This window comes from Bacillus massilinigeriensis, from assembly GCF_900117315.1.
Classification (GTDB): domain Bacteria; phylum Bacillota; class Bacilli; order Bacillales; family Cytobacillaceae; genus Bacillus_BE; species Bacillus_BE massilionigeriensis.
In genome coordinates this window covers 1,791,261-1,906,603 of the sequence record NZ_LT630337.1, presented here as the reverse complement: position 1 = coordinate 1,906,603, position 115,343 = coordinate 1,791,261, and the positions used below count along the sequence as shown (strand labels likewise).

The window sequence follows — 115,343 nt, the reverse complement described above, 5'->3', positions numbered from 1 at the left end:
GTAAAAAAAGCGGGGGTTGATTGACCTCCGCTTTTTTGTGGGGATAAAATTAGTTTTTCGACTTTAATACTTTTTTAGAATTATCTAGTTAAAATTTCTTAAACCTTTTACGATCATTTAAATAGAATAGGAAAATAAATAATGACAGAAATAATAAAGGTGAGGAAATAAATAGTGGAATTAAATCCATAAGACCTAAAAAATTAAGAAACAAAGAAAACAATAAGAAAACCACCATAAGCCAGAAATTAATACTTTTCATACGAGAGAGAAGCCTCCTTAAAGACACGATTGATGAATGTTTTTGTTTCGCATGGGTATTTAAGGTAAATATATGCAACCTGTCTCCTCGTATTCTTATATTTTGACAGTTTTGTGAAACGAGGCACAAAGTTATTGAATAACCCTTGCAGGGATGGTATATTAATGATGTGAAATTAATCACAAACAAACATAAACCCCTTTTGTTTGACCGTGAAAAAAATTTCTCCCATCCCCTTTGTTCGTATTATTAAAAGAAAAGAGCCTTGCTAAACAATCGGTTTGCAAGGCTCTTTTCTTTTTTTATTAGAATGTTTTAATGACATATTTGATTTACATAAATAGTCACCTGATTCAGAAATCATCATTCATGTTTAATTTCATCCATTCAAAAAATGCACATCAAAAAATGACTGAGCGGCAAAAAGTTATCCACAGTTTTTATAGGGTAGAGCGATCAAAAAATGCCTGGCAACAATGCCAAGCACCTTTAGAAACTTTTTATTCTCCAATATATCTCCAAAACACCCCATATTTAACTGGGATTTTTTCAACCATTTGCTTTAATTGAAGCTTCTTCATTTCTTTTTCAACTTCATGTATTTTCATATTATAAATAAGTGCAATCTCTGAAGAAGCCAATAGTCTATAGTGTTTAATTAATGAATCTATTGGAGGAGGAACAGCTCTCTCTGGTTTTTCAGGCAGCATCTCTTCAAGTATTTGAACGAATATCTCATATGGATAGCATCCAGTGATTTTAATTCCTTCATCCTCAATGGTTTGATTAAAAAAGACGAGACTAGGAATTTCACGGACCTCCATTTCAGAGGTAATCTTGAGATCACATTGAAAGGCCTTAGCTGCGCTTTCAGAATGGATATCCGATACAAATTCATTAACATCAAGGCCAATCTTGCCCGCACATTCCTTTAAAACATCAAAGCTAGAAACGTTTTGATTTTCTAAAAATAAAACCTCTTGAAGTTTTCTTAAAAATTTTATTCCTGCTTTTCTTCCTTGTAGCTCGGCTGCTTTAATGGCAATGAACGCTAAATAAGGGGAAGAGACTGGATTTTCAATCCAAAGACTCCCATCACATGACATCCCCGTGCGGTTTGTCGTTTTCTCCACTATCTGGGCATGATTATCAGACTTTTGCTTTTTCCCTAAATTTAAGGTGGCGAGACTTCCACTTAATACGTGTTTAATAGAGATGTAGCGTCCATATTCAGCATGTAGCTTTTTAATCACTGGCTCGAGAGACCAACATTCTGGGCATAAAGGGTCAACAAACACATAAATTTCAATTGGCTTTGTCTCGTTTCCATGGCAATGATGAAATGATGTCGAGTTTGTTTGGGAAAATTCTCTTTTCACGGCTCTCACCTTTCATCTTGATCTTTTTCTGATGTATTAATCATGTGTTCTGCGGTTTGAACTAATCTAGAATAGAAAAAAGTTCTTACTTCACCATCTAATCCAATCTCATCCATTGCTTCACTCATGCAAGTTAGCCATGCTCTTGCTCTTGTTTCAGTTATTTCAAAAGGCAAATGACGGGCTCTAAGCATTGGATGCCCATGTTCAGATGTATATAATGGAGGCCCGCCTAGAAATTGAGTCATGAATTGTTTTTGTTTTCGGGCAGTTTCCGTTAAGTCATCTGGAAAAATGGGTATTAAGTCTGGATGGAGATGAACTCGACGGTAGAAAGCATCTATTAAATGGTGTAATCGATCTTCACCAATCACTTCAAACGGTGTCTTCATGTTTTCGGACATTCCACTAACTCCTTATGAATAAGAAATCACTACTAATACTATAGTTTTATTAATTTCATTTTAACAATGCAATTTTCATATCTCAAATAGTTAGCTTGGCAAGTAAGGTTAATAGGGTAGGAAATAAAAGGAATGAGTGATTCCACAACAAAATAGGCTGCGCATGAATGGTTTAAGCATTAACTGAGCGGAGTATATTTCCGCCAATTATCTTATCCAAAAACCATTATGAGTAGCCTATACTGTCTAAATTTTATGCAAGATAAGTATCTGTCACTTTTTTCACGTAGTTTTGTGTTTCTTTAAATGGTGGGATTCCGCCATATTTATCTACATTCCCTGGGCCGGCATTATAAGCAGCTAGAGCAAGGTTAACATTTCCATCATACTTGTCCAACATATTTCGTAAGTACTTGCTTCCTGCTAGGATATTTTCTTTCGGGTCAAATATATTTTGAACCCCTAATCCTCTAGCAGTTGCTGGCATTAGCTGCATTAACCCAGAAGCTCCCGCATAGCTGGTTGCATTAGGGTTGAAGTTAGACTCATGTTTAATGACGGACTTGATAAGCTTTGCTGGTAGATCATATTTTTCAGCAGCCTCATTAATGATATCTTCAAAGTCTGTTGAAGCACCAGTCAGTTTTGTAAGGCTTAACGGTGGAAGTGATGTGCTGTTTAAGGATGTTGGATTTGAGTTTAAGTTAGATGGGGTTATTCCCGAATCTAAACTGCTTTTTCCCGTTAATAAAGATATTTCATCCTCACTCAAAAGCTCGTACATCAATTCTTTAAACATATTCGCATTATCAGAAGAAGAGGGTGCAGAACTACTACTATTCAAGTTCTGTAAAGCTTGAAGTTGCAGCAATATTTTCATTTGATCAACGTTCATCATTATTCTCCTTGTCATTTATCGATTGAGAAAGTTTTTGCTTTTGTAAGTAAAATCTTTTAATTTTATTGGTAGTTTTCCTTTGTGGGATATTCTGCTTTTGAAGCAAGTCTTCAAAAAGTTGTTTCCCCGTTTCATAATCATTCACTTCATATTCTATCTCATAATCAAAAGTATTTAAATAGTAACTGAAATCCAATACAATTAGACCATTCTTATATGGTATTTCTGCTCTTTCTGTCGTTAATGTTCCAAAGTACTGAAGCTCATTGGGATTAATATTCATGTTTATAATTGCTTCCATCACTATCCCTGAGATCAGTTTTCCCGTTTCGATCATATTCGAGGCCTGCTGACTTGTAAGTAATTGATTAGTTTCTAATAAACCATTCTTAACAGGTTGTTTCAAAGTCATTTCAAAGCTACCGTTTTTTTCACGAATTCGTAGTGCACTAGATTGATCCTTTAGGGAAAATTGAGGAGTATCAAAATAATGATTTTCCTGTTTTATAAAATTGTCATCATTGAGATGGAAATATGTTTTTAACATAGTAAATTCAGATTTAGTTAATATATTTTTAAATTCGATTTCAATATTTCGAGACAATTCAATTCTTCCTTTCATTTTTCATTTATTAACCTTATTATCATCTTATAATGGTGTGACTTCAATCTTTGAGATAAAAGGTTTTGTTGTGATAAAATAAAAGGGTGTATGGAGGTAGTGTCATGAGACAACAAGTAAAGATTAAGACGGCTGTTTTTCTGAATGATGAATTGATCTTTAACACTGATCAAACCATTCATTTTAAGAATATAAAGGCAACTGGGCAAATGCTTGTTGATTCAAATGCTTTTTCTTTTATTTATATAATGGAGATTGACCAATCGTATACATATTTAGTGTTTCCGGAACATATTTGGACTGATTTAAGAAAAATGTTAGAAATAGAGATTCCTGTGTTTATAAAATTGGATGAATGGAAAGTGGAGCTATCCAATATACATAATGAGTTGCAGTATTTAATCGAAAATATTAAGGGGAATAGAAATTACGGTGAAGAAATGGTACAAAAGGTGGAGAGCACATTTTAGGCATTTCAAAAGTTCATCCGTAAACACAGATGACATTCGGATGAGGTGATGTTGGCAATGAAAAATTGGGAAGAATTTTTAGCGCCCTACAAACAAGCAGTCGAAGAATTAAAGGTGAAATTAAAGGGGATGAGGGTAGAATTTCAAATGGTAGATTCACATTCCCCAATCGAATTTGTAACCGGTAGGGTAAAGCCTGTTGCAAGTATTTTGGATAAAGCAAGAGTTAAGGGGATTCCACTAGACAAATTAGAATCTGAAATGCAAGATATCGCTGGACTAAGGATGATGTGTCAATTTGTTGATGATATCAAAAAAGTAGTTAAGCTATTACGAATGAGAAATGATTTCGAAATCATCGAGGAACGGGATTATATTTCACATAAGAAAGCTAGTGGTTACCGCTCTTATCACGTTGTAATAAGTTATCCTGTTCAGACCATCAATGGGGAAAAAAAGATATTAGCAGAGATCCAAATTCGTACATTAGCGATGAACTTCTGGGCAACTATTGAGCATTCCCTTAATTATAAATATAAAGGACAATTCCCAAAGGATATTATTCTTAGATTGGAAAGAGCCGCAGAAGCAGCATTTCGATTAGACGAGGAAATGTCATTAATTAGAGGGGAAATTCAAGAGGCCCAAGCCTTTTTTACAAGAAAGAAGGAAAAGCAGCAGGAGGATTAGTTCCTGTTTTTCTACTAGTTGTTGCCCGAAAATTGAAATAATAATCTATGAAAAATTATAGCCGAAAATCAGAGGAGCAAACGAGATGAAATTTGCCATTACGTCAAGAGGAGACCAAAAGTCAAATACCCTCATGTATCAAATGAGAACGCATCTGATGGACTTTGACCTTGAATACGATGAAGATCAACCGGATATTGTCGTTTCTATTGGTGGGGACGGAACCCTTTTATATGCTTTTCACCGCTATTATAGCCGTCTTGACAAAACGGCTTTTGTTGGGATTCATACTGGCCACCTAGGTTTTTATGCTGATTGGGTGCCAGAAGAAATGGAAAAGCTAGTGATTGCGATTGCAAAAACACCTTATCAAGTAGTGGAATATCCGCTGCTTGAGGTTATTATTCGTTATCAAAACGGTGTAAGAGAATCTCGATTTTTAGCTCTAAATGAGTCTACGGTGAGAAGTGTGGAAGGGACCTTGGTAATGGATGTGGAGATTAGAGGTCAGCATTTCGAGAGATTTAGAGGAGATGGTTTATGCCTATCCACTCCTTCTGGCAGTACCGCTTATAATAAGGCATTAGGTGGAGCCATTTTACACCCATCTTTGCCAGCCATTCAGCTTGCTGAAATGGCATCTATAAATAATCGGGTTTTTAGAACAATTGGTTCACCACTCGTTTTACCAGCTCATCATACTTGTATGTTAAAGCCGGTAAACCAACCAGACTTTCATGTGACCATTGATCATTTAACATTTCTTCATAAGGATGTTAAATCCATTCAATTTAGGGTAGCAGATGATAAGATTCGTTTTGCACGTTTTAGGCCTTTCCCATTTTGGAAAAGGGTTCATGATTCATTTATTTCCGATAGATAGGAGTCATCATTTGTATGTCACGTTTTATGCTGCAATGGGAAATCACACAAAAAGATGAGGGAAGATTAATTAGGGATTTTTTGAAATTACATGAAATTTCTAAGGCGGCATTAACTGATATCAAGTTTAAAGGCGGGGAAATCTCAGTTAATCATCAGGAAGTAACTGTACGCTATTCTTTAAAAAGTGGAGATTGCCTGAGAATCTATTTTCCCCCTGAAGAACCAAGTGAAGGTGTTAAGGGGGAGAAGGTTCCTCTTTCTATTGTGTATGAAGATGATTATGTCATGGTAGTTCAAAAACCTGCTGGGATGAGTACGATTCCTTCTCGTGAACATCCTTCTGGTAGCTTAGCAAATGGCCTTGTTGGTTATTATGAGAAGCAGGGCTTAAAGGCAACCGCCCATATCGTTACACGTCTTGACCGTGATACATCAGGATTAGTACTAATCGCTAAGCATCGACACATCCATCATCTATTAGGGAAGCAACAGAAGATGCACGGAGTTCGTAGAACATATGAAGCCCTTGTTCATGGTTCGTTAAAAGAAAAGGAAGGAACTGTTGAAGAACCAATCGCTCGAAAAAGCACAAGCATCATTGAAAGGGAAGTAAATCGTAATGGACAATATGCGTGTACCCATTATCGAGTGCTTCATACCTATCCTTCCTTTACACATATTGAGTTATCACTTGAAACGGGGAGAACACATCAAATTCGCGTTCATATGTCTTATGTTGGGCACCCTTTATTAGGGGATGATTTATATGGTGGAGATGAGAATCTTATCAAAAGGCAGGCTCTCCACTGCTGTCGTTTATCCTTTCAACATCCTATTGCTAAGAAAGAATTAATGTTTGAAGCAGAGTTGCCAATTGATATGGCTAATTTAATGAAATGAAGTAATCATCTTAATTTAGTTAAGAAAATGATTTGAATTTTTCCTCTACAAATGGCATAGATGAAGGGACTGACACTGTATCAAGCTCTGGATATCGAAGAGCAGTTAGCTTTCCTCCGAATACAGCACCTGTATCAATGTTGTAGGTTTTATTTATGATTCTAGGCTCTCTAACAGGTGTATGACCATAGACGATATAGGCATCTCCTTGATAGCTTTTTGCCCAGTCCCGGCGAACTGGTGAACCATCCTCGTGGGTTTCACCCGTAATATCCCCGTAAAGCACAAAGGTTTTTACCTTTGAATGCTTTTTTCCTATGTATTCCTCACGAATACCAGCATGAGCAATCACTAACTTTCCTTGATCAAGAACGTCATAAAGTGGGGCATTTTCATATAAATTCATAAATTGATTCTTAATCCTTGATTGCTCTTTATGGTTTAAGGCCTTATACTCTGCAACGGTTGTCTCTAGACCGTGTGCAATCTGAACCTTATTTCCAAGAAAAAAGCGATAAAGCTTATTGCAGTGGTTTCCAGGTACATAATAGGCATCCTGGTGTTCTAATACTAATGACCATATTACTTCAATGACTTTTAATGAATTTGGTCCACGATCAGTTAGATCCCCTACAAATGCAAGCTTTCGTCCTTCTGGATGTATTGGTATTCCAGATTCCCAATTATAACCTATCTTTTTTGTAAGGGAGGAGAATTCATCAAAGCAGCCATGGATATCACCGATAATATCTAATTTCATCATTATCACCCTTTTAATCATTTGCTTTTTCTATTTTTACATATTCTTTATATATTATCCTGAAACTTTTAATAAAGGAGGGTGAACAATGGAACAGCATGCTGGTTCAGTTTCATCTTTAGTAATTGTCATAGTCGTTGCGTTTCTAACCCCCATCTTAATACACCGTTTTAAGCTGCATTTCATTCCTGTAGTGGTAGCTGAGATATTAATGGGACTTTTGATTGGCAAAAGTGGATTTGACCTTGTTCATGAAGGAGTATGGCTTGAGACTCTTTCAACTCTTGGATTTATCTTTTTAATGTTTTTAAGTGGACTAGAAATTGACTTTTCAGCCTTTTCAGGTGGGAAAAAGAAAGAAACACTCAAAAGCGGAAAACAAGAACCAAATGGTTTTATGGTAGCTACATTGATTTTTATCGGCATCTTCCTTGTTTCATACGCTTTATCAAATTTATTTGTTATCGCAGGATTTATTGAAAATGCCTTTCTGATGACGCTAATCATCTCAACAATATCTCTAGGTGTGGTCGTGCCTACTTTAAAAGAAGCCCACATCATGAAGACAAATATTGGTCAAATCATTTTATTAACAGCTGTTATTGCGGATTTAGTAACCATGATTCTTTTGGCTGTTTTTGTCTCTCTTAATGAAGGCGGACATGGAAGCACCTGGCTATTACTTCTTCTTCTTGTTGCAGGTGTTGTGCTATACCGTTTAGGTAAGAAATTTAAGAACTTGAAATTTTTGGAGTCAATGTCATCGAGTACAGTTCAAATTAGTACCAGGGCTGTTTTTACCTTAATTATGATATTAGTGGCTCTTTCCGAAACCGTTGGGGCAGAGAACATTTTGGGGGCCTTCCTTGCAGGCGTTCTTGTATCTCTACTTTCCCCAGACCAGGAGCTTTTACACAAACTTGATTCATTTGGATACGGATTTTTAATCCCAATATTCTTTGTTATGATCGGTGTCGACTTGAATATCTGGGCCCTGTTTAGTAATGAAAAAATGCTTATACTGATTCCTTTGCTTCTTGCCGCATTGCTTTTATCCAAGCTCATTCCAGTTTTAGTGCTAAAGGCATGGTATGATACAAAAACGGTTTTTGCCTCTGGATTTTTATTAACCTCCACACTCTCTTTGGTTATTGCTGCTGCGACCATTGGCGAGAGGATTGAGGTAATAACATCTGATATGAGTGGAACAATTATTCTAGTTGCAGTCGTATCATGTATTATTGCTCCCATTTTCTTTAAAAAATTGATGCCAAGGGAATCAATTAAGGAAAGAAAAATAAAGATTTCCTTTATTGGGGCAAATCAGATTACACTACCTGTTTCAAGGGAATTGAAATCATCTTTGTATGATCCTGTGTTGTATCATAGAAGGCAGGAAAAGTCTGATATACAGATTGCTGACTCCTTGTTTGATATATATGAAATCGAAGACTATGAGCTTTCAGCATTTGAACAAACAAGTATCTTTCAGTCTGATATCGTGGTCATCTCAACAGGGAATGGAGACATTAATGCGAAGCTGGCATTAGAGGTAAAAAAACAGGGGGTAGAAAGGGTAATTGTAAGAATAGAGAGTCCTGAGCTAGAGCCTGAATTACGATCTCAAGGAATTGAAGTATTTTCCTTATTTTTCTCAACAAAAACCTTATTGCGCGCTTTGATTGAATCACCAAGTATGATGGAAATTCTATCAAATAAAGAAAATTCACTTTATGAAATAAAATTATTAAACGAACAATTTGATGGACTGCCTATTAGGAGGTTTCCATTCACTGGGGATATTATCTTTGTTCGTATATTTCGCGGTAAAGATGCCATTATTCCTCACGGAGACACAGAATTGCTCATGAACGATAGATTAATTGTTACAGGTTCTAAGGAGTATGTGGATGAATTAAAGCGGGAGCTTGAATTTTGTGAATAGGTAAAAAGCCTTTAAACTGCAGGAATATATGAAAAATAACTCGTTTCTACTTTCCTTTTTAAGTAAAGTATTGTAATATTAGTACTAGGTACTAATAACAGTTATAAGTAGGAGGATTTTTTAATGACTCTTTCGTTAAGTGGAAAAACGTTTGTGGTAATGGGAGTAGCTAATAAGCGAAGTATTGCATGGGGGATTGCGCGTTCATTGCATCAGTCAGGAGCTCGTTTAGTTTTTACATATGCTGGAGAACGAATGGAAAAGAGTGTTCATGAGTTAGCGGATTCCCTTGATACAACTGAATCACTCGTATTACCTTGTGATGTTACAGTTGATGAGGAAATTGAAAAATGCTTCGCAAGAATTAAAGAAGAGGTCGGTACTATTCATGGGGTAGCTCATTGTATAGCATTTGCAAATAAAGAGGAGCTTCAAGGAGATTACATGAATACAACAAGAGACGGGTTCCTACTTGCCCATAATATAAGCTCCTATTCATTAACAGCCGTTGCCAAAGTGGCAAAGGAATTAATGACTGAAGGTGGAAGCATTGTTACTCTTACCTATCTAGGTGGAGAACGGGTGATGACGAATTATAATGTTATGGGTGTTGCCAAAGCTTCCTTAGATGCAAGTGTTAAATATTTAGCTAGTGATTTAGGTAAACTTGGAATTCGAGTAAATTCAATTTCTGCTGGACCAATACGTACCCTTTCTGCAAAAGGGGTAAGTGACTTTAACACGATTTTAAGGGAAGTGGAAGAAAAGGCTCCTCTTAGAAGAATTACAACACCTGAAGAGGTAGGGGACACTGCTGCCTTCTTGTTCAGTGATCTTTCCAGAGGAATTACCGGTGAAAATATCCACGTGGATTCGGGATACCATATTATTGGATACTAATATGACTTGTTGAATGGGTTCGTTTCTTTAGAAACGGCCCTTTTTTTGTAACATTATCGAAACAGCCTTAAAACGATAATAGAATACTTTAATCCTCTACAAGCCTCGATATCATGCCATCAATTAAACAAAAATATGACAGCGAAATTTTTTACCAGTTTTTTCATATTAGAAGAAAATACTAAAGGAAGTTTTCCTTTAACTGGAAACGGAATAGCCCTTTTCGCATACTTATAACATTGAATGCTATGTAAAAGGAGGCAGCCCCATGGCTATAGAAAAAATGAACAGAGAGCCCCTACTTTATATACAACAACCAGATTTCAACAAACCCAAAATCATGATGCAGACTATTTATGTATCACCAAATTCAAAAGGTAAATCATCCAGAGAAGCTGTGAATGAGAAAAAGGTTTCCAATCACAAAGATGTAACCAAATATTTGGTAAATACCAATGATGAGGTCGTTGATGTCATTCTTTTATCTGAAAATAGTGAAGTTCAAGAGGGAAGAAAGGAACACACATCTGAAAATATCCAAGCCATTATTGAAGAATATGATTCAAAATATGTTTATTCAGAACAGCATACTAGCACAGGCTATCCAATGAACACGATCAAAAGTTTTAAAGAAATGGATATCAATGAAAGGATTAGCTATTTAAGGAACTTTCCAAAGGAGCTCCCACCTGTAACTTGTCTATATATGACCAAGGATCAGCTACTAAGGGGCTTTTTAGTAGGAAAAACAGATGAGAAAATTGAAATTAAACAGCTAAACCAATCAATTATTACTTTAAAAATTAAAGAAATTATTGAAATAAAAATGCTAGGTTATTGATAGAAAATGGGTATTACACTATTAGATTTCCTATTAATTTCTTTAGCCAGCTTTCGCCTAACAAGATTAATCGTTTTTGACAAAATTACCGAATTCATCAGAGCCCCCTTTTTTGATGAAGTGATAGAGACGAACGAAAATGGCTTAGAGGAGTCCTATTTAGTCCCGAAAAAAACTCTCATTAGAGGCTTTATTGGAGAGCTTCTAGGATGCTATTGGTGCACAGGGATTTGGTCATCGCTTTTTCTATGTATTGTCTATTTTGTATGGCCATCTATTTCCATACCATTGATTCTAATCTTAGCAGTTGCTGGTCTTGCGGCTTTGGTTGAATCCATTCTTCAGTATTGGATGAAATGAGCTTGTTTCCTTTTTAACACAAGCTATTGGATATGCATATGATAAGGAAAGGCCATTCACAACATTTAATTTGACTAGGGTGGTGGAACATTCATGTATAAAAGTAAGAGACAGAACATTAAAGTTCAGCAAGTGAAACCGGTTAAAAATAAAAAAGATTGTGGTTGTGGTAAAAAGGCGACAAAAACGAATAGAGATTAATATTCTGAGTTGATTTTTGAGTAGTAACCTAGTGGATATTCTGCATATCCATTACCGCTCATGGATCAACTCTTCTTTATTTGTGAAGATTATGGTCCATCGTAGTGTGGATAACTTGGAAATGAAGGCTATTCTCGCTGATCATCTCCTAATGGACTTCTAGGTAACTTATGACACAAAAAGTCAACATTCGTTAACCTGCTTTTCCTAATCCTCAGTTATTCTTATTTATGCCCTAAACGTACGCTTCTACTATTGCTTTGGGGATTTACTGGAAATAGTGGAATAATAAATCAATCATATATTTCCAATGATTTGTGGAAAATATTTTTAGTTGATTTTCGATTTTATGGAGGAAGGGAAGTTCATGAGAAGGCTGTTATTTGTATTAATGCTCTTTTTAACATTCCTGATGTCAGCGTGTAACGAGGATAAAAACTTGGATGATAGTAAAACAGCAATGATTAAAAAGACAAATCCAAAACCTGCGCTAATATCAACCAACTCGAAAAAACAATGGAATTTAATTGAGAGCATTAAGCATGATGTTGCTTCAGTAGATGAAATATATGATGTTGCAGTCGTAAAAGGAAAGAAGGATACCTTAGTTGTTTATAAGGTGAAGCATTTACGAAGGTTTCATATGAAAAAGATTGAAAAGAATGTACTGAAAAAATTAGAAAAAAAATATCCGAAAGAAAAATTCACCGTTTCAAGTGATTATAAAATATTTTTAGAAGCCGTTAAGCTAAAGGAAAAAATAGAGGAAGACCCCAAATTTTCCGATAAGCAGGCAGAAAAAGAATTACAGGATATCATCAAATTAACTGAAGAGTTAACCTAGAAAGGAGCTTTGTTATGGGAAAGAAGCAAAAGAATACAACTCCTGAACAGTTACAATATCAGCAGCTACAACAAAAGCATGAGCTGAAACGCCCTGTTTTAAAGAACTGCTTAAAGGCTTTTTTCGTTGGAGGAATCATTTGTACTATAGGACAAGCTATTTCCTATTTTTATATTTATAATTTTAATTTTACCGAGCAGACTGCCGGAAATCCTACAACGGCAACTATGGTTTTCCTAGCCATGCTGCTGACAGGTTTTGGCGTTTATGACCGAATTGGGCAATTTGGTGGTGCAGGTAGTGCAGTTCCTGTGACAGGCTTTGGGAATGCAGTGATTTCGGCGGCAATTGAACATCGAACAGAAGGATATGTACTTGGCGTAGGCGGTAATATGTTTAAGCTTGCTGGCTCTGTTATTTTGTTTGGTGTCTTCTCTGCCTTTATCGTGGCGCTAATTAAAACGATACTCATTCAGTGGGGGATTGTGTGATGCTTCAAGGGAGACAAACTTGGTTATTTCAGAATAAGCCTGTCATTGAATCAACAGGTGTGTCAGGAGGTCCATTTGAGGCAAATGGAAATCTTGCTGAGGATTTTGATATCCTTCATGAAGATCTTTGGATGGGACAAGATTCCTATGAAAAGGCAAATAAAGTTTTGGTTGAGGATGCTGTACAAGTAGCTTTAAGAAAGATTAACATGCAGGAAGGTGATATGCAATTCTTCATTGCAGGGGATCTAATTAATCAGATTACACCTAGTAGTTTTGCAGCAAGAACCAATCAGATCCCGTACCTAGGAATTTTCGGGGCCTGTTCCACTTCCATGGAGGGATTAGCGCTTGCCTCTTTCTTAGTTAATTATGGAGGTGCTAAATACATTTTGACTGGAGCATCTAGTCATAATGCGGCAGTTGAAAAACAATTCCGGTATCCAACTGAGTATGGGGGTCAGAAACCACCAACGGCCCAATGGACGGTAACAGGGGCTGGAGTAGCAGTTATTGGTGAAAACCAAGGGAATAATCAAGGCAAGGTTGTAACTACCTCTGCAACCATTGGGAAGGTAGTCGATATGGGTTTATCTGACCCGTTTAATATGGGCGGTGCAATGGCCCCTGCAGCAGCAGATACAATCACAACACACTTTAAAGATCGTAAGATTGATCCATCATATTATGACCTAATTGTAACCGGTGACTTAGGGAAAATCGGTCAAGCAACAACCTATGAGTTACTAAAAAATAATGGACTAACAATAGATCGGGACAAATTTCAAGATTGTGGTCTTCTTATTTATAAGGATAGTCAACCTGTTCAAGCTGGAGCAAGTGGGGCTGGATGTTCAGCGACTGTGCTTTATGGCCATTTAGTAAATCAATTAAAGGCAGGTACTTATCAGAAAATCCTTGTCGTTGCAACTGGTGCTCTTCTTTCACCGCTGAGCTATCAGCAAAAAGAATCCATTCCATGTATTGCACATGCCGTTTCAATCGAAATGAGTTCATGAGGAGGTCATCTTTATGCTTGCAATGTTTTTTTGGGCATTTGTTGTAGGAGGTATTATTTGTGTTATCGGACAACTCCTCTTTGATGTAGTAAAATTAACGCCTGGCCATACCCTTAGTTTATTAGTGGTTATTGGGGCAATATTAGATGGGTTAGGCTGGTATGAACCTTTAATAGACTTTGCCGGTGCTGGTGCCACCATCCCAATTACTAGCTTTGGAAATTCACTTGTTCATGGAGCCTTGCAAGAAGCGGATCAGCATGGGATTGTAGGGGTTTTAACTGGGATGTTTGAAATCACAAGTTCTGGTATTTCCGCTGCGATTGTTTTTGGGTTCATCGGTGCTTTAGTTTTTAAACCAAAAGGATAAAAGAGCCTATACATACTTTTACCATCTCACATATGTTATTAATGAAAACATGTAAAGTGAGGTGGCAAGAAATGGGCTTCTGCGGATTTGGCGGCTACGGCGGCGGTTACGGTGGTTTCGGCTACGGCGGTGGTTATGGCAGCACTTTTGTACTAATTGTTGTGTTGTTTATCTTACTCATTATTGTGGGTGCAAGCTTCTATAACTAATATAGAAAGAGCTGACTATTTTGTGGAAAGAATATAATGTCTAAATTTAAGGCATATACTTGACAAAATAGTCAATAAGCTGATCCATCAAGGGTCGGCTTCTCTTTTTTAATTTTCTGAATTTGCTCTTGAATATTTTTACAAAAGGGTATAGTATTATGATTAAGCTACATACCAACCGGTTAGTATTATAGGAGGGAGAAAATTGAATTTTTCTTATTCAGACAAAGTCAAAGAATTACAGAAAAAATTAACTTCATTTATGGAGGAGTATGTTTATCCAAATGAAAAGGTTTATGAGCAGCAGGTCAATGAACAAAGTGACCGTTGGAGTGCTGTTCCGCCAATTATGGAGGAATTAAAGAATCGAGCGAAAGCTGAAGGATTATGGAATCTATTTTTACCTGAAAGTGAATATGGGGCAGGATTAACAAATACGGAATATGCTCCTCTTTGTGAAATTATGGGTCGTTCTATGATTGGACCTGAGGTATTTAATTGTAGTGCACCAGATACGGGTAATATGGAGGTTCTCGTTCGTTATGGTAATGAGCAGCAAAAGAAACAATGGTTAGAGCCACTCCTATCAGGAGAAATTCGCTCCTGCTTTTCCATGACTGAGCCGGATGTTGCTTCTTCTGATGCAACCAATATTGAGGCAAGTATTGTCCGAGACGGCGATGAATATGTCATTAATGGCATAAAATGGTGGTCATCAGGTGCTGGGGACCCACGTTGTAAGGTTGCTATCTTTATGGGAAAAACCAATCCAGATGCTAATCGTCATGAACAACAATCGATGATTTTAGTGCCATTAGATTCGCCGGGTGTGAAAATTGAACGAATGCTTCCTGTATTCGGTTATGATCATGCTCCACATGGACATGGACATATTACATACCAAAATGTAAGGGTTCCGGTTGAAAATATTCTTTGGGGTGAAGGAAAGGGATTTGCAATTGCCCAAGGAAGGTTGGGACCAGGAAGAATTCATCATTGTATGAGAACCATTGGTGCGGCAGAACGTGCATTGGAGGAATTATGTAAGCGTGTACAAAAACGTGTAGCTTTCGGAAAACCTCTAGCTAAGCAAGGGGTAATTCAAGAATGGATTGCAGATTCTAGAATTGAGATTGAACAGGCGCGCCTATTAACCTTAAAGGCAGCCTATATGATGGATACCGTTGGAAACAAAGAGGCAAAATCAGAAATAGCTATGATCAAGGTTGTAGCACCATCCATGGCATTAAGAGTCCTCGATCGTACGATTCAAGCCTTTGGGGCTGCTGGTGTATCCGATGACTTTCCGTTTGCTTCACACTGGGCAAATGTGCGGACGTTAAGACTTGCTGATGGTCCAGATGAAGTCCATCGCGCACAAGTGGCCAAGCTAGAGCTACGAAAATATCAATAAAGAATATTCCTTTTAATAGGGAATAATGAGGATTGCGAACCAGTTTATTATGTTGAACGTGAGAAGGAATAAATAGATTAAGAGAGTAGGGGAATGTATGCATGTTTTGAAGCTATTTGATTTAACAGGAAAGACCGCGATTGTTACAGGAGGCGGCAGGGGATTAGGTGCACAAATAGCAGAGGGCTTTGCCGAAGCGGGGGCAAATGTGGTCCTGTGCTCAAGAAAGGTGGATGCATGTCAAGAGGTTGCTAGCCAATTAGAAGAGAGGCTAGGTGTAAAAACATTAGCATTAGCATGCGATATTTCAAATCCAAACGATGTTAATCGCGTGGTGGAGGAGACATTAAAACGATTTGGATCAATCGATATCCTTGTCAATAATAGTGGCGCCACTTGGGGAGCACCTGTTGCTGAAATGCCATTGGAGGCTTGGCAGAAGGTCATTGATGTCAATGTAACAGGCACGTTCCTTATGAGTCAGGCGGTTGGGAAGGTGATGATTGAGCAAAAATCTGGGAAAATCATCAATATTGCATCCGTTGCAGGATTAGGTGGAACGGACCCAAGAGTGATGGATACAATCGGCTATAACACAAGTAAAGGGGCGGTAATCACTTTTACAAAGGATTTAGCTGTAAAATGGGGTCCTCACAATATTAATGTGAATGCAATTGCACCTGGATTTTTCCCAACGAAAATGTCCAAGGTGTTAATTGAAAAAGGAAGAAACCCAATTCTTGAATCAACTCCTCTTCGAAGATTTGGTACAGATAATGACTTGAAGGGTGTAGCCGTATTTCTAGCCTCTGAGGCTTCAAGCTTTATGACCGGGGATGTATTAGTTGTTGATGGAGGAACCCACGCTTAAGAACAAAGGATATCCTTGTCAATCGTTGCAGCTTACCTAGGGGCGTTAGATATCGCAAATGCGCCCCTTAACTAGGCTGATCGTCAAAAAAATTCTATATTTTAGTAAATTTGGAGGTTTTTTGGTAGTTTCTGACGAATTAATATATCAATCCTTGAATGAAGAAAAACAAGGAGAATGGAATGTGAGGAGGGGAAGCGTGAGATTAGAAAATAAGGTAGCTATTGTGACAGGTGGAGCTGGAGGAATTGGTAGAGCGACTGCCATAAAATTTGCTAAAGAAGGTGCAAAGGTAGTCGTTGCTGATCTTAATTCAACCGGTGGTCAAGAAACGGTAAAAATGATCTCTGACTTTGGAGGAGAATCCATTTTTATCGAAACGGATGTAACAAATTCAGGGCACGTCAAGGAGGTTGTTTCGCAGGCGACAAAAGCGTACGGAGCGATACATATTCTTTTTAATAATGCAGGAATTGGTCAGAGTGAGGTCAGAAGTGTTGATTTGACAGAAGAAGAATGGGACCAAATTGTAAACATTAATTTAAAAGGTGCCTTTCTTGGAATTAAATACGCTGTTCCAGAAATGATTAAATCAGGTGGTGGATCCATTATTAACACAGCAAGTCTCCTAGGGTTAAAGGGTCAAAAATATGTTGCTGCCTACAATGCCTCAAAGGGTGGTTTAATCCTGTTGACAAAAAATGCTGCATTGGAATATGGAAAATACTCTATTCGAGTCAACGCCATCGCACCGGGTGTAATTGATACAGATATTATTGAAGGCTGGAAAAACAATGAAAGAAAGTGGCCTATTATTTCTAGAGCTAATGCACTTGGTAGAATTGGTAAACCTGAAGAAGTCGCAGAAGCTGTGCTATTTTTAGCATCGGATGAGGCATCCTTTATAACCGGAGCAACACTCTCCGTAGACGGCGGGGGAAGTACTTTTTAAAAATAATTAATCCTAATTAAATGGAGGTAATCCTATGAGTGAAAAGAAAGCTTGGTTAGCCCATTATCCAGATTCAATTGCAAAAGAAATTGATATTCCAAATAAATCAGTTCCACAACTCCTTCAAGACACTGCAGCCGAGTATCCTCAAAATCAAGCCATTACCTTCTACACGAAAAAAATAACTTACCAAGAGCTTCTGCAAGCAGCAACAGCATTTGCTGCATCCCTACAATCAGTAGGTGTGCAAAAAGGTGACCGAGTTGGAATTATGTTGCCTAACTGCCCTCAATATGTAATTTCTTACTACGGTGCTCTAATGTCAGGAGCAATTGTCACACAAATGAACCCAATGTTAGTCGAAAGAGAAATAGAATATATTCTAAAGGATTCAGGTGCTGAAACCGTAGTTGTATTTGATGCCTTATACCCACGACTTAAATCAGTTCAGGGGAATACGAATCTTAAAAATATCGTGGTGGTTAGTCTACAGCCATCAGAGCAAAGCTTTGGAGATGATTCCTCCTTTGACCAATTCCTAACCGTTGGAAAAATGCAATTTACTCCAGTTGATATTGAACCTGAGCATGATGTTGCCGTTCTTCAATATACAGGAGGAACTACAGGTCGATCCAAAGGGGCTATGCTTACCCATAGAAATCTGGTAGCAAATATTGTACAAACTACTGAGTTTTTTAAACCAAGCGTAAATGTGGGAAAGGAGCGCTTTCTAACAGTTATTCCACTTTTCCATGTTTTTGGAATGACCTCATGTATGAACTATGCCATTTATACAGCTTCAGATTCCATCATGCTGCCGCGCTTTGATTTAGAAGAGGTGCTGAATACAATTAAGCAGGAACAACCAACGATTTTCCCTGGAGTTCCAACCATGTATGTGGCTATTACCAATCACCCACGTGCAGAGGAATATGGTATAAATTGTATCGAGACCTGCAATAGTGGGAGTGCTCCAATGCCACTTGAGCTTATGAGGGAATTCGAAGGAAAGACTGGATCGAAAATCCTTGAAGGCTACGGGTTATCCGAGGCATCACCAGTTACACACTGTAATCCGGTATTTGCTGAGAGAAAACCAGGTAGTGTAGGAATCGGCTATCCTTCAACTGATTATAAAATTGTTGATTTAGCAACTGGAACAGAAGAGGTCCCTACAGGTGAATTAGGAGAGCTTATTATTAAAGGTCCACAAGTCATGAAGGGTTACTGGAACATGCCAGAGGAAACAGCGGAAACCTTAAGAGATGGCTGGTTATTCACAGGTGATATCGCAAGGGTAGATGAAGATGGATACTTATATATCGTTGACCGCAAAAAAGACCTTATCATTGCAAGCGGTTACAACGTATATCCTCGTGATATTGAAGAGGTATTGTATGAACATCCTTCTGTACAGGAGGCTGTTGTTATTGGAGTACCTGATGCCTACCGCGGTGAAACCATTAAGGCTGTCATCGTACTAAAGGCCGGCAAAGCGGCCACAGAGGAAGAAATTGTTCAATACTGTAAAGAAAATTTATCAGCCTATAAGATACCAAAAATTGTAGAATTCCGAGCAGAGCTTCCAAAAACAGGAGTAGGAAAGATCCTTCGCCGTGCATTAAGAGAAGAAGCAAAGCAATCATAATCTAAATAATGAAGAAAGCGTCAAAAAGGAAAAGAGTTTGAACAAAAAATGATTTTTGGCGCTTTCTCATAAAAATATCATTCAAAGATATTTTAAATGTGGATTAGGAGTGGTATGTATATGATATAATTCTAAGATAATTTTTAAGATTGTGAGGACACTAAGGTGAAGGAAAAAATTACAGAGCAAAGTGTATTCTTATTTGAAAAAAAGGGTTATAGTGAAACATCTATTCAGGATATCGTCGATTCACTTGGCGTGACAAAAGGGACTTTTTATTATTACTTTTCTAGTAAAGAAGAATTGTTAATGGATATCCAATTAAGATACATTGATGAGCTACTGGAGCATCAGGAAAGTATATTGAATGATACCACGAAGGATAGTAAAAGCAAATTGTTTGAGATCGTTTATATGTCATTGACTAGTATAAAAAAACAAGGCTCAAGCGCAAGAATCTTTTTTCGTGAAATGAAAAATCTAAGCGAGGAAAGTCTGACAAAAATCATGCCGAAACGGGACCAATATCGTTTGAATATTGAGAGATTGGTGAAAGAGGGCATTGAAAAAAAGGAATTCCGAAATGACCTAAACCCAATCATTGTGACGTTTGGAATTCTTGGAATCATGAACTGGACATATCAATGGTTTAGCCCAAAGGGAAGCTTATCTGAGCGAGAGGTATCTGAGATTTATGTGGAAATGCTTTTGAATGGAATCCAGATAAACTAATTAATAGTATCTAATAATATTGCGTTCTGGAGATTGTCTTCATTGCGAAGAAATACTCCTTGGAACGGTCTATTTTTTACATACCAACTGGTTAGTATTAAGTCAATGCCAATGATCCTTTGAATATGAAAAAAACAGCTAATAACAAATATTTTTAGAGTTTGTTTCATAGATTAATTGGATAAAAGAGCTTTTTATAGAAGAGGTACTTATTAGGAGAATAAGGAGGGAGTGAGAGGGTGAGTAGAATTTCCATTATTCCACGCTTTGGTGAGACAGATGCATTAGGGCATGTCAATAATGCTAGCTACTTCAGCTATTTGGAGGAAGCACGGATACGTTTTTTCGAAGAAATAGGCTACAACATTAGTTCAAAGGAATGGAATTTTATCCTTGCCTCAACAAAGTGTGATTTTGTCAACCAAGGATATTTTAATCAACAAATGACAATTAATACCTACGTCTCCCGTATTGGAACAAAGAGTTTCCAATTGGAGCACGATATTATTTGCTCGCAAACTGGAGAAATAATCGCTAAAGCAAATGCAATCATTGTTTACTTTGATTTTGAAAAGCAAAAGAGCGCACCAATCCCTGGATTATTAAAGGAAGGTTTAAAGAGTTATCTTGCCCATTAATAAAATTCGCAATATTCAATCTACAAAGGAGAATAATCATGCAAAAGCAAATCCATGATGACACAATTCCTGTCCGCAAAGGAGAGGAACTCAATTTACAAGAATTAGAGAATTTTCTTCGCTTACATTTTAAAGATTTACCATCACAACCACTAGAGCTCCTACAATTTTCTGCTGGTCATTCGAATCTCACCTATCAAATTAAGATTGGAGAATGGGAGGGTGTTTTGAGAAGACCTCCACTTGGTCCGGTTGCCCCAAAAGCACATGACATGGAAAGAGAGTTTCGAATATTAACGGAGTTGAATCCTCTATTTGACGCAGCACCTAAGCCATTATTGTTTTCAGATGATACATCTGTTGTGGGGAGTCCTTTTTTCCTAATGGAAAGAAAGCATGGTGTTGTCTTAGATACGTCATTCCCGAGTGGAACGGAGGTAACAAGGGAGCTTTGCTGGCAAATATCTGAAACGATGGTTAGTCAGCTCGCCAATCTTCATGCTATTGATTATAAAAACACAGGTTTAGTTGAAATCAGTAAGCCTGAAGGATTTATGCAAAGACAGGTTCAAGGCTGGAATTCTCGCTATGAGCGTGCGAAGACTGATGAAGTAAAGGAAGCATCCTCCTTAATGAAATGGTTAGAGGAAAATGCCCCTGCTAAGCATGACGCTGCCATTATTCATTATGACTATAAGCTAAATAACGCCATGTTTAGTGAGGATTACGAGAAAATGATTGGTCTTTTTGATTGGGAAATGACGACGGTTGGAGATCCCCTTGCAGACCTTGGAGCAGCCATGAGTTATTGGACAATGCCTAATGATCCAGAATTACTTAAGAATGGGTTAGGGAAACCACCTGTAACTGCGATATATGATGGCTTTATGACAAGGGAACAATTTATAGAGGCATATGCCCAAAAGAGCGGAAGAGATGTAACCAATCTCAACTTTTATTTGACCTTTGCTTACTTTAAGCTAGCAGTCATTTGCCAGCAAATATATTATCGCTATAAAAAGGGTCAAACAAATGACCAAAGGTTTTCTAAATTTAATGTTTATGTTCAAAGCCTAATTTCTCATGCTACTAATGTAGCTTTAAACAGACAATAGTTGAGGTGCGATATGGTAAAAATTCACCTTCTTTTAAGGAAGGAAGATATTAGTGAGGAAAAAATGGAGAAGGGTTCGAAGCTAGCTGTTGTATTGGATGTGCTGCTGGCTACAACTACGATAACATCTGCCTTAAAGGACGGTGCAAACGAGGTCATACCCGTACTTACTCCAGAGGAAGGATTAAGGATCTCCAAGGAGCAAACAGGGGATTTCGTTTTAGCAGGAGAGCTGAATATCAAACCCATTGAAGGATTTATTTATCCCAATCCAACAGAAATTCGAAAAGTTATAAAAGGTAGGACCTTAATACTTTCCACAACCAATGGAACGGTTGCGCTAAGAAAATCCTCGAATGCAAATAAGGTCTACATCGCTTCTCTGTTAAATAACCCATTTGTTGCAAGAAGTGTTCAAGAGGAAATGGAGGATGACTACACTATTGTGGTGGTCTGCTCTGGGAATTCAGGGGAGTTTAGTTTGGAGGATTTCTACGGTGCAGGACATTTTATTAGCTGTCTTTTACAAGATTACGAGAATCCCATTGAATTAACTGACTCGGCTAAGGCAGCACTATCCTTTTATCAGCTTCAAATGAACGATTCCTATGAGGTACTACATTCCTCTTATGTAGGTCAATTTTTTGATCGTTACGACATAATGGATGAGTTAAGCCTGGCTGCAGAAAAGGGTACTGTACCAATCGTGCCAATTTTAGATGGAATAAAAGTAGTAACTGAAAAAACATATAACGCCTATAAGTGACAATCCATACGGAAGGTGACCAAGAATGAATAAAACTGAACAAATCAAAGAAGGCGCAAGCTTTTTATATTCACCATTAGATTTACACCATCTATTTACACCAGAGGATGTAAGTGATGAGCATCGCATGATTGGTGCGACGGCTAAACAGTTTATCGAAAAGGAAGTCATTCCACAAAAAGAGGAAATAGAAAAGCAAAATATCGAGCTAATTGTGTCTTTATTGCATAAAGCCGGTAATCTAGGATTGCTTGCCCATAGTGTTCCTGAACAATATGGAGGACTAGGCTTAGACAAAATAAGTAAAGGAATTGTAGGGGAGCATGTCGGGATAACAGGAAGCTATGGAGTTGCTCAATCGAATCATACATGTATCGCAACATTACCGATTACTTATTTTGGAACAGAAGAGCAAAAGGCAAAATATTTACCTAAGCTTGCCTCTGGGGAATACATTGGTGCCTATTGCTTAACTGAACCAAATGCGGGGTCTGATGCTTTATCTGCTCAAACAACTGCAAGATTAAATGAGGCGGGAACTCATTATATTTTAAATGGTACGAAAATCTTTATTACAAATGCCGTTTTCTCCGATACATTCATAGTTTACGCGAAGGTCGATGGGGAACATTTTACAGCTTTTATTGTAGAAAAAGGTTTTCCAGGACTTTCTCTAGGTCCAGAGGAAGAGAAGATGGGAATCAAAGGATCTTCAACGAGATCAGTAATTTTAGAGGATTGCGAGGTCCCTGTTGAAAATGTCCTTGGTGAAATAGGAAAGGGGCATGTCATCGCTCTAAACGTATTAAATCTAGGACGCTTTAATCTTGGTTTTGCTTGTATGGGTGGAGCAAAGCAAGGTTTAAAAATGACCATTTCCTATATTCAAGAACGAAAGCAGTTTGGGAAGGCGATTGCTGATTTTCCGGCTTCAAAGGAAAAAGTGGCAAAAATGGCCTCTCAAATTTACGCTGCAGAGTCTGTTCAATACCGGACAGCTGCTCAATTAGAGGACGCCTTAGGTGGATTATATGAATCTACTGATCAAAGGCTCATCGCAAAAAAACTAAGTGAATATGCAACAGAATGTGCAATTTGCAAGGTGTTTGGCTCTGAAACTTTGGATTATGTAGCAGACGAAGCCCTTCAGCTACATGGCGGGGCAGGTTTTATTAAAGATTATGGGATTGAACAAATGTATCGTGATTCAAGAATTAATCGGATTTTTGAAGGAACAAATGAAATTAATCGTCTGCTCATCCCGACTCATCTTTTCCGTAAAGCCATGAAGGGAGAAATCAATCTTCAGGTGAAAGTGGAGGAGGCTCTTCAAGAGCTGCAAAACGGAGGCCATGCTTATGAAGGAGAGCTTGCTTCAGAACGGGCAGCCGTTGATGTAATAAGAAATCTATTCCTAGTGTGTGCTGGGCTAACCTTTGAGGCGTTTGGTCCGAATCTAGTGAATGAACAGGAAGCATTAATGCGTCTGGCTGATCTTGCTATCTATCTATTTGCTACAGAATCAAGTGTGTACCGAACTTATAAATCCTTGCTTAAAAACGGAGTTAAGGAATCTTCAATTAAGATTCAATTAACTCAAACCTACTTGCAAAACGCCCTTTGGGAGGTAGAAAGAATTGCCCGTTCTCTTACTGCGGATCTAATAAATGGTGAAAGAAGCCGCAAGCTTTCAGGACTTATTGTTAGAGAATGCGGTAGGTATCAAACCCAGGGTAAAAGCTATGAGCGTAACCGCCAAATAGCAGAAAGACAATATTCTGTAGGTCAATATGTCTGCTCATAATTGATTTAAATTAAAGGATAAAAAAAGGTGTGGGGACACAAATAGATCAACCTTCTTATTAAGGATTTGTAAAAATCTATTTGTGAAAAAAATAGTTAACAAGGGGGAGAAGTATTGATGAGGTTTTTACAAACAGTTGCTGTAATTACTGGTGCAGGCAGTGGTATTGGAAAGGCAACGGCTATTCGTCTCGCGAACGAAGGGGCAAAGGTTATATTAGTTGGGCGAACAAAATCCAAGCTTCTTGAGACTGCTGAGGAAATCAATGCTACGAAAAAAATCCCTTCTGCTGAAATCTTTCCTGCTGATGTAACGAATGAAGATGATGTAATCGAATTAGCTCAATACGTGAAGGAGCAATTTGGTGAGCTTCATATAGTCGTTAATAATGCAGGTGGTTCAAAGAATTCAAAAATCCTCGAAACATCTGTTGCTGACTGGGATTATGTTCAAGAAGTGAATTTAAGAGGTGTATTTCTCGTATCAAAGGTACTAGGAAGACTTATGGTAGAAGTGGCAGGTCAGGATGATGTTCCACAAAATCGGGCCATTGTGAATGTCGCATCATTATCAGGACACCAAGCAGGGGCTCATATCCCTCATTACAGTGCCGCAAAAGCTGGAGTAATTAATTTCACAAGATCATTAGCTCTTGAATTAGCCCCTTATGGTATACGTGTAAATTCCGTATCCCCGGGTTTTGTTGAAACGCCTTTAACCAAGGATGGCCTTGAAAACGATAAGTTTGTTAAGGCCATTCAGAAGAATACAGCCTTAAGAAGAGTCGGAAAGGCCGATGAAATTGCCAATGTCATCGCTTTTGCCGCTTCCAGTGAGGCCTCCTATATGACAGGGTCAGACCTCCTTGTCGATGGTGGATGGTTGATTGTTTAAAAAATTTACGAGTATTCCTTAGAAAGAATGGTAGTTGATCTGCCAAGCTAGGCATAAAATCTATTTCTAAGAATAAAAGCATAAGGGTAAAAATTTTTACGAAATGAAAAGGGGAGAATCGAATGAGTAATCAAGATTTGTTGGTCAATGTTGCAGAATCAATTATGACACTAACTCTAAATAGGCCTGAGAGCTTAAATGCGTTTAGTCCAGATATGATATTAGGATTAAAAGCCGCAATAGAAGAGGCTAACAGGAATCCTGAGGTAAGAGTCGTTGTTTTATCCGGTGCTGGGAGATCTTTCTCGGCTGGTGGGGATGTAAAAACAATGGGTCAGGCTGGGGCTGTTCAGGTTTATGAGCATATTGGGAGATTAAATGATTTGATTCTTGCAATGAAGGATTGTGATAAACCGATTATTGCAGCCGTTCATGGGTTTGCTGCCGGTGCAGGGGTTAATCTTGCCTTAGCCTGTGATTTAATTATTGCTGCAGAGGACAGCAAATTTGCATTAAGCTTCTCCCAGGTTGGACTCATTTCCGATGGGGGTGGTTCCTATCATCTTCCAAGATTAATCGGACCACATCTTGCAAAACAATTCTTCTTTAGTGCTGAACCAATTCCTGCAAAAAGATTATATGACCTTGGAGTAGTAAACAATCTAGTACCACTCGAGAACCTACAAGAAGAAGTATTAAAATTTGCGACAAGGCTTGCCCATGGACCTGGAAAAGCCTATGCAATGTTGAAAAAATTGGTGGATCATTCGTTCACGGCTACTTTGGATGAAATGCTCGAACAAGAAAGAATCACGCAAACCATGATGGTTCAAACAGAGGATCATCAAGAGGGAATTGCAGCCTTTAAGGAAAAAAGAAAGCCTGTTTTTAGAGGGAGATAGTTTGTTTTTGCCTAAAAGGTAGTGAGAATGCGAGGGACCATGCAAAATATTGGGGGAATTTGGGACAGATTCCCCTGAAGGGTCGAATTTACAGCTATAGTGTCCGCTTTTAACGTTGGTTTTGTTGGAATATGGCCTGGAAGAAGGCTAATCTTACTTTGGTAATTGGATATTTCCGTGTGAAAGGACAATATATCCGCGATTATTTGAATTTATCCGCGATTTTTTCGATATATCCGCGGAAAAGAGCCAGATATCCGCGATTATTTTGATATATCCGCGATTAATTGAATATATCCGCGTTCATCACAATTCAGCTGAAACCGTATTATATAGACTATGAATTCAAAAAAAAATCATCAATCAAAGAAGCAATATTTCTAGGAGGGTACAAATGAAAGCCTATTATTTTACAGAATACGGTGGACCAGAAGTATTAAAGCAAGTTGAACTTGAGAAACCTCAGCCAAAGGGACATGAGGTCTTAATTGAGATTCATGCCATTGGTGTCAATTATGCAGATACTGCTAGACGTGAGGGACAATACGTTGTACCAACACCACTTCCATTTATTCCAGGAGCAGAAATAGCTGGAATTGTCGTTGAGGTAGGAGAAAAAGTAACGAAGATTCAACCCGGTACAAGAGTGGTGACATTAATCGAGTCAGGTGGCTATGCTGAATATGCGTTAGCAGATGAGCGTTCAGTTATTTCTATACCAGAGAAGCTCGATTTTCAAAATGCAGCAGCTCTACCATTACAAGGACTAAGTGCCTATCATGTGTTAAAAACAATGGGAAGGCTTGAAAAGGGTGAAAGTGTTCTTGTTCATGCGGCTGCAGGTGGAGTCGGATTAATAGCTGTTCAACTAGCAAAATTATGTGGTGCAGGCAAGATTATTGCTACGGCAAGTACGGATGAAAAACTAGCCCTTGCTAAAGATATGGGTGCAGACGTGCTGATTAATTACACAAAGGAAGGCTGGGAGCAGGAGGTTCGGGAAGCAACAGGTGGAAAAGGTGTAAACGTTGCCCTAGAAATGGCTGGCGGGGACATCTTCCACAAAACCTTAAAATGCTTAGCTACCTTTGGGCGACTCGTGATATTCGGTAACGCGAGCGGTGTTCAAAGCAAATTTTACCCAACAACACTGATGGCAAGAAATCAATCGGTCATTGGATTCTTTCTTCCACAGATTATGAGAAAGCCAGAATTAATGCAGCCAAGTTTAGTAGAGTTATTTACTTATTTAGCAGAAGGAAAACTGAAGCTGACCATTGGGGGAGTATTTCCATTAGATGAAGCAGCAAAGGTCCATGAATTGCTGCAATCAAGAAAAACAATCGGAAAGTTAATATTAACGCCAAGATAACATTTTTAAGGAGGACATCATAATCATGAATACATTACATTTTGCACATTGGCCAAAAAGACTATCGAAAACATTATCCATTCCTGAAACAACCATTTATGATAATCTTGTCGTTTCTGCCAACCGTTATCCGAATAAAACAGCCCTATATTACTATGGGGCTTCCTATACCTATTCGGAAATATTAAAGGAAGTGGATGCTCTAGCTGGTTTCCTAGAGCAAAAGCTCAATGTTCAACCAGGGGACCGAATTCTATTATTCATGCAAAATTCTCCGCAATTTCTAATCTCCTTCTATGCAATTTTAAGAGTAAGGGGAATCGTCGTACCGATTAATCCGATGAATACGGCAAATGAGCTTTCCTTTTACATTAAAGATGGTGAGATGAGTACAGCTATTGTTGGGCAAGAGCTTTATCAGCATGTTGCACCACTACAAAATACAACATCTCTTAAAAACCTAGTGGTTGCTGCCTATTCGGATTATATTCCTGAGGAGGCAAATAAGGAGGAATTACCTCCTGAAGTAGGAGCACCTAGACAAAACATTGAAGTGGACAACCAATTTTTATGGCAAGAAGCGATTACAGCAGCGCACAATCCTTCACCATACGCTGGTCTAGCAGATGATATTGCCGTTCTACCTTATACATCTGGAACAACAGGCCTTCCTAAAGGCTGTATTCACACTAATCGAACCGTTCAAGCGAATATTGTAAGCGCTTCAAACTGGGTTGGAACGATGACTAATTCTGTCCATTTAACCACTTTACCTCTTTTCCATGTGACTGGAATGCTACATAGTATGCACGCGCCAATTTTAACAGGTTCGGCCATGGTTATGCTCACTAGATGGAACCGCAACCATGCTGCTAAAGCTATTGAGGAATATCAAATTTCTCATTGGGTGAATATAAGCACTATGTTAATTGATTTCCTTGCAAATCCTACGCTTTCAGACTTTGACATCTCCTCACTTGGAGTTATTGCTGGTGGAGGTGCTCCACTACCTGAGGCTGTTGGAGAAAAATTGTATGAGATAACCGGTTTGAGATTCGTAGAGGGCTATGGTTTATCAGAAACCATTTCACATACACATTTTAATCCACCTGATAGACCAAAGCTGCAATGCTTAGGTGTTCCTTCCTTTGATGTGGATGCAAGAATCATAGACCCGGTTACCATGGAAGAGAAAGGCGTCAACGAAGTCGGAGAAATCGTAGTCAACGGCCCCCAAGTATTTAAAGGTTATTATAATCGACCTGAAGAAACGGAGCAGTCATTTATTACAATCGATGGTCAAAGCTTTTTCCGCACAGGAGATATCGGCCGATTTGATGAAGAAGGTTATTATTTTATTGTTGACCGGGTGAAGCGGATGATTAATGCTTCTGGCTTTAAGGTGTGGCCAACAGAAGTGGAATCCCTTCTATATAAGCATCCTGCCATCCAACAGGCTTGTGTTGTAGGAGTCCCTGATCCTAGGAGGGGTGAGACGGTTAAGGCATTTGTTATCCTGCATCCAGATTCAGTTGGAAAAGTATCAGAGGAAGAAATTATTGATTGGTCAAAGGGTCAAATGGCAGCCTATAAATATCCGAGATTCGTAGAATTCAGAGAACAATTCCCAACAACTGCAAGTGGAAAAATATTATGGAGACAACTTCAGGAAGAAGAAAAGAAAAAAATTGAGGCGGTGGAAAAATAATGAGTCATGTAGTCGAAACGGTAACTGGTCCTATTTCTGTTGATAAACTTGGAAAAACATTAATTCATGAGCATATTATTTTTGGATATCCAGGATTCCAAGGGGATGTAACCCTAGGTGCTTTTAACGAAGAGGAAGCATTAGAGGTAGCGATTGGAGCGGCAAGAGCAGTCATGAGCTATGGAGTAAAAACTTTGGTGGACCCTACACCAAATGAATGTGGGCGCGATTCATTATTTTTAAAGAAGGTTTCTGAAGCAACAGGTCTACAAATCATTTGTGCAACCGGCTATTATTATGAAGGGGAAGGGGCTCCTCCTTATTTTAAATTAAGACAGGGATTAGGCAGTGCGGAAGCGGAAATATATGAAATGTTTATCAAGGAAATAAAGGAAGGCATTGCCGGTACCGGTATTAAACCAGGAATTATTAAGCTCGCTTCAAGCAAAGACCAAATCACTGAGTATGAAAAGATGTTTTTCCGTGCAGCAGCAAAGGTTCAGCAGGAAACGGGAATTATCATTTTGACCCATACACAGGAAGGAACAATGGGACCAGAGCAAGCAAAAATGCTCATTGAGCTTGGAGCAGATCCGAATAAAATCATTATCGGACATATGTGTGGAAATACTGACCCAAATTACCACAAGGAAGTAATGGAACAAGGGGTTAAGATTGGATTTGACCGCTTCGGGATCCAAGGCCTTGTGGGAGCTCCATTTGATGAGGCAAGAATCGAAACCTTGGTTCAGCTACTCGAAGCAGGCTATGAAAACCAAATTCTTTTATCCCATGACTCTATTTCCGTTTGGCTTGGTAGACCACCTGTTATGCCAGAACCAGTAATGGAAATCATGAAAAATTGGCACCCTCTTCATTTGTTTGAAAATATTTTACCTGTGTTACGACAAAAGGGAATCACAGAGCGACAAATTGAAAAAATGTTTGGAGATAATGCATTCTCCCTATTCTCAGGTGGAAAATCTCAAGTGAACTCATAAATTGTAATTAGTGAAATGCCTTTTCTTGTCCAAAAAATCACACTTCATCTCTTTTTTCATACTATATAAAGTAGTTTAAGAAGGAGGCGTAGTGTGATTCATGGATAACCAATTCTTTAAAAACGTGGAAAAAAAGACCGGCGTGAATATGAAGGATATTCTTGATTTAGCAGGATCTTTACAAAATGCTAATTTTAAAGATGAGAAAACAGTGAGAGGCGTCATTAGAAGAGTGTCTCAAATTGCAAATAAAAGAGTCTCAAAGGACATGGAAGATAAAATCGTTAAATCCATCGTAAATGACGGCAAAAAGCTTGATTTCAATACGATTTCTAAGATGCTTAACAGTAAGAAGTAAGATATTGATCTCATGGAAGGAATTTGGCTTGATTTGTAAATGTGGGCTTGTGGTCTTTGTGATTTAAATCGTTTGAAGTGAGTGAATCATACCCCAAACATGCTAGCAATTGGTTAGTTAGGGCTAATCAGATAAAAAATAGACTGATAAGAGTAGAATTTCACCATTTATTGTGGTGGTTTAACTCGAATCAGTCTTTTTTTTTACTAGAAAAGGTGTGGGTTGGGTATGGATAACTAATTTTCATTAGGTGTGGATTGGGATATCCGCGATTTTGGGAATATATACGCGATAATTTCAATATATCCGCGGAAAGGCCACATATTTACGCGATTTTTTCAATTTATCCGCGATTATTCAAATATATCCGCGATCCCGTAAATTTCATGGAAAAATTCACATAAAAAAATAGGAGTACCGCTTAATTGCAGCCCCCTAATGGTCAAATCAATGTTACCAGGCAAAGGCCCAACTCCCACCCGCAGCAAGGCAGAAGGAGATTGCCCAACTCCCATCCGCGGCAAGGCAGTACGAGACCAGCTCAACTCCAATTCAATGGAAATGCAGCCAATCAAATGTTTAACTCCAACCCGCAGAGTTATTCAAAACTAAACAACTACAATTCAGAAACTACCTTAATGCCTTCAGAAACCGCGAAGGATATGCCTTTTTCCCACGCCTCTTAGTTGGTATGGATATATATAGCAATTCCTGTGCCCTTGTTATGGCGACATACAATAAGCGGCGTTCTTCCTCCAGTTCACTTTCGTCCCCATTGCGATTGGCTTCTAAAGCGAAGTCGTGGGGAAGACTGCCATCAACCACTCCAACCAAATAGACCACTTTATACTCCAAACCCTTTGCACGATGAATGGTACTTAAAGTGATGGAATCAGTCTTGTCCTTACTCATCCTCTTGATTTCACGGTTCATGGCGGTCATATGATCGACATGCTCCAGAAATTCCTTGATTGTATGGAATCTCTTCGCAGCCACTTTTAAATCACGAATATCATCTGAACCCTTATCTAATTGGTTGCCTTCATTTCCGCGTTTTTTCACAAAATCCTGGTAACCTAGCTCTTTTTCTACCTCTTCAATTGCAGTTAGAGGTGATAAAGAGGAAAGGGATCGAATAATAGGTAACAGTTTTTTCAGTTTGCGCTCCTGGAAGGCAAAGCCTGTTTTAACCTCAGACAAACATTCTAAAAGGGTACGATCCTCTAAAATACTTTTTGCCCTAATATCGTTTAAGATGGATTGTTTCACGAAGAGAGTTGGCAAGATATATTTGATTGCTGTTTGATCCTCTTCATCTATACTTAACCTTAAAAACGAGAGCATACTTTTTACCATAAACCTTTCGTAAAACGGCTCGATATCTTGATCGATTTTAAAAGGAAGGCTGGAGTTTGCTAGTCTTTCAAAAATTGCCCGGCTGCCAGTATTAGTCCGAAATAAGATACAAAAATCCTCTGGCTTAAATCCACCTGCAATCTTATCCTGCATATCAGTCAAAATCATCGTTGCTTCCTCTTCCTCATCATATGGGAAAAATAAAAGCGGATCCTGCTCTGAGGAAAACTGACCATGCATATTTTTGGCCCTTCTTATTTTATTCCCTTTAATGACTGAATTGGCTGTTGTAACGATTTCATGTGAGGAGCGGTAGTTTTGATCCAATACGACAAGTTTTGAATCAGGAAAATCTTTTTCAAACTGTAGTAAATATTGTGGATCACTCCCGCGAAACGAATATATCGATTGATCATCATCCCCAACAGCACATACATTTTTGGAGCGTTCTGAAAGCAATTTGATTAGCTCATATTGAACCTTGTTAATATCTTGAAATTCATCAATTAAGAAATATTGAAAACGACTTTGATACTGTTCTAAGATTTCAGGATTTTCGTGAAAAAACTTATAGCAGCCAATGAGCATATCATCGAAATCAAATAAATCATTTGTTTGTTTATATTCTTCGTAATATTGATATAGAAAAGCGGTTTTTTCATCCCACTTCGTTTCTGGTTTTACTTGATGAGGCAAGATAAGAGAATTTTTCCAGAAACCGATTTGCTGAAGAGCTAAATCATAGGAAAATTCCTTTTCGTCAAGCTCAAGCTCACGCCCTGCCGCCTTCACAATTTGCTCCTTTTGCCAATCCTTTTTGATTAGCTTTTGAGAATTCCATGTTTCAGGATTATGAAAAGCTAGAATTCGATAAAAAATGCTATGGAAGGTTCCTGATACGAGCTGCTGAACAGAGCTTCTTTGGATCCCTGGATAGGTCAAAAGTCTTCCTTTCATCTCTGCTGCCGCCTTAGCGGTAAAGGTAACAAGCATAATCGACCTAGGATCCATTCCTTTTTCATGGAGCATATATGCTGTTCTCGTCGTTAAAACCCTCGTCTTCCCACTTCCTGCTCCTGCAATAACAAGCAATGGACCTTCTGTATGTGAAACGGCCTCTCTTTGGTGGATATCAAGTGAAACACCTTGGGTTGATAATAATTGCAAAAATGGAATCGTGTGTTCCACTTCATCCTCGTTAGGAGCAACAAAGGGTGGAGCCTTTTTCACCCCCCTAGCCTTTTTGAATTCAATTGGTTTAGCAGTCTCTGTTCCAATTGCCCGTGATTTTGGAATTCGAAAACCACCGAGCTGTACGGATTCCTGCTCTTCGACTGTTTTTATTTCATAGCTATGTAGAGAATCTTTACAAGAAGAATTTTTAGAAAGGATATGGAAAAAGTGAGGCTCCTTCTGAATTCCTAAAAATAAGCGAACCGACTCCCCGCAAACAGGACAAGTTAAATTACCCTTTCTTCCTTCTTCGTATATAAACTGAAAGCTTTCTCTACTAAGCGATTCAAGATTTAATAGCTGACTTTCGTGCATCGCAGTTTTCATAATATCCCTCGTTCACAAAAAATAACACAAATTTAATCATACCAAATCATATAAATATGAAAAAGAGATTCGAGGAAAAGTTTTATTTTTCCAACTGAGAGGTGGGGAGGTAATGGGGGATTTGCGTACCTTTGAATCTATGCAATATGCTGAAAGGATCGCACATAAAAAATATAAAAAAGCAACAAAAATTCCCATCCAAAGGATTAACCGGTTAGTGAATGAAAAGCAGGATGAAAAGGAGAGAAAGTGGGAAAAAGAGAGAAAAAAGTCCAAGATGAAAAGGTTTCCTAGCCGGGTGTTCGCACAGCTGACAGGGGTTCCGGCATATTGTTGATGAGAGAGTGTAGGGGTGATGTTGGAATAAGTGGAGGGTGTGTTGGGGTTGGGTTTGTGGTTCTAATGTGATAGGAAAGTCGTTTTTGGAATAAGCAAAGGAAAAACTGGATGAAATATCATTAGTGGAAGAAGCAAATGCAAGAAAGCTAGGTGCTTTTCTTATTAGGGTTAAAAACAATAGGAATTGGTGAAAATGGTATTTTCATAGGTGTAGTAAGTTTCATCATGGGAATGAAGGCCAAAATCCGGTTGGAAAATAGGAAAAGAGTCTTTCATCATGGGAATGAAGGCCAAAATCCGGTTGGAAAATAGGAAAAGAGTCTTTCATCATGGGAATGAAGGCCAAAATCCGGTTGTAAAATAGGAAAAGAGTCTTTCATCACGGGAATGAAGGCCAAAATCGGTTGGATAAATGGAAAAGCGTCTTTCATTAGAAGAATCAAAAACATTCCTCAACTTGATCAAAAGAAAATGTCCTTCATCAAAGATATGAAGGACAAATCCTGGCCTTAAAGCAGACCTTTTCATTTATAAAAATACTAAATCATCTTCTTCATCGCCCGATGAGGTATCCCTGCATCGAGAAATTCTTCAGAAATTATCTCATAACCAAGCCCTTCATAAAAAGGGATGGCATGTGTTTGGGCATTCAGCTTTAAGGTGGAAAGACCCTGTTTTTTTGCATAATCTTCAATGGAATTCATGATTGCTTTACCAGCGCCAGTTTTCCTCTGGTCATTCAATACACAGATTCGCTCGACTTTGCCGAGACCATCCACGATACGAAACCGACCGGCACCAATAGGGCGATTATCCTGGTAAATGACAAAGTGGGTGGAATCATTTTCATATTGATCGATTTCTTCTTCCTCTGGAACCTGTTGCTCATGAATAAATACTTCACGTCGAACAGCAAAGGCATCTTGTAATTCTTGGTCGTTTGATACAATTTTTATTTCCACTGTTACCTATTCCTTTCCAAGATGAAATGTTTCATATACAGTCCATGAGCCGTTTTCCAATTGGTAAAGTAAATGAAAACGATCGATGGTTTCCTCATGCTGAATCTGCTGCAATCTTAGGGTGCTATAGACGTCTGAATGCTCATCATTCGAAAGCTTTTGACCGATGGTAATATGCGGTACGAAGGAAAATTCAGAAGGTTCGCCAAGAAAGTTTGTATTGAGCTGTTGATTAAGGTACTGGAGCTCGTCTGTTGGCTCCACTTTTAAGTAAATCACATTATTTACTGGCTTAAAGGAACTGATTTTTGTCACCTTTAATAGGAAAGGGTTTACACTTTCAGCAATTTCATTAAGACGCTTTGTTGCATCCTTAATTGATTCCTCTGAAGCTTCAAAGGGATTTTTCAAGGTTAAATGAGGAGTAATCAGAGCGTAGTGTGGGTCATACCTCTTTCGATAAGAGTTCGCAAGGTCCTGCAGTTTTTTTGAAGGGAAAACGACAATTCCAAATTTCATTTTATTACCTCCCGAATTGATTTACGGCTATGGTTAAAAGTGAATAGCTTCAAAAAGATAAAGGAAGCACGTAATCCTTTTTTAGTAGTGCATATTATATCAAATTTTCCAATTGATTTATATCATTATATCCTTTGTGAACGTGAAAAAGTACGCAGTTTACTAAACTGATACAATCGATTCATCTAAATAAAATTTCCATCCAATGTCTTGGCTAACTTATGATTGGATTTTGGATTATCCTAGTTTAAACATATGGGTTAAAGCCCGCTTTAAATCTGGTTGCCAATATTTCCAAGTGTGGTCTCCGGCAAATTCATCATAAAAATAGGTGAAGTACTTTTCTTTCATAAGCACCGAGAGTCTTCGATTGGGTGTAAGAAAATCCTGAATGGTATGATTCGTTGTTTTTACTGTAGTTTCGTTCTGACCAATTACATGATAAATATTTAATAATTGAGCCTCGTTGAATTTTTCTACTGCCTGGACGACCTCATGGTTCACTAACGGTGATTGCAGTATGACTTTACCAAAGGTATGAGGATAGTGTAAGGCGGTCATTAGTGAAACGGTTGCCCCCAATGAATCCCCAATGAGAGCCCTTCCCATGCCCATTTGATAGGTAGGGTATTCTTGATCTAAAAAAGCAGCCAGCTCATGGGCAAGAAATCGGATATATGCCTGATTTTGCTCTCCATTTGGATGATATTTTCTTCGTCGGTCATCCACATTTTTGTAAGGGATTCCTACAATAATAAGGTTCTCAATTTCCTTTTTTGCTAAAAGCTGATCGGCAACGCGTCCAATTCTACCAAGCTGAAAATAATCCTTTCCATCCTGAGTTATGAGTAAAGAGTATTTATAAAGCGGTGAAAAGCCAGGTGGCAAATAAACAAGTAGTTGGATTTCCTCACCTAATTCTTTACTAAGGATAGTTCGTTCATTAATCGTTCCTCTTGGAAATTCCATTAAACATTCCCCCAAATTAATAAAACGCTCATTCAAGGAGATTTTAACATATATATGGTAATATTGCTGTTTTTTACTCCCATAAAACCTTAATCAAACACAATATCTATGAAAATTTAAAAATATTCCCGTGATATAATAGGGGTATTCTATTTAATTAATATTTATTGAGAGAAGGTTTATTGGGATGAAACGAGTAAATAGTAAAGTTGTTACTGAGGCTGCAAGAATGGCATTAGTCGATAGAGGTGTTACGGTGGAGGCCATCGGTGAAATTGTCTATGAAATGCAAGCACCTTATAATGGGGATTTACATATTTCAGAATGCATATTGAGTGTTGAAAGAGTGTTAAAGAAGCGGGAAATCCAACATGCAATTTTAGTAGGAGTGGAACTTGACCGTCTTGCAGAACAGAAGAAGCTATCAGAACCACTTCAAACCATTGTGGAAACAGATGAAGGTTTATTTGGAATTGATGAGACGATTGGGTTAGGTGCAACACTTACCTATGGAAGCATTGCAGTTACGACCTTTGGTCATTTAGATAAAAATAAAATTGGAATCATTAAAAAACTTGATACAAAATCTGGAGAAGGAATTCATACCTTTTTAGATGATATTGTTGCAAGTATTGCTGCAGCAGCTGCTTCCCGTTTAGCTCACAATCTTCGAGATAGAGAGGAAGCTCTAGAAGAAGAGTATATTGATGCAGATATCTTATAGTAGGTTTTATTACATATTGATTTTAAATTAACAAACCTAAGCACACGAAATGCCCCCCTTCCCAATTCTTTATTCAACAATCAAAAGAAACTAGGTCTAAAGTCACGAATTTTCCTAAATTGACAAGTTTCGGAAACTTTCATAATAAGTATAAATACGAGAAGAGAAAAGAGTAGGGGGGAAAGATTTTGATGAAAAGAAAAAGTCTTCTTCTTAGTATGGTCATGCTTCTGGCCTTGTCTATGATTCTTGCAGCCTGTGGAGGCAAGGAAAAGGGTGAGGATTCGAAGGGTAGTGAAACTAAGGACAAGCCGAAATTTATTAGTATTCTTACAGGTGGAACAGGTGGAACCTATTATCCTTTAGGTGGATCGTTTGCGGAAATTATTAAAGATGAAACAGGTATTGATGCTAATGCTGAAACGACCGGAGCATCTGCTGAAAATATGACAACCATTAAAAAGGGTGATGGGGAAATTGCCTTTTCACAAACAGATATTGCCTCATATGCAACGGAAGGAAAATTGATGTTTGAAGGGAATAAAGTTGATAATGTGAAGGCAATTGCCACTTTATATCCTGAAACGATACAAATCGTAACAACGAAAAAGACTGGGATTAAATCTGTTGAGGATTTAAAAGGTAAAAAGGTATCGGTTGGAGCTCCAGGTTCCGGAACAAATCCGAATGCAGAACAAATTCTCGAGGTCCATGGTATGACCTTTGATGATATTAAGAAACAAGATTTATCCTTTGATGAATCAACACAAGGAATTCAGGATGGCACAATTGATGCTGCATTTGTAACAGCAGGTACTCCAACAGGCGCTGTTGAAAGCTTATCAGCAACAGAAGATATTGTCATCATCCCTATCGAACAGGATAAAATCGATGCGCTTATCGCGAAATACCCTTACTACGTGAAGGATGAGGTTGCATCTGGAACCTATGGTTTGAAGGAAGCTGTGCCAACCGTTGCTGTGCAAGCTATGTTAGTGGCAAAAAGCGATCTCTCAGACCAGGTTGTTTACGATATTACAAAAGCGATTTTTGAAAATCTAGATAAAGTAACCCATGCGAAAGGGAAACTAATTAAGGTTGAAAATGCATTAAATGGTGTGGGAATTGACGTCCATCCAGGTGCACAAAAATACTTTGATGAAAAAGGGGTAAAGGCCCAGTAATAAGATATATCCAATAGAACTTGCAAGTGTCGACCGGCTGATTTATAGTCGGTCGCATTTTTAACTTTCAGAAGTCGCATGAAAAGCTCATCTTAGGAGGGAAAATGAAGAGGCTAAAATTCTACCAAATCATCATATTACTCATCTCCGTAGTCATTGTCATCTATTTATTCATAACAAATCCATTCCAAAAGACACTAGTATTCCAACCAAAACAGTCAAATGCAAAGCCAGCTTATATTCCACTAAAAGACGAAACAAAATTTCAAATCAAATACACTCATTCCATCCATTTAACAGATGTTGTCGAAAGCTACAAAATCATAAATCAGAATCAAATTCAGCAATATGAATTGATGTATGAGGATTTTGCGATAGGCATGCCCTCTGATGCTGGACAAGGAGAAACCTTTGAACAGATAGATGGCAAATATTTTATCAAAAATATGAAACGAATCTTCCCATTCTTTGATTTGCGGATTGGACAGGTTCGAGCAAATCATCGCGTCATTTTTAACAACAAGGAATATCCATTGTCCCAATTTATTGAGCCGGGGACATTAGTTCGTGTAGAAATCCAAAAATTGAGTTTCTTTCAGCAGTGGAAAGGAGTGAATATCCTTGAATCATTTTGAACAAGCCCTGACAGAGAAAGAACAGCAGGAATTGATGGAGAAATATGACCCAGAGGCTGGAACAAGAAGGCTTAAAGGCCTTTTTGGTTGGATTGCTCTCATTGGATTATTAGCCTTCTCTTTATTTCAAGTTTATACCGGAGTGTTTGGTGTATTGACTGCTCAGCTTCAGCGATCGATTCATTTAGGATTTGCCCTAGCACTTATTTTTCTATTATTTCCTGCACGTAAAAGGAACAGGGGAAGGGAACATAAGGTTTCTTGGTTTGATGTGGTTCTTGCTATCATTTCAATAGTAGTTGGAGCTTATTGGCCATTGATGATGGATGATTTAGTTTCCAGAATTGGAAATCTGACCGATTTAGATTTTTATATAGGATTGGCAGCCATTCTATTAGTATTGGAGGCTACACGACGGACAGTAGGGCTTCCTATTACAATTATCGCGCTCATTTTTATGGCTTATGCAATGTTTGGACCATATATGCCAGGGTTCATAGCTCACCGGGGGTTAGAGCTAGACCGACTAGTCCAAACGATGTTTTACACGACTGAGGGAATTTTAGGGACACCTATTGGAGTGTCGTCTACCTTTATATTTTTATTTCTCCTCTTTGGTGCTTTTCTTAATCATACCGGTGTGGGACAGTACTTTAACGATCTTTCCATAGCTATAGCTGGTAGAAGTGTTGGCGGTCCTGCAAAGGTTGCGGTTTTTTCCAGTGCATTACAGGGGACAATCAGTGGTAGCTCTGTCGCTAATGTAGTTACTTCAGGAGCCTTTACCATTCCGATGATGAAAAACCTTGGGTACAAAAAAGAATTCGCTGGAGCCGTTGAGGCCTCTTCGTCAACAGGTGGACAATTGATGCCACCGGTTATGGGAGCAGCTGCCTTCTTAATGGTTGAGTTTATTGGTGGAGGAATCTCTTATTGGGATATTGCTAAGGCTGCTGCTATCCCAGCAATCTTATTTTTTGCTGGGATATGGATGATGACTCATTTTGAAGCAAAGCGCATTGGACTCCGCGGTTTAACAAAGGAGGAAATGCCGAATCGGAAAGAGGTTTTTCAAAAGCTATATTTATTGGTTCCAATTATAGCTATTATTCTATTGATGATGTCTGGAATGAGCGTAATCCGTGCGGCCCTTTGGTCGATAGTCATTACCATTGTAGTAAGTGCCTTTAGAAAAGATACATGGATTGGCTTTAAAGGAATTGTCGATGCATTAATTGAAGGTGCAAGATCTGCATTAGGTGTCGCAGCGGCCACTGCAGCGGCTGGAATTATTGTAGGAGTAGTCACAAAAACAGGTCTTGGTTTGAAATTAGCGAATGGGCTGTTAGATTTATCAGGTGGGGCATTGATTCCAACCTTGTTTTTAACAATGATTACCTCTTTGATTATTGGAATGGGCTCCCCGACAACAGCAAACTATGTTATTACATCAACAATTGCAGCTCCTGCCATTATTCTTTTAGGTATACCTGATCTTTCTGCTCACCTTTTTGTATTTTATTTTGGAATTATTGCAGACATTACGCCTCCTGTTGCATTGGCAGCCTTTGCAGCAGCTGCTGTTTCAGGTGGAGAGCCTTTTCGAACGGGTGTCGAATCATCAAAGCTTGCAATATCTGCGTTTATCATTCCATACATGTTTGTTCTATCCCCGGAATTGTTAATGATTGATACAACGTGGACCTATCTAATATGGGTTGTGATTTCTGCCTTTATTGGAATGCTTGCCATTAGTGCCGGGGTAATTGGATTCTGGTATCGGCAAATGCATTGGATTGAAAGACTATTTGCATTGGCCACAGGCTTATGTCTTATTTATCCAGAGAAAATAAGCGATATGTTGGGGCTAATTACATTTGCAGTACTTCTTGGGCTACAAAAGTGGTATAAGGGAAATGGAAAAATAAAGACGATGAAAAATGTATAATCATAGTCCTCCAGAGTGAGGGCTTTTTTGTTCGAGAGAAGGTGAATGCTTAGCTGATTCTCTTTCTATATCCTTTCATAGGCATAAGAGAGAGGATATGATCGATTCGGAAAATTCTTGTTTGACCTCTTAATGAGCAATAAGCCCGCACGTAGTTTTCTTTGATCTCTTTAATCCATACTTTTCTTTGGGAAATTTGCCCCCTTGTTGATAGATAAATCATTTCAAGCGGAAAATTTTCTTCCATTGAGCGTTTTAGCAAAGAATTCATCCGATGCACACCTCCTTTTATGGTTATTATAACCGAACGAGTGTTCTCTTTGCAATAGAAAACAGGAACAACTGTTCTTTTTTCTAACGGGAAGGTGCTTTTATGGTTTATTAGAGGCATTCTTGTGGAGGAAGTAGGGGGAATTTCTTTTATGAGGATGATGAAAGGCGAATCTTGGTGGATAAAAGCAGGAAAAATATCATTCTTCTGGTCGATGAATGACCAAATCTTGCTGGAAAGCAGAAAAAGAGTCTTTCATCCGGTTGATGAAGGACCAAATCTTGATAGAAAACAAGAATAATGTCCTTCCTTCATCAAATCTATTTCTTGATACTTTTTTTAAATAGATAGATATGATAGCCTAAAATTGGAAGCATTTGAGATGAAAAGCGAAATTATTAATGAATGATCAGTAGACTTTTCTTTGTTATAAAACTTGTGGAGGTTGGAGGGGGTGTGCCAGTGAGTAAAGTCATTTTTGAAGCCCAAAACGCAAGCAAGGTTATTGAAGGACTAAAAATATTAGAGGGTATCGATATTAACCTTACAAATGGTGAAGTAGTGGCGATTACCGGACAAAATGGATCAGGGAAAAGTAGCTTGTTAAAACTAATTGCTGGGATTTATGAGCCAAGTAGTGGAAAGGTTATCAGGTCGCCTAAAAGGATTAGCTATGTACCGGAGCATTTCCCCGAGAATATCCGGTTTAAAATGAATGAATATTTGCTCTTGCTTGGGGAAATGAGCGGCCGAAAAAAAGAAGAATTGTCTATAGAAATGACGTATTGGGCGCATGCCTTTGGAATTGAAGGCTATTTGGATACTCCTCTAAAAAAGCTATCCAAAGGGACGAAGCAAAAGGTAGGAGTCATTCAGTCGCTGCTAATGAAAGCAGATGTGATTTTATTAGATGAGCCGTTATCCGGACTTGATGAAGTCTCACAGCATGTATTGATAAACCAAATTCAACAAATAAAAAAGGAAAAAACAATTATATTTACCTCCCACGAAGCCTTTCTAGTTGAAACCATTGCAAATAGAAAAATAGAGTTAAGTAATGGTAGGATTATCGCAAATGAGCGAGTGGTAAAAAGAGAATTGATTAGGGTAATTAGATCGAGAGTCCCTAGCAAACAGGGTATAGAGAAGATTACTGGTGTGATAGATTGCCAAATTGAAAATGATAGTGTTGCAGTAATCACAGTAAAGGAAAAGGATAGCGATTTGGTTTTGAAGGAATTGTTATTAAAAAATGCATCCATATTGGAAGTAAGGGAGGAGTGGTTGTGATGAGAGCATTTATTAAGTATCAGTTAAAAAGCTATCTTCGTTCTCTGAAGATCATTCCTCCTGTAACGATATTTTTGGCCTGGGTGTTTATTTTGTATGCCTACAAAAATGTCGAAATATTAAGCAGCTATGCCGTCTCGAGCATTGCATTGTATTTAACGATGGCATGGGTAGCAATGACAATTTTCTCACTAGAGGAAGAAAGTGAAAAGCATATATTGTACGCTAACCTAGGGACAAAGCTGAAATATTTGGTTGGAAAATGGATAACGTGCGCGATTATTTGGTTGCCGCTATTCTTGTTTGCTGAGTTCTATCCTATTATAATGGGAAACTTTAAGGGGAGTTTGAGTGGAGTTCATTATGGGTTGTCTCTCAATAGTCATTTGATCCTTGGCCTCTTTGGAATGCTGGTAGGTACCTTGTTTTCAGCGACAAGATTTGCTACTAAAAAATACGCCTGGCTTAGTGCGGTTCTGGTTTTGGTAATCTCACTCGCCTATGAATCTTTGGTAGAATTGACCGTTTGGATGAAGGCGGTGCTTTGGGTATTCCCTCCCGTTATTTCGGTGATTTCTCATTTAAGTATTGGAGATGTCGTTGATGTAGGTCATGAATTTTGGCTTAATCAAGCTCTTGTCGTAGGCTATGGATTGATGGGTGGAATGCTCTTAATCTGGTTTTACCTGCGGAAGGAACGATAGGAGGGGGTTGACAGTTTTAGTGAAAAATAGTATATTTTATAATGTCTTCACCTGAAGATATATTGCGATTCCGTAGCTCAGCTGGGAGAGCGCTACCTTGACAGGGTAGAGGTCGCTGGTTCGAGACCAGTCGGAATCATTGGGTGCCAAACCCGTAGGAAACCCTTCGGAACAAGGGCTTCTCCAGAACGCCACATGATTGTGGCGTTTTTTTAATCGTATTCGCTAGATAAAAGAAACAATCGGAATAATAAAAAAAGGCCTGTGTCCACTGAATTTTAAGGGACTCAGGCTTTTGATTTTTGTTAACAGTCCTCTTGCTAATTTCGGTTAAATCATTCGGATTATTGTATTTTATTACTAATAAAAGTAATTCTATTGAGCAGTTAATCCACCATCAATTATAAATTCAGAGCCAGTTGAATAGCTAGATTCATCTGAAGCTAAGAATAATACTAAGTTTGAGACCTCTTCTGGTTGTGCTACACGTTTTAATGGGATATGCGCAGAAAATGCTTCTACTGCAGCTTTTGTATCTTCTTGTACAACCATTGGAGTAGCGATGACACCCGGGTGTACAGAGTTCACGCGAATACCCATAGGTGCTAAATTCATAGCAGCAGCTTTTGTTAAACCACGTACAGCAAATTTTGTATCTGTATAACCAACGGCACCTGCAACTAATCCGTTCATGGAAGAAATATTTACGATTGATCCGCCACCAGATTTAATCATTGATGGAGCAACAGTTTTTATGCCTATAAATACTGAAGTTTGGTTAATGTCTACAATACGACGGTATTCTTCTACCGAAATATCTAGGATACTTTTGGCCATCGTGATCCCAGCATTATTTACTAATACATTAACTTGACCAAATTTTTCTTCAGCAACTGCTAGAACATTATTCCAGTCATCTTCACTTGTAACGTTCTGTTTTACAAAAATCGCATTTTCACCTAATTCAGTCGCTAGTGCCTGACCTTTTTCTTCATTTAAATCTGTCAGTACCACTTTTGCTCCTTGTTCCACAAATAATTTTGCGTGTGCAGCACCCATACCTTGTGCAGCACCGGTTATGATTGCAACTTTATTTTCTAAACGTTTCACGTTATCTCCTCCATATTAAAATTTAAGCAGAACAGGACTATTCCTTTAACTTTCTCAGTAACTTTTTTTGAATCTCAATATACTGAATTAATTCATCATCCGTTAGTGCACTATAAATATTTTGATAGTATTGCTGACCTAGATGTTCAGCTTCACGTATCATGTCGTTGCCTGAGGCTGTTAAGCTTAGATATACTTTTCTCCGATCATGTTGATCGACAGAGGCTTCGATATATCCAGCATCCAATAATTTATTAGTAATACTAGAAATGCTACTTTTTGAATATCCAAGTTTATTGGATAATTCAATGGGTTGGCACCTTTTAAGTTTACGGATTTCGCTTAATATAATTATTGAGGAGATTCCAATTGGTTTTGAGAGTCCTTCTGTATATTGGATAATACTTGCGTTATTTACCTGTTCGACCATATTGATTAGTTCATATAATTTTGGTTTGTTCATTGTTTTCTCCTAAAAATTAGCGCAATTGGAGTTGACCACCATCCACCATAAATGTTTGACCAGTAATATATCGAGCGTCTTCAGAAGCTAAGAAGACAGCAACGCGTCCGATATCCTCTTCTGGCTCGCCCCAGCGACCTAAAGGTATTTTTGAAAGACTTTCATTGTACATTTCTGGGAACGCTTCAGCCCATTTTTCTACAGCAGGACTCTTAGCAATTGGACTAATCAAGTTTACATTGATGTTGTATTTACCCCATTCATTAGCAGCGACACGAGAAATTGCTCGTATTGCTTCTTTGGCAGCAGCATAAGCAGTTTGTGTTGGTTGTCCAGACAATCCAGCGTTAGATGCAAAGTTAATTACTGTACCTTCTGTTTCTTTTAAATAAGGAAATGCAGCTTTCATCAAGAAGAAGGTAGGGTAGAAACCGGTTCCAAATGATAAATCAAAGTCTTCTTGTGTTATTTCTTCAAATGGTTTTTGTTTGGATGCATGTGCATTATTAATTAATACATCTAGTTTACCGTACTTTGAAACAACTGTTTCGATAATTTTTGGTAAGTTATCTACATCAAAAAGATCCCCAACCATAAACATAGATTTAGGAGAAATCTCTCTAATTTTTGCTTCTAATACTTTTCCAGCTTCTTCATTAATATCAACTAATGCTAAAATAGCACCTTCTTTTGCTAATGCCATAGCCATTCCAGTTGCAATGCCACCAGCACCACCGGTGATTATCACGATTTTATCTTTTAAACGCATGATTCCTTACTTCCTTTCATATGATGTCAGAGCTATTATAATTTAAAAATAGTTCAGTTGTAAACTGCATAGAATATTCAGAATACAACAGAAGAAACATGGGAAACATGGGGACGTATCTCGTGTTTCAACCCATATGAAACACGAGATACGTCCCGATGTTTCTAGTTTCCCACTCAAAAGTATTAAGTCAATATTCCAACAAGACACAGGGAAATGGAATAATTCAATTATAGGGGTGGTGAGCAAATGGAAGGTGTTGATAAAGCGTTTATGGAAACTTTAGTCGCCACTATTGGAAAATTTGGATTTCCATTAGTATTAGCCGTTTACCTATTACTACGTTTTGAAAAGAAAATCGAGGTTCTAACCGATGCTATTTTAGCACTTAAAGAAGTGATCACACAAAGGAATCGAGATTAAAATGAAAAATAAGCACTTTAGAGTGCTTATTTTTTTAGCATAATTTGGTATTATATAGTTAATAAAATTCCACAAATGGATTGGAGGGTTCCGATGTTATTATTCGTGCCAACTGGTATAGGAATAGCCGTTGGGATTATTATTATTGCATTAACAATCGTTTTTAAGAGAATGTTTAACGTAACTGTCGCCAAAATCCCCTCTTTTTTAGGAGTTATAGCCGCAATCATTATTTTCTGCATGGGTTATGTTGAAGTTAGAGGATGGGAAGGAGCAGCATATCTTTATCTTGCATTTACGATTTTTGTTTTTTCAATTATTACTTTTTTCATCGCAACATTCAAAAGAACAAAATCGAGCAGGAATTCTCATTTCTAACTACATTCATTACACACACGCACAAAAAAATAACCTCACTTAATGAGGTTATTTTTTTTGTAAATATTAGCACGTACACGAATCCTTAATTGGGAAAACTGCTAGTAAAATTAAGTGAAGAGCAATCGGAGCATAAATCCAGTTTGCCTTTGCACAAGATAATAATTGACAGTCGCAACCACAGTCATCAGTTCCAAAATTTGCATAACAACGGTCGTGAGTACGGCAGCAAGTGTCATATGGGTTAACTGGTGTACCAGAACCGCATCCTTTTCCACACCAATTAGAAGATACGTCCCGATGTTTCTTCTTAAGCAGCGTGTCATTATATCAGCTCAAAAGGAACTAAAGAAAAAGACTGATATTAATTTTGAATTTGAGGAAATAAAAATAGGGAGAAGAGTTGAAAAGATCAAGTTTATAATATCTTCTTCTAGGAAAACTAAGGGTGCAGAGCAGTTATCTCTATTCGAAGAAAGTCTTAATAATGAATTTGTAGCAAGGGTAAAAAAGCTAGGTATGAAGTTGGGAGTCAATATCTCTAATGAAATTATTGAAAAATGGGGAGAACATGGACAGGATAATGTTATTTCTTTGCTTGAAAGAATCCAAAAGCGTAAAAATATTGATAATCCAATTGGGTACATAACAACAGTATTAAATTCTACACCTACTACTGATACTGAAAATTCAATGGATCTTGGGGATCAATCAATATTAACACATCTTGTAGCCATTTTTCGAAAGTCAAAAGAGCGACTTCCAAGCTGGTTTATAAAAGATAATGCTATTATGGAAATTCAGAATAAATTAGCATTAGATAATGCAGAAGCAACTATACAATTTGAAAAAATAAAGTCTGATTTATATGAAATACTGGAAATAGAGGAACCACAACAGGATTTAATGGATGATGATGAATTCATTAAAGAAAAAATGAAGTTGGAAGAGGAATTAAGGAATTTTAATAAAGTATAACATTTTTGGTTACTGCTTATTGAGTTGAAAGATAATCAAGAAAAAGGTGAAGCTGCATGCTTCACCTTTTTTATTGGTTTAAAAGAAATAAGGTGGTGCTTGTGAACAATGTGTTAGAGATTGAGGATAATATAATTCAAAGCAGCCGGCCGCGTCTCCTCTGACAACGGCCTTCAGAGCCTCGCCCTCTATTCGAAGAAGCCATTTTTGCATGCATATTCATCATGTAGCCATGCACGAAGCCAATCCAGGAAGCAAAGCTGTGCATCGCTACACTGAAGCAAAAGCAAGGAAGAAAACAACCTTTCTAGGAAGAAACGTTGTTTTCTTCCCTTTTTAATATTTGATTACGTTTATAAGAATATTTTGATATATCAATAATCACGCCCCTAAAATGATAACTTAAATATGCTCCTTAGTATTAAAATCGATTAATTTTTCTAATACTAAAGCTACCCTTTACTTGAAGATTATTTATTATTTTCTTCTAAATCATATATCCTCTTTTCAAGTTCTTTTATTTTGTTACTATTAGTCAACGCCGTTGTAAAAGCAATAAGTCCAAAAATAAATCCTGATGCTCCAAAAGTGAATCCTATAATTCCAAAAATCTCCACATAATCCCCCCTATTAAAAGTCTACGTTCTCTATGTTTATTTATTTTTCAACTGTCATGCCATAAATTTCAACAAAAAGGGTGCAATCTCCTACCGGAAGAAACGCTTAAGTACAAAACTTCACAAACCCTTTTTTTCGACCAACTAAAGGGTCAATTCTCCATTTTATTATCATAAAAATTTTAAGTGGCAAACAGTATGTAATCAATATTTTTAATCAATATTCAAGGGTAAATCACAGAGGATTTTTTCAAGCAATTTCAAAGAAGCCCAGCAAAGAAGCCGGCCGGGTCCCCTCCGACAACAGCCTCCACTCACGTTCCGGCACGGTCTCCATGTTTCCGCCTGTTCTTAAAGAAGGAGAATAGTTTTATATTTTGAGCTAAAGGGGAAGCATAGGGTTAATAAGGGAGAAATGGCTCATCATGATAATAGAGAAGGCTACTGAAATCTCACCAGCCTTCTTCATTAATATGTTTGCGATAAAATGAATTTGTCACTGTTTTTTAACACAACTCCACATACACATATCGGGTTACTTGATAACAGATCTGTTTTCACTTCATTGTTTCGATAGAGCTTATTGTAATTGTTTAGGTATATCATCTGTGTTTTTATGTAGGATTTCATTGAAAATATTATTTTGTGATTGGTTATTAGTATTTAATAGTTGCCCATTTTGAATGAACTTAATGAGGTTTTGAATATCCTCTTTTGTGGCAGGCTGTTTTTCTGGTTTTAAAGTAAATCCAAGTTGTCCGTTCGATTCTAATGTGGCGTATTGAACATCGCAAACACTAGAAATTCCTACTTGCCGTAATCGTTCCTCTAATTTATCAACGGTTAATCTAAGTTTTTTTAAATTACTCTCAATTAACGTCCCATTTTCAATAACTGGTACAGCCTTACCAGATATAACAGTTTCTGCATTGTCAAATTTTAATTGGATAAATTCGGTGATAATTAGTGAAACCACCAATATTCCAGCTATCCCAAAAGTGGTCCAAAGTCCCCGTCCAGAGACAGGTTGGATTAGCAATGTACCGATGGAAATCATCATAACCATTTGGGGAATAGTCATTTGAGAGATTGTTTTTCTTCCACCAATTCTTAAAATAATCGTTCCCACAATAAAAATAAGAATTGTTTGCCAAATTAAGGATAAATTCATTGTTAGTATTTCCTTTCTTTATTTATGCCTTATTATATTTTCAGTCCAGTTCACCATTTTATACAATTTATAAATGCATGATGTTAGGTGGATATGAGCACATTACCCTATTACTGAGGATGTCCATAATGGAGGAATACTCTTTTATATGTCAAATAACTTAGAAAATCTTAATATCGTCCGAAATTTAGAAGAAAAAACAACCAATTTAAGAATCAAATTTTGGCTTGAAAATGAACTATTCTCAATTGAATGGTGGTTTCTATTAATCGTAATATTAATCATACCCTGGATCATTTGGATGAAATTTCATGAAAAGTCAAGAACCTTTGAACTATTACTATTTGGAACATTAACGATGATCACTGCTGCTAATTTGGATTCAATTGGAGAGGATTTGGCTTTTTGGGGATACCCTGTTGAGCTTATTCCAGCCGGACACAATGCCTTTCCGTTTAATTTTGGTATAGTACCTGTTGCTTTTATGTTACTTCATCAATATTCATCGAATTGGAAATCCTTTAGTATAGGATTATTTATCCTAGCCGTATTATTTGCGTATGTGGGAGAACCATTTTCACAATATATAGGGGTTTATAAACTTTTTAAATGGAAATTCACTTACTCATTTTTTTATTACATTATTAATGGATTGTTGTTAAGACTTTTTGTTATTATAATAAAATACGAAACTTAAGATTTTTTCTTTCATTTTCACACGGTAGATGAAAAATAAATAGACTGAAAACTAATATAAAATAGGAATTTGTGGATTTAATTCAATTCGCCAATAAGAGAACATTCCTTTTCACATACTATAATAAAAAAGCCCAGGCTATTAATCCCGGACATTTCCATAGCCCTTGGGCTTTTCTAATTAAATCTTAAAGTGACGAATGATTGATCATCAACAAGGTGAAATACTTAGTAATGAGCAAATTGTCAGTCCTGAAGGAGGTCTGCTCCTCTTTCAATTTGTTCGTTAATAGCATTTAATACACAGCACAATTGTGCAAATACATTACCAACTGAATTATTTGCGTCTATTAAATCTTGGACAGTTGGTGGTGTTTCTGGATATTCAGGAAATGCATCTACTAAAGCGTTAATTTTGTCTGCTTCTGCATCAATTAATTCAGCAATTGCAAATTTTTCAGCTACAGCTCCTAAAATGACTAAAGCTCCTAGTACTCTCTGAATAACATCTCCGTCCCAGCCTTGTGCAGCATTCATAATTTGACTAAACTTTTCTTCCATTTATAATCTCTCCTCTATTTTTTTACTTTTTGTTGTCCGGATAATATTAAGATATGTATTTTTGCAAAAACAGCTTGGACATTTGCTAGATTCACAGTGAAAATATACTTTTATCCCTCGGAAATCTGCCATTTTTATAATAGGTTGAGTAATAGCCCTCACTGAGCATAGTGATTTATATAGAAATTGAGAGCTGGATCCTAAATGGACGTGTTGACTTCCGTTTTTTGCGTCTACCAATAAAAAACAGAACTTGAAACAATCTTTTTTGGAACAAGACTGTATTTGTCATGAAAATTTCATTTTTGACATTTAAGATGTAATTAATCAATCAGTTAAAGGTGGAATTTAAAATGATGGAAGCTATGGAACGAATGAATTTTATTTTTAAAGGTATCGGAATGGTAATTGTTGTAGGGCTAGTGATAGTATCAGGAAGCTTGCTTGGGTAAGGGGAATAATTAACGAAAAGGAAAAAAACTACATTTATGAATACCATGAATGTAGTTTTTTTCATTTCAAGATAATTTATAAAAGGAAGTCCCTGTTTTGTATAATAGAAAAAAGTAACAATGTTAGTTCCTGAAGATTTTAGACAGGCGTTATTATGTCATTTGACAGAATAAATGGTATAAATACGATCTTATCAACTGTTTCTTGATAAAAAGCCTTTGTAAAAACGTAATTTTGGTTTATTTTCTATTTCTGAGAAATATAAGCGAGGTCTTGATCGAAGCATACGATCCAATTGAAGCATAACCATAGAACCATCCCATAAATAGTCCAGCAACTAGATTATGGCGGTGGCTAATAAATATTGAAATTGATAAACCAACTATCAAAGCTACTGTAGGGACGAATTGTTTTGGTATTTTAAAAACAATCTTAATTAACTGCGTTAGTACCAAAATAACAGGAATAGCGATTACTGCATCCCAAAAATTTGTATGTATAGTTGGAAAACTCATTAAGAACACCACCCTAAAAAGTAGTATTTGGGTGAAAATAGAATTTATACAAGATAAATCAATAATACAAAAAAGGGTGAATTATTAGGATGCCTATTATGTGAATGGCATGTATAGTTAAAAAAGGAACAAAAATATTAATCGCGAATATCTAATGTAGAAAAATATTTGACTTTTGAAAGGAGTTAAATCCCATGCTAAAAGGTGTCGGAGGAATATTTTGGAGAACTAAAAATCTTGAAGTTGTAAAAAAGTGGTATAGTGAAGTATTACAGATAGAAATTGATAATTGGAATGGGACTATGATAAAACATGAATTGGGTACGGAGACGATCTTTTCATTCTTTACCGATGATGACAGTTATTTTCCAACAGATCAACAAGTGATGTTAAATTTTCAAGTACATAATATTGATGAGATGATTAAGCATCTCGAACATATGGGTGTATCTCTTGCTAAGAAAAAAGAGAGTAGTGAATTTGGAAAGTTTATTTGGATTGAGGATCCTGATGGTCGACTGATCGAGCTTTGGGAGAAAAACGAGTTGTAATTTATTTGTTATCTTAGTTAACGTGAGCTTTACTTCATAAAGGAGTATAGCCCCTTTTTTGATCTTACGAATCAAGAGTTGATTTTGAATATAGCTGTAGGCATCTAAAATGAATATTTCTGTGTTTACATAATAAGAGCATTTATAGGAGTGTTCTATACTTATTTTCTTTTTTTCTGGGCGGATAGGATATTTGAAGATGGCGATTCTAAAAGCTATTCTATTTGGCAAAAGTGAAGAAACCTTCTCTAATGGGGAGGTTTTTCGTCACTCGTATGAAGGTTTGCTATCAGTGTAATTTGTTCATAATGAGAATTATATTAAGGGTAAGATTAATTATTAATTCTATTTTCTATATAAAATTCTGACATTTTGAATTAAAGTGGATATAAAGGGATTATTAGTTTTCTAGTAACATAAGAATTTTTCTATGACCTTAGTGAATCGAGTGGTTTATAGGCTTTGTTTTGATAGCGTTGATAAAAACAACCTGGAATATGAAGGAGAATGGATTGACTCGATAAATATGATATTACTCAGAAATCATCGGTATAAAAGTCAGATTACCGATTGAGTATTGTCAAAATAGGCGGCATAGTTGTAGGGTACTAGAATTTCAAAGATTCACTACAAGTTATTGACCTTCTAAGCTGGTGCTTGGGCTATAATATGCCACAAAATAAATAGGAGGAGGAGGGGATACAATGAAAAAAAGACTCTTAAAAGTATTTGCCGTAATGATTCCAATCATGTTATTTTTTTCTTTTATCAACATGGAACACCATAGTGTGAAGGCTGCAACAGTCTACAAAACTATTACAATCAAAAAAGGTGTTACACTCTGGGAACTTTCACGACAGTACCACACGACTGTCTCAAGGTTAAAATCCATTAACCACTTGATATCCGACCGAATCTATGCCGGAGCAAAATTGAAAGTACCAGCAGCTCAATCCAATAAAACAGCTAAACAATATTTGGCAGAAGTAGAAAAGAGTAGAACATTAACGAAAAACGAAAAAATGTGGATTAAAAAGTCCAGGCTCATTGAATATGTGTTAGGAATGTACAAAGATAAGATGAAGATTACTGGGTACGAGGTTCAAAATTCAGGTTTGCACTCCGAAGACCCACCATATGTAATCTTAAAAATTAGAGAAAAAAGTACTGGACTAACCTATATGGTAACAAAGGAAATGATCGGCAAGGATGATATTGTTGTCGACTACTATATAAATAATAAGGTGAGTTATGAGGCTAGAAAGCTTCTTGAACCTTCATTAAAGGTTTTTAAGAAAAAACCCACCGAATTCTTCATAAGGGTTCAGGTGGATATGAAAACGATGGATCAATTAACGAAAAAGAAGCTAAAATGGAACTATAGCTCAGTCAGGAGTCACTCAAACACCCACCTATACTTCCTTCTTCCGGATACAAAAGAAAGCTATGGATATACTTTAACCTTCTTAAAAGAATTGAAAGCATCTCAGTCTAAGGTTAACATATCTAATATAAATTTTTATTATTATTCTGGGAAAAAACCGACACAGGGAAATGTCAAGGTAAAAGCAATCAGAATTCCTTTCTCACAACTAGGGAATGTAACTACAATGGAAAAATTGAAAGGAAGCCTGGAAAAAGATACGTTATATGAGTATATTGAAATGACAAGATCACTGGTAAAACAAAAAAGTTTGTATAAATAATATTGGCATTACTTTAATTTCTTATTGGATAATTCGTTACAATCAGAAAAAAATCTAAAGGTAGAAAAGATACACAAAATTGAGACCTTCGAATAAGAGGTCTTTTTTTTGACAAATTTGGCTGATTACTGACTCCAAATTCCATTTAAAGGGTTCTGGAAAAGAAATAATATTTGTTTTTGTTAAGAATAAATAACATTGACCTATCCGTTGTAGGAGCATTCAGCTTCCTAAAGGAATAAAAAGAATGACATGAATGAAGGTTTATTTTCATACTATATTTTTGGGGGTGGAAATATGGCAAGAGCAAGTTACCGAAATTCAGATATTGACCTAATGGCAAGGATGATGAGGGCTGAAGCTGAAGGTGAAGGAAGACTGGGAATGTTATATGTTGGAAATGTCATTGTAAACCGACTTGTTGCCAATTGTTTAGACTTTAAAGGCTTGAGAAGTGTTTCTCAAGTCATCTATCAAGTTCAAGGAGGAAATTATTCCTTTGAAGCCGTTCAAAAAGGGAATGTGTTTTATCAGGCAGCGAGAAATGTGGAAAGAAGATTAGCGAAGCAAAATTTGGATTATTGGAGACAGCACCCTGGAAAATATGCTCTTTGGTATTTTAACCCATATGGACCATGCCCTCCAACATGGTATGGTCAGCCGATAGCAGGTCAATTTAAAAATCATTGTTATTATGAGCCGAAAGCTGGAACATGTGATAGTGTTTATAGCGGTTAAGCTTACTCTTGAGGTAAGCTTTTTTATTATGTAAATGCAAAAAAATGGGAGTGATTATGGTCACTAAAATGTATCAAGCTCGATATAGTTTTTACCACCGGACTTACAAAGAGTGTACTTGATATTGGTGTAATGTTTACTACTGGAATTTAACTTGTAATAGAAGGGAGAAAAATTCAAATGTAAATGTTAATATTTGGTATAATAAAAGTCGAATTAGTTTGTAACAAGTGGTAAAACCTATAACCAAATGTGGAGAAATATTATACATGCTAAAAGCATTTTTATGGAGGGCTTAACAATAAAAGTAATTTTAGTACATGGATTTAATAAAAGTTCCAGAGATATGAGACATTTGGAGCGGTATTTAAATTCTCTGGGATATCATTGTTTTTTACCAGATTTACAACTTACCTATAAAGAGGTTGAACACGCAACCTATGATTTAGCGGGTTATTTAGAAGAAGTGGTTAAATTCAATTTAAAGGAAGATGAAAGAATACATTTGGTCGGTCACAGTACAGGTGGATTAGTTATTCGAAAGCTGCTTTCTGATACAAAGTATTCTCATCAAATTGGAAGATGTGTACTCATAGCCACACCAAATAAAGGTAGTAAATTGGCCGATATTGCTGGAAATGTTAGGTTTTATGTTGAAATCTTCAAGACCTTGAAATCACTAACCTTCGAATCTGTCAAACAGCTCAAGATAGCGAATGATATTGATATCGAAATGGCAGCCATTGCAGGTAATAAAAGTAATCTCTTGTTAGGAAAATTAATTCGGGATGAGAATGATGGCAGAGTGGAAGTTGAATCGGTATATTTCCCAAAATTAAAGGATTTTATGATATTGCCCTATGGACATAAGGAAATACACTATCAAGAAGAAACAGCAAGGTTGGTTGATGCTTTTTTAATGACTGGGAAATTCAAATGAAATACTCAACCCCTGGCAATGGCCAAGGGTTGAAATGGATTATATATATTCATCCGCCAAGCATTACGCACAGTTGGACCGTTCAAGATAATGATCGTTAACCTAACTTAATTATTCAGCTTTCACCAAAATTTTAAGATGATTTTTTTCTTTCAACAGGCTTTCGAACCCTCCTGAAATTACTTCATCAAGAGTAATTTGTTTGGTGACTAATTTGTCAGCAGGGAAATATCCTCTTGCCATTAGACTGATAACAGCAGGGAAGACATTGCGGTATCCGATGATTCCTGTTACAGAGCGTTCTTTTAACACAATGTTTTGAGGGTGAACAGATGCTTCTTTTTCAAAAATGCTGACAATCATCGTTTCACCGTTGAATTTAGTTGACTTAATGGCTTGAGTAAGAACAGGAGATACACCTGTTACTTCATAAGCGACATCTACTCCACCGCCAGAGAGGGCCAAAATTTGTTCCACAACATCACCATTGGTTGGGTCAACTCCTACAGCACCAAGTTCAACTGCTCTATCTCTCCGCTGCTCAGATAACTCAACTGCATAAATATCAGTAATTCCAGCAGCTTTTAACGCTTCAATGACCATTAATCCAATTGGGCCTGTTCCAAATACTGCTGCACTATCGCCAACTTTTATTTTGCTTTGTTTAATAGCATGTAATGCAACAGCAGCTGGTTCAACAAGAGCCCCTTGCTCAAAAGAGACAGTATCAGGTAGTTTATGTATCATATGCTCTGGAACAGAAGCGAATTCAGCAAAACCTCCTCCTCCTCCAGCAAGACCGTAAAATGACATTTTATCACAAAGATTATATTTTCCTTGTTTACAAGCTTCACATTCACCGCAAGAATAGATTGGCTCGACGCAAACTCGATCTCCGACTTGGAAGCGTGCTACTCCTTCACCAACCTCAACGACTTGCCCAGAGAATTCATGTCCAAGGACAACAGGTGCTTTCTCTCCTGATAAAGCATCTGGAGTTTCATATGGAATAAAGATTGGACCGGCTAAATATTCGTGTAAATCACTTCCACAAATACCACACCATTCGATTTTTAATTTTACCTGACCTTTCTTTGCAGAAGGCTCTTCGATATTTTCTAATCGTACATCCTTGGCATTATGCCATCTTAATGCTTTCACCTTAATCACTCCTGAGTATTAATCTTATGTACTTTCTCAGTGTATCACTCCAATATTTTCTATTTGTGAAGGGGAGATGAATAGTTTGTTTTAAAATTGTGAACTTTTTCACAATAACAGATTGTAAAGTTAAATAAATTTAATTGTATTGAAATAGTATTTTTATATTTAAAATTGAAAGAATAAGGTATGTTTAATGGATATACGTAATAGCAAACCATATTTAAATATAGGGTTTATTCCTAATGATTAAATATCTGTTCCTCAAATGAGTGGATGAAAATAGAACAGTTATTTTTATTATTCATTTTATGGCGTAATATTCCGACAGTTCCTTACTTGAAGGGGTTACCTTAGATCTCCTTAAAGACTAGAAGCAGGAATTAAGTTAATAATAAAGAATATACTCTTTAAGACAAATATTTAGGAGGCATTTAAATGGGTCTATTAGATGGTTTAATGGGAAATGTATCCGAGGTCGATATTTCTTCAGTTGAGAAAGAATTAGAGGTAATTATTACTGATAATGAAAGGGTAGAAAAGGCTTATAAACTTATTAGAGATTTAATTGTTTTTACCAATACTCGTTTAATTCTAATTGATAAACAGGGGGTCACGGGTAAAAAGGTTGAATATCATTCGATTCCATATAAGAGCATTACCCATTTTAGTGTAGAAACAGCAGGTACCTTTGATTTAGATGCAGAGTTGAAAATTTGGATTTCAAGCACCGCTAATCCAGTAGCTAAACAATTTAAAAAGGATAAGAGCATATATGATGTACAAAAATCACTAGCAACCTATGTTGCACGGTAATATATATTTAGAAGCAAAGGGGGACCGAAGCACGGGGACGGTTCTCTGCTTCTTTTGGAAGCAGAGAACCGTCCCCGTGCTTTCTTACTCATAAACCTTTTTAGGAATCTTTATAAAGGGATCTCCATTATCATATTGTTCAAAGAAGCCTTTGTAGTTTGTGAAATATAGGTAAATTCCGTCTTTAGTAAATATGAATTGTGTATTTTTATTTACTGGAACATCACTTAATTTAGTGACAGAGCTGGAATATGGTTTGTGTGTGCTTAGATATTTATATGCATAGTTTTGTACTTTTTTATAATTTTTAGAGGTTTTTAGAATATCATTGATTTTATATTGTTTTCCCGTAGCTAGGTTGAAATTGTACAAGGTTACACGGGACTTTCCACCTGAACCACCAGTGTAAGTGTATTCTGAATAATAAATACTTAATTTTCCATTTGAATTATACTTTACTTTATAAAGTGAATTAACAGAGTATTTACATTTCTTGGTAGCGGGATTTTTCCTGCAGGTCCCTTTTTTTAGGTCAGCTTTTTCTTTCTTCTTTACATTTAGGTAAGACTGGTATGTTTTTTCAGCAGCTGTTTTAAAAGTGGTGTTAATCTTCGTAGCAGCATTTTTATCAATTCCATAGACTTCAGGATATTTTATTAAAGAGTTGCCTTTGTATGAATGACTTTTGAATTTTGCGGTTTGGGAGCTTGTAGCATTTGCATCAGTATTTGGAGTCGAGGCAGTACAAGCAAAAACAAATACTAATAGAAAGGCTGAGACCATCCCTAATAATATTGGTACTTTTTTCATATTAAATCCTCCTAATCTTAAGGGAATTTTAATGAATCCTTACAGGTAAGGATCTATTCTGTTTCCCTTATTTTCTATGGCTATGATATCCTACCCCAGAAGAAGCCCTTCACATATATAGACGAAATATCTAAAAGGAAGTTACAAAATAAGGTTAATGGCAAACATTAAACATGGCATGAAGGTCATCATTATTGTGCTAAAATAAAGTTATGATTAATTTACAATGATGAGGGATTTCATGTATAGAATATTGTTAATTGAAGATGATGAAAAAATTAGACATATTGTCGGTGATACTCTGAAGAAGTGGCAGTATGATGTGGTAGAAGTGACGCAATTCGATGAGGTGCTAAAGGAATTTGAGCAGGCGGCTCCGCACCTTGTTCTATTAGATATTAATCTACCAGTTTTTGACGGCTACTACTGGTGTCAGAAGATACGATCCGTTTCAAAGGTACCGATTATTTTCCTATCCTCTAGAAATCAAAATATGGATATTATTATGGCAATTAATATGGGTGGGGATGATTTTATTCAGAAGCCTTTTGATTTGGACATTCTTGTTGCGAAAATTAGTGCGTTAATCCGAAGGAAATATACCTATCAGGAAGATGAGGTAAGCTTCAATCATAGGGGATTGAGGCTGAATGTCACCAATTCAACAATTGATTATCATGGGCAAAACATGGAACTAAGTCGGAATGAATTCATTCTTTTACAATTAATGATGAGGAATATTGGAAAAATCATTTCGCGTGAGGATTTAATGCAAGCATTATGGAATGAAGACCAATTTGTCGATGATAACACACTAACCGTTAACGTGAACCGGCTGCGTAGGAAAATCGCTACCCTCGGTTTAGAGGAGTTTATCGTCACACGGAAAGGAATGGGGTATTTAATCGAATGACCTTCTTTCGCTTTCTAACCTATGAAAAGCCTTTTATCTTTTTGTATCTAATCGGGTTCCTGATTTCAGCAGCGGTATTTTTCACTAATAGCAACGGAAACTGGGGGTGGGAGACATTCCTCTATGCCTTTGCCTTATCTTCGCTAGTGTTATTCGGATTTTTATTATTCCGTTATTGGAAACATGTACATGTGACACGACAAATGGAAAATGGTGAAGAATATGAGACCTTGTCCTTTGAAGGAGAATTTGCCAAAAACTACATCGATGACCTGAAACGTGAGCATATCCGTGAGATGAATTTGATTCAAGACAGGCAGAAGGAGCATTATGATTTTATCGTCTCCTGGTTCCATGAGATCAAAACACCGATTGCCGTTCTTCGATTATTACAGCAAACCGATATGGATCCAAATAGTTTAAGGGAAGAAATCACGAAGATTGAAAATTACGTCGATCAGGCTCTCTATTATGCCAAGCTCGATAGCTTTAACCAGGATTACGATATTCAAAAATGTGATGTTATCAAGATTTCAAAGGAGATTGTTAAGTCTCATTCGAAAACTTTTTTTTCTAAGAAAATCCGAATGAACATGCTTGCTAAACGGATGGAAGTTCAAAGTGATCCTAAATGGCTTCAGTTTATCATCAATCAGCTGCTCACGAATAGTTTAAAATACACAGATTCGGGTGGGGAGATCACTATATCAATATTTGAAACCCCACAAGAGAAGCAGCTCCTAATTAGGGACAATGGGATTGGCATCAGCCAAAAAGATCTACCACGAATATTTAATCGTGGTTTTACCGGTGAAACAGGACGTAGCTTTTCCAAGTCGACCGGAATGGGCTTATATTTAGCCCAGCAATTAAGTAACAAACTGGGGCATTTCATTACGTGCAATTCAAAAGTGGGAGAGTTCACCCAATTTATTATTCATTTTCCAGTGGATAGTGATCCATATTTAAAACTACAAAAGCCACACGATGAGTAAATATACTCACCGTGTGGCTTTTTCGTTGACAATTTTGTAATAAATCGAAGTTGATGATACATAAAAGATTAGATAAGTTAACACATACAATCCCATGACAGAAAAAATAATTGTCGTTAAGGAAGGTAGTTCTTTTATTAAAGCGATGACAGTGTAGTACAAGAGAAACCAACTATGAACCAACCCAATGATTAGTGGTGGCAGGAATACAAAAAGCAATTGTTTGCGTATAATTCTTTTTATTTCTTTATCGCCAACACCGATTTTTCGTAAAATTGCGAAGTGTTCACGTTCTTCTGTCGCCTCCCGTAGCTGTTTAAAGTAAATGACACTTCCTAAAGCAAACAAAGCAATGACTGCAAAAAATGCTACGGAGAATAATACCAAAGAGGACGACTCGGTATCCATAGAATACATATCTATAAAAGCTGAATAATAGGCTCCTTCTGTTTTCATAACGATATCATATATTTTTCTCGATACGTCATTAGATGTTTTCGGTTTTTCGACTTGATAAATTTCATAGGAAGAAAGGGGATGATCTCCTTTTAATTTTTTAAAAGCTTCGTCTGAAATAACAATCGCAGAAGGTTGAAGCTTTGTATCTCCACCAGGACTCGTTGGGATACTTAACAACGGGTATCGTATCTTTTCAATGACATGAAATGTACTGTCTTTGAAAACCGAAATTGTTGGTTGCTGACTTTTATATTTGATAGGTTCATCTATTCCTCTTGTTAAAACAATGGCTTCTTCCCCTTTTAAATTAACCTTCTTGCCAACCCCACGTAAATGGACAATGGCATTTAATTGTGATTCAGGGAAAAGGTAAAACTCCTCTGTGTAATATTCAGGATAACTAAAAAATGGTTTCCTATTTTGGATTTCTTCTGTTTGAATTCCTGTGACTGTCTCATGTCCAATGATTGGATGTGTGTCATTTATTATTTTTTCAATCTGTTTTTGTGTTTCAATATCCTGCGTTGAAAAGGCAAAATGGTTTGGAAATTCTTGTTCGACAACGTCAGCCTTTATAGCATAATCCACAGCAAGAAATCCAACTGTGAAGATGACAATCGCACTAATCAGAGAATTAAATGTAAAGTTAATTGCATTTCCTCGAATAGAAAATCGAAGGGAGGAAATCCATAACATTTTGTTTCCTTTATAGTAGCTTTTTCTTTGACTCATTTTTTGTAAAATCCAACCGGAAAACTGGCGGAAAAATAAGTACGTGCCAACGATCAATGCGATGGTTGTTGCAGTTAATGTTTCATTAAAATAATCCTTCCATATATCTGTTTCTCTTGCAATGATTATCGTGTAGTAGGAGGCAATAATCAACAGGATGGACAAAACAGCAAGTGGCATGGAGAATTTAAGGGGTTTGTCCATTTTTTCCCTTGCATGGAATAGTTCAACTAACTGTACACGACGAACGTTTATATAACTTTGAACGGTAATAATGCCAATCAATAAAGTAAATAGGAGAATGGTTGAGACAATTGCTTCAAGTGGAAAAGCAAAAGAAATGTCCTCATTGTAATGCATTAAATTCATTAATACCGCACCGAAAAATTTCGATAGTAGTCCGCCGATTATTATTCCGCCGGATACAGAAATGGCACTTAAGAATAACGTTTCAAAAAAGACCATTGCGGCAACTTGTCTTTCTTTCATTCCGTAGAGCAAGTACATGCCGAATTCCTTTTTTCGCTGCTTCATGAAAAAGGAGTTAGCGTACAAAATAAAGAACACAATAAACAAGAAAACAATAATAGAGGCAAGGAAAATAACCATTTTGTAGTTTTCTTTATTTTGAATTGCGGCGACGACATCCTCATTAAACATTAAGCCGGTAAAGGTAAAGAAGATGACGACCCCGACAAGCATGGAAATGAAATAGATAGTATATAAGCGGAAGTTCCTTTTCATATTCCTCCAGGATAAATCAATTAAATTCATTTCTTGTCACTCCCTATGGCACTTTGAATCGTTAGGATTCTATCAAAGAATTCCTTTTCCGATTGATCTCCTTTAAACATTTCAGTAACGATTTTCCCATCACGAAGGAAAATTACACGCTGGCAGTAGCTTGCTGCATATGGATCATGGGTAATAATTAGGATTGTTGTCGCAAATGTTTTATTAAGCAATTGAAGCTGTTCCAGCAGTTGGGTAGCAGACCTTGAATCAAGTGCACCAGTAGGTTCATCAGCAAAAACAATCGCCGGATTAGTGATGATCGCCCGCGCAGCAGCTGTGCGCTGCTTTTGGCCTCCGGAAATTTCTGATGGATATTGATCTAAGATTGATTCAATATTTAAAGCTTCTATCAATTTCGCTAATCGCTGCTCCATTTCATGGACAGGTGTTTTTTGTAACGAGAGTGGCAGTAGGATATTTTCTTTCACCGTTAAGGTGTCCAGTAAATTATAATCTTGAAAAATAAATCCCATACGTTTCTGACGGAATTCTCGTAAGTCTTTCTTTTTTAAGTCTAAAAGTGACTTTCCTTCAATCCAAACTTCCCCGGCGTTAAAGGTATCAATCGTAGAGAGTGTGTTCAATAATGTGGTTTTACCAGAGCCAGAAGGTCCCATAATCGCGGTGAATTCACCTTGCTCTATAGTCAAATCAATGTTTTTTAAGACTTGTGTTTTTCCGTAAGATTTCGATAAATTGTTTGTTTGAATAATTTTAGTCATTGTTTTAAACCTCCTTCACCACATACTATAACGACTATTAACCTTGTTAACCATCGATATAACAAAATCTAAAGTGACATTATTGTCATGTTCCATCCTCTTTTAAAATTTCCAATCAACCTTTTAATCCGAGTATTAAATATTTGATAAAAAATTGACCGAAGTCTAAAATGTTTACCAAAGGAAACTTTTAACCTCTTCAATTTCGGTTAAATTTTATTAAAGGGGATATATTTATGGTTGATTTTTTTCATCATTTTAATCCGATAACACAAGCATTCATAGCTACGTTATTTACTTGGGGAATGACAGCTTTTGGAGCTGCTCTTGTTTTTGCAACAAAAACAATCAATCAACGTTTATTGGATAGTATGTTAGGGTTTGCTGGAGGGGTCATGATTGCAGCCAGTTATTGGTCTTTATTAGGACCAGCCATTGAAATGTCAGAAGAAAACTCGATAGGTGCCTGGTTTCCGGCCGCATTAGGCTTTTTATTAGGAGGGTTTTTTTTATGGGGAATTGATAAAATACTACCCCATCAACATCCTAATTCCCCTGCTGGTGAAGCAGAAGGGTTTCATCCTAAAGGGAAAAAAAGAAGTACACTATTGGTGCTAGCCATCACGCTTCATAATATTCCAGAAGGGTTAGCTGTTGGGATTGCTTTCGGTGCACTTGCTAATGGGGGAACAGAAGCGTCTTTGGCTGGCGCTTTAACTTTAGCTTTAGGGATAGGGATTCAAAACTTCCCAGAGGGAGTTGCCGTTTCCATGCCATTAAGGGGAGAAGGAATGTCTCGCAGAAGGAGCTTCTTCTACGGGCAATTTTCGGGAATGGTGGAACCAATTGCTGCAATTATTGGTGCCATCGCTGTAGCATTTATTGAACCATTATTACCATACGCATTGAGCTTTGCTGCTGGCGCAATGATATTTGTCGTCGCCGAGGAAGTAATACCAAGCTCACAAGAAAAAGGCAATAATGACCTAGCTTCCATGAGTCTAATGGTTGGTTTTGTATTAATGATGATTCTAGATGTGGCATTAGGCTAACGGAAGCGGGGGACGGTTCCTTGCTTCCTCTTATGAGGAAGCAGAGAACCGTCCCCATGCTTCTTATGCGTTCAAATCTCTTTTATTGAAAAAGATAAAGGTGATAATGCAAAAGAGCACAACCATCACACCCGACAGTATAATATAGACCATTTCCAGTCCATCTCCGAACATGACCTCTTTTGCCTCAAAATATTTAAATGGAGTGAAATATTTCAACCCTTCAAGCTTTTCGTTTAAATCAATGGCTATTGATAATATATATGTGAGCAATAAGATTCCGGAACCTAATGATGCTGCTGATTTCGGCTTCTTTTTCACAGCAGCTATCGCACTGCCGATTGATAAGAACAATAACTGCAATATGAACATTCCGACCATTGTGAGAATAACGTCACCATTTACTTCTTCACCGTGTGTATTGTATTTTCCCATGACTGCAATCAATGATATGAGCGATACTAGATTGAAAATCACAACATTTGTAAAGGCAGCCATTAGCTTTGCAGTAATGACCTTTGACCTGGAGACTGGCTTAACGAATAAAAACTCATCCGTCTTATCTCTCTCTTCTTTTGCAATAATTCCCGCGCCCAGCATAACGGCATGGACTAAAGCCATTAGTAAAATATAAATAAACAAAATAGAATAATAACCTGCAAGGGTAGATAAATCCACATCTGAGAAGCCCAGTACTGCCCTCATAGATTTAGGCATCCCTGACACCAATTCATTAATCGATTGGCCGGATGAAGAATAGGCCTCATATTTCGTCATCCCGGAGATCGCCATAAATACGATGGCCACACTCCAAATGATGATCGATTTTCTATAAGACTTCAATTCTTTCAAATATATATTCATCTTCAAAAACACCTCCAGTTTGCCTTAAGCTTTTAAAAGTCAATTTCTTAAACAGCATGGATATCCTTCTTGGTATATACAAAATAACTTCCTGCTATGGCTAAAATAATAATAACTGCACCAACAATGACAAAGGATGATTCATAACTGGAATGTTTCATAATGTAGGAAGTGTCAAAATATTTAAATGGCGTAATAAAGCGTTTGGCATCTTCGCCTGATGTATCACTCAACATACCTAGAAAATAAAAGGCAAATACAGTGCTAAGTGATACTGACAACACAGATTTTATTTTTCGAACCAAGACCGAAATTATAATCCCTAGCGCCAGAAAAATCAGTTGAATAAAGAACATCGTCAGTGAAATCATGATGAATAATTGATAGCTAAAATCCATTGTCTTAACTAGGTTCGCCATCAACAGCCCGCCGGCTAAATAAATGATATTCGTAATAACGATGGAAACGGTCGCTGCTAAAAGCTTAGCTGTTAATACTGTTGAGCGGGTAACAGGCTTGGTTAACAGAAAATCTGCTGTCTTTTCCCGTGATTCTTTGCTGACTATCGCGGTGCCAAGATTCATCGCCTGAATCGCCCCGAATAGCGTAATAAATGAAAAAGGAAAGCAATAAAAGCCTAGAATGGTAAAGAAATTTTCAAGGTTAATTCCAAAAGCGTTTCGGATGCTCTCTGGATAGCCTGCTAATATCTTTGTGTACTCCTCTGTATCATTGGCAAAAGCAGGGTACAGGGACAAGAATAAAACTACCAACGCTACCAGTGATATAGACCAAATGATCGTAGACTTCCCATTTGCCCTCAATTCATGAATAAAGATATTCATCTTTTCCTAAGCCTCCTTCTCGTAGTAATGCAAAAAGATCTCCTCAAGGTCAGGCTCTTCTATCAAAATGTTAGTTACATCAATTCCGGCAATTTTTTTCAAAACAGGGTTAATGTTACCTTTAAATAGGAAGCTAATCACATTTCCTTTCTTCTCTAATTTGGCGACGCCATCCAGATTAAAGTATTCATTATTGATTGCTGAAGTGGTATCAATTCTGAATTTCTTATAATTGTTTTCTTGCAAAGTACTAATCTTTTCAACTGTAACGATTTTTCCTTCTTTAATGATGGCAACCCGGTTACACAAACGCTGAACTTCAGTTAAAATGTGTGAAGAAAAGAGAATCGTAGCTCCTTTTTTATTTTCCTCTTTAAGCAGGTCAAAGAATTTTTGCTGCATCAGTGGATCCAAGCCACTTGTAGGTTCATCTAGAATAATGAGCTTAGGTTCATGGAGTAATCCTTGGACAATTCCTACTTTCTTTTTATTTCCTAACGATAAATCATCAATTTTTTTCGTTAAATCAAGATCCATGATTTCAGCTAATTCTTTGATTCTCTTTGAGCAATCCTTTTTATAAAAACTAGCTGAATATTTTAATAGATCCATTACTTTCATATTGTCATAGTAAAATACTTCAGAAGGTAAATATCCAATCTGCTTCTTAATCTCAGGAGCATATTTTACACAATCCTTCCCGAAAATTTTTGCGCTTCCGCTGGTTGGATAAATCAATGATAGTAATGTTCGAATCGTTGTTGATTTTCCGGCACCATTCGGACCGATAAAGCCGAAGATCTCACCCTCCTCAACATTGAAACTAACATCTGTAATTCCTCGGGACTTTCCATACATTTTCGTTAGATGATTGATTTCGATTACATTCATGTTTGAACCCCCTTTTAGTTGTCGATTTATTTTAATAAGATAATAATATTCGCATGGAAATTCTTACCATGGAATGGTTTAATGCTTTAAATCATTTTTGCTTCATACACGAATCCTTTGAAAAGATTCGAGGTTTATTTATAAAAAGCATCTCGAAGCATCTCACAATAGATTTCCATTTCCTTCATCAAACCTTCAAAGTCAATTTCCTCGATATTTAATGCTGTTACTTTATCTAAGTATTGATAGGCGAATCCTTCCAAAGTCCAAAAAATAACATTAATTGTTTTTTCAATATCTAAGTCATCTTTAAATTTCGAATAATCAATATCTCCGAAAAGGTCATGGTAACCAATACTTAAAAATTGTTTATTCAGCTTATCAATATCTCCTTTTACTTCAGAGGCATCTTCCTTATATACGCTCTTGATAAAGTTAAACATATCCGGATATTTACTGTACAATTCAAACTTCAATTTTCCGATATCCCTGTAACGAACAAAAATATCCTTTTCCGTGCGATCCAGTTTAGAAACAATGTCCTGGATAAAAATCTCCATAAAATGCTCATACAAGAACAAATATAACGTCTTTTTATTCTTAAAATAATGGAACAACAAACCTTTGGAAATATCTGCCTCCTTAACAATTTCATTGGTTGATGCAAGCTGGTATCCCTTCAGTACGAATTCCTTCAAAGCGGCATTTAAGATGCGATCTTGTTTTTCTTGACTTAGGTTAAAGAATTTTGAGAACATTTCATTCACCTCCCGCAAAATTTCATTCTGATAATTAGCCCATGTCTTTATAGCCTTTGTTAAAGGGAGAATTGCTAAACCTAAAGGAATAGAAATGTAAATTCCACTCTATTGACTTATGTGGTCAATATCATTGTAGTTATATTGACCACATAAGTCAATATTTAATATATTGCCCGTTGCCAAAAATATTACATACCAATTTTTCAATAAAAATACATATTTGGAAATAATACTTCTAATATCCTAGTAAACTATGATATAGTAGATTTGAAAGTGTTTTCATTCTATTAAAAATAATCAAAAAATAGGGGTGCATTGAATGAAGAAATTTGGTTTGTTTAGCTTATTTTTAATTTTCACTATTATTCTTGCAGCGTGTGGAGGCAAGGAAACAACAGGGGAGAAAAAGAATAGTGAAAAGGTATATAAAGTGGGTGTAGATACAACCTATCCACCATTTGAATATAAAGAAGGAAATGAGTATAAAGGGATCGATATTGATTTAATCAATGCCATTGCAAAAAATCAGGGATTCGAAATTGAACTTAATCCAATGGATTTTGGTGGAATTATTCCTGCCATGCAAGCTAATCAGTTAGATGTTGCAATTGCAGGTATGAGTATTACAGATGAAAGAAAGAAAATAGTAGACTTTTCTACACCATATTTTGATGCTGGGTTAACTGTAGTTGTTAACAAAGATAATTCAAGTATTAAATCAGCTGATGATCTTAAAGGAAAAACAGTTGCAGTTAAAAAAGGAACAACCGGTGCTAAATACGCACAGGATAATGCAACGAAACTAGATATTAAAGTCGTTCAATTTAACGATAGTCCGGCAATGTTCCAGGAAGTTGCAAACGGAAATGCAGATGCATTAATTGAGGATTATCCAGTAATCTCTTATGCAATTGCTCAAAAAGATCTTGGCCTAAAAATCGTTGGTGACCGTCTAAATGGGGACCAATACGGAATAGCTGTATTAAAAGGCAAAAATCAAGATTTACTTAAGAAAATAAACAAAGGTCTTGAGGAGCTTAAAGAAGACGGAACCTATGATGAAATAATTAAAACCTACTTAGGTGAATAATGGAATAACATTATGGAAGCGCGCTGTAGGCGTGCTTTCTTTTTGAAAGGAGAACTAAGATTGGATACAATCAGTGCAGCATTACCTATGTTACTAAAAGGATTGCAAGTAACACTTTACATATTTGTCATCGCGATTATTCTTGGTTTTATCATTGGTTTAATTATGGCCTTGATGCGACTTGCCCCCATCAAGATCTTGAACTGGATTGCAAAGATTTACGTTGACGCCATACGAGGGACACCATTCATTGTGCAGTTGTTTTTTATCTATTTTGGTATCAATTCACTCCAGGTGATTTCCCTGAACAACACAACAGCAGGTATCATCACTGTTGCCATTAATGCAGGGGCATATTTCGCGGAAATTATCAGAGCAGGAATCCAATCCATTGACAAGGGACAAACAGAAGCAGCAAGATCAATTGGTTTTACAAGTGGACAAACAATGAGGTTCATTATCCTGCCACAGGCATTTAGAAGAATGCTACCGACTATAACCAATCAATCTATCATTAGCTTAAAAGATACTTCTTTATTATCGATCATCGGAATTGCTGATTTAACCCAACAGGGTCAAATCCAAGCAGCAGCAACCTTTGAGGCATTTAAAATCTGGCTGACGGTTGGGGTCATTTATTTTATCATTATCTATTTGTTATCAATACTGGCTAATTTCGTCGAAAGGAGGATTCAGCTTCGATGAGTATCATAACAGTTAAAAATCTAAGAAAATCTTTTGGAAATATTGAGGTTCTAAAGGATATTAGCGTAAATGTACAAGAAAAAGAAGTAGTTTGTGTTATTGGGCCATCTGGATCTGGAAAAAGCACCTTTCTTCGATGCCTAAATCGCCTGGAGGAAATTTCAGGTGGCGAAGTAGTGATAAACGACTATAGTATTACAGATCCAAAAATTAATATAAACAAGGTTAGACAAACAGTTGGAATGGTTTTCCAACAATTTAATCTGTTTCCTCATAAATCTGTTTTAGAAAATATAACACTAGGGCCTATTAAAATCCTATCTATGGAAAAGGGGGAGGCTGAAAAAATAGCCCATGAATTACTAGAAAAGGTCGGCCTTAAAGAAAAGGCAAACAGCTATCCGGGAGAGTTATCCGGCGGTCAACAACAGAGGGTGGCGATTGCAAGGGCGTTGGCAATGAATCCAAAAATTATGCTATTTGACGAGCCGACTTCAGCATTAGATCCAGAAATGGTCGGAGATGTTCTAGAGGTAATGAAGCAACTAGCTAAAGAGGGAATGACCATGGTAGTTGTTACACATGAAATGGGCTTTGCCCGTGAAGTGGGAGATCGAGTAATTTTCATGGATGGTGGTTATATTGTGGAGGAAAATGTACCGAATGAATTATTCGGCAACCCTCAGCATGAAAGAACAAAGGCCTTTTTAAGTAAGGTACTATAATTAGGAGCACGGGGTTCTCTGGAAGCATGGGGACGGTTCCGTGCTTCTTTTTTTGCTGAGGAGACAGATACCACCGCCATGCTTGCTTCACTTAGGAAGCAGAGAACCGTCCCCATGCTTTCCCTATGCTTTCAGAATTGTGAAGAATATGAGTATTTATCAGATAATTTAGTTTTTATGAATATTAGAGGAGTATAATGTTAATAGACAAGAATGAACCACTGCTGATAGAATCGAGAGAATATTTTACAACTGGCTTAACTAACACAATGACTGTGATAGTCTTTTTAAAAGAGGAGAGGGACAATGTCAATTGTTGAAGAAGCTGTTATACCTGTATTAATTGACCAGGCTGCCCAACCTGTTTTAGTGATTCGGAAGCGGACATCGATGGATATGCTCAAAAAAACAATTGGAGAAAGCTATTTGAAGATTATGAACTATTTAGAAGAATTAGGAGAGACCCCAATCGACGCACCTTATACAGCTTATTTTAATTTGGATATGAGCGATTTAGATGTAGAGATGGGGTTTCCTGTTTCAAGAAGCTTGCCGGAAAGAGGAGAAATTAAGGCAAGAATCATTCCCCAATGTAAGGCTGTTTCCGTAATGTATAAAGGAGCCTATTCGGAGATGGGCAGTGTATACGATCAAATGCTTAAATGGATTGAAGAAAATGGTTACGAAGCAACAGGTGTCTATTATGAGTACTATTATAATGCACCGAATGAAGTTCCAGAAAGTGAACTACTAACAAAAATCGTCATTCCAATAATCTGATGAATGAGTTGTTTTCTTGATTTTTACCATTCTATTATAAGACTGTCACAGACTTATCGAAGCATGGGGACGGTTCCGTGCTTCCTTCTTTAATGGGTTAACACCGACCAGCCATCATATTTGCCCCTGAATAAAAATCAACTGTTATCCAAAAAATAAGGTTAGCTAATAGTAGGGGGACGTAAAGTGAGAGCTGTTACTTACCAAGGAAAATATGAAGTTGCCGTAAAAAAAGTTGAAGCACCCAAGATTCAAGACCGTGAAGATGTGATTATCAGAGTGACATCAACGGCTATATGTGGTTCGGATTTGCATTTGTATCAAGGAAATTTCCCTTTACCTATAGGTTATGTCATCGGACATGAACCAATGGGAATTGTGGAAGAAGTGGGACCTGATGTAACAAAAGTGAAAAAAGGTGATCGAGTAGTTATTCCGTTTACAGTAGCATGTGGCAAATGCCATTATTGTAAGCACGATTTAGAAAGTCAATGTGATAACTCCAACCCACACTACGATTCAGGTGGGTACTTCGGATATTCTGAGAAGTTTGGGAATTATCCAGGTGGGCAGGCAGAGTATTTACGGGTCCCTTTTGGAAACTATACCCCTTTTGTTATTCCAGAGGATTGTGAATTAGAAGATGAGTCATTATTGTTTTTATCCGATGTACTACCTACCGCCTATTGGAGTGTTGAAAATGCTGGTGTGAAAAAGGGAGATACAGTCATTGTCTTAGGGTGTGGTCCAATAGGATTAATGGCCCAACAATTTGCTTGGGAGAAGGGGGCAGAACGTGTTATTGCTGTAGATTACATCTCTTATCGTCTCGAACATTCAAGAAAGATGAATAAGACAGAAGTATTTGACTTTACCAAGTATGATGATACAGGTGAAACCTTAAAGGAATTAACAAAGGGTGGGGCAGACGTTGTGATTGATTGCGTAGGAATGGACGGGAAAAAGTCTCCATTTGAGTGGGTTGAACAGAAATTAAAACTTCAAGGTGGAACGCTAAGTCCAATTCAAATCGCTACAAAGGCTGTTCGTAAGGGAGGAACATTACAAATTACTGGGGTATATGGTGGCTTGTATAATATGTTTCCATTGGGACCATTTTTTGTTCGAAATATTTCAATAAAAATGGGACAAGCGCCTGCTCGTCATTACATGCCACAATTGTACGATAAAATAAAAAATGGGAAGATTAATCCAACCCAAATCATAACTCATACTCTACCGTTAGAAGAGGCTTCACATGCATACCATATTTTCAACAATAAGGAGGATGATTGTATTAAGGTGGTACTAAAGCCATAGCAGGACAGAAGGCGGATTAATTCAAATACTTATGTGTTCAAAAATGTAAAGGTATTAAGGAGTTATTTACATGAATGAGTAAAATCTAGTATATAACTCCTGAAATAATGATAAACACCTATTTTGGTTAAAGTCCCCTTTTTTCGAGCAATCCTCATTTCTTAACTAGTTTATATATTTGAACGATGAGGAATAAGCCTATTTTAGTTCTTTCTTTTTACAATTTTCTCATTCCCATGTTTAAAGTTACCTGTAATCTTTGCTAACAATAATTGTACTTCTTTAATATTATCATGAACCTTATTAATGCTTGCTATAAGACGTTCGGCCTCTCTATTTTTAACAATTATGATTTGTTTCCCTTTATAATAAACCATTACCGTTCCTTTTTTTGTTATTTGATAGGCAAATGGTTCCTCACTTAATCGGTCTCGTCGATCTATTTCTGTCATGATATCATCACCTTAATATTATTGTTAAAATAATGTTTTACTATTGGAATACCTAATCCATCCTTGCATTTATTTGAAGGAATTTCCTATTTTCTTCTATAATTCGACATTTCGATTTACTACCCTTTTTCTATTTCAATTAATCTTATTTGTGAAAGAAAATCGCATACTTTTTCTTGAATTAATCCTCTATCATTGATAAAAATAATAAGAAGATATTGGAGTCTCTTTATAAATAATTAGAGCCCATTGACTAAATTAATGTTACAGTTAGAAAGAATATAATAAAAGTGAGTAGGAGAACAACATGATTGAAGTAAAAACATCTCCACTAAGTGAAGGAGAATTTAACAGAGGGGTATTTGCTACATGTGATATCAAAAAAGGAGAGCTTATCCATGAAGCTCCAGTTATTGCTTATCCAAATGACCAACATAAGTACATTGAGCAAACGTTACTTGCTGATTACGCTTTTGAGTATGGGATAAATCATTCTGCAATCCTTCTTGGTTATGGAATGTTGTTTAATCATTCTTATGAACCGAATGCCATTTATGAGATTAATTTTAAAAACCACACATTTGATTTCTATGCTTACAAGGATATAAAAGCAGGAGATGAGGTTTTAATCAATTATAATGGTGATGCTGATGACAAAGATCCACTCTGGTTTAATCAGGAATAAAAATCGAATGTATACCAGTTCTTTATAAAGAGAAACTGAGTTTTATTACTACTTTCGCTCATTCTTAAACCGAAGCTAAGAAAAGCCATCGCGAAAGAGAGAAATATGGAGATGTAAGAAAATGAATAAACGATGGACAATTGATAAGATTAAAGAATTTGTTGAGAGCAATTAGGAAAGTAAGTTGCTAACGACGGAATTTCATGGCTTTTCCCAAAAGTTACTATTTAAATGTTCATGTGGAAACAATTTTGAAAAAACATTGACAAAATTTAAAAATAACCATCAACGTAAATGTGATGTTTGCCAACCGCCAAAACCTTCACGTTGATCGTATAGTAAGTAGTTGAAGTATAAAAATGGTGAGACACCATACATACAGCAATAAGGGGCGATGCTTCATTATGAGGGATTGCTATTCTTTGAAATGAATATTAGTATAACTATCTATACTGAATAAAATGACTAGGAGCTATTCTTCTATAAGGAGAATGGCCTTTTCGTTTTAAAGTAATGGGTGCTTTATCAATGATAAAAGATTGAAAGAATATACCTTTTATCAATTAAATATATGTGGTGAAAATCCCACTCATTTTGCACATTGTAGTTCACTGTATAAACATCATAATTATATTGCATGTTCACTAATTATGTTTGGTGTTTATGGTAAACTAAAAATATGATAAAGGAGTTGAAGGGGGAATAATATGGATAGTATCAAAAAGAATAAGCCGATAAAACTGAAAATGATTATGCGAGGGATAATGGTAATTCTTGGGGGTTTTATTGCTGCATATGGACTAGAAACAGTATTAATCCCAAACAACGTATCAGATGGGGGTGTGACAGGTCTAAGTATCGTAGGATCACAGTTATTTGGATTGCCATTAGGAGTTCTCATTGCGTTACTTAATATTCCATTTATTTGGTTAGGTTATCAACAAATTGGAAAAAGCTTTGCCATCTTCTCGGTTATCGGGATAGTATCATTAGCTATTGGGACTAGCTTAATGCACCATACCCCAGCTATTATTGAAGGCGATACGTTGTTGGTTACAGTTGTTGGTGGTATCATCCTCGGTTTTGGGATGGGGTTAGCATTAAGAAACGGGGGTGCATTAGATGGGATTGATATGCTCGCCGTACTACTTGCTCGCAAATTACCTTTTGGTACAAGTGATTTCATTCTTTTCTTAAATATATTTGTATTTATTGTCGTTTCAACCGTATTCGGTCTTCAAGGAGCGATTCTATCGGCAATTGCTTACTTTATTGCTTCAAAAGTCATACATATCGTTGAAGAAGGTCTTAGTGGCTCTAAAACCTTTCAAATCATTACAACTCAACCTGAATTGATGGTTGAGACTATACGTGACCGCTTAGGTAGAAGCGCTACATACAAAGATGCTTATGGTGGTTTTTCCCATGAAAAGTTCAAAGAAATTACTTGTGTCATCAATCGCTTAGAGGAAACAAAATTAAAAGAAATCATAAATGACATTGACCCAAAATGTTTTGTTACAGTGTATGATGTAGCAGAAGTTAAGGGTGGGAATTTTAGAAAGAATAATATTCATTAGAGAAGCAGGGGGGTTCCCGGCTTCTTTTTTAATTTGGCTGTATAAAGTGAACAATTAAACTTCCTATCCCAGAAGCATTTTATTACCAATGGGGCATATGCTGATATTATAGTTGCGTATGCTGAGACTGATTACTTTTATGGTCCCAGGTACCTTAAGGGGACAGTCACAATCTTATCGGGGGATGGGAAAATGGATAAAAGGAAGCCAACTGACCGCATTGTAAGAGCACCTAAAGGGACGGAATTAACTTGTAAAGGGTGGGTACAAGAAGCAGCAATGCGAATGCTCATGAATAACCTTGATCCTGAGGTTGCAGAGAGACCTGAAGATCTCATAGTCTATGGTGGAATTGGAAAAGCTGCACGCAGTTGGGAATGCTTTGACGCCATTATAGATACCCTAAAGAAACTAGAAAATGATGAAACATTATTGGTTCAATCAGGAAAGCCTGTAGGGGTTTTTCGTACTCATGAAATGGCACCAAGGATATTAATTGCTAATTCAAATTTAGTACCTGCTTGGTCAAACTGGAATCATTTCTACGAACTCGAAGAAAAAGGACTTATAATGTATGGTCAAATGACAGCTGGTAGCTGGATTTATATAGGGGCTCAAGGGATTTTACAAGGAACATATTTGAGCTTTGTGGAGGCAGCTAAAAAAGCATTTGGAAAGCCTGACTTGACCGGGAAATTTATACTTACTGGTGGTATGGGCGGAATGAGTGGGGCCCAGCCACTTGCGGGGAAAATGGCAAAAGGTGTGATTCTTGTAGTCGAGGTAGACAAGAAAAGGATTGAAAGAAAAATTAACGAAGCCTATTGCGACTACATAACAGAGGATTTGGATGAAGCATTAATTATGGTAAAGGAACTGACTGAAAAGGGAGAACCAGCATCCATTGGACTAGTTGGAAATTGTGCTGATGTTTACCCTGAATTGCTGAAGCGAGGCATTATTCCTGATATAGTAACCGATCAAACCAGTGCTCATGACCCAATTAACGGTTATGTACCCAATGGTATGACCTACGATGAAGCTTTGGCGCTTCGAAAAAGTGACCCTAATACCTATGAGCGTAAAGCAATGGAATCAATGGCTGTACATGTTCAAGCGATGCTGGACTTTCAAAAGGCTGGAGCTGAAACCTTTGATTACGGCAATAATATTCGAGCATATGCAAAAAAAATGGGTGTAGAGAACGCCTTTGATTTTCCTGGCTTCGTTCCAGCGTACCTTCGTCCGCTTTTCTGTGAGGGAAAAGGACCATTCCGTTGGGTAGCATTATCTGGAGACCCAGAGGATATTTATAAGACAGACCACGTGGCGATGGAAATGTTTAAAGAGGATGAATCGCTTGTCAATTGGATGGAAATGGCTCAAAAAATGGTTAAGTGGCAGGGCCTTCCAGCGCGTATTTGTTGGCTCGGCTACGGGGAGCGTCATAGATTTGCGTTAAAAATAAATGAAATGGTAGCAAGCGGAGAATTAAGGGCACCAATCGTGTTTGGCCGTGACCATTTAGATGGCGGCTCGGTTGCTTCTCCTAATCGTGAGACAGAGGCAATGAAGGATGGAAGCGATGCGGTTGCTGATTGGCCAATATTAAATGCATTGATTAATACGAGTGGTGGGGCAAGCTGGGTAAGTGTCCATCATGGTGGTGGAGTAGGTATGGGCTATTCGCTGCATGCAGGCCAAGTTTTGGTTGCTGACGGAACGAAAGAAGCAGCCCAGCGGATTGAAAGAGTACTTGTTTCTGATCCTGGAATGGGTGTCATTCGTCATGCTGATGCAGGTTATGAGAAAGCAATTAAGGTTGCAAAGGATAAAGGAGTAAATATTCCAATGTTAGAATAATTGATTGCATGCAAGAGGGGCAAAACCTTATTTTTAGGAGTACTCTTGCAAGCTTTAAGACAAAATGAGTGAAATCTTGAATGAATAAGAGATTTCGAGGAATAGAATCCAATTCAAAAAGAGTTTCATAGGTAGCGAACTTACTAGAACAAGGGTGATATTTATGAGGAAAAAACCTATTCTACTTCGTCATGCAGCTCAGTTAATCACACTAAAAGGGACGTCTGATCAACCAGTAACAGGAAAAAAAATGAACGATTTACATATTATCGAAGACGGTGCTGTATGGATCGAAGATGGGATTATTCAGATGGTAGATACCGATGATAATGTAATGAAATTCTTCTGTAATCGTCTTCAAGAAGCTCATGTGCTTGATGCAACAGGAAAGGTGGTTACGCCTGGGCTGGTAGATGCCCATACTCATTTAGTGTTTGCTGGAACCAGGGAAAATGAGTTTGACATGCGTCTACAAGGAAAAACTTATATGGAAATTATGAATGCAGGTGGAGGAATTCATAATACAACTCGGGCTACGCGGGCAGCAACGGAGGATGAATTGTATGAATTAGCGTATAAACGCCTCAATCGCTTTTTACAATACGGTGTTACAACACTTGAGGCCAAAAGTGGCTATGGTTTAACGTTGGAACATGAAATGAAGCAGTTGCGTGTAGTAAAGCGATTGAATGAAGATCATCCAATTGATATCGTATCCACCTTTATGGGGGCGCATGCTGTACCTGCTGAATATAAAGACGATCCGGATGTTTTTGTTGATATAATTGTTAACCAAATGATTCCGGAAGTAGCCAAAAGTGGACTTGCACGGTTTAATGATGTTTTTTGTGAACATGGTGTGTTTACACCAGAGCAGTCTGAGAGAATTTTACGTGCAGGACTGGAGTATGGATTGCTACCAAAAATTCATGCAGATGAAATAGAGCCCTATCAAGGGGCAGAATTAGCAGCAAGGCTTGGTGCTGTATCAGCAGATCATCTTTTGCGTGCATCAGATGAAGGGATAAAGCAGTTGGCTGACAAAGGTGTGGTTGCTGTCTTACTCCCAGGAACAGCATTTTTCTTAAAAACGAAGGCTGCGAATGGTCGAAAAATGATAGACCAAGGGGTGGCAGTAGCCCTATCCACAGATCGAAATCCTGGATCATCTCCTAGTGAATCATTGCCTTTTATAATGAATTTGGGCTGCCTCACGATGGGAATGACCCCAGCCGAGGTTCTAGTAGCAACTACGATTAACGCAGCTCATGCAATTAAGCAAGCACATCGCGTTGGTAGTTTAGAAAAGGGGAAGGCTGCAGATTTAGTCATGTTTGATGCACCAAACTATTCTTATATGCAGTACAACTATGCCATCAATCTTGTCGATACCGTGATAAAGGCAGGAAATATATTAGTTGAGAAGGGGAATTTATTAATATGAGATATCCTTATCCTCAGCTTAAACCACCTCCTTTTCGCTGGTCCCTTTCGTATGGCAATGAACCAAAGGTAAGTGAATGGATTCAAACACTGTCCGGGAAGGAGCAAATGGTAGATTTCAGTTCTGTCGACGTAACCATACTTGGGGTTCCTCTTTCTCGTTCATCAATTAGTGCTTCTGCGGCAAGTGAAAATCCTGAGTCTATGCGGCAATTATGGAAGTCATTTAATCCCTATCATTTGGAGTTTGACACAGACTTAACCAATTTGAATGTCCTTGACCTTGGTGATGTACGCCAGAATGTAACGGATATAATCCTATCTCATCAATGGATTATGGATGCTATGGTTTCTATGCGTAAGTATCATTCACATGCATTACCTATTATGTTAGGAGGAGACCATTCGATTACAGCGATGTTGATAAAAGGATGGAAATTCGCTCATCCGGAACAACGGATAGGAATCCTGCAGTTGGATACGCATTTTGACTTAAGAAGTCTGAAGGATAATGGCCCAAGCAATGGTACACCCATCCGAAACCTGATTGAAAGTGGAACCATTCTTGGAGAAGATGTATATAATGTAGGTTTGCATGGGTTTTATAATTCGAAATCATTAAAGGAATATGCAGATCAAGTAGGTGTGAATTATGTAACCTTGCGTCAAGTAAGAGAGAAAGGAATCTCTTCTACGATTCAAACTGCCCTCAAGAATTTGTCAGATAAAGTGGATGTCATATACCTAACGGTGGATATGGATGTGCTTGATATCGCCTACGCTCCTGGAGTTCCAGCAGCAACACCTGGCGGCATGAGAACAGATGAATTGTTTGAGGCGGTATATTTAGCAGGAAGCCATCCTCAAGTCCAAGCCATGGATATTGTTTGCCTGGACCCATATCGTGATATAGCACAGCTCACCGTAAAAGCTGGTGTCCATGTTATGTTAACCTTTTTAACAGGATTCATTCAACGTAGTAAGGAAGCAAGGTGACGGTTCCGTGCTACATTTTGAGACTCGTGAAGCAGGGAGTAGTTCCGTGCTTCTTTTTGGAAAGCAATGGGGACGGTTCTCTGCTTCCAACAAAAGGAAGCAGAGAACCGTCCCCATACTTCTGCATAATTATGAATTGCTTTATCAGGGAAACATCAGGAATTTACTGCAATAGTTTTGCTTTCTTTACGTTCCTTCGCATATTCAGCTGTAGCAGTAAATAGAACGTCAGATGATGAATTAAGTGCTGTTTCACAAGAGTCCTGTAACACCCCAATAATGAAACCAACCCCAACGACCTGCATAGCAATATCATTAGAAATTCCAAATAAGCTACATGCAAGCGGGATTAGTAAAAGCGATCCCCCGGCAACACCTGATGCACCTGCTGCGGAAATAGCTGAGAGGAATGATAGAATTACTGCAGAACCTATATCCACATGAATCCCAAGTGTGTTAGCTGCCGAAAGTGTCAAAACAGAAATAGTAACAGCAGCTCCTGCCATATTAATGGTAGCACCTAATGGAATCGATACGGAATATGTATCCTTATCTAAATTAAGTTTTTCACATAAGCTCATATTAACTGGTATATTCGCCGCTGAGCTACGAGTAAAGAACGCGGTAATCCCACTATCCTTTAAGCATTTAATGACAAGGGGATATGGATTTCTACCAATATTGATAAATACAATGATTGGATTTACCACAAGGGCTACAAATAACATACATCCGATTAGAAGAATAAGTAATTTTCCGTAGCTGACTAGGGATGAAAGACCATTTGTTACGATAGTATCAAAAACAAGACCCATGATTCCGATTGGAGCCAAATTTATTACCCATTTTACTAATTGTGATATAGCATTCGAAAAATTATTTAGCATGGTTTTAGTCGAGTCAGAGGCATTTTTTAATGCAATTCCAAGAAGTACAGCCCATGTTAAGATTCCAATATAGTTGGCATTAATTAAAGCATTCACTGGATTATCAACAATGTTAAAGAGTAGGGTTTTTAGTACTTCAATGATACCCCCTGGAGGAGTTAAGTCTTTAGCTCCAGTTGTAAGGGATAAGGTTACTGGAAAAATAAAGCTTGCAACCACTGCTACAAATCCTGCAAGGAAGGTGCTTATTCCATATAGGCCTAAAATTGATTTCATGTTTGTTTGTTGCCCACTCTTGTGCTGAGAAATGGCAGACATAACTAAGAAAAGAACTAATATTGGTGCTACCGCCTTTAATGCACCGACAAATAAGGAGCCGAAAATAGTTACCCATTTAGTGGCATCAGGAATAGTTAAAGCAAGAAGGATACCAATAACCATACCCACTAGTATTCGTTTGACAAGGCTTATCTCGTTCCATTTAAGAATAATATTTTTCATTTATTGACCTCCGTTTTTTATTATTGGTTTGATAGAAATAATGTAACATACTCACCTCTAATGAGTTTGTTTTTAGTTATAATGATTGATAGTTTAACATGAATTTTGGGAATTGTGAATTATTTTAAAATAAAGAATTTATTATTTTTAAATATTTGTTAAATTTTTATGACTGCTTTGTTGTAATGATAATTTAGGAATTAAGTACCCGCTTTAGTACCTAATTGACCAACCTTTAATATCTGAATGGCTCTATTAAAAAAAATAAACCCAATTTCTAGCAAAAAAACCAGCTCGCCTTTTCTAAGACTAGTTGGTTTCGTATATTTCAAATCATGAATTTTTATTTATTATCCGTCGAATCAATATTTCTAGAATGATAAAAAATAGTTTTATTTGGCTGTCAGAGAATATTCATACCCCTACCAGAATTCATGCATACCTTGGGCATATTGTACGTCAAGCTGTTGGCGAAAGGTAATGAATGCTAATTTTTCAGCATCAGTTGGATTAGAGATAAAACTGGTTTCAACAATTCCCGCCGGCATGTGGGTGTACTTTAAGACGTAGTAGTTAGCTTCTCTTACCCCTTTTAGGGAATAGCTATTGTTAGGAGTAAACCATTCATTCATCTCCGTTTTTTTTCATTTCATCCCCCAAAAAAATAAAGAAATAATCAACAATAAAATTATTATTCCATTAAATTTCATGGTATTCATAAATGGATGGTCATATCGATGTAAGTGGACAAAAAAATGTCTACTTACCCTCTAAAAAGGGAGAAAGTATAATCTTTGTAAGGATTTGTTAATCAGGGGGATTGTTATGGTAAACTATCGAAATGTATTGAATCTACTTTTAATTACTTTTTTGTCATTGGCTATTATTTTGATTCAATTTGCAGCTTTTAAGCCAATATTTGCAAAGGCAAATAGTAATAAAGAAACCGAAGTGATTAAAAATGAAAAAGGTCAAGCTGAAGGGATTTTTGGTAATCTTGGGAAAGTACAAAGTAGACAAAGTTTAGACAAAGCCTTCGAGGGTCTTGAAAAGGTAAAAGATTTCTATGGCATAGAACAAATTGAAGGAGGTTTTTGTTTAACAGAGGTCAATATAGACCAATTTGGAACAATGCACATTAAGTTAGACCGCATGTTAAATGGCATAAAGGTAATGGATCAACAGATGATTCTACATTTTCGTTCGAACGAGTTTTTAGGTGTAAATGGTTTTTATACAAAACTCACCGCAAATTTATTGCCAAATCAGGCTTCGATTTCTAAAAGACAGGCGATAATAAATGCCTTAGAATCAACAGGATTTTATGGGAGCCCAACGAAAGAACCAACCGGTGAGCTTGTATATTTTGTAGATGGAAATCGTGCTATTTTAGCCTATGTGGTGAGATTTTCTTATTCTAATTCCTATCAACCGGGGAACTGGACATTTGTAGTCAATGCTAAAGATGGAACTATTTTAGATTCTTTTAATAATATCGAGTCAGTAATGGGGAGTGGAAAAGGAGTCTTAGGTGGTATAAAACAAATTAATACAACTTTAAAAAAGGATGGATATTATTTAATTGATGAACTAAGAAGAATTGAGACATATTCTTTTAATAATAAGACTTCATTCCTTTCATACATCAAGGATCCAGATAATCTCTTTTTCTCCGAAAAACAGAAGATAGCTGTGGATGCCCATTATCATACAAGTCTAGTGTATGATTATCTTCTAACAAATTTAAATTGGAAATCCTGGAATAATAAAGATTCTTTAATGATTTCAAGTGTTGATTATAGTCAAAAATATAATAATGCTTTTTGGGATGGGGAACGGGTTGTATTTGGTAATGGAGACGGAGTAAACTTTTTACCGTTTTCAGCTAGTTTGGACATTGTTGCGCATGAATGGGCACATGGGATTGTACAGTCAACATCTAATCTTCGCTACAAAGGGCAATCTGGAGCATTGGCTGAATCCTTCGCAGATACTCTTGCGGTTGCAATTGAAGATAAAAATTGGTTAATTGGTGAAGATATTTATACACCATCCATTCCAGATGATGCTTTAAGTTCTTTGCAAAATCCTGAATTTTATGGCCAACCGAATCATATGTCCAATTATGTAAATACGACGATGGATAATGCAGGGGTTCATACAAATTCTGGAATTCCGAATAAGGCGTTTTATCTCTTTGCTTCTAAGATAGGTTCAAAAAATGTAGCAGAAAAAATTTGGTTCATTGCGAATAGATATTACTTTACAACAACCACTGATTTCACTGGGGCAAGGTTAGGAACCTTGCAGGCTTGTGCAGACTTATATGGAAAGACATCAGATAAATATAGGGACTTACAAAAAGCTTGGGATTCAGTAGGAATAAAGTAAAAGTTGATTTGAAATGAAATCCAATCCCATAGACTTTGGTTCCTTAATTTTCAGAAAAACAATATTTTCTTATTTTTCGAATTTTTACTTGCTCTTTTATAAAATTACCACTATAATCTCAAGTTTGACACTTAAAACCGCCAAAACCATTGGTAAGTCAATGTTTTTGGCGGTTTTTTTATAGATAAAACTGCGTACTATTTTACCTTTTTTGTTTGTTTTAAAATTTTTTTCATCTCTTTTTGGGTTACAATTTCAAAATCAGTTCTGAAGCCAAAGGCATCGTGTAAAGCATCTGTAACCTTTGTTCGAGTATATGTAGGTATGTATCCTTCCCCATCTGTCTCCAACATTTTCATCTCTTTCAACGTGTTGATTAATTCATGACATGTGAATTGCTCATCTAATTTTTTCTCTAAAATACGATAAATCAATAGAGATAGGAAGCAGGTTAGAAAGTGTGCCTTTATTTGGGTGTCCTTTTGTAAATATACAGGCCGAGATCGAAATTCACTTTTTAATATACGAAACGTCTCTTCAATCTCCCATCTTCCATGATTAATTTTGATGATTTCCTCAACAGTAGACTCTAGATTTGTACATACTGCATAAAATCCATCATACATTTTTTCATTATCAATCTGTTCTTGATTTAGGATTGCTTGAGTTTTGTTGGCAATTTCGCCATTGTTTGTAACATGTGTTGCCTTAATGAACCTTTTAGGATCATTTTGATGGGGTTTATTTAATGAGTTCGGATTTTCCATTTTCTTAATCGCTCTCTCGACTTGATTATCTCGAATGGACGATTGGTATCGCTCATAAACAGGGGAATAGGTAACAATTAATTTCTGTTCCAAATCATTTTCTTTTATCCATCGCTCTTTGTAATACATTCGTTCGTCATTTTCGAGCTTTCGAATATCATCCAAGTTTACTTCTTGATTACTCCCAGATATTCGCCATCCTTTGGAATCTAATGCCCACTCCTTGAGAAATTTCTTAAGCTTTTTAATGGATTGTGTCGTCACAAAGGCACGTTTTCCTCGGGTATTATATAACCGATTACTGTTAGAGGAGAGACCGGCATCTGTACATACAACAAATTTTGAAAGATGGAAGTCCTTCAGGATGCGACGTTCTAATGGTTTCAATGTTGTTTGTTCGTTTGTATTTCCGGGTGTCATACTAAAAGCCAAAGGAAGACCGGAACCATCCATGAATAGTCCCATTTGAACGATAGGATTGGGACGGTTTTCTTTTGAAACGCCATACTGCTTGATGCCTTCGGATTCTTCTATCTCAAAGAAAAAGTTTGTACAGTCATAATAGAGAATCTGCGTATTACGATTGACAACATTTAGGCTATTCTTATAAACCATCTCTTCAATATGGTCAGATTGCTCCGCAAGGACTCCTAATGCTCGATAGATTTGATGTGACCGAAAATGAGAAGGCTCAAGTAAATCTTTTGCATGTTCGAATGTTCCTTTTTTGGATGTGGGGTGTAGAACCCGCAAAAAAAGAAGACGTGAAAGAATTTCATTAAGATCATAATCAAAATCATATTTTTGGGAAATCCGCTGACAAACTGTATCTAATTTTAACTCGTGATAAATCGTTTGCAGAAAAAGATACCCTATATTGAATTGCCTCTGTTTATCCAACGCAATCTGTTTCAATGGGCTAAATTTGACAATCACTTTTTGGCTACTTTCTTTTTCCTTTTGAGTTAATTCCATGGCATATTCTTTTGCCCACGTATATGGATCTACACCAGGATGTTTTTCTAGAATGTCATCATCATTTCCCAAAGCTTCAACGACCTTAGAAGATTTTTTTCCGTTTCGGTACACGTCTTTAATAATTGAATAAGAGGTTGAATTTTTAGAAACACTTTTTTTGACACGCATAAATATCCCCACCGTACATGAAATATACTCTAATTGTACCATTGTACGGATTAGTACGCAATATTTACGTGTATTATTTGACAAAAAAATATAAGCCTACGTAGGCTTACAGTCACTTTTTATTTGAATTAGGTGTAAAACTCCCGGAATAAAGTAAAAGTTGATTTGAAATGAAATCCAATCCCATAGACTTTGGTTCCTTAATTTTCAGAAAAACAATATTTTCTTATTTTTCGAATTTTTACTTGCTCTTTTATAAAATTACCACTATAATCAATTTTAAATTAATTATTGTTTTCAATCTAAAGACGATGAAGAGAAAAAGTAGGATTAGATGATTTTACACAGAGAGCTTCGGTAGCTGAAAAGAAGCAAAAATACTGATCTGAACAATGGCCTCTGAGTTTCGTGCTGAAAGTATCAATAGATATGAGTAGGTTCCGACGAGATTTGGTACTCGTTATCAATACCACAGTATTTTAGGCTAATTAGATGCCCAGTACTTGTTGAGGCTGCTTTTGTGTAAGCAAGCAGTAAAGTAAGGTGGTACCACGTGATATAAACCACGTCCTTATCCTATTGGATAAAGACGTGGTTTTTTGTTTATGTGCAATTAGTCAATTACTGAAATCAAATACATCAAGCTGAATGGAGGAGAGAACATGAGCAAGTTTTTAGTATTACAGACGGATTTCGGTACGAGTGATGGGGCTGTCAGTGCGATGTACGGTGTAGCATTATCGGTCGATCCAACTCTACGAATCTTTGACCTAACCCATGACATACCTGAATATAATATTTGGGAAGGAGCATATCGTTTATATCAGACGATTTCCTATTGGCCAGAGGGAACTGTATTTGTCTCTGTCGTTGACCCTGGTGTAGGTTCTGAGAGAAGAAGCATTGTGATAAAAACTTCAACCAATCATTTTATCGTGACTCCTGACAATGGAACTCTTACACAGATTAAGAAGCATATTGGAATTGTGGAGGCAAGAATCATAGATGAAAATGTGAACCGCCTTCCGTATTCTGGAGAATCCTATACCTTTCACGGACGTGATGTATATGCTTTTACTGGTGCAAGACTAGCATCGGGGGTGATTACCTATGACCAGGTAGGTCCTAATGTGTCAGTTGACTCTGTTTGTGAGCTTCCTGTAGTGGAGGCAGGAATTCATAGCGGAAAATTAACAGGAACCATTGATATTCTGGACGTTCGTTTTGGAAACCTTTGGACGAATATTGATCGAGAGCTTTTTAAGGAGTTACAGGTTGAATATGGTGATTCCTTTGATGTGACAATTGAAAATGATCGGCGTCAGGTTTATAAAAATATTATGACATTTGGAAGGTCCTTTGCAGATAGTCATTTAGGTGAACCGCTACTATATATCAATTCACTCGATAAAATAGGAGTAGCATTAAATCAAGGGTCTTTTTCAAAAGCCTATCATGTCCAGTCAGGTATTAATTGGAAAATAACTATACGCAAGGTACCAAAAATCATCTATAATTAATATAGTTAGAAAATTTAAAAAAGGGGTAATGTAAAAATGAAAAATAATCAGTTATCAATAAAAACAATAGTTGCCATAGGGATTGGAGCGGCAGTGTTTATTATTCTAGCAAAATTTGTTTCCATCCCATCACCTGTTCCTAATACATCCATTCAAACATCCTACGCATTTTTAGCCTTAATGGCTGTTGTCTTTGGTCCTATTGCAGGTGGTTTAATTGGATTGATAGGTCATGCTCTTAATGATGCGATATCCTACGGTTCTGTTTGGTGGAGCTGGGTTGTTGTATCTATGATTGTTGGGTTTCTTATTGGATTAGTTGCAAAGAAAATTGATATTGAATCAGGCAATTTTAATACAAAAAAGGTCATTACCTTTAATGTTGTTCAAGTAATCGCTCAGGCAATTGGTTGGTTCTTGATTGCTCCAGTGTTAGATATATTAATTTATGCTGAGCCAGCGAACAAAGTATTCGTCCAAGGGCTTTTTGCTGGGGTTTCTAATATGGTTACAGTAGGTGTCATTGGTACGATTTTATTGTTTGCCTATGCAAAAACACGCAGTCAAAGCAACAGCTTGCACAGAGAATTATAGCTTTTAGACTAGCATGACTAAATCATTTTACACAGAACTACTAGGAGAACTCTATGAAAAAACCAGTCATTGAATTTCAAAACTATAGCTTTAAATATCGTAGCCAGGCGCAACCTACTCTTCAGGATTTAAATCTAACCATCTATGAAGGAGAAAAGATATTAATTGTCGGGCCTTCTGGTTCTGGTAAAAGTACCATTGGACATTGTATTAATGGACTTGTTCCTTTTTCTTATAAAGGTGAAGTGACTGGAAGCCTTAAGATTATGGAGAAAGAAGCAGAGGGCTTAGACATTTTTTCAAGATCCAAGATGGTTGGCACTGTTTTACAGGATCCCGATGGGCAATTTATCGGGCTGACTGTAGGAGAGGATATTGCCTTTGCCTTGGAAAATGATTGTGTGGAACAAAATACAATGATTGACCTCGTTGATGAGGCAGCCAAAATGGTCGATATGGATGAGCATTTGCCATCGTCTATTCATCACTTATCTGGAGGACAGAGACAAAGAGTTTCAATTGCAGGTGTGATGGTAGATAAGGTAGACATTCTTTTATTTGATGAACCACTAGCTAATCTTGATCCTGCAACAGGGGTACATGCGATTGACTTAATTGACAGAATCCACAATGAAACAAATATAACCATTATAATCATCGAGCACCGCTTAGAAGATGTGCTACATTGCCCTGTTGATCGAATTATTGTTGTAGATGATGGTCGCATTGTTGGGGATATGAGCCCTGACAAGCTATTATCTAGTCCAATATTAGAAAAAAGTCATATACGAGAGCCATTATATGTAAAAGCGGTCAAATATGCTGGATGTGAACTGACGGAGGATATGAAACCCGCCCATCTTCACTCTTTTAAAGTTGAAAGCTGTAAAGATAGATTGTCAGATTGGTCTGAATCCACTCCTCCTATCGTCCCAAGAGAAAAAACCTCTCCAATTTTGGAGATGAAGAACATTTCCTTTGGATATTACCCAGGTCAGAAAATCATTCATGGAGTATCCTTTTGTGTTGAAAAAGGTGAAATGATAAGTATTGTAGGGAAAAATGGAGCAGGGAAATCGACTCTCTCTAAGCTGATATGTGGCTTTGAACGGCCTAGTTCAGGTGAGATATTTTTTGCAGGAAAAAATATTACTGGAGAGACGATAAAGGAAAGAGCTCTTCGAATTGGTATGGTTATGCAAAATCCCAATCATATGATATCAAAGCACATGATTTTTGATGAGGTTGCTTTAGGCCTTGTGATTAGAGGAGTCCCAGAGGATGAAGTTAAGAAGCGTGTGGAAGAAACCCTTAAGGTATGTGGTCTATATCCGTTTCGAAATTGGCCAATATCCGCATTAAGCTTCGGTCAAAAGAAGAGGGTAACCATTGCGTCGATATTAGTGTTAGAGCCTGAGATGATCATTCTTGATGAGCCAACCGCTGGACAAGACTTGCGCCATTATACAGAAATTATGGAGTTTTTAGTGGATTTAAATCGTCAAGGAATGACCATTTTGATGATTACTCATGATATGCACTTAATGCTAGAATATACGCCACGGGCTATTGTCATCGAAGGTGGTAGAAAGATTGCCGATGATTCTGCGACAATCATTCTAACAGACTCAAGAGTTATTAACCAAGCAAACTTAAAGGAAACTTCTCTTTTTGAATTAGCAAAACGAGCAGAAATTGGTGATCCAAAAGAGTTTGTAGGACGTTTTATCTCGTATGATAAGGAGGCCAGAAGAAAATGGCAGTAGAGATGTTATCGTATATTGACAGAAAATCTCCTGTTCATCAATTAACTGGTGTGACAAAGCTTATTTGCTTTATCATCTGGTCTTCTGCCGCCATGCTTACGTATGATACGCGCATTCTCGCTTTTTTATTTGTCTTAAGTATAGGGATTTTTATTCTCTCGAAAATCAAATTAAGGGAAATTTCATTTGTCTTAATTTTTATTTTAGTGTTCTTGTTGATTAATAATATGGCCATCTACGTTTTCTCCCCACAAGAGGGTGTGAAAATCTATGGAACAAGCCACATTTTGTTTGAGATATCAGGAAGATACAATCTCACCTGGGAGCAAATTTTTTACCAAACCAATATTACATTAAAATATTTTACCGTTATCCCAGTTGCGTTACTCTTTATCGTAACAACAAACCCAAGTGAATTTGCCGCATCATTGAACAAAATCGGAGTGAGTTATCGTATAGCATATGCAGTTGCTCTTGCCCTACGTTATATCCCCGATGTTCAACGGGATTTTCGGAATATTGCTTTATCCCAGCAAGCCCGTGGAATCGACATGTCATCAAAAGAAAAACTACCAAAGCGGATAAAGAATGCTGCGTCCATTATCATCCCACTAATTCTTTCAAGCTTAGATAAGATTGAGCTAATTAGCAACGCGATGGAGCTGCGTGGATTTGGAAAAAATAAAAAAAGAACATGGTATAGCGCACGTCCGTTCAAAACAGGAGACTATACAACTCTAATATTATTTGGACTTTTCTTCGTTATCACCATGGTAGTTACCTATTATGATGGGAATCGATTTTATAATCCATTTGAATAAATAATAAGGAATATCTTGTCATAGGAAGCTGAGAGCTCGTTATAGAATTTGGACTATAGGATCCTTTGATTTTCAGAATCGTATTTAAGAAGGGAAAATTACCAATTCACCTATCATTTTAAGTTATTACCTCATTCTGAAAAGCTATTACCATTAAAGCAGTTTGGTAGTTATTATTGATTTAAGGTTTATAAAAATCGTGAGGTGAAGATTTGATGAATATTTTGAGTTTCTTCGACTATCATACGTGGGCGACAGAAAAGTTGTTGAATCATCTAGACGAATTACCTAAGGAATTGTTTTCAAAAGAAATTGACAGCGTCTTTCATTCAATAAAAGAGACGTTTGAACATATCTATACGATTGATCGACTTTGGTTAGATAGGCTTCAGGGCAACAATTTGACAATGAAGAAGGTTGAATTTTTATGTATTGAGGAAGCAAAAGAAGAATTTAAGTATCTCCATAGTCACCTGAAAAGATATTTAGAAGAATCTGACATAGGAGATGTGGCTGTATATAATAATTCAACAGGAAAGAAATTTGAAAATAAGATAGAAGATTGTTTTATCCATATCATCAATCATGGAACCTATCATAGAGGGAATATAACTGCAATGATTCGCTCTTTAGGTTACAAGAGTATATCCACAGATTATATTTTCTATTTACGTTCGAAGGATCAATATTAAAGATTAGTTTAAGAGGTTTTCCCCATAACATCCAAGCATCATATGGGGAAACCTCTTATTTTAATGAACAAATTCCTTTGAGAATAAGATGATTTCTTTTGCAATTCTTTTTAAATGAGGCTTGTAGAGAAAATCAATTGTTCTTCCGAAATTCTTATCGTTTAACCTCTTGACTAATACTTCAGAATGTTGAATTTGACTTGAAACCATGTTTGGAAGTATGGTAGGTCCAATTTTGTAACTTACAAATAGTAGCAATTTCAATTTTTACAAATTTTACAGTGCTAGCTTTGCAACATTATCCGGAAGAAAGGAAGAAGCTTGAAGCGAGGGATGACAAATATGTACAGATGTTTGTGCAGGAAGCCAGATGGTATTATCCATTTTTTCCGTTTGTTGAAGCCTTTGTAAAAAAAGAATTCACCTGGAATAGCTTTAAGTTTGAAGAAAATACGTAGGGTTCAATCAAAGTAAACTAGGAAGTCCATTTTCTTATTAAGACCTAACTCATTGGGAATAACTAAGATAAACAAATAGGGTGGTGAAAAAGTGGCGAAAAATAAGAAGAACAAAAATAATAATGCTCTACCAAAAGCAGATATAGAATTTGCTGAAGAAAGAGGAAACGGACTTGAAAAAGTTGCTTTAAGAGCTCAAAAAAAGCCAAAATAAGAAAATAAACTGAATGCTGTTCAAGGTCACTTTTACGATCATTGAGCAGCATTTAATTATTTTTCGGAATGTTTATATTGTAAAAAAATTTGTTGACGAGAGCAGTAATCTGTTATATATTAATTTTAATAATATTAAGTTGTTATATAACAGCATTAAAGGGGAAATGAATATGGAAATGTACCAAAAAGCATATGAGTATTATAAGGCTGCATGTGAAAATAATGGAGTCGAATCTTTGAGTATCTATCAATTTGTTAAGTATTTAACCAAAGAACAATTGAATGAATACAATAAATATGCCACATTATAAACTGGAAGTGATTCAAACGAAAACGAAAATAGAATGGAAACCTTAACCCTGCTTAGTTAATAAAAACTAGACAGGGTTTTTATTTTTGTTTATATGTAATAAATGAAGTTTTGCTCTGTGATTTTATAAAACCTTTCATTTATTTCATGATTAGTTCAAATTTTATCTTGATTATGTGTGGTACACTGTAACAATAGAAAAATTTAGTCACAGCAACCTTGGTAGGAGTGAAGAACTTGAAAACTTTAGTTGTATCAGATATGGATGGAACTTTGCTGAATGATCAACATGACATAAGTGACGTGAACTTGAAGGCAATTCATGAGTTAAAGGAACATCAAGGATTTTTTACTTTAGCTACAGGAAGAGAGGAAAGGTCCGTTAAGACCTATTTGGAGAAATTGGACATTCAAATTCCTATAATTGTATGTAATGGAGCGAAACTTTATGATCCTGTGACAAAGCAGGTCATATGGGAATCAACAATTACCCTTGCACAATCAGTTGTGAACGAGCTAATAACAACATGCAAAAAACACGACCTTGGTTTCCTTTTTTACCAGGAAGGGCAAGTCTATACACCATACATGAATGAGAAGGTCTATAACATTTCCTTGCAGGATGGAGTATTCCCTAAAGTAGAAAAAATTGAACCCCTCACAAATAATCCTTTCACTAAAATAGTATTAATCGGTGAAAATTCTAAATTAAATCAATTAAAAAGTCGTCTGATAGACATGGATTCTGAGCTGAATCTAGTTTATTCCCAAGACGATGTTCTTGAATTGTTGCCACAAGGCATTTCAAAGGGTGTGGCAATGAATAAATTAATTGACATTCTTGGAATAGAGAAAACACACACAATCGCCATTGGTGATAATTTAAACGATTTGGACATGATTAACAATGCGAATGTAGGTGTTGCTGTTTCGAATGCTCATCCTACATTAATTCAAAAGGCAGATTATGTTGCAGGATTCAACCATCAGGATGCTGTAGCGGAAGTGATAAAGAAATTCGCAATAACAAGATAAGTCTTGTGTATGATGCATAATAACTATTCTAATAAACTTAATTGCCTGAAATTATCCGATTATATTGACTCACAAATTTAACCTTGTTAAGATTAACTCTATTAATTTAATAACGAAAAACCTTGTATAAGTTCAAGAATATGGCTTGAACGTCTCTACCAGGCTGCCGTAAATGGCCTGTCTACAAGGGGCAATATTGTAATTTATTATTGTCCTTTGCAGATCCTCCGGCAGCATGCTGGGGGATTTTTTTAATTTACTAGATTCGGAGGAACTACTACCATGAAGAATTACTTTCAATTTTCCGAACGGAACACTTCCTTTAAAAAGGAGACCATTGCGGGGATTACGACGTTTTTATCTATGGCTTACATTCTAGTTGTTAATCCAGTTATTTTAAGTCAGACAGGTATGGATAAAGGGGCATTATTTACGGCAACAGCATTATCTGCCATCATAGGCTCTCTTCTCATTGGACTAATTGCAAATTATCCCATTGGAATTGCCCCAAGCATGGGCATTAATGCCTTTTTTACCTTTACTGTTTGCATTGGAATGAACATCCCTTGGGAAACCGCATTAACTGGTGTATTTATTGCAGGAATTTTATTTTTTATTCTTAGCCTGTTAAAAATCCGTGAAAAAATTATCAATATCATTCCACAGGATCTGAAACATGCCATTGCTGGTGGAATTGGATTTTTTGTTGCATTTATTGGATTAAAAAATGCGGGACTAGTTATTTCAAACGAAGCTACTTTTGTAGCCATAGGAAACCTGAAATCGAGTACAACCTTACTTGCCGTTGTTGGTTTTATTATAACTATTATTTTATTAAATAGAGGAGTTAAGGGTGGAATCTTTTACGGGATGGTCATATCAACTGTGATAGGAGTGGTATTTGGAATTATTGATACCCCTAAAGCTATCGTAGGAAAAGTTCCGAGTCTTGAGCCTTCTTTTGGTGTTGCTTTAAGTCATTTGGATGATCTTCTATCTCCAAAACTGCTGGCCGTTGTGTTTACCTTTTTGTTCGTGGCTTTCTTTGATACAGCTGGTGCATTAATTGCCGTTGCAAGTCAAGCCGGGTTAATGAAAAATAATGAGATCCCTAATGCAGGAAGAGCACTACTTGCTGATTCGATGTCAACGATTGTAGGGTCTATTTTAGGTACATCGACGACTGCATCATTTGTTGAGTCTTCAGCTGGAATTGCTGTTGGAGGGAGAACTGGTTTTACATCGATTATTATTGCAGCTTGTTTTACAGTATCGTTGTTTTTCGCACCTGTCTTATCAATTGTCACTCCTGAGGTAACGGCACCAGCTCTAATTATCGTTGGAGCCCTGATGGCAACTGAAATTAGCAAGATTTCTTGGAGCAATTTTGCCATTGTCATCCCATGCTTTGTAACGATTATTATGATGCCATTGACCTACAGTGTGGCAACAGGAATTGCCCTTGGATTTATTCTTTATCCAATCAGTATGATTGCAATGAATAAAATGAGGGAAGTCCACCCAATCATGTATGTTCTTTGTTTAACCTTTATTGGTTACTTTGTGTATGTTATTTAATAAAAAGGGAGCTCGAGCTAATTAGCTTTTGAGCTCCCTTATTTAGTTTCTATAAGGCTATTTATCTATTCAAACTGTCAAAAAAACTTAAAGTTTTAGTTCATTAATCGTATTGCTGTTCAATATTAAATTATCATAAACTATTATTAATTGGTCATAATTAGGCATTTTCCCTTTTATTATTGAGGAAGGTCTTTAATGATCAAAAACCTTAGGGGGATATATAATGAAAAATGGTTTTTGGTTTAAAATTTTGATTACTCTTGCCTTAATTTTAAGTTTTCTCTCTCCAGTTGTAACTGATACCGAAGCAGCTACCACCTATTCTGGGTTTGTAAAAGTGAGCAGTACAAGTATAAAGGAGAAGGCCTCTTCGAAGTCAAAAACGGTTGGTACCCTTAAAAAAGGGAGCATTGTTAATGTTTATGCAAAAACAAAAAGTGGTTGGTCAGAAGTATATTTTAAAAATAAGAAGGCCTTCGTAGCTACAAAACATTTAAAAATAACAAAGAAAATTTCCTTCTTATTGGATAAAACAAAGGTATATACATACGAGGATTCAGAAGGAGCTACTCTTAGTCTAAAATATTCACATGCAAAATCCGGTTGGAATGTATGGAAAACTAGGGATGGAAAGGTAGTTGTATTGACCGAAAGAGAAACTAAGGCTGCTTTAGAAGAAAAGGAAGGAAATCAAGCTTTGGAGAGATTGAGCTATCCTTTGTATGTAGGGAAAAAGGTAACTTATAAAAATGAAACTACAAGGATTACCTCACTTACAAAAACGGTGAAAACAACAGCTGGTACCTTTAAAAACTGTATTGAACTACAGCAATTAAAATCAGGAGATACCTCCTATTATGCACCTGGAGTTGGATTAGTTTTAGTAAAGCATGGTAAAACAGTTGAGCTTCAGTTAGCTCAGAAAAAGACTGAAAAAGAAATCATTGTGGATGAGAAGGAAATTGAGAAGTTAATTACTCGAAATACAAAGAACTCTGAACTAGAGAATATTAACGCTTATATGCAGGACATTACAAAATCCCAACGTAATAATCCGGCAGTGGTTGCGAAACTTAAGGGAATATTTAATCACTATGATTTAAAGTATGAAATCATGGATATAAAATTTTTAAGTATGACAAATAAGGAAGTTATTATAGAAGTAAAAACCAAAATTAATGCTACCTACGTTGAGCAGGGCTATGAATATAGAAATAACATTAATACTGCTCTCCACTCTATCATAAAAGAAGATGGGAAATTTGTGATTCAACAATCTGGAATTTCTGATGTAGAATATATAAATTAGCTCGAAGGATAGAATTGATAAACTTGCTATAAATGTAAAAGCTTTACTATCGATAATGTGAAAAAGAGTTAATCGCTTTCAACGGTTAACTCTTTTTGTCAGGTCATTTTAAAGATTAATTATTTATCCACTTGAGTATGTTAAAAGTGACAAAAACATAAATGAAAATGAAAAGGGGTCTATACCAGATGAAAACTAATGTGAAATTTGATTTTCATACACATCATGATCGTTGTGGACATGCCCGAGGAAAAATTCGCGATTATATTGAAGCAGCCATAGATAAGGGAATGGATATGATTGGTATATCAGATCACTCACCTTATTTTTCAAGTGAGGAGGATCATCCTTTTCCCCATATAGCCATGAGCAAGAGTCAATTTCCAGTATACATATCCGAGGTACTGCAATTTAAGCAAGAATATCAGCAAAAGATTGATGTTCTACTTGGAGTGGAATCTGACTTTTTTCCTGAGCAGGTAGAGGTGTATCGTCAATATTATGACCGGTATCCTTTCGATTATATTATCGGATCTGTTCATCATGTTGATGGAATTGGCATATTTAAAAAGGGGCGATGGGAAGGCCTAACAAATGAACAAAAAGTTAAAACGAAGGAAAACTACTACCATTTAATCGAACAATCCGCTCGAAGTGGGATGTTCCAGATTTTAGGTCATATAGATGCAATGAAGGGGTATTATCCTTCCTTCTCGTCCATTCAAACAGAGGCCATTGAAAAAACGTTGAAAGTTATTGGAGAATACGACATATCGATAGAAGTAAATACCTCTGGAAAGACTAAGGATAGTGGTGGCTGGTATCCTGCAGATGAAATCCTCGAGCTGGCAAAACATTATGGAGTTCATATCACTTTCGGTTCCGATGCCCATGATCCAGAACGTGTGGGCGATGATTTTGAACTTGTAAAACAAAAGATTAAAGAAATCGGTTTTAAGGAATGGGCTTATTTTAAGGAGAAAAAGAGGTATTTTGCACCTTTATGAGTTGTGGAAGGTTTAAAAGACATGTCTTTGTATATTAAATTGAACAAATATTAGTGGAATTTCATAAAAAGAGGATACTTTTAATGGGAAAAGTAGTGAAATCAAGGAGGAAATATAGGCCCAATTATTAATTGGGGCGCTTTGGACCGATGAGGGAATGAGAAAACAATCATTTGATTATGCTTTTCCGCGATTATTTTCATATATCCGCGATAAATCAGATATATCCGCGATTATTCTCATATATCCGCGATAAATCAAATTTATCCGCGATTATCTAATTATATCCGCGATAGCCACCAAATCACTCACTTCATATTTGAAGAAGACAAAAGCTAAAAAAGGAGATACGATGACAAAGGAAATTGGATGGAACTTGGACAATAGTTATGCACGTTTACCGGAAACATTTTTCTCAAGTCAAGGGTTAAACCCTGTCAAATCACCCAAATTAATCATAGCCAATGAATCGCTGGCAACCTCATTAGGATTAAATAGTCAGGAATTAAAAAGTGAGGATAGTATCAATGTATTTGCAGGAAACAAGGCTCCTGAAGGAACAACGCCAATCGCTCAAGCCTATGCCGGACATCAATTTGGTCATTTTACAAAGCTTGGAGATGGCCGGGCAATTTTGCTTGGGGAACAAATAACCCCTTCAGGTGAAAGGTTTGATATTCAGTTAAAAGGTTCAGGTAGAACGCCTTATTCCAGAGGTGGGGATGGTCGGGCTGCTCTTGGACCAATGCTAAGAGAGTACATTATTAGTGAAGCAATGTACGCCCTTGGGATTCCTACGACACGAAGCTTGGCTGTGGTAACAACCGGAGAATCTATTAATCGCGAGACGAAGCTGCCTGGTGCCATACTTACCCGTGTTGCGGCAAGTCATTTACGTGTAGGTACCTTTGAATATATAGCTTACTTCGGTACAAAAGAGGAGCTTCAAATCCTTGCTGACTATACTATTAACCGACATTATCCAGAAATCAAGGATGACAAAGAGAAATATCTTTCCCTACTAAAGGAAGTCATAAAACGTCAGGCTTCGCTCGTAGCAAAATGGCAGCTGGTTGGTTTTATCCATGGGGTGATGAACACTGATAATATGACGATAAGTGGGGAAACGATTGATTATGGGCCATGTGCATTTATGGATGTTTACGATCCAGCAACTGTATTTAGCTCAATAGATAGGGATGGTCGCTATGCTTATGGGAATCAGCCGTCGATAGCTGGATGGAATCTCGCTAGATTTGCAGAAACTCTACTACCATTATTTCATGATAAAGAGGAGCAGGCTGTTGAAATAGCACAAGGAGCGATTTCTGATTTTCCTAAACTTTATAAGTCCAATTGGCTTGAAGGAATGAGAGCAAAGCTAGGAATATTTAACAGAGAGGAACAAGATGAGTCTTTAATTAATGATATACTTCATATGATGAAAGAGTATCGTGAAGACTATACGAACACCTTCCGAGCGTTAACCCTAGAGAGACACGAGGAGTCTAGTTTCTTTACAAAAGAGAAATTTACTAAGTGGTATGATCAGTGGCAGTCACGACTGAAGAGGCAGAAGGAATCAAAGGAATTTTCAGAAAGGCTGATGAAAAATAGCAATCCTGCAGTCATACCACGGAATCATCGGGTGGAAGAAGCCCTTGATGCTGCAGTACAACAAGGAGACTATCGTGTGATGGAGAAGCTACTTAATGTTCTTTCAACTCCATACGAATACTCACCAGAGCAAAAGGATTACTGCACACCGCCGCCTCCATCCAATCAACCATACCGAACCTTCTGTGGTACATGATAAATCGTAACAGAAAAAAATGAGGCCTTCCCAAAATTGTACTAAGGAAAGCCTCATTTTCATATTCCTGTTATTATTAATACCCAACCTCAACCGATGCAACGACTATGTACATCAAATCATTTTTGTCTCCTTTATCTTCTAAGACGATTCCACTAGTTGTCATCATTCCTCCATCCATAATCTCTACAGTTACTTGTCCATACGGTAAAGCTTCTTTTACCGAATCAATATCAAGGGTTTCTTTGTCACAAGGAACGGCAAGTTTTACATGAACCTTCATGTTATCTAAACTATTTCCAGGTAGTACGGAACGAATTCCAGGCATGGAATTATAATGGATGGCATTTTTTACTGCTCGAACAGCTGCCGTTGTAATGTTCTGCCCATGGACATCAATCCCCATTCCTGTTTCGATAAACATGATTTTTTCCATAACTGTTTCACTTTCCTTTCATTTTGTTAGTACCTACTATTTTATCTCTTTTTAGAAGAGCTTGGGATATATTTTCAGCAATCGAATATACAATTATAAAAGATTTCAAAAATAATGCTCATTTTTTCTCGTAATCGAAAAGGGATTATATATGTCAAGCTGTATGAGGTTGGACTATTACATTATATGACGAAAGCATGAACAAAAGATTAGTATTCATCAATGATATAGTCATTAGTTAATTACTAATTTTTGTATAAAAGCCATTAAAAAATTATAATTTTAATTGTAGTTCATACTATTTCAGGAGGTTAAAAAATGGGTAGACTAAATGGAAAAGTTGCGATTATTACTGGTGGAGCAAGAGGAATGGGGGCCTCCCATGTTCGAATGTTTGTTAATGAAGGCGCAAAGGTAGTATTTACTGATATTCTCGAACAAGAAGGACAAGCTTTAGCCAATGAGCTTGGAGAAAATGTGAAATTTATCAAACATGACGTGACAAAAGCAGCCGAATGGGAAACCGTTGTAACTGAAACTGAAAATACATTTGGACCAGTCAATGTGTTAGTAAACAATGCTGGTATTAGCTTGAATAAATCTATTGAAGAAATCACTGAAGAGGAATATAGAAGAATTATTGATATCAATCAGATTTCTGTCTTTTTGGGCATGAAAGCTGTTATCCCATCCATGAAAAAAAGCGAGGCTAGTTCTATAATAAATGTTTCATCTATTAACGGTCTTGTTGGTGGAGCGATAGGGTATACCGATTCAAAATTTGCAGTAAGGGGAATGACAAAGGCTGCAGCTCTAAACCTTGCTCACTACGGTATCCGAGTAAATTCTGTTCATCCTGGGGTCATTGAAACACCAATGATCATGCAAGAGGATTCAAAGGATGCGATTCAAGAGTTTGCAAAATTCATTCCAAATAGAAGAGTTGCAAAACCAGAAGAGGTATCAAATCTAGTATTATACTTAGCTTCTGACGAATCAAGTTATAGCACGGGTTCTGAATTCGTTGTAGACGGTGGGCTAACGGCTCAATAATATGTAGAAAAACTGGAGTCTTAAGAAAACTCCAGTTTTTTTGACCTTTTTCCACTGCTTAAGAAAATTAGGTGCTTTCTTTAGTAAAATTTATTTTGTGTATAGAAACAACAAATAGCCAAATACACATCAAACCAATTACCACATACAAGAAACTAATGACCATCGGAGTAACAAATGCACCGATGGTAATGAAAAGAGAGGCAATGATAGATCCTCCTCTACCAACTAAAGAATTAACAGCCATATACGAACTTCTTGCATTCTCAGGGATAAGATCAGCTAAATACGTCTGTCTGATTGGCCAAAACATAATTTCACCAATGGTTGCAATGAAACCAGCAATCAATAATAAAATTGGCCCATTACTAAAGCCTAATACAAAGGTTCCACCAGTATAAATCAGTAACCCAAATACCAAGACACTTAAACTATTAAACCTTGTTATCAATCTTCCAATAATCAAGGTAGTAGTCACGACTAGAATGGTATTTTCCGCAGTTAATATTCCCAACATACTAGTACCATCAATGTTTAAATTAAAAGAACCAAAGTTAATCAGGCTTTGATGTGGGAGCTCTTTTGCCAGTCGGATTCCAACATAATTAGATATCTGGTATTCTAGAGTGAAAAATAGGAGGGTCGCAAAGGAAAATATCATAAAGGTTTTGTCCATGCTTACATGTTTGTATTGTAACCCAATATCCTTTAAAATAGCCCAACGTGAATCAACCACCCGTTCTCTAGTTGGTTTATATGTATCTGTTATAAAGAATAAAATCAAAAAAATGGAGACGATTGAAAGAATGAAAGAAATAAATAATACAATTAAGAGGTGAGTAGAAAAAAGAAATCCACCAGCCATTGTCCCAAAAACAATAGAGAGATTGGTAAACCAATACATTAAGCTATAAACAGATTTTCTATTTTTATTCGTTGTGACATCTATAACCATTGCCTCTGCGACTGGTTCAGTAATTCCACCACTTGCAGTAACAATTAAAACAGCAAAAAAGGTAATACTGGCAGAATGTAAGATTGGAGTATTTGAAATAACCATCAGAACTAGGCCAAGAGTTCTTGCAATAGCTGCACCAAGAAGGATTTTCTTTCTGCCTAATAAATCTGAAAAGTAACTTGCATATAAACCTGCACAAAAACTAAAGATGACTGTAATAATCATTAATATCCCGGTAAGTTCCGTTCCAAAACGTGAAGCAAAGTAAATGCTTAAAAAGGGCAAATACATTGAACTGGATAAACTATTGATAAAGACATCAAATAATCGGATTTTTACATTTGGATGTAACATTTTCAGTTTCATGTTGATTAACCTCTTAGAAAGAATATGTATAGCGAAAATAATTATACAATATAAAATATTTCAAATACAATTATTAAATCATAATTCATCCAAGTTTTTTCCAGAATCCACAAGTCCTAAATCTATTGCTTCCCATAGATATAATGAAACAACACTAAAATAGGGCTCCCATCGGGACTGGTGAGTTTCAAGATATTTCCCTTTAGGCTGTTCAGCCATCTTATATAACCACCTACAAGCTCGTTGTAATCCTAAATCCCCTAAAGATAGTACATCTAATCTTCCCAATGAGAATATTAGGAACATTTCGGCCGTCCATTTCCCAATCCTCTTAACCTTTGTCAGCTCCTTGATTACATGGTCATTACTGAAACGATGGATATTTTCAAAATCAATCTCTTTGGAAAGGATTTTTTCGCTTAAATCATATGTGTAAGTAATTTTTGCCTTTGAAAGACCAGCGTTTCTAAGCTCATCAAATGAAAGTGATTTTGTACTTTCGGGTGTAAGTTCAGGAGAAAGGGAACGAACTCGGTTACGGATAGTTTTTGCTGCTTTCGAAGATAATTGCTGTCCAATGATAGACATAATAAGTGATTCAAAATAATTGTTATCTAACTTAAGCTCTATGTCCCCAATTTTCATAATTAATTTTCTTAATGGTTCATCGTTATCGATTAATGATTTTACTGCTCTAGTAGATTGAGTGAAGATGATTGTTTGTTTTTTCATAAGCAGACAGAGAACGAATCTCTTTTTTCCCTCCTGATGGAATGAATTCTATGGAAATTATATAGGATTTATTTGGCTAAAAGCGAGTGTCTTCTAGAAAATAATCTCCTTAAATCAAAAAAAGGAGCCTGTCCCTTGTTTTAATTAGGAATCAGGCTCCATCATTATATACGCCCTTGTTGCAATTGTAGATAAACCTCTTTTTTTATCTCCTCTATTGTAGATGGGTGAATTAATTTATAACTGCTTATTTTAAGATAATCTTCAATACTTATTTTTCCTTGCTGTAGCAATTGACTAAGTGCCGGAAGACGAAAAAGCTTCGTTGGTAAATAAGCTAAGGTTCGTTTTTCGGTAATCGATTGAATACTAATTTTAATTCCAGATAATTTCGGGAAAAAGGGAGAAATATAATCAAATTCAATGACAATATCATTTAGTTTTGCATTTTTTATGGTTGGAATGTTTGTTGGTAAGGAAATGAAATAGACCATTTGCTCAAAGGAAAAATTTAATTCAAAAATATTTAGATTTAGCTCCCTTGCTAGTTTTAAGGTTGACGACTTTAACTCCCAAAAATAAAAATATCTGTTGGTGAGCAAAATTGTAGCCAGAAAAATAAAGGTTATAAAAAGAATCATAATTCCGTACATCATTATTATCTCCTTTTATGAAACAACAATGTTTCGCCCAAGTTCTTTTGCTTTGTATAGGGCCTTATCGGCTACTTCAATAAGATTATTTGGATTAATTGTTTCGATTTCGTTGGTTACGGAAACGCCAAGACTTATCGTAAGGCGGCCTAAAGGTTGTTTTTCTCCATTGGGAAAATGTGTATTTTCAACACTTTTCCGAATCCTCTCTGCAATCTTACAAGCAATGTTTTTATCCGTATTCGGAAGTAGGATGACAAATTCCTCTCCTCCAAATCGGAACGCTAAATCCGATTCCCTTATTGATTGCTCAATGACATTAGCTAGTTGAATTAATACCTCATTGCCTAACAGATGACCGTTTGTATCATTATAATGTTTAAAGTGATCGATATCTAACATGATGAGAGACAATATATCATGGCTGCTATTTGGAAGCAGTTCAACGATAAGTTTCTGAAAGGCTCTTTGGTTTAGCAGCCCAGTTAATCCATCCCTTATGGCCATGTCCTCAATATCTGAGTAAAGGCGTGAATGTTGAATTCCAATTGCAGCCTGATTGGCTAACGGCAAGATACTATCGAGATCTTCTACAGTAATCGGTTTTTTATTTACCGGATTATCAATAATTAACACACCAAGCTTCTTGCTTTGGTAAATTAATGGAAATACAGCGATCGACGACATATTAAATTGCTCTGCAAGTAAGCGTCCAATACGATCGGTCTGATTGAGTTCTTCAATAATTTGAGGTGAGCCATTTTTTAAAATCTTTGAAAGGAAATGGGATTCATATAACCAAATCTTTAGGTTTTTCACTCGTTCATTGAGCTTTGAATCTGTCTCTTTTTCCGATTCATTAATTTTAATTAGATCTTTAAGCCTATACCTTTTATTTATTATTTCCTCCCATGTTTTATAGCCTTCATTGGTGCTCATCGGACCAATTCCCAAAACACCATTTAACTTGGTCTCATTTTTATTCATTAACAAAATCATGGCCCGATTAAAGCCCAAGCCATAGCCTGCAGTTACAGATGTGAGGATGGTTAGCAATAATTTTTGCAAATCAAGTGTTTGCTGCATGGCAAAGCTAACCTCTTTAAAAACGTTTAATTGTTTGGAATTGGCAATTAATTGTTGAAGCCATTCATCACTTTGTTTTCTGCTTTTACTTATGTAGTTCAGAGTAAAATACATACTTGAAGAGAGGAGTAAATAAAATAATAGGATCCATATATTCTCATCTCTAGTAAAGATACAGAGGAAAATCCATGCCAGAAAAGGACTAATGATTGCACCATAAAGATTAAAGCAAAGAATGGATATGCCCACAAAGATAAAAAGAAACCACTTAGCATGGGTAAAATCAAAAAATAGTTCATCAAGAAGAATCAGTACCAGTGTTGAAAAAGTAAGTATTAACTTATTAAGTAGGTCATTCCCTTTGAAACGGATAAAATTCAAAATTAAGGTGCAAAAAAATATACTAACTATGAGCAAAATATAATCTGTCATTTTTGTTACTCTCCTGATGGAAAGGAATAATAAAAAGTAATCCTAGTACTATTTTACTATAATTTTTAGGAAGTTCAAATTGTGTAATTCTTCAAGATCGGTAAAAGAGGATGCAATTTCGAAAAGAAAAATCATTCATTATAGATCGAATCGATTGTGTATTTCAAATAGATCGTGATCATTTTTTTGTTGTGAACTATTTGAACTTATACAGTTATTTTTTGTTTTGAAAAAATTATTATTCCATTATTCATAAGTATTATATGTCATACAATTATAAAATAGGTCTAATTTACTAGTCTAATAAGAGACTCATCAAAGGATAATTGTCGGAATATGTAGAATATATAAAAATTGATATTTCTTGATAATAACAATATTACAACTAATTAGGGGAGGGCTAGCCATTTTTGTGAACCTTTTATTCCTGTTTATGTTTGTCATTATGACAAGTCTGGGAATTTATATTAGAGAAAAAAACAAAGAAAGTCGGTTAGTTTTTTGGGCTGCATTAATATGTATATGTGGTGGATTAACGGGTCTACAGGTCATCTTAGAAAGAGAATTTTTACAGTATATAAGTCAGTATGGCAGCCAACAAATAATATTAATCGCTACCTTTTTTGTTGGTCTATTAAACTTTTTTATTAATACATTCCCTTATTTTAGCATTCTAATATTCTTTTTAATATACAACTCTCTATTACAACAAAATAATAGAATTTTAGTGGCATTGAGTCTTCCGCTTTGGATTACATTGGTCTTTTTTACAGATTTACCTACAAATAATATGAATGAATTGATGATCGCCATATGGGGTGTCTTTTATGTAGTTGCTGCTTTTGGTTTAGCAATACGGCCAATCATTATTGAAAAAAATATTAAACAGCGTATGTACCATAGTGCGATTGCCTTTATTTTTATTGTTCCTTTAATAAGCTTAAATGCCTATCATTTTATCCCAAATCCTTACAGCAATCAAATACTATTGGTTATTCCTGTTATTTGTATTGGAAGCATATTGCTTATTTTATTTTTATTTATTCGAGGTACCTTCCTAGGTTTGAAGAGAAAGTCTGTTCAAACCGTTCATCTTGGAACGACATTAATTCATCACTCATTGAAAAATTCGATTGGGAAAATAAAATTGAACGCCTTAAATATTAAAAAAGGCTTGAACAATCAACAGTTTTCTGAGATTGAGGGATATGTTGATACTCTATTAAAAACTCATGATACCATGATGAAGACGATGGCTCAGGTTTCCCATGCTGTAAATGATAAATTGAATGTACATAGGGAGGAACATAATTTATCAGAGGTTCTTGATGAAGTCGCGAAGGCAATGGAAGTTTTTCCGAATATCCGAGTTGAGAAGCAATATTTCCCCATTAAAGTATCAGTTGACAGGAGCCTTTTTACCGAGTGTTTAATAAATATTTGTAATAATGCAATTGAAGCCATGAGGGAATATGGCACCATTCATATAAATCTAGAAGGGAAGAAGAGGGTAGTTGTTCTTTCCATAAGTGACACTGGTCCAGGGATGGATACCATTCAATTGCAGAATGTTTTTGAACCTTTTTATTCAACAAAACAAAGAACGGGGAGAAATTTTGGCCTAGGTATGTATCAGGTAAAAAAGGTAATGGAAGCCCACAAAGGAAGAATAGAAGTCAAAAGCAAAATTGGACAAGGTACGACCATTAAACTAATTATCAAAAGATGGGAAAAGGAGTCAGTATGGGGAAAATTAAGGTAATGTTTGTTGATGATGATCCTGATTGGAGAGAGGGGATTTATAGCTTTTTTGATGGTCATAGTCAGATAGATTTAGTTTCCTGTGTTTCTACAGTAGAAGAGTGTTTCACCACATTGAGTACGGAGTCAGTGGATATAATTATTATGGACATTATGCTCAGTCAGTATGATGCTTCAGGATTGGATGCAACATTAGATATTACGACCCAATTTCCACATATAAAGGTAATCATGCTAAGTTCATTAGATCAAGATGATGAAATCTTTAATGAAGCCTTTTTAAATGGTGCCTATGAATTTGTCTACAAGCAGGATTTTGAGCAATTGCCTGGTAGTATTGTGAATGCGATGGAAAATAAATCCCACAAATTCGGAGAGCGATTGCGAAAGCTAGTTTTTGAAAAAAAGAAAGGATTACTCAGTAAAGGTGATATCGAAATTTTGCAGATGATATTAAAAGGAAAAACGCAAACAGAGATATCTGAGGAGCTTTGTATCAGCTTATCAGCGGTGAAAAAACATATTAGTAGGATTATGAAGAAGTTTGCTTGGCAGCGAACGAGTAAAGAGTTGGCTGAAAAATGCAGCAAATGGGGACTGCTTTAGGGAAAGATGCTTATTTCATTGAAATAAGCATCTTTTTTTGAATGGTAGACATAAAAATGTCGCCTTTTGCTTAAAAGAATGAGAGATTATAATTTTACTAAATATAGATTTTGTATAGTAAAGAAACTCTTTTAAAGTTTGATATTAGGTTTTCATTACTATTGCTGAATTTACAGAGGGGAAAGGATTTTATACGCCCTGTTCTTTTCAATTTCAATAAGTAAAAGGGGATGTAATTAATGAGAAAAAGACGGAAGTTCTTAGCTTTTATTATGGTTCTTTCTTTAGCTTTCGGATGGGGTACATCGGAATCCGCAAATGCCGTTGAAGCAAAACCAATCGACTCAAAATCAACCAGCTCAACTACACAAGTGATGGCTGCGAAAGATCGGGTCCTTGTTAAAATGAAATCTGGTAAATCTCTGCAAGACATTAAAGGTATATCCAATCTCCAACAAATAGAAACAATCGGAAATTGGAGTATTGTCAAAACACCGTCGGATAAAGCTGAGGAGTATAAAAAAAGGCTGCTCTCTGATCCAGCTGTTGAAGCGGCTGAGCTCGATTATGTTCATACAGTCGCTGCAATATGGAATGATCCAAATATAAGTGAACAGTGGCATTTAGCAAAAATGTCATTGCCGTATGCATGGGATATCAAATACAGTTCATTCCCTAAAACCATTGCTGTGCTCGATACGGGAGTTAATATGAATCATCCAGACCTAAAACCCAAGATTGTGCCGGGGATAGACACAGTAAACAACGACTCCTTCCCCCAAGATGACCATGGACATGGTACCCATGTGAGCGGTGTAGCAGCAGCTATAGGGAATAATTCCTTAGGCGGAAGCGGAGTGGATCCATTTGCCAAAATCATGCCTGTAAAGGTGCTGAGCAGTAAAGGTGATGGTTTAACCTCAAATATTATTCGTGGCTTGTACTTTGCTGCTAATAACGGAGCCAATGTGGTGCTTATGCCGTATACCTCTCCTAATTATTCTCAGGCATATCAAGAAGCAATCCATTATGCTTGGCTGAAAGGAAAGGTACTTGTCGCTCCGGCAGGTAACGAGGGGGCGACAACGAAACAGTATCCTGCAGCATACAATGATGTGTTGAGTGTGGCAGCGACAAACCAACAAGACATGAAAACAACTTTCTCTAATTACAGTATCGGTTGGGTGGATGTAGCCGCGCCAGGTCAATCGATTTATGCAACATCTATTAACGGGGGCTATACGTCAATGAGTGGTACTTCGATGGCTTCGGCAGCTGTTGCAGGATTGGTTAGTCTTACTTGGAATAAGAATTCAGCAGCGTCGAATAGACAAGTGGTCAATCGGATAACGAGCACTGCTGATCCGGTGAGAGGAACCGGTTCTGAATTTATATATGGCCGAGTCAATGCCTATAAAGCTTTGAACGGCTTTTAACTCAATAAATGCATACACAAAAAAAGCTAAGGGTCAGCAAATCCTTAGCTTTTAATTTTTAATAGTTCCTAAAATGCAGGATATTGATAGACAAAAGCAGAATTACATAAAACAGATTATTGTAATATAGAATTAATAATTCTATTTAAAGTTTTTCCAAAATCAATCTAATCAATAAGAATGCGTTTAATTAGAAGAATATTGAAACAATAGGTATTAGGAGGATTAAATAACTGATGGAAATAAGAATTCTCGGGTCAAAAGATGCTGTAGCTTTTAAAGAGGTAAGACTAGAGGCATTAAAGGCCCACCCGGAAGCATTCAGTTCCAGCTTTGAAGAGGAGAAGGATGGTTCTATTGAGAAATTTGCAGATAAGTTAAATTCCGAAAACGCCTTTACTTTCGGTGCTTTTATAGAGGGAAGACTTGTAGGGGTAGTCGCATTATTATTAGAAAAGAAAAACAAAATTAAACATAGAGCCAATATTGGTGCGATGTATGTTAATCCAGAGGTTCGCGAATCTGGAGTTGGAAAGGCTCTCATGTTAGCCGCCATTGATCAAGCTAATGAAATAGAAGGAATTGAACAGCTAGCCTTACATGTAACATCAAATAATACCCCAGCCAAAAAATTATATAAATCTCTAGGTTTTAAAACCTATGGGGTTGAACATAGTGCTTTAAAAGTGGAGGAAACATATTTTGATGTGGAAATGATGGAACTCTTTTTATAAAAAATACCTTACTGGTAGGTATTTGTGACTTTGAGTAGGATTAATTGGCAGCTACGTTTCACCCCTCGGCTGCCAATTAATCTATTCAATATCCATGATAGTAGTTACCCTATTCCTCTAACACCAGCCACCCTCGTCGCAATCAGTATACCGGGCATCTTTTCCTTCGGTCACCGTTACATGCTGGAAAATCCTCTGCTGATTTGCTTCGAAATGATGATCTAATTCAAATTGTAGGTTTTCAGGGAGTTTAATTTTCCCAATTGGGCTATTTTCAAGGAGTAGCTCAATCTCTCCATTCTTTAGCTTTCCTACTACTTGGTCAGTAATGTCCAATTTCTTCTGATTCAACATTTTTTATCCAACCTTTCATCTGATTTGATATTATCTTTCCCAATTTATTAGTAAGTAAAGTAGGAATAAATTAAATAAAAATTTCATCATTCAGTCCATGTTTTATTTCAGAATGATATCTTTTTGTAGAAACTGGGAATGCCCTTATTGATATATACATATGTATTCAATAATTAGTAAGGGGATGAAGGGATGAAAAGAAAAGGAATCAGATGGTTGGATATAAAATAAATTAAAATGTTTTGAAGGAAGATGGAACATTTATTTATAGATTCCATTCTCTAAAAATGCAATCTCTGGTCAAATTTCATTATATCTTTTGCTATTCTTTCATTAATTTTACCAAAACATAAATAGAAGGAAAGGGAATTTTTGACAGCATATACAATGAATCGTCACAAATAATTCTAAATGATGGTAAAATAGACATAAATGTATAGTAGTATAATTACCATGTTTGGTATGCTCAAATAAAATAGAATAGATGGAAGAGTGCTGCTATGAAAGAGACTAATGAGTTTCAACGAAGATTGAAATTAATTCATGTGGTTGCTATCGGAATAGCATATATGTCACCATTTGCTGTCTTTGATACTTTTGGAATTGCTTCTGAAATATCATCTGGTCATGTACCAGCTGCTTATATTATTGTATTTACAGCTATCCTTTTTACTGCTTTAAGCTATGGTAAATTAGTAAAAAGATATCCTACTGCTGGTTCAGTTTATACCTACACGAAAAATATATTAAACCCATATTTAGGTGTTATTGTTGGATGGGTTTCATTCATTGCATACTTAGCCCTACCAATGATTAATGCCCTTTTAGCAAAGATTTACCTTACGTCAGGATTTCCTGAAATTCCTGGATGGGTATGGATTGTTGGACTAGTTGCCATTATTAGTTTTTTAAATGTTTTTGGCGTAAAAGTTGCTGCATCAATCAATATATTACTAGTTGTCTATCAGTTTTTAGTTGTTATTATCTTTATTATTCTTAATATTCGTTCCATACAAGCAGGACCAGAAGCCTTTATCCCAATACAAAAAATCTTTTCAATGGATTATTCGGGATTGTTTTCAGCTGCAGCTCTCTTAGCATTATCCTTTATTGGTTTTGATGCAATCACTACACTTTCTGAAGAAACGATCAATCCAACAAAAACGATTCCTAAAGGGATATTAATTGTGGCTTCTATTGGCGGTATCTTTTTCTTTACAGTGACCTATTTTATGCAATCTCTTTTTCCAGACGTGTCCGTATTTAAAAATATCGAGGGGGCCTCACCTGAAATTGCTTATATAATAGGAGGAAACTTGTTTCTCTCATTTTTTCTAGCAGGAGCCTTTTTTTCGGTATTTGCTTCAGGCTTAGCGGCACAAGTTAGCGCTTCTCGTTTGCTATATGCAATGGGGAGAGATGAGGTTTTGCCTAGACGATTCTTTGGATATTTGCATCCTAAATTTAATTCTCCCGTATTTAATATTTTATTAGTTGGAATTCTAGCGTTGTCTGCCCTATTTTTAGATTTAAGAACAGCAACATCACTTATTAATGTAGGGGCATTTACTGCCTTTTCTTTTGTTAATATATGTGTAATTACCAATTTCTTTAAATCGAAGGAAAAACATTCTCTGGGAAATATTTTTGGAAATTTAGTCATTCCTTTCATTGGTTTAGGTTTTATTATTTATCTATGGAGTAACCTGGATTTGTTTTCAATTACCATTGGACTCATTTGGACTATACTTGGCATTGTTTATTTAGTAGTCTCTACGGACTTTTTCAAAAAAGCACCACCTAAAATTGATTTTGATCAGCTTGAAATGTAGACATTCGATATAGTCAAAAATCAGGGATATTCATAGGGATAGAATACGGAAGGTGAGAAAATGGATTTTTTTGAGATAACATCGAAGCACATTCATTCCCTGAATAATAGCGAAAAGGAACTATATAATTATATTATTCGAAATATGGAAGAGGTAAAGAAGAGTACCATTCGAGATTTTGCAGCTAAATGCTACGTTTCTCCTGCAACGGTTATCCGTTTTCTTAGAAAAATTGGTTTTTCTGGCTACAGTGATTTAACGGCTATACTTAAATATACAGATAATAACATTATTGAAAATCACAATCCTTTTGTCGTATCACAGGAGGATTATCGTATTGAATACATAAAAAATATCTATGAATCTGTGAGGGTCTTAGATGAAGAAAAAGTGGATGAAATTGTTGAAAGGCTTAAAGAAAATCCAAGATTAGTCGTCATGGCACGAGGTTTAAATAAGAGTGTTGGCCATTATTTTGAATATATTTTTTCTGGGCTTGGTTTCGAGGTGGTATTCCCTGAAGATCACTATTTCCGCAAGATGCTATTAAATGGGATTCGAAATACAGATCTTGTTTTCTTTTTAACCTATGGGGGAGAAGATAAGGAACTAATTAGTGATATTGAAAAGTTAAATATAAGTTCGAAGGCAACAGTGGTTTCTATCACCTCAGCTAATAATAATCCTGTCCAAAATATGAGTCATATTAATCTCTATGTATTTGCTGACTATATCGATTTTAATGATATAGATATGACCTCTAGAATTTCAATGATTAGTATAATAGAATTAATCGCCTATAAGTATATGGATGAAATAACGAGTAAGAATTCAAGTAAAGAATAATTTAAATATTGCTATCGGAAAATGAGACCTCAAATTATGTTTTTACATAGTTTGGGGTCTTTTTGTGTTATTTTTAGGAATCAGATCATCAGTTGGTGACTGCTAACGATCATTAGATTGTCTAAAACACTTCCTTTATCTGGAATATAAAACTTGTTTCACTATTTGAAACGTGTTTTTTGAATTCGGAAATATAGACTAGATTTTCCAGTATATGTTTCATGAAATGAAACGTTTTTTATAGTTGGAGGCCTTGAATCTAAAGGCTTCAAAGCTATTTTAAAAAAGTTTCTCTAGCATTAATATATGGGTATAAACATTACTGCAGCAGTGTTGAAAAAACGCGATAAATGATTTGGTCGACAATAGAAAAGAGATTAGGGATAAAGGGTATTGGTTTAAATCTCCTTCTATTGTTGACCAACACACGATTAGGTTAGATGCCCTTAGCAAAAAACGAATAGTAAAATTCATTATCCAAACCATTATACTAGTCTAATTAAACTAAAATCCCAGCTGATCGTCATTTCATTTATCGTGGATAAAAAATGAAGTTATTTGGAGTGGAGACGATGGAAAACAAAAAAAAGCTTCGTTTATTTGACTCAGTACTTATGGCGGTAACGGTGGTTCTCGTAGCAGAATCGGTTGCCCCTGCTGCAGCAGTTGGACCATCACAGTTTTTTTGGTGGTTCCTTCTATTAATCTGTTTTTTCTTACCATATGGTTTAGTCTCGGCAGAATTAGGTACGACCTATGATGACGAAGGTGGAATTTACGATTGGGTAAAGCGTGCTTTCGGGCCAAGAAATGGAGGTAGGGTTGCCTGGTATTACTGGATTAACTTTCCATTATGGATGGGCTCTCTCGCCGTACTATTTCCAACAACCATCACACAAGTGTTTGGCACAGAATTTAATTCAATTAGTTCCATAGTAATCTCACTGGTTTTTGTATGGATCGTTACAGTAGTAAGCCTATTTAGAATTAGTGATAGCAAATGGATTCTGAACATAGCAGCATTTTTTAAAGTGTTTATTATGATAAGTCTTGGTGCGATAGGTGTTTACTTTGCATTAACAAAAGGTGTAGCAAATACGTTTACAGTTAAAACCTTGCTCCCTTCGTTAGATATTACAAGCCTTTCCTTCTTGTCAGTTATTATTTTTAATTTCCTTGGGTTTGAAGTCGTAACATCCATGTCAAGTGAGATGAATAATCCGCAAAAAGATATTCCGAAGGCCCTGATTATGGGTGGAATATTGATAGCGGTGTTCTACTTGCTTGCTGCCTTTGGTGTGGGCGTTGCAATTCCATTTGATCAGCTTACAACCGATAGTGGTCTGATTGATAGCTTCTCCATTTTACTCGGCTCTGCTGGTGGATGGTTTGTAACCATAGTAGGACTGATGTTCCTTTATACATTGGCAGCCAATCTTATCTCATGGGCATACGGAGTAAACTATGTAGCCCTATATGCTAGTGAAAACCATAGCTTGCCAAGTATTTTTAAATGGAAAAGCAAGAAGACGGATATGCCAATTGGTGCACCATTACTAAATGGGATTGTAGCCTCTGTACTTGTCTTAATTGTACCAATCATGAACTCAATTGGATTAGAGGATATTTTCTGGAGCTTCTTTGCACTTAATTTAGTTACCTTACTTGCTTCATATGTTTACATGTTTCCTTCCTTTCTCAAATTAAGAAAAATTGATCCAGAAAGGGAACGTCCATTTAAGGTAAAAGCTGAAGGAGCAATGCTTAAAATTATCGCATTTGTACCACTTGTTTTACTTGTAGCTTCATTAATCTTTACCATAATACCACTCAATTTAAGTCAAGAGGAATTGGTCTTTAAACTTCCACTTCTAATAGGTACGATGATCGCTGCCTTAGTTGGAGAGATAATTGTTCACTATAGTCTTAAACAAAAGAATAAAAGTGAAGGAGACGAAAATGATGAGAACGTTGCATAGTAATCCAAAGATGGACGGGTACCGCATGCCTGCTGAATTTGAACATCACGAAGGTTGCTGGATGATTTGGCCAGAAAGAACTGATAATTGGCGCTATGGTGCAAAGCCAGCTCAAAGAGCATTTACCGAAGTGGCAAAGGCCATTGCTGAATTTGAACCAGTAACCATGGTTGTCAACAGAGATCAATATGATACCGCACGCCATATGCTGCCACCCCATATTCGTGTAGTGGAAATGGCAACAGACGATTCATGGATGCGTGATGTTGGACCAACATTTGTGGTAAATGATGAAACTGGTAAGGTACGAGGCATTGACTGGACCTTTAATTCCTGGGGTGGACTTGTTGATGGACTTTACTTTCCTTGGGATAATGACGATCATGTCGCTCAAAAGGTATGTGATTTGGAAGGAATTGACCGATATCGGTTGACTAACTTTGTTCTTGAAGGCGGTTCCATCCATGTGGACGGCGAGGGCACTTTAATAGTAACAGAAGAATGTCTGCTTAGTGAGGGCCGTAATCCTTCTTTATCTAGAAAAGAAATAGAAGATATACTAATGGATTACTTAAATGTAGAAAAAATCGTTTGGCTCAAACGTGGAATATATTTAGATGAAACAAATGGTCATGTGGATAATATTTGTAACTTTGTACGTCCAGGAGAAGTGGTGTTAGCATGGACCGATGATCAAACAGATCCACAATATGAAATTTCAAAAGAATGCTATAACATTTTGTCGAATGAAACAGACGCAAAGGGCCGTAAATTTATTATTCATAAATTACATGTTCCATCCCCTATATTGATTACTAAAGAAGAGAGCGAAGGGGTAGATGTCGTTGATGGAACACTTCCACGAATGGAAGGGGACCGTTTGGCAGCATCCTATGCAAACTATTACACAGCGAACGGAGGTGTCGTGATTCCCCTATTTAATGATCCTAATGATGAAAAGGCTTTGGCATTGTTTAGAGAGCTATATCCTGATCGTAAAGTAGTAGGGGTTTATGCAAGAGAAATTTTACTAGGTGGCGGAAATATCCACTGTATTACCCAACAGCAACCTTCAGGTGTACCAGTAGGAAAAACCTTGGTACTTGTCTAATAAAAAAATTGAATTTTTTCAGCCAAAACAATTGGGTGAACACTTATTATTGGGAGTTCAAATCGAATGGATTGAGTTTTTTATATAAACGATGATATAAGGAGGAGAAAACAATGACAGTAAAACATTATATTGATACGAATGATTTTTCCAAAAAGGAATTAATGGATATTGCAAACCTTTCACTGACATTAAAAAAATGTATAAAAGCTGGTTATTACCCACAATTACTTAAAAATAAAACACTAGGTATGATTTTTCAACAATCTTCAACTAGAACACGTGTCTCCTTTGAAACTGCTATGGAACAACTTGGTGGACATGCACAGTATTTGGCACCAGGTCAAATTCAATTAGGTGGACATGAAACGATTGAAGATACAAGTCGTGTTCTTTCCAGATTAGTGGACATTTTGATGGCTCGTGTGGAAAGACATAAATCCGTAGTAGATTTAGCCAAAAATTCAACCATCCCTGTTATCAATGCAATGTCTGACTATAATCATCCGACACAAGAAATGGGAGACATTATCACGATGATAGAGCATCTCCCAGAGGGAAAGAAATTAGAGGATTGTAAAGTGGTATTTGTCGGTGATGCAACTCAAGTCTGTGCATCTCTTGGCTTTATTTCAACGAAAATGGGTATGGATTTTGTTCACTTTGGCCCTAAAGGATTCCAACTAAAAGACCATCACATAAAAATCATGGAAGAAAACTGTAAAGTATCTGGGGGTAGCTTCCTGATTACCGATCAAGCAGACGAAGCATTGAAAGACGCAGATTTCGTCTATACTGATGTATGGTATGGATTATATGAAGCTGAACTATCAGAAGAAGAAAGACTGGCTATCTTCTATCCAAAATATCAAGTGACCATGGACCTTATGAGAAAGGCAAAACCAAGTGCTAAGTTTATGCACTGTCTACCAGCAACACGAGGTGAAGAAGTAACAGATGAAGTGATTGATTCCGACCTTTCTATTGTATTCGATGAAGCAGAAAACAGATTAACCGCTATGCGTGGACTTCTCGTTTATTTCTTAGGTTTAGATAAACCAGATATGGAAAAAGTAACGGAAGCTAAGTTTGAATTAGAAAGACGATTAAAAGAAGTATTTGAGGATGAAAAGGAATTGGCAGGAGCTTATTAAGATTTGTTTAAGTTGGAAGTAGTGAAAAGGGACCTGACTGGCAGTATGGTTAGTTAGGTCTCTTTTTCTTTTTTCAAGAAGGTTGTATCGGACTATTCTAATAACAAAATGAATAATATTAAACTTCGTAATAACCGAAAGTATGGAAAAAGATAAGGCTGGAATATTGGAGGCGAAGAGAGAAGAAGGTAATATTATCATAAATAACATTTTTCGATATGGATGTTTGTTCAACAAAAAAAGTGGACCTCAAAGAAATGAAGTTCATTGAAGAAGCATCATTTACATACAACCTCATTTTTTATGTATACTCTGGCTAGAATCTGAATAAATATTATAGTTGTGAATAATACTAACAGTTGAGTTATCTTTAGTTTTATCATTTGCTCTG

At 36.6% G+C, this 115,343-nt stretch carries 122 protein-coding genes, 1 tRNA gene, 1 pseudogene, 1 riboswitch and 1 other annotated feature; of the genes and pseudogenes, 86 read left to right on the top strand and 38 right to left on the bottom strand.

Annotated elements, in window-relative coordinates; translation table 11 throughout:
• Nucleotides 1-762: 762 nt before the first annotated feature.
• The 4 genes from BQ6100_RS09445 to BQ6100_RS09430 all read right to left on the bottom strand — a co-directional run bounded on the left by BQ6100_RS09445 (nt 763) and on the right by BQ6100_RS09430 (nt 3,547).
• Nucleotides 763-1,641 carry a ClpXP adapter SpxH family protein gene (locus BQ6100_RS09445; RefSeq protein WP_075981426.1) on the bottom strand — a complete coding sequence of 293 codons (879 nt, stop codon included), beginning with the start codon at nt 1,639-1,641 and terminating at the stop codon, nt 763-765.
• A gap of 5 nt (nt 1,642-1,646) precedes the next feature.
• Nucleotides 1,647-2,045, bottom strand: a complete 399-nt coding sequence (locus tag BQ6100_RS09440) for a globin domain-containing protein (protein WP_075981425.1) — start codon at nt 2,043-2,045, stop codon at nt 1,647-1,649.
• Between the two features lie 253 nt (nt 2,046-2,298).
• Nucleotides 2,299-2,940, bottom strand: a complete 642-nt coding sequence (locus tag BQ6100_RS09435; protein WP_075981424.1) for a lytic transglycosylase domain-containing protein — start codon at nt 2,938-2,940, stop codon at nt 2,299-2,301.
• A complete protein-coding gene (locus BQ6100_RS09430; RefSeq protein WP_173719826.1) occupies nt 2,930-3,547 on the bottom strand; it encodes a CYTH domain-containing protein in 618 nt (205 codons plus the stop codon). Before BQ6100_RS09430 ends, BQ6100_RS09435 begins: the two co-directional genes overlap by 11 nt.
• A 122-nt stretch (nt 3,548-3,669) precedes the next feature.
• Here BQ6100_RS09430 and BQ6100_RS09425 point away from each other — a divergent pair, with 122 nt between their 5' ends.
• The 4 genes from BQ6100_RS09425 (at nt 3,670) to BQ6100_RS09410 (ending at nt 6,510) form a co-directional block, all read left to right on the top strand.
• Nucleotides 3,670-4,035, top strand: a complete 366-nt coding sequence (locus BQ6100_RS09425; RefSeq protein WP_075981422.1) for a UPF0738 family protein — start codon at nt 3,670-3,672, stop codon at nt 4,033-4,035.
• Between the two features lie 57 nt (nt 4,036-4,092).
• Nucleotides 4,093-4,725, top strand: coding sequence for a GTP pyrophosphokinase (locus BQ6100_RS09420; RefSeq protein WP_075981421.1), 633 nt, complete (start codon nt 4,093-4,095; stop codon nt 4,723-4,725).
• Nucleotides 4,726-4,810: 85 nt separating this feature from the next.
• Nucleotides 4,811-5,608 (top strand): NAD kinase, encoded by a 798-nt coding sequence (locus tag BQ6100_RS09415; protein ID WP_075981420.1) that lies wholly within the window; start codon nt 4,811-4,813, stop codon nt 5,606-5,608.
• 14 nt (nt 5,609-5,622) lie between these two features.
• On the top strand, nt 5,623-6,510 hold the full coding sequence (locus BQ6100_RS09410) for an RluA family pseudouridine synthase (protein ID WP_075981419.1): 888 nt from the start codon (nt 5,623-5,625) through the stop codon (nt 6,508-6,510).
• 19 nt (nt 6,511-6,529) lie between these two features.
• On the opposite strand, the gene prpE is transcribed toward BQ6100_RS09410, so the two are convergent.
• Entirely contained in the window at nt 6,530-7,270 is a 741-nt protein-coding gene (prpE, locus tag BQ6100_RS09405) for a bis(5'-nucleosyl)-tetraphosphatase PrpE (protein WP_075981418.1), read from the bottom strand.
• Nucleotides 7,271-7,358: 88 nt separating this feature from the next.
• On the opposite strand from prpE, the gene BQ6100_RS09400 reads away from it, so the two are divergent.
• From BQ6100_RS09400 to BQ6100_RS09285, 24 genes are all read left to right on the top strand, one after another.
• On the top strand, nt 7,359-9,215 hold the full coding sequence (locus tag BQ6100_RS09400; protein ID WP_075981417.1) for a monovalent cation:proton antiporter family protein: 1,857 nt from the start codon (nt 7,359-7,361) through the stop codon (nt 9,213-9,215).
• Nucleotides 9,216-9,338: 123 nt separating this feature from the next.
• Nucleotides 9,339-10,115 carry an enoyl-ACP reductase FabI gene (gene fabI / locus BQ6100_RS09395; protein WP_075981416.1) on the top strand — a complete coding sequence of 259 codons (777 nt, stop codon included), beginning with the start codon at nt 9,339-9,341 and terminating at the stop codon, nt 10,113-10,115.
• Nucleotides 10,116-10,383: 268 nt separating this feature from the next.
• On the top strand, nt 10,384-10,956 hold the full coding sequence (locus BQ6100_RS09390; RefSeq protein WP_075981415.1) for a CotO family spore coat protein: 573 nt from the start codon (nt 10,384-10,386) through the stop codon (nt 10,954-10,956).
• 6 nt (nt 10,957-10,962) lie between these two features.
• Nucleotides 10,963-11,316, top strand: a complete 354-nt coding sequence (locus tag BQ6100_RS09385) for a DUF1360 domain-containing protein (RefSeq protein ID WP_075981414.1) — start codon at nt 10,963-10,965, stop codon at nt 11,314-11,316.
• A 568-nt stretch (nt 11,317-11,884) separates the two neighbouring features.
• On the top strand, nt 11,885-12,361 hold the full coding sequence (locus tag BQ6100_RS09380) for a sporulation protein (RefSeq protein WP_075981413.1): 477 nt from the start codon (nt 11,885-11,887) through the stop codon (nt 12,359-12,361).
• 14 nt (nt 12,362-12,375) lie between these two features.
• Nucleotides 12,376-12,852, top strand: coding sequence for a stage V sporulation protein AC (spoVAC, locus tag BQ6100_RS09375; protein ID WP_075981412.1), 477 nt, complete (start codon nt 12,376-12,378; stop codon nt 12,850-12,852).
• The gene (gene spoVAD, locus BQ6100_RS09370; RefSeq protein WP_075981411.1) at nt 12,852-13,871 is read left to right on the top strand and encodes a stage V sporulation protein AD; all 1,020 of its coding nucleotides are present in this window, start codon (nt 12,852-12,854) and stop codon (nt 13,869-13,871) included. The genes spoVAC and spoVAD overlap by 1 nt, the downstream gene beginning before the upstream one ends.
• Before the next feature lie 13 nt (nt 13,872-13,884).
• Nucleotides 13,885-14,241, top strand: coding sequence for a stage V sporulation protein AE (gene spoVAE, locus BQ6100_RS09365; RefSeq protein WP_075981410.1), 357 nt, complete (start codon nt 13,885-13,887; stop codon nt 14,239-14,241).
• Between the two features lie 71 nt (nt 14,242-14,312).
• Nucleotides 14,313-14,450 (top strand): YjcZ family sporulation protein, encoded by a 138-nt coding sequence (locus BQ6100_RS09360; protein ID WP_075981409.1) that lies wholly within the window; start codon nt 14,313-14,315, stop codon nt 14,448-14,450.
• A 205-nt stretch (nt 14,451-14,655) separates the two neighbouring features.
• Nucleotides 14,656-15,864 (top strand): acyl-CoA dehydrogenase, encoded by a 1,209-nt coding sequence (locus BQ6100_RS09355; protein ID WP_075981408.1) that lies wholly within the window; start codon nt 14,656-14,658, stop codon nt 15,862-15,864.
• A 97-nt stretch (nt 15,865-15,961) separates the two neighbouring features.
• On the top strand, nt 15,962-16,735 hold the full coding sequence (locus BQ6100_RS09350; protein WP_075981407.1) for an SDR family oxidoreductase: 774 nt from the start codon (nt 15,962-15,964) through the stop codon (nt 16,733-16,735).
• Nucleotides 16,736-16,934: 199 nt separating this feature from the next.
• Nucleotides 16,935-17,687: an SDR family NAD(P)-dependent oxidoreductase gene (locus tag BQ6100_RS09345; RefSeq protein WP_075983503.1), complete on the top strand. Its 753-nt coding sequence runs from the start codon at nt 16,935-16,937 to the stop codon at nt 17,685-17,687.
• 34 nt (nt 17,688-17,721) lie between these two features.
• Nucleotides 17,722-19,335, top strand: a complete 1,614-nt coding sequence (locus BQ6100_RS09340; RefSeq protein WP_075981406.1) for a long-chain-fatty-acid--CoA ligase — start codon at nt 17,722-17,724, stop codon at nt 19,333-19,335.
• A 165-nt stretch (nt 19,336-19,500) separates the two neighbouring features.
• Nucleotides 19,501-20,067: a TetR/AcrR family transcriptional regulator gene (locus BQ6100_RS09335; protein WP_075981405.1), complete on the top strand. Its 567-nt coding sequence runs from the start codon at nt 19,501-19,503 to the stop codon at nt 20,065-20,067.
• 239 nt (nt 20,068-20,306) lie between these two features.
• Nucleotides 20,307-20,705, top strand: coding sequence for an acyl-CoA thioesterase (locus BQ6100_RS09330; protein ID WP_075981404.1), 399 nt, complete (start codon nt 20,307-20,309; stop codon nt 20,703-20,705).
• Nucleotides 20,706-20,743: 38 nt separating this feature from the next.
• Entirely contained in the window at nt 20,744-21,820 is a 1,077-nt protein-coding gene (locus BQ6100_RS09325) for a phosphotransferase family protein (protein ID WP_173719824.1), read from the top strand.
• A gap of 12 nt (nt 21,821-21,832) precedes the next feature.
• Complete coding sequence (locus BQ6100_RS09320) at nt 21,833-22,585, top strand: 2-phosphosulfolactate phosphatase (protein WP_075981403.1); 753 nt, start codon at nt 21,833-21,835, stop codon at nt 22,583-22,585.
• Nucleotides 22,586-22,610: 25 nt separating this feature from the next.
• Nucleotides 22,611-24,389, top strand: coding sequence for an acyl-CoA dehydrogenase family protein (locus BQ6100_RS09315; protein WP_075981402.1), 1,779 nt, complete (start codon nt 22,611-22,613; stop codon nt 24,387-24,389).
• 117 nt (nt 24,390-24,506) lie between these two features.
• Nucleotides 24,507-25,283, top strand: coding sequence for an SDR family NAD(P)-dependent oxidoreductase (locus BQ6100_RS09310; RefSeq protein ID WP_075981401.1), 777 nt, complete (start codon nt 24,507-24,509; stop codon nt 25,281-25,283).
• A gap of 122 nt (nt 25,284-25,405) precedes the next feature.
• Nucleotides 25,406-26,185, top strand: coding sequence for an enoyl-CoA hydratase/isomerase family protein (locus BQ6100_RS09305; protein WP_075981400.1), 780 nt, complete (start codon nt 25,406-25,408; stop codon nt 26,183-26,185).
• A gap of 394 nt (nt 26,186-26,579) precedes the next feature.
• Nucleotides 26,580-27,557 (top strand): quinone oxidoreductase family protein, encoded by a 978-nt coding sequence (locus BQ6100_RS09300; protein ID WP_075981399.1) that lies wholly within the window; start codon nt 26,580-26,582, stop codon nt 27,555-27,557.
• A 25-nt stretch (nt 27,558-27,582) separates the two neighbouring features.
• Nucleotides 27,583-29,265: a long-chain fatty acid--CoA ligase gene (locus BQ6100_RS09295; RefSeq protein ID WP_075981398.1), complete on the top strand. Its 1,683-nt coding sequence runs from the start codon at nt 27,583-27,585 to the stop codon at nt 29,263-29,265.
• Complete coding sequence (locus BQ6100_RS09290) at nt 29,265-30,266, top strand: phosphotriesterase family protein (RefSeq protein WP_075981397.1); 1,002 nt, start codon at nt 29,265-29,267, stop codon at nt 30,264-30,266. Before BQ6100_RS09295 ends, BQ6100_RS09290 begins: the two co-directional genes overlap by 1 nt.
• Nucleotides 30,267-30,366: 100 nt before the next feature.
• The gene (locus tag BQ6100_RS09285; protein ID WP_075981396.1) at nt 30,367-30,624 is read left to right on the top strand and encodes a stage VI sporulation protein F; all 258 of its coding nucleotides are present in this window, start codon (nt 30,367-30,369) and stop codon (nt 30,622-30,624) included.
• 353 nt (nt 30,625-30,977) lie between these two features.
• Here the strand turns inward: BQ6100_RS09285 and BQ6100_RS09280 are convergent, their stop codons facing one another.
• Both BQ6100_RS09280 and BQ6100_RS09275 read right to left on the bottom strand, forming a co-directional pair.
• Nucleotides 30,978-31,199, bottom strand: coding sequence for a hypothetical protein (locus BQ6100_RS09280; RefSeq protein ID WP_075981395.1), 222 nt, complete (start codon nt 31,197-31,199; stop codon nt 30,978-30,980).
• Nucleotides 31,200-31,254: 55 nt separating this feature from the next.
• The gene (locus BQ6100_RS09275) at nt 31,255-33,540 is read right to left on the bottom strand and encodes a UvrD-helicase domain-containing protein (RefSeq protein ID WP_075981394.1); all 2,286 of its coding nucleotides are present in this window, start codon (nt 33,538-33,540) and stop codon (nt 31,255-31,257) included.
• Between the two features lie 112 nt (nt 33,541-33,652).
• Here BQ6100_RS09275 and BQ6100_RS09270 point away from each other — a divergent pair, with 112 nt between their 5' ends.
• Nucleotides 33,653-33,877, top strand: coding sequence for a hypothetical protein (locus BQ6100_RS09270; RefSeq protein WP_075981393.1), 225 nt, complete (start codon nt 33,653-33,655; stop codon nt 33,875-33,877).
• 152 nt (nt 33,878-34,029) lie between these two features.
• A complete protein-coding gene (locus BQ6100_RS21240) occupies nt 34,030-34,191 on the top strand; it encodes a hypothetical protein (RefSeq protein WP_159433143.1) in 162 nt (53 codons plus the stop codon).
• Between the two features lie 15 nt (nt 34,192-34,206).
• Here BQ6100_RS21240 and BQ6100_RS21235 read toward each other — a convergent pair whose 3' ends face one another.
• The 4 genes from BQ6100_RS21235 to BQ6100_RS09250 form a co-directional block, all read right to left on the bottom strand.
• Nucleotides 34,207-34,407, bottom strand: coding sequence for a hypothetical protein (locus BQ6100_RS21235; RefSeq protein ID WP_075981392.1), 201 nt, complete (start codon nt 34,405-34,407; stop codon nt 34,207-34,209).
• Between the two features lie 11 nt (nt 34,408-34,418).
• Nucleotides 34,419-34,841: a GNAT family N-acetyltransferase gene (locus BQ6100_RS09260; protein WP_075981391.1), complete on the bottom strand. Its 423-nt coding sequence runs from the start codon at nt 34,839-34,841 to the stop codon at nt 34,419-34,421.
• A gap of 6 nt (nt 34,842-34,847) precedes the next feature.
• Nucleotides 34,848-35,360: a YjcG family protein gene (locus BQ6100_RS09255; protein WP_075981390.1), complete on the bottom strand. Its 513-nt coding sequence runs from the start codon at nt 35,358-35,360 to the stop codon at nt 34,848-34,850.
• A 237-nt stretch (nt 35,361-35,597) separates the two neighbouring features.
• Nucleotides 35,598-36,329, bottom strand: a complete 732-nt coding sequence (locus BQ6100_RS09250; protein WP_075981389.1) for an alpha/beta hydrolase — start codon at nt 36,327-36,329, stop codon at nt 35,598-35,600.
• A gap of 187 nt (nt 36,330-36,516) precedes the next feature.
• Between BQ6100_RS09250 and BQ6100_RS09245 the strand changes: the two genes are divergently transcribed.
• The 4 genes from BQ6100_RS09245 to BQ6100_RS09230 all read left to right on the top strand — a co-directional run bounded on the left by BQ6100_RS09245 (nt 36,517) and on the right by BQ6100_RS09230 (nt 40,820).
• A complete protein-coding gene (locus tag BQ6100_RS09245) occupies nt 36,517-37,053 on the top strand; it encodes a phosphatidylglycerophosphatase A family protein (RefSeq protein WP_075981388.1) in 537 nt (178 codons plus the stop codon).
• Between the two features lie 191 nt (nt 37,054-37,244).
• The gene (locus tag BQ6100_RS09240; RefSeq protein WP_075983501.1) at nt 37,245-38,237 is read left to right on the top strand and encodes a TAXI family TRAP transporter solute-binding subunit; all 993 of its coding nucleotides are present in this window, start codon (nt 37,245-37,247) and stop codon (nt 38,235-38,237) included.
• A 104-nt stretch (nt 38,238-38,341) separates the two neighbouring features.
• A complete protein-coding gene (locus BQ6100_RS09235) occupies nt 38,342-38,872 on the top strand; it encodes a DUF1850 domain-containing protein (protein WP_075981387.1) in 531 nt (176 codons plus the stop codon).
• Between the two features lie 34 nt (nt 38,873-38,906).
• Nucleotides 38,907-40,820 carry a TRAP transporter permease gene (locus tag BQ6100_RS09230; protein ID WP_084780559.1) on the top strand — a complete coding sequence of 638 codons (1,914 nt, stop codon included), beginning with the start codon at nt 38,907-38,909 and terminating at the stop codon, nt 40,818-40,820.
• Nucleotides 40,821-40,869: 49 nt separating this feature from the next.
• Here the strand turns inward: BQ6100_RS09230 and BQ6100_RS09225 are convergent, their stop codons facing one another.
• Nucleotides 40,870-41,091, bottom strand: coding sequence for a hypothetical protein (locus BQ6100_RS09225; protein ID WP_075981385.1), 222 nt, complete (start codon nt 41,089-41,091; stop codon nt 40,870-40,872).
• A gap of 151 nt (nt 41,092-41,242) precedes the next feature.
• Between BQ6100_RS09225 and BQ6100_RS21230 the strand changes: the two genes are divergently transcribed.
• From BQ6100_RS21230 to BQ6100_RS09210, 4 genes are all read left to right on the top strand, one after another.
• Complete coding sequence (locus BQ6100_RS21230) at nt 41,243-41,392, top strand: hypothetical protein (RefSeq protein ID WP_159433142.1); 150 nt, start codon at nt 41,243-41,245, stop codon at nt 41,390-41,392.
• Between the two features lie 161 nt (nt 41,393-41,553).
• Nucleotides 41,554-42,381, top strand: a complete 828-nt coding sequence (locus BQ6100_RS09220; RefSeq protein ID WP_075981384.1) for an ATP-binding cassette domain-containing protein — start codon at nt 41,554-41,556, stop codon at nt 42,379-42,381.
• Nucleotides 42,381-43,085: a hypothetical protein gene (locus BQ6100_RS09215; protein ID WP_075981383.1), complete on the top strand. Its 705-nt coding sequence runs from the start codon at nt 42,381-42,383 to the stop codon at nt 43,083-43,085. Before BQ6100_RS09220 ends, BQ6100_RS09215 begins: the two co-directional genes overlap by 1 nt.
• Before the next feature lie 66 nt (nt 43,086-43,151).
• Nucleotides 43,152-43,224: transfer RNA gene (locus BQ6100_RS09210), tRNA-Val, on the top strand.
• A 236-nt stretch (nt 43,225-43,460) separates the two neighbouring features.
• On the opposite strand, the gene BQ6100_RS09205 is transcribed toward BQ6100_RS09210, so the two are convergent.
• Genes BQ6100_RS09205 through BQ6100_RS09195 form a run of 3 tightly spaced genes read right to left on the bottom strand, consistent with a single transcriptional unit; the run spans nt 43,461 to nt 45,427 of the window.
• Entirely contained in the window at nt 43,461-44,195 is a 735-nt protein-coding gene (locus BQ6100_RS09205; RefSeq protein ID WP_075981382.1) for a glucose 1-dehydrogenase, read from the bottom strand.
• A 37-nt stretch (nt 44,196-44,232) separates the two neighbouring features.
• Nucleotides 44,233-44,658: a MarR family winged helix-turn-helix transcriptional regulator gene (locus BQ6100_RS09200; RefSeq protein ID WP_075981381.1), complete on the bottom strand. Its 426-nt coding sequence runs from the start codon at nt 44,656-44,658 to the stop codon at nt 44,233-44,235.
• 16 nt (nt 44,659-44,674) lie between these two features.
• Nucleotides 44,675-45,427: an SDR family NAD(P)-dependent oxidoreductase gene (locus BQ6100_RS09195; protein ID WP_075981380.1), complete on the bottom strand. Its 753-nt coding sequence runs from the start codon at nt 45,425-45,427 to the stop codon at nt 44,675-44,677.
• Between the two features lie 249 nt (nt 45,428-45,676).
• Here BQ6100_RS09195 and BQ6100_RS09190 point away from each other — a divergent pair, with 249 nt between their 5' ends.
• Both BQ6100_RS09190 and BQ6100_RS09185 read left to right on the top strand, forming a co-directional pair.
• Nucleotides 45,677-45,850, top strand: a complete 174-nt coding sequence (locus BQ6100_RS09190) for a YvrJ family protein (protein ID WP_075981379.1) — start codon at nt 45,677-45,679, stop codon at nt 45,848-45,850.
• Nucleotides 45,851-45,943: 93 nt separating this feature from the next.
• Nucleotides 45,944-46,228, top strand: coding sequence for a YesK family protein (locus BQ6100_RS09185; protein WP_235816510.1), 285 nt, complete (start codon nt 45,944-45,946; stop codon nt 46,226-46,228).
• Between the two features lie 110 nt (nt 46,229-46,338).
• Here BQ6100_RS09185 and BQ6100_RS21115 read toward each other — a convergent pair whose 3' ends face one another.
• Nucleotides 46,339-46,554 carry a hypothetical protein gene (locus BQ6100_RS21115; protein WP_141770145.1) on the bottom strand — a complete coding sequence of 72 codons (216 nt, stop codon included), beginning with the start codon at nt 46,552-46,554 and terminating at the stop codon, nt 46,339-46,341.
• On the opposite strand from BQ6100_RS21115, the gene BQ6100_RS09180 reads away from it, so the two are divergent.
• Nucleotides 46,529-47,206 carry a replication initiation protein gene (locus BQ6100_RS09180; RefSeq protein WP_075981378.1) on the top strand — a complete coding sequence of 226 codons (678 nt, stop codon included), beginning with the start codon at nt 46,529-46,531 and terminating at the stop codon, nt 47,204-47,206. The genes BQ6100_RS21115 and BQ6100_RS09180 overlap by 26 nt on opposite strands.
• Before the next feature lie 211 nt (nt 47,207-47,417).
• Nucleotides 47,418-47,546 carry a hypothetical protein gene (locus tag BQ6100_RS21840; RefSeq protein WP_261798576.1) on the top strand — a complete coding sequence of 43 codons (129 nt, stop codon included), beginning with the start codon at nt 47,418-47,420 and terminating at the stop codon, nt 47,544-47,546.
• A 130-nt stretch (nt 47,547-47,676) separates the two neighbouring features.
• Here BQ6100_RS21840 and BQ6100_RS21445 read toward each other — a convergent pair whose 3' ends face one another.
• Both BQ6100_RS21445 and BQ6100_RS09175 read right to left on the bottom strand, forming a co-directional pair.
• Nucleotides 47,677-47,823 (bottom strand): hypothetical protein, encoded by a 147-nt coding sequence (locus BQ6100_RS21445; protein ID WP_173719823.1) that lies wholly within the window; start codon nt 47,821-47,823, stop codon nt 47,677-47,679.
• Nucleotides 47,824-48,403: 580 nt separating this feature from the next.
• Complete coding sequence (locus BQ6100_RS09175) at nt 48,404-48,994, bottom strand: DUF421 domain-containing protein (protein ID WP_075981377.1); 591 nt, start codon at nt 48,992-48,994, stop codon at nt 48,404-48,406.
• Nucleotides 48,995-49,142: 148 nt separating this feature from the next.
• Here BQ6100_RS09175 and BQ6100_RS09170 point away from each other — a divergent pair, with 148 nt between their 5' ends.
• A complete protein-coding gene (locus BQ6100_RS09170) occupies nt 49,143-49,691 on the top strand; it encodes a CBO0543 family protein (RefSeq protein ID WP_075981376.1) in 549 nt (182 codons plus the stop codon).
• Nucleotides 49,692-49,936: 245 nt separating this feature from the next.
• On the opposite strand, the gene BQ6100_RS09165 is transcribed toward BQ6100_RS09170, so the two are convergent.
• A complete protein-coding gene (locus BQ6100_RS09165; RefSeq protein WP_075981375.1) occupies nt 49,937-50,251 on the bottom strand; it encodes a hypothetical protein in 315 nt (104 codons plus the stop codon).
• 692 nt (nt 50,252-50,943) lie between these two features.
• Nucleotides 50,944-51,219, bottom strand: a complete 276-nt coding sequence (locus BQ6100_RS09160) for a hypothetical protein (protein ID WP_075981374.1) — start codon at nt 51,217-51,219, stop codon at nt 50,944-50,946.
• A gap of 194 nt (nt 51,220-51,413) precedes the next feature.
• Here BQ6100_RS09160 and BQ6100_RS09155 point away from each other — a divergent pair, with 194 nt between their 5' ends.
• The 4 genes from BQ6100_RS09155 to BQ6100_RS09140 all read left to right on the top strand — a co-directional run bounded on the left by BQ6100_RS09155 (nt 51,414) and on the right by BQ6100_RS09140 (nt 55,154).
• Entirely contained in the window at nt 51,414-51,770 is a 357-nt protein-coding gene (locus BQ6100_RS09155) for a VOC family protein (protein WP_075981373.1), read from the top strand.
• A 704-nt stretch (nt 51,771-52,474) separates the two neighbouring features.
• Nucleotides 52,475-53,476, top strand: coding sequence for a LysM peptidoglycan-binding domain-containing protein (locus BQ6100_RS21915; RefSeq protein WP_075981372.1), 1,002 nt, complete (start codon nt 52,475-52,477; stop codon nt 53,474-53,476).
• Between the two features lie 297 nt (nt 53,477-53,773).
• Nucleotides 53,774-54,214: a cell wall hydrolase gene (locus BQ6100_RS09145; protein ID WP_075983499.1), complete on the top strand. Its 441-nt coding sequence runs from the start codon at nt 53,774-53,776 to the stop codon at nt 54,212-54,214.
• Between the two features lie 286 nt (nt 54,215-54,500).
• Nucleotides 54,501-55,154 (top strand): alpha/beta hydrolase family protein, encoded by a 654-nt coding sequence (locus BQ6100_RS09140; protein WP_075981371.1) that lies wholly within the window; start codon nt 54,501-54,503, stop codon nt 55,152-55,154.
• A gap of 111 nt (nt 55,155-55,265) precedes the next feature.
• Here the strand turns inward: BQ6100_RS09140 and BQ6100_RS09135 are convergent, their stop codons facing one another.
• Nucleotides 55,266-56,315, bottom strand: a complete 1,050-nt coding sequence (locus tag BQ6100_RS09135) for a 2,3-butanediol dehydrogenase (protein WP_075981370.1) — start codon at nt 56,313-56,315, stop codon at nt 55,266-55,268.
• Nucleotides 56,316-56,753: 438 nt separating this feature from the next.
• Between BQ6100_RS09135 and BQ6100_RS09130 the strand changes: the two genes are divergently transcribed.
• Nucleotides 56,754-57,131 carry a PH domain-containing protein gene (locus BQ6100_RS09130; RefSeq protein ID WP_075981369.1) on the top strand — a complete coding sequence of 126 codons (378 nt, stop codon included), beginning with the start codon at nt 56,754-56,756 and terminating at the stop codon, nt 57,129-57,131.
• Nucleotides 57,132-57,215: 84 nt separating this feature from the next.
• Here BQ6100_RS09130 and BQ6100_RS09125 read toward each other — a convergent pair whose 3' ends face one another.
• Nucleotides 57,216-57,941, bottom strand: coding sequence for a PdaC/SigV domain-containing protein (locus BQ6100_RS09125; RefSeq protein ID WP_075981368.1), 726 nt, complete (start codon nt 57,939-57,941; stop codon nt 57,216-57,218).
• Between the two features lie 241 nt (nt 57,942-58,182).
• Here BQ6100_RS09125 and BQ6100_RS09120 point away from each other — a divergent pair, with 241 nt between their 5' ends.
• Together BQ6100_RS09120 and BQ6100_RS09115 are read left to right on the top strand one after the other, a co-directional pair.
• The gene (locus BQ6100_RS09120) at nt 58,183-58,854 is read left to right on the top strand and encodes a response regulator transcription factor (protein ID WP_075981367.1); all 672 of its coding nucleotides are present in this window, start codon (nt 58,183-58,185) and stop codon (nt 58,852-58,854) included.
• Complete coding sequence (locus BQ6100_RS09115) at nt 58,851-59,849, top strand: sensor histidine kinase (protein WP_075981366.1); 999 nt, start codon at nt 58,851-58,853, stop codon at nt 59,847-59,849. Before BQ6100_RS09120 ends, BQ6100_RS09115 begins: the two co-directional genes overlap by 4 nt.
• 6 nt (nt 59,850-59,855) lie before the next feature.
• Here the strand turns inward: BQ6100_RS09115 and BQ6100_RS09110 are convergent, their stop codons facing one another.
• Nucleotides 59,856-61,814, bottom strand: coding sequence for an ABC transporter permease (locus BQ6100_RS09110; RefSeq protein ID WP_075981365.1), 1,959 nt, complete (start codon nt 61,812-61,814; stop codon nt 59,856-59,858).
• The gene (locus tag BQ6100_RS09105) at nt 61,811-62,557 is read right to left on the bottom strand and encodes an ABC transporter ATP-binding protein (protein ID WP_075981364.1); all 747 of its coding nucleotides are present in this window, start codon (nt 62,555-62,557) and stop codon (nt 61,811-61,813) included. Before BQ6100_RS09105 ends, BQ6100_RS09110 begins: the two co-directional genes overlap by 4 nt.
• A gap of 236 nt (nt 62,558-62,793) precedes the next feature.
• Here BQ6100_RS09105 and BQ6100_RS09100 point away from each other — a divergent pair, with 236 nt between their 5' ends.
• On the top strand, nt 62,794-63,609 hold the full coding sequence (locus BQ6100_RS09100; RefSeq protein ID WP_075981363.1) for a ZIP family metal transporter: 816 nt from the start codon (nt 62,794-62,796) through the stop codon (nt 63,607-63,609).
• A 63-nt stretch (nt 63,610-63,672) separates the two neighbouring features.
• Here BQ6100_RS09100 and BQ6100_RS09095 read toward each other — a convergent pair whose 3' ends face one another.
• The 4 genes from BQ6100_RS09095 to BQ6100_RS09080 form a co-directional block, all read right to left on the bottom strand.
• Nucleotides 63,673-64,473: an ABC transporter permease subunit gene (locus tag BQ6100_RS09095; RefSeq protein WP_075981362.1), complete on the bottom strand. Its 801-nt coding sequence runs from the start codon at nt 64,471-64,473 to the stop codon at nt 63,673-63,675.
• A 47-nt stretch (nt 64,474-64,520) separates the two neighbouring features.
• The gene (locus BQ6100_RS09090) at nt 64,521-65,318 is read right to left on the bottom strand and encodes an ABC transporter permease subunit (protein WP_075981361.1); all 798 of its coding nucleotides are present in this window, start codon (nt 65,316-65,318) and stop codon (nt 64,521-64,523) included.
• Between the two features lie 6 nt (nt 65,319-65,324).
• Nucleotides 65,325-66,209 (bottom strand): ABC transporter ATP-binding protein, encoded by an 885-nt coding sequence (locus BQ6100_RS09085; protein ID WP_075981360.1) that lies wholly within the window; start codon nt 66,207-66,209, stop codon nt 65,325-65,327.
• Nucleotides 66,210-66,343: 134 nt separating this feature from the next.
• Nucleotides 66,344-66,967 carry a TetR/AcrR family transcriptional regulator gene (locus BQ6100_RS09080; protein WP_075981359.1) on the bottom strand — a complete coding sequence of 208 codons (624 nt, stop codon included), beginning with the start codon at nt 66,965-66,967 and terminating at the stop codon, nt 66,344-66,346.
• Between the two features lie 322 nt (nt 66,968-67,289).
• Here BQ6100_RS09080 and BQ6100_RS09075 point away from each other — a divergent pair, with 322 nt between their 5' ends.
• The 5 genes from BQ6100_RS09075 to BQ6100_RS09055 all read left to right on the top strand — a co-directional run bounded on the left by BQ6100_RS09075 (nt 67,290) and on the right by BQ6100_RS09055 (nt 71,590).
• Complete coding sequence (locus tag BQ6100_RS09075) at nt 67,290-68,060, top strand: transporter substrate-binding domain-containing protein (RefSeq protein ID WP_075981358.1); 771 nt, start codon at nt 67,290-67,292, stop codon at nt 68,058-68,060.
• A 60-nt stretch (nt 68,061-68,120) separates the two neighbouring features.
• On the top strand, nt 68,121-68,765 hold the full coding sequence (locus BQ6100_RS09070; protein WP_075981357.1) for an amino acid ABC transporter permease: 645 nt from the start codon (nt 68,121-68,123) through the stop codon (nt 68,763-68,765).
• The gene (locus BQ6100_RS09065) at nt 68,762-69,490 is read left to right on the top strand and encodes an amino acid ABC transporter ATP-binding protein (protein ID WP_075981356.1); all 729 of its coding nucleotides are present in this window, start codon (nt 68,762-68,764) and stop codon (nt 69,488-69,490) included. The genes BQ6100_RS09070 and BQ6100_RS09065 overlap by 4 nt, the downstream gene beginning before the upstream one ends.
• Before the next feature lie 306 nt (nt 69,491-69,796).
• A complete protein-coding gene (locus BQ6100_RS09060; RefSeq protein ID WP_075981355.1) occupies nt 69,797-70,270 on the top strand; it encodes a GyrI-like domain-containing protein in 474 nt (157 codons plus the stop codon).
• Nucleotides 70,271-70,456: 186 nt separating this feature from the next.
• Nucleotides 70,457-71,590, top strand: coding sequence for a zinc-dependent alcohol dehydrogenase (locus BQ6100_RS09055; RefSeq protein WP_075981354.1), 1,134 nt, complete (start codon nt 70,457-70,459; stop codon nt 71,588-71,590).
• Between the two features lie 203 nt (nt 71,591-71,793).
• Here BQ6100_RS09055 and BQ6100_RS09050 read toward each other — a convergent pair whose 3' ends face one another.
• On the bottom strand, nt 71,794-72,042 hold the full coding sequence (locus BQ6100_RS09050; RefSeq protein WP_075981353.1) for a hypothetical protein: 249 nt from the start codon (nt 72,040-72,042) through the stop codon (nt 71,794-71,796).
• 307 nt (nt 72,043-72,349) lie between these two features.
• Here BQ6100_RS09050 and BQ6100_RS09045 point away from each other — a divergent pair, with 307 nt between their 5' ends.
• From BQ6100_RS09045 to BQ6100_RS09020, 6 genes and pseudogenes are all read left to right on the top strand, one after another.
• Entirely contained in the window at nt 72,350-72,727 is a 378-nt protein-coding gene (locus BQ6100_RS09045) for an SET domain-containing protein (protein WP_075981352.1), read from the top strand.
• Between the two features lie 121 nt (nt 72,728-72,848).
• Nucleotides 72,849-73,058 (top strand): annotated as a pseudogene (locus tag BQ6100_RS21695) (hypothetical protein).
• Nucleotides 73,059-73,434: 376 nt separating this feature from the next.
• Nucleotides 73,435-74,307: a YitT family protein gene (locus BQ6100_RS09035; protein ID WP_075981351.1), complete on the top strand. Its 873-nt coding sequence runs from the start codon at nt 73,435-73,437 to the stop codon at nt 74,305-74,307.
• A 192-nt stretch (nt 74,308-74,499) separates the two neighbouring features.
• Entirely contained in the window at nt 74,500-76,170 is a 1,671-nt protein-coding gene (hutU, locus tag BQ6100_RS09030; RefSeq protein WP_075981350.1) for a urocanate hydratase, read from the top strand.
• A gap of 163 nt (nt 76,171-76,333) precedes the next feature.
• Nucleotides 76,334-77,614 carry an imidazolonepropionase gene (gene hutI / locus BQ6100_RS09025; RefSeq protein ID WP_075981349.1) on the top strand — a complete coding sequence of 427 codons (1,281 nt, stop codon included), beginning with the start codon at nt 76,334-76,336 and terminating at the stop codon, nt 77,612-77,614.
• The gene (locus BQ6100_RS09020) at nt 77,611-78,609 is read left to right on the top strand and encodes an agmatinase family protein (protein ID WP_075981348.1); all 999 of its coding nucleotides are present in this window, start codon (nt 77,611-77,613) and stop codon (nt 78,607-78,609) included. The genes hutI and BQ6100_RS09020 overlap by 4 nt, the downstream gene beginning before the upstream one ends.
• A gap of 155 nt (nt 78,610-78,764) precedes the next feature.
• Here BQ6100_RS09020 and sstT read toward each other — a convergent pair whose 3' ends face one another.
• Both sstT and BQ6100_RS09010 read right to left on the bottom strand, forming a co-directional pair.
• Complete coding sequence (gene sstT, locus BQ6100_RS09015; RefSeq protein WP_075981347.1) at nt 78,765-79,997, bottom strand: serine/threonine transporter SstT; 1,233 nt, start codon at nt 79,995-79,997, stop codon at nt 78,765-78,767.
• A 422-nt stretch (nt 79,998-80,419) separates the two neighbouring features.
• Nucleotides 80,420-80,629: an N-acetylmuramoyl-L-alanine amidase family protein gene (locus tag BQ6100_RS09010; protein ID WP_075981346.1), complete on the bottom strand. Its 210-nt coding sequence runs from the start codon at nt 80,627-80,629 to the stop codon at nt 80,420-80,422.
• Between the two features lie 193 nt (nt 80,630-80,822).
• Here BQ6100_RS09010 and BQ6100_RS09005 point away from each other — a divergent pair, with 193 nt between their 5' ends.
• The gene (locus tag BQ6100_RS09005; RefSeq protein WP_075981345.1) at nt 80,823-82,388 is read left to right on the top strand and encodes a M4 family metallopeptidase; all 1,566 of its coding nucleotides are present in this window, start codon (nt 80,823-80,825) and stop codon (nt 82,386-82,388) included.
• A 197-nt stretch (nt 82,389-82,585) separates the two neighbouring features.
• Here the strand turns inward: BQ6100_RS09005 and BQ6100_RS09000 are convergent, their stop codons facing one another.
• Entirely contained in the window at nt 82,586-84,301 is a 1,716-nt protein-coding gene (locus BQ6100_RS09000; RefSeq protein ID WP_075981344.1) for an IS1634 family transposase, read from the bottom strand.
• 302 nt (nt 84,302-84,603) lie between these two features.
• Nucleotides 84,604-84,877, top strand: a binding site (T-box leader).
• A gap of 86 nt (nt 84,878-84,963) precedes the next feature.
• On the opposite strand from BQ6100_RS09000, the gene BQ6100_RS08995 reads away from it, so the two are divergent.
• From BQ6100_RS08995 to BQ6100_RS08950, 13 genes are all read left to right on the top strand, one after another.
• Nucleotides 84,964-85,821, top strand: a complete 858-nt coding sequence (locus BQ6100_RS08995) for an SAM hydrolase/SAM-dependent halogenase family protein (protein WP_075981343.1) — start codon at nt 84,964-84,966, stop codon at nt 85,819-85,821.
• A 36-nt stretch (nt 85,822-85,857) separates the two neighbouring features.
• A complete protein-coding gene (locus BQ6100_RS08990; RefSeq protein WP_075981342.1) occupies nt 85,858-86,415 on the top strand; it encodes an ECF-type riboflavin transporter substrate-binding protein in 558 nt (185 codons plus the stop codon).
• Nucleotides 86,416-86,468: 53 nt separating this feature from the next.
• Entirely contained in the window at nt 86,469-88,181 is a 1,713-nt protein-coding gene (locus BQ6100_RS08985) for an ABC transporter ATP-binding protein (RefSeq protein WP_075981341.1), read from the top strand.
• On the top strand, nt 88,172-89,002 hold the full coding sequence (locus tag BQ6100_RS08980) for an energy-coupling factor transporter transmembrane component T family protein (protein ID WP_075981340.1): 831 nt from the start codon (nt 88,172-88,174) through the stop codon (nt 89,000-89,002). The genes BQ6100_RS08985 and BQ6100_RS08980 overlap by 10 nt, the downstream gene beginning before the upstream one ends.
• Before the next feature lie 215 nt (nt 89,003-89,217).
• Nucleotides 89,218-89,694, top strand: a complete 477-nt coding sequence (locus BQ6100_RS08975; protein WP_075981339.1) for a DinB family protein — start codon at nt 89,218-89,220, stop codon at nt 89,692-89,694.
• Between the two features lie 281 nt (nt 89,695-89,975).
• Nucleotides 89,976-90,152 (top strand): hypothetical protein, encoded by a 177-nt coding sequence (locus BQ6100_RS20940; protein WP_235816509.1) that lies wholly within the window; start codon nt 89,976-89,978, stop codon nt 90,150-90,152.
• 91 nt (nt 90,153-90,243) lie between these two features.
• Nucleotides 90,244-90,366 carry a hypothetical protein gene (locus BQ6100_RS21835; RefSeq protein ID WP_261798575.1) on the top strand — a complete coding sequence of 41 codons (123 nt, stop codon included), beginning with the start codon at nt 90,244-90,246 and terminating at the stop codon, nt 90,364-90,366.
• Between the two features lie 172 nt (nt 90,367-90,538).
• Complete coding sequence (locus BQ6100_RS21440; RefSeq protein WP_173719822.1) at nt 90,539-90,679, top strand: hypothetical protein; 141 nt, start codon at nt 90,539-90,541, stop codon at nt 90,677-90,679.
• Between the two features lie 236 nt (nt 90,680-90,915).
• Nucleotides 90,916-91,713, top strand: a complete 798-nt coding sequence (locus BQ6100_RS08970) for a Cof-type HAD-IIB family hydrolase (RefSeq protein WP_075981338.1) — start codon at nt 90,916-90,918, stop codon at nt 91,711-91,713.
• A gap of 102 nt (nt 91,714-91,815) precedes the next feature.
• A riboswitch (purine riboswitch) is annotated at nt 91,816-91,917 on the top strand.
• A gap of 78 nt (nt 91,918-91,995) precedes the next feature.
• Nucleotides 91,996-93,291: an NCS2 family permease gene (locus tag BQ6100_RS08965; protein WP_075981337.1), complete on the top strand. Its 1,296-nt coding sequence runs from the start codon at nt 91,996-91,998 to the stop codon at nt 93,289-93,291.
• A 226-nt stretch (nt 93,292-93,517) separates the two neighbouring features.
• The gene (locus BQ6100_RS08960) at nt 93,518-94,603 is read left to right on the top strand and encodes an SH3 domain-containing protein (protein ID WP_075981336.1); all 1,086 of its coding nucleotides are present in this window, start codon (nt 93,518-93,520) and stop codon (nt 94,601-94,603) included.
• Nucleotides 94,604-94,791: 188 nt separating this feature from the next.
• Nucleotides 94,792-95,610, top strand: a complete 819-nt coding sequence (locus tag BQ6100_RS08955) for a histidinol-phosphatase (protein ID WP_173719821.1) — start codon at nt 94,792-94,794, stop codon at nt 95,608-95,610.
• 352 nt (nt 95,611-95,962) lie between these two features.
• The gene (locus BQ6100_RS08950) at nt 95,963-97,423 is read left to right on the top strand and encodes a protein adenylyltransferase SelO (RefSeq protein ID WP_075981335.1); all 1,461 of its coding nucleotides are present in this window, start codon (nt 95,963-95,965) and stop codon (nt 97,421-97,423) included.
• A gap of 76 nt (nt 97,424-97,499) precedes the next feature.
• On the opposite strand, the gene BQ6100_RS08945 is transcribed toward BQ6100_RS08950, so the two are convergent.
• Nucleotides 97,500-97,859: a Lin0512 family protein gene (locus BQ6100_RS08945; RefSeq protein ID WP_075981334.1), complete on the bottom strand. Its 360-nt coding sequence runs from the start codon at nt 97,857-97,859 to the stop codon at nt 97,500-97,502.
• Between the two features lie 318 nt (nt 97,860-98,177).
• Between BQ6100_RS08945 and BQ6100_RS08940 the strand changes: the two genes are divergently transcribed.
• Nucleotides 98,178-98,912: a glucose 1-dehydrogenase gene (locus tag BQ6100_RS08940; RefSeq protein WP_075981333.1), complete on the top strand. Its 735-nt coding sequence runs from the start codon at nt 98,178-98,180 to the stop codon at nt 98,910-98,912.
• A gap of 67 nt (nt 98,913-98,979) precedes the next feature.
• On the opposite strand, the gene BQ6100_RS08935 is transcribed toward BQ6100_RS08940, so the two are convergent.
• From BQ6100_RS08935 to BQ6100_RS08920, 4 genes are all read right to left on the bottom strand, one after another.
• Nucleotides 98,980-100,236, bottom strand: a complete 1,257-nt coding sequence (locus BQ6100_RS08935) for an MFS transporter (RefSeq protein WP_075981332.1) — start codon at nt 100,234-100,236, stop codon at nt 98,980-98,982.
• 78 nt (nt 100,237-100,314) lie between these two features.
• Nucleotides 100,315-100,968, bottom strand: coding sequence for a DNA-3-methyladenine glycosylase family protein (locus BQ6100_RS08930; protein WP_075981331.1), 654 nt, complete (start codon nt 100,966-100,968; stop codon nt 100,315-100,317).
• Between the two features lie 164 nt (nt 100,969-101,132).
• Nucleotides 101,133-101,621 carry a hypothetical protein gene (locus tag BQ6100_RS08925; protein WP_075981330.1) on the bottom strand — a complete coding sequence of 163 codons (489 nt, stop codon included), beginning with the start codon at nt 101,619-101,621 and terminating at the stop codon, nt 101,133-101,135.
• Between the two features lie 15 nt (nt 101,622-101,636).
• On the bottom strand, nt 101,637-103,139 hold the full coding sequence (locus BQ6100_RS08920; RefSeq protein ID WP_075981329.1) for a sensor domain-containing diguanylate cyclase: 1,503 nt from the start codon (nt 103,137-103,139) through the stop codon (nt 101,637-101,639).
• 433 nt (nt 103,140-103,572) lie between these two features.
• Between BQ6100_RS08920 and BQ6100_RS08915 the strand changes: the two genes are divergently transcribed.
• From BQ6100_RS08915 to BQ6100_RS08900, 4 genes are all read left to right on the top strand, one after another.
• Nucleotides 103,573-104,901: a sensor histidine kinase gene (locus BQ6100_RS08915; protein WP_075981328.1), complete on the top strand. Its 1,329-nt coding sequence runs from the start codon at nt 103,573-103,575 to the stop codon at nt 104,899-104,901.
• Nucleotides 104,883-105,506, top strand: coding sequence for a response regulator transcription factor (locus BQ6100_RS08910; protein ID WP_075981327.1), 624 nt, complete (start codon nt 104,883-104,885; stop codon nt 105,504-105,506). The genes BQ6100_RS08915 and BQ6100_RS08910 overlap by 19 nt, the downstream gene beginning before the upstream one ends.
• 239 nt (nt 105,507-105,745) lie before the next feature.
• Entirely contained in the window at nt 105,746-106,942 is a 1,197-nt protein-coding gene (locus BQ6100_RS08905) for a S8 family peptidase (RefSeq protein ID WP_084780301.1), read from the top strand.
• A gap of 236 nt (nt 106,943-107,178) precedes the next feature.
• Nucleotides 107,179-107,676: a GNAT family N-acetyltransferase gene (locus BQ6100_RS08900; RefSeq protein ID WP_075981326.1), complete on the top strand. Its 498-nt coding sequence runs from the start codon at nt 107,179-107,181 to the stop codon at nt 107,674-107,676.
• A 117-nt stretch (nt 107,677-107,793) separates the two neighbouring features.
• Here the strand turns inward: BQ6100_RS08900 and BQ6100_RS08895 are convergent, their stop codons facing one another.
• Nucleotides 107,794-108,030 carry a YusG family protein gene (locus BQ6100_RS08895; protein WP_075981325.1) on the bottom strand — a complete coding sequence of 79 codons (237 nt, stop codon included), beginning with the start codon at nt 108,028-108,030 and terminating at the stop codon, nt 107,794-107,796.
• Between the two features lie 500 nt (nt 108,031-108,530).
• Here BQ6100_RS08895 and BQ6100_RS08890 point away from each other — a divergent pair, with 500 nt between their 5' ends.
• The 5 genes from BQ6100_RS08890 (at nt 108,531) to ptcA (ending at nt 114,952) form a co-directional block, all read left to right on the top strand.
• Nucleotides 108,531-109,862, top strand: coding sequence for an APC family permease (locus BQ6100_RS08890; RefSeq protein ID WP_075981324.1), 1,332 nt, complete (start codon nt 108,531-108,533; stop codon nt 109,860-109,862).
• 60 nt (nt 109,863-109,922) lie between these two features.
• Nucleotides 109,923-110,708, top strand: a complete 786-nt coding sequence (locus BQ6100_RS08885; RefSeq protein WP_075981323.1) for a MurR/RpiR family transcriptional regulator — start codon at nt 109,923-109,925, stop codon at nt 110,706-110,708.
• 572 nt (nt 110,709-111,280) lie between these two features.
• Nucleotides 111,281-112,687, top strand: coding sequence for an APC family permease (locus BQ6100_RS08880; RefSeq protein ID WP_075981322.1), 1,407 nt, complete (start codon nt 111,281-111,283; stop codon nt 112,685-112,687).
• Complete coding sequence (gene aguA, locus BQ6100_RS08875; RefSeq protein ID WP_075981321.1) at nt 112,671-113,798, top strand: agmatine deiminase; 1,128 nt, start codon at nt 112,671-112,673, stop codon at nt 113,796-113,798. Before BQ6100_RS08880 ends, aguA begins: the two co-directional genes overlap by 17 nt.
• A 113-nt stretch (nt 113,799-113,911) precedes the next feature.
• Nucleotides 113,912-114,952: a putrescine carbamoyltransferase gene (ptcA, locus tag BQ6100_RS08870; RefSeq protein ID WP_075981320.1), complete on the top strand. Its 1,041-nt coding sequence runs from the start codon at nt 113,912-113,914 to the stop codon at nt 114,950-114,952.
• Nucleotides 114,953-115,343: the final 391 nt, after the last annotated feature.

Excerpts from the sequence above, each read along its gene's own strand:
- BQ6100_RS09440 (WP_075981425.1), bottom strand. The coding sequence starts at position 2,045 with ATGTCCGAAAACATGAAGACACCGTTTGAAGTGATTGGTGAAGATCGA.
- BQ6100_RS09435 (WP_075981424.1), bottom strand. The coding sequence starts at position 2,940 with ATGAACGTTGATCAAATGAAAATATTGCTGCAACTTCAAGCTTTACAG.
- BQ6100_RS09425 (WP_075981422.1), top strand. The coding sequence starts at position 3,670 with ATGAGACAACAAGTAAAGATTAAGACGGCTGTTTTTCTGAATGATGAA.
- BQ6100_RS09420 (WP_075981421.1), top strand. The coding sequence starts at position 4,093 with ATGAAAAATTGGGAAGAATTTTTAGCGCCCTACAAACAAGCAGTCGAA.
- BQ6100_RS09415 (WP_075981420.1), top strand. The coding sequence starts at position 4,811 with ATGAAATTTGCCATTACGTCAAGAGGAGACCAAAAGTCAAATACCCTC.
- BQ6100_RS09410 (WP_075981419.1), top strand. The coding sequence starts at position 5,623 with ATGTCACGTTTTATGCTGCAATGGGAAATCACACAAAAAGATGAGGGA.
- prpE (WP_075981418.1), bottom strand. The coding sequence starts at position 7,270 with ATGAAATTAGATATTATCGGTGATATCCATGGCTGCTTTGATGAATTC.
- BQ6100_RS09400 (WP_075981417.1), top strand. The coding sequence starts at position 7,359 with ATGGAACAGCATGCTGGTTCAGTTTCATCTTTAGTAATTGTCATAGTC.
- fabI (WP_075981416.1), top strand. The coding sequence starts at position 9,339 with ATGACTCTTTCGTTAAGTGGAAAAACGTTTGTGGTAATGGGAGTAGCT.
- BQ6100_RS09390 (WP_075981415.1), top strand. The coding sequence starts at position 10,384 with ATGGCTATAGAAAAAATGAACAGAGAGCCCCTACTTTATATACAACAA.
- BQ6100_RS09385 (WP_075981414.1), top strand. The coding sequence starts at position 10,963 with ATGGGTATTACACTATTAGATTTCCTATTAATTTCTTTAGCCAGCTTT.
- BQ6100_RS09380 (WP_075981413.1), top strand. The coding sequence starts at position 11,885 with ATGAGAAGGCTGTTATTTGTATTAATGCTCTTTTTAACATTCCTGATG.
- spoVAC (WP_075981412.1), top strand. The coding sequence starts at position 12,376 with ATGGGAAAGAAGCAAAAGAATACAACTCCTGAACAGTTACAATATCAG.
- spoVAD (WP_075981411.1), top strand. The coding sequence starts at position 12,852 with ATGCTTCAAGGGAGACAAACTTGGTTATTTCAGAATAAGCCTGTCATT.
- spoVAE (WP_075981410.1), top strand. The coding sequence starts at position 13,885 with ATGCTTGCAATGTTTTTTTGGGCATTTGTTGTAGGAGGTATTATTTGT.
- BQ6100_RS09360 (WP_075981409.1), top strand. The coding sequence starts at position 14,313 with ATGGGCTTCTGCGGATTTGGCGGCTACGGCGGCGGTTACGGTGGTTTC.
- BQ6100_RS09350 (WP_075981407.1), top strand. The coding sequence starts at position 15,962 with ATGCATGTTTTGAAGCTATTTGATTTAACAGGAAAGACCGCGATTGTT.
- BQ6100_RS09340 (WP_075981406.1), top strand. The coding sequence starts at position 17,722 with ATGAGTGAAAAGAAAGCTTGGTTAGCCCATTATCCAGATTCAATTGCA.
- BQ6100_RS09325 (WP_173719824.1), top strand. The coding sequence starts at position 20,744 with ATGCAAAAGCAAATCCATGATGACACAATTCCTGTCCGCAAAGGAGAG.
- BQ6100_RS09320 (WP_075981403.1), top strand. The coding sequence starts at position 21,833 with ATGGTAAAAATTCACCTTCTTTTAAGGAAGGAAGATATTAGTGAGGAA.
- BQ6100_RS09315 (WP_075981402.1), top strand. The coding sequence starts at position 22,611 with ATGAATAAAACTGAACAAATCAAAGAAGGCGCAAGCTTTTTATATTCA.
- BQ6100_RS09310 (WP_075981401.1), top strand. The coding sequence starts at position 24,507 with ATGAGGTTTTTACAAACAGTTGCTGTAATTACTGGTGCAGGCAGTGGT.
- BQ6100_RS09305 (WP_075981400.1), top strand. The coding sequence starts at position 25,406 with ATGAGTAATCAAGATTTGTTGGTCAATGTTGCAGAATCAATTATGACA.
- BQ6100_RS09300 (WP_075981399.1), top strand. The coding sequence starts at position 26,580 with ATGAAAGCCTATTATTTTACAGAATACGGTGGACCAGAAGTATTAAAG.
- BQ6100_RS09295 (WP_075981398.1), top strand. The coding sequence starts at position 27,583 with ATGAATACATTACATTTTGCACATTGGCCAAAAAGACTATCGAAAACA.
- BQ6100_RS09290 (WP_075981397.1), top strand. The coding sequence starts at position 29,265 with ATGAGTCATGTAGTCGAAACGGTAACTGGTCCTATTTCTGTTGATAAA.
- BQ6100_RS09285 (WP_075981396.1), top strand. The coding sequence starts at position 30,367 with ATGGATAACCAATTCTTTAAAAACGTGGAAAAAAAGACCGGCGTGAAT.
- BQ6100_RS09275 (WP_075981394.1), bottom strand. The coding sequence starts at position 33,540 with ATGAAAACTGCGATGCACGAAAGTCAGCTATTAAATCTTGAATCGCTT.
- BQ6100_RS09270 (WP_075981393.1), top strand. The coding sequence starts at position 33,653 with ATGGGGGATTTGCGTACCTTTGAATCTATGCAATATGCTGAAAGGATC.
- BQ6100_RS21235 (WP_075981392.1), bottom strand. The coding sequence starts at position 34,407 with ATGAAAAGGTCTGCTTTAAGGCCAGGATTTGTCCTTCATATCTTTGAT.
- BQ6100_RS09255 (WP_075981390.1), bottom strand. The coding sequence starts at position 35,360 with ATGAAATTTGGAATTGTCGTTTTCCCTTCAAAAAAACTGCAGGACCTT.
- BQ6100_RS09250 (WP_075981389.1), bottom strand. The coding sequence starts at position 36,329 with ATGGAATTTCCAAGAGGAACGATTAATGAACGAACTATCCTTAGTAAA.
- BQ6100_RS09245 (WP_075981388.1), top strand. The coding sequence starts at position 36,517 with ATGAAACGAGTAAATAGTAAAGTTGTTACTGAGGCTGCAAGAATGGCA.
- BQ6100_RS09240 (WP_075983501.1), top strand. The coding sequence starts at position 37,245 with ATGAAAAGAAAAAGTCTTCTTCTTAGTATGGTCATGCTTCTGGCCTTG.
- BQ6100_RS09235 (WP_075981387.1), top strand. The coding sequence starts at position 38,342 with ATGAAGAGGCTAAAATTCTACCAAATCATCATATTACTCATCTCCGTA.
- BQ6100_RS09230 (WP_084780559.1), top strand. The coding sequence starts at position 38,907 with ATGGAGAAATATGACCCAGAGGCTGGAACAAGAAGGCTTAAAGGCCTT.
- BQ6100_RS09225 (WP_075981385.1), bottom strand. The coding sequence starts at position 41,091 with ATGAATTCTTTGCTAAAACGCTCAATGGAAGAAAATTTTCCGCTTGAA.
- BQ6100_RS21230 (WP_159433142.1), top strand. The coding sequence starts at position 41,243 with ATGAGGATGATGAAAGGCGAATCTTGGTGGATAAAAGCAGGAAAAATA.
- BQ6100_RS09215 (WP_075981383.1), top strand. The coding sequence starts at position 42,381 with ATGAGAGCATTTATTAAGTATCAGTTAAAAAGCTATCTTCGTTCTCTG.
- BQ6100_RS09200 (WP_075981381.1), bottom strand. The coding sequence starts at position 44,658 with ATGAACAAACCAAAATTATATGAACTAATCAATATGGTCGAACAGGTA.
- BQ6100_RS09195 (WP_075981380.1), bottom strand. The coding sequence starts at position 45,427 with ATGCGTTTAAAAGATAAAATCGTGATAATCACCGGTGGTGCTGGTGGC.
- BQ6100_RS09190 (WP_075981379.1), top strand. The coding sequence starts at position 45,677 with ATGGAAGGTGTTGATAAAGCGTTTATGGAAACTTTAGTCGCCACTATT.
- BQ6100_RS09185 (WP_235816510.1), top strand. The coding sequence starts at position 45,944 with ATGTTATTATTCGTGCCAACTGGTATAGGAATAGCCGTTGGGATTATT.
- BQ6100_RS09180 (WP_075981378.1), top strand. The coding sequence starts at position 46,529 with ATGTTTCTTCTTAAGCAGCGTGTCATTATATCAGCTCAAAAGGAACTA.
- BQ6100_RS21115 (WP_141770145.1), bottom strand. The coding sequence starts at position 46,554 with ATGACACGCTGCTTAAGAAGAAACATCGGGACGTATCTTCTAATTGGT.
- BQ6100_RS21840 (WP_261798576.1), top strand. The coding sequence starts at position 47,418 with ATGCATATTCATCATGTAGCCATGCACGAAGCCAATCCAGGAAGCAAA.
- BQ6100_RS09175 (WP_075981377.1), bottom strand. The coding sequence starts at position 48,994 with ATGAATTTATCCTTAATTTGGCAAACAATTCTTATTTTTATTGTGGGA.
- BQ6100_RS09170 (WP_075981376.1), top strand. The coding sequence starts at position 49,143 with ATGTCAAATAACTTAGAAAATCTTAATATCGTCCGAAATTTAGAAGAA.
- BQ6100_RS09165 (WP_075981375.1), bottom strand. The coding sequence starts at position 50,251 with ATGGAAGAAAAGTTTAGTCAAATTATGAATGCTGCACAAGGCTGGGAC.
- BQ6100_RS09160 (WP_075981374.1), bottom strand. The coding sequence starts at position 51,219 with ATGAGTTTTCCAACTATACATACAAATTTTTGGGATGCAGTAATCGCT.
- BQ6100_RS09155 (WP_075981373.1), top strand. The coding sequence starts at position 51,414 with ATGCTAAAAGGTGTCGGAGGAATATTTTGGAGAACTAAAAATCTTGAA.
- BQ6100_RS21915 (WP_075981372.1), top strand. The coding sequence starts at position 52,475 with ATGAAAAAAAGACTCTTAAAAGTATTTGCCGTAATGATTCCAATCATG.
- BQ6100_RS09145 (WP_075983499.1), top strand. The coding sequence starts at position 53,774 with ATGGCAAGAGCAAGTTACCGAAATTCAGATATTGACCTAATGGCAAGG.
- BQ6100_RS09140 (WP_075981371.1), top strand. The coding sequence starts at position 54,501 with ATGGAGGGCTTAACAATAAAAGTAATTTTAGTACATGGATTTAATAAA.
- BQ6100_RS09130 (WP_075981369.1), top strand. The coding sequence starts at position 56,754 with ATGGGTCTATTAGATGGTTTAATGGGAAATGTATCCGAGGTCGATATT.
- BQ6100_RS09125 (WP_075981368.1), bottom strand. The coding sequence starts at position 57,941 with ATGAAAAAAGTACCAATATTATTAGGGATGGTCTCAGCCTTTCTATTA.
- BQ6100_RS09120 (WP_075981367.1), top strand. The coding sequence starts at position 58,183 with ATGTATAGAATATTGTTAATTGAAGATGATGAAAAAATTAGACATATT.
- BQ6100_RS09115 (WP_075981366.1), top strand. The coding sequence starts at position 58,851 with ATGACCTTCTTTCGCTTTCTAACCTATGAAAAGCCTTTTATCTTTTTG.
- BQ6100_RS09110 (WP_075981365.1), bottom strand. The coding sequence starts at position 61,814 with ATGAATTTAATTGATTTATCCTGGAGGAATATGAAAAGGAACTTCCGC.
- BQ6100_RS09105 (WP_075981364.1), bottom strand. The coding sequence starts at position 62,557 with ATGACTAAAATTATTCAAACAAACAATTTATCGAAATCTTACGGAAAA.
- BQ6100_RS09100 (WP_075981363.1), top strand. The coding sequence starts at position 62,794 with ATGGTTGATTTTTTTCATCATTTTAATCCGATAACACAAGCATTCATA.
- BQ6100_RS09095 (WP_075981362.1), bottom strand. The coding sequence starts at position 64,473 with ATGAATATATATTTGAAAGAATTGAAGTCTTATAGAAAATCGATCATC.
- BQ6100_RS09090 (WP_075981361.1), bottom strand. The coding sequence starts at position 65,318 with ATGAATATCTTTATTCATGAATTGAGGGCAAATGGGAAGTCTACGATC.
- BQ6100_RS09085 (WP_075981360.1), bottom strand. The coding sequence starts at position 66,209 with ATGAATGTAATCGAAATCAATCATCTAACGAAAATGTATGGAAAGTCC.
- BQ6100_RS09080 (WP_075981359.1), bottom strand. The coding sequence starts at position 66,967 with ATGTTCTCAAAATTCTTTAACCTAAGTCAAGAAAAACAAGATCGCATC.
- BQ6100_RS09075 (WP_075981358.1), top strand. The coding sequence starts at position 67,290 with ATGAAGAAATTTGGTTTGTTTAGCTTATTTTTAATTTTCACTATTATT.
- BQ6100_RS09065 (WP_075981356.1), top strand. The coding sequence starts at position 68,762 with ATGAGTATCATAACAGTTAAAAATCTAAGAAAATCTTTTGGAAATATT.
- BQ6100_RS09060 (WP_075981355.1), top strand. The coding sequence starts at position 69,797 with ATGTCAATTGTTGAAGAAGCTGTTATACCTGTATTAATTGACCAGGCT.
- BQ6100_RS09050 (WP_075981353.1), bottom strand. The coding sequence starts at position 72,042 with ATGACAGAAATAGATCGACGAGACCGATTAAGTGAGGAACCATTTGCC.
- BQ6100_RS09045 (WP_075981352.1), top strand. The coding sequence starts at position 72,350 with ATGATTGAAGTAAAAACATCTCCACTAAGTGAAGGAGAATTTAACAGA.
- BQ6100_RS09035 (WP_075981351.1), top strand. The coding sequence starts at position 73,435 with ATGGATAGTATCAAAAAGAATAAGCCGATAAAACTGAAAATGATTATG.
- hutU (WP_075981350.1), top strand. The coding sequence starts at position 74,500 with ATGGATAAAAGGAAGCCAACTGACCGCATTGTAAGAGCACCTAAAGGG.
- hutI (WP_075981349.1), top strand. The coding sequence starts at position 76,334 with ATGAGGAAAAAACCTATTCTACTTCGTCATGCAGCTCAGTTAATCACA.
- BQ6100_RS09020 (WP_075981348.1), top strand. The coding sequence starts at position 77,611 with ATGAGATATCCTTATCCTCAGCTTAAACCACCTCCTTTTCGCTGGTCC.
- sstT (WP_075981347.1), bottom strand. The coding sequence starts at position 79,997 with ATGAAAAATATTATTCTTAAATGGAACGAGATAAGCCTTGTCAAACGA.
- BQ6100_RS09010 (WP_075981346.1), bottom strand. The coding sequence starts at position 80,629 with ATGAATGAATGGTTTACTCCTAACAATAGCTATTCCCTAAAAGGGGTA.
- BQ6100_RS09005 (WP_075981345.1), top strand. The coding sequence starts at position 80,823 with ATGGTAAACTATCGAAATGTATTGAATCTACTTTTAATTACTTTTTTG.
- BQ6100_RS09000 (WP_075981344.1), bottom strand. The coding sequence starts at position 84,301 with ATGCGTGTCAAAAAAAGTGTTTCTAAAAATTCAACCTCTTATTCAATT.
- BQ6100_RS08995 (WP_075981343.1), top strand. The coding sequence starts at position 84,964 with ATGAGCAAGTTTTTAGTATTACAGACGGATTTCGGTACGAGTGATGGG.
- BQ6100_RS08990 (WP_075981342.1), top strand. The coding sequence starts at position 85,858 with ATGAAAAATAATCAGTTATCAATAAAAACAATAGTTGCCATAGGGATT.
- BQ6100_RS08985 (WP_075981341.1), top strand. The coding sequence starts at position 86,469 with ATGAAAAAACCAGTCATTGAATTTCAAAACTATAGCTTTAAATATCGT.
- BQ6100_RS08980 (WP_075981340.1), top strand. The coding sequence starts at position 88,172 with ATGGCAGTAGAGATGTTATCGTATATTGACAGAAAATCTCCTGTTCAT.
- BQ6100_RS08975 (WP_075981339.1), top strand. The coding sequence starts at position 89,218 with ATGAATATTTTGAGTTTCTTCGACTATCATACGTGGGCGACAGAAAAG.
- BQ6100_RS21440 (WP_173719822.1), top strand. The coding sequence starts at position 90,539 with ATGGAAATGTACCAAAAAGCATATGAGTATTATAAGGCTGCATGTGAA.
- BQ6100_RS08965 (WP_075981337.1), top strand. The coding sequence starts at position 91,996 with ATGAAGAATTACTTTCAATTTTCCGAACGGAACACTTCCTTTAAAAAG.
- BQ6100_RS08960 (WP_075981336.1), top strand. The coding sequence starts at position 93,518 with ATGAAAAATGGTTTTTGGTTTAAAATTTTGATTACTCTTGCCTTAATT.
- BQ6100_RS08955 (WP_173719821.1), top strand. The coding sequence starts at position 94,792 with ATGAAAACTAATGTGAAATTTGATTTTCATACACATCATGATCGTTGT.
- BQ6100_RS08950 (WP_075981335.1), top strand. The coding sequence starts at position 95,963 with ATGACAAAGGAAATTGGATGGAACTTGGACAATAGTTATGCACGTTTA.
- BQ6100_RS08945 (WP_075981334.1), bottom strand. The coding sequence starts at position 97,859 with ATGGAAAAAATCATGTTTATCGAAACAGGAATGGGGATTGATGTCCAT.
- BQ6100_RS08940 (WP_075981333.1), top strand. The coding sequence starts at position 98,178 with ATGGGTAGACTAAATGGAAAAGTTGCGATTATTACTGGTGGAGCAAGA.
- BQ6100_RS08935 (WP_075981332.1), bottom strand. The coding sequence starts at position 100,236 with ATGAAACTGAAAATGTTACATCCAAATGTAAAAATCCGATTATTTGAT.
- BQ6100_RS08930 (WP_075981331.1), bottom strand. The coding sequence starts at position 100,968 with ATGAAAAAACAAACAATCATCTTCACTCAATCTACTAGAGCAGTAAAA.
- BQ6100_RS08925 (WP_075981330.1), bottom strand. The coding sequence starts at position 101,621 with ATGTACGGAATTATGATTCTTTTTATAACCTTTATTTTTCTGGCTACA.
- BQ6100_RS08920 (WP_075981329.1), bottom strand. The coding sequence starts at position 103,139 with ATGACAGATTATATTTTGCTCATAGTTAGTATATTTTTTTGCACCTTA.
- BQ6100_RS08915 (WP_075981328.1), top strand. The coding sequence starts at position 103,573 with ATGTTTGTCATTATGACAAGTCTGGGAATTTATATTAGAGAAAAAAAC.
- BQ6100_RS08910 (WP_075981327.1), top strand. The coding sequence starts at position 104,883 with ATGGGGAAAATTAAGGTAATGTTTGTTGATGATGATCCTGATTGGAGA.
- BQ6100_RS08905 (WP_084780301.1), top strand. The coding sequence starts at position 105,746 with ATGAGAAAAAGACGGAAGTTCTTAGCTTTTATTATGGTTCTTTCTTTA.
- BQ6100_RS08900 (WP_075981326.1), top strand. The coding sequence starts at position 107,179 with ATGGAAATAAGAATTCTCGGGTCAAAAGATGCTGTAGCTTTTAAAGAG.
- BQ6100_RS08895 (WP_075981325.1), bottom strand. The coding sequence starts at position 108,030 with ATGTTGAATCAGAAGAAATTGGACATTACTGACCAAGTAGTAGGAAAG.
- BQ6100_RS08890 (WP_075981324.1), top strand. The coding sequence starts at position 108,531 with ATGAAAGAGACTAATGAGTTTCAACGAAGATTGAAATTAATTCATGTG.
- BQ6100_RS08885 (WP_075981323.1), top strand. The coding sequence starts at position 109,923 with ATGGATTTTTTTGAGATAACATCGAAGCACATTCATTCCCTGAATAAT.
- BQ6100_RS08880 (WP_075981322.1), top strand. The coding sequence starts at position 111,281 with ATGGAAAACAAAAAAAAGCTTCGTTTATTTGACTCAGTACTTATGGCG.
- aguA (WP_075981321.1), top strand. The coding sequence starts at position 112,671 with ATGAGAACGTTGCATAGTAATCCAAAGATGGACGGGTACCGCATGCCT.
- ptcA (WP_075981320.1), top strand. The coding sequence starts at position 113,912 with ATGACAGTAAAACATTATATTGATACGAATGATTTTTCCAAAAAGGAA.